The organism is Jiangella endophytica, from assembly GCF_003427025.1.
Classification (GTDB): Bacteria; Actinomycetota; Actinomycetes; order Jiangellales; family Jiangellaceae; genus Jiangella; species Jiangella endophytica.
In genome coordinates, this window is the sequence record NZ_QVAI01000013.1 from 113,507 (window position 1) to 227,493 (window position 113,987).

The 113,987-nt window shown below is 72.8% G+C and carries 108 protein-coding genes and 1 pseudogene (1 of these 109 cut by a window edge); 56 read left to right on the top strand and 53 right to left on the bottom strand.

Annotated features, from left to right (window positions below):
• Positions 1-916 carry the 3' portion of an MFS transporter gene (locus DZA62_RS23835; protein ID WP_116951442.1) on the top strand. 338 nt of this gene lie to the left of the window's left edge, so the window shows 916 of its 1,254 coding nt (coding positions 339-1,254); the start codon falls outside the window, past its left edge; it ends in the stop codon at positions 914-916.
• 43 nt (positions 917-959) lie between these two features.
• On the opposite strand, the gene DZA62_RS23840 is transcribed toward DZA62_RS23835, so the two are convergent.
• Positions 960-1,676 carry a class II aldolase/adducin family protein gene (locus DZA62_RS23840; protein ID WP_116951443.1) on the bottom strand — a complete coding sequence of 239 codons (717 nt, stop codon included), beginning with the start codon at positions 1,674-1,676 and terminating at the stop codon, positions 960-962.
• A gap of 476 nt (positions 1,677-2,152) precedes the next feature.
• Positions 2,153-3,085, bottom strand: a complete 933-nt coding sequence (locus tag DZA62_RS23845) for an NADP-dependent oxidoreductase (RefSeq protein WP_116951444.1) — start codon at positions 3,083-3,085, stop codon at positions 2,153-2,155.
• A gap of 87 nt (positions 3,086-3,172) precedes the next feature.
• On the opposite strand from DZA62_RS23845, the gene DZA62_RS23850 reads away from it, so the two are divergent.
• Complete coding sequence (locus tag DZA62_RS23850; RefSeq protein WP_116951445.1) at positions 3,173-3,685, top strand: MarR family winged helix-turn-helix transcriptional regulator; 513 nt, start codon at positions 3,173-3,175, stop codon at positions 3,683-3,685.
• Here DZA62_RS23850 and DZA62_RS35895 read toward each other — a convergent pair.
• The 5 genes from DZA62_RS35895 to DZA62_RS36985 all read right to left on the bottom strand — a co-directional run bounded on the left by DZA62_RS35895 (position 3,594) and on the right by DZA62_RS36985 (position 7,710).
• Positions 3,594-3,926, bottom strand: coding sequence for a hypothetical protein (locus tag DZA62_RS35895; protein ID WP_157987866.1), 333 nt, complete (start codon positions 3,924-3,926; stop codon positions 3,594-3,596). The genes DZA62_RS23850 and DZA62_RS35895 overlap by 92 nt on opposite strands.
• Before the next feature lie 100 nt (positions 3,927-4,026).
• Positions 4,027-5,922 (bottom strand): multicopper oxidase family protein, encoded by a 1,896-nt coding sequence (locus tag DZA62_RS23860; RefSeq protein ID WP_116951447.1) that lies wholly within the window; start codon positions 5,920-5,922, stop codon positions 4,027-4,029.
• Positions 5,919-6,344, bottom strand: a complete 426-nt coding sequence (locus DZA62_RS23865; protein ID WP_157987867.1) for a DUF6220 domain-containing protein — start codon at positions 6,342-6,344, stop codon at positions 5,919-5,921. Before DZA62_RS23865 ends, DZA62_RS23860 begins: the two co-directional genes overlap by 4 nt.
• Positions 6,345-6,493: 149 nt before the next feature.
• A complete protein-coding gene (locus tag DZA62_RS23870) occupies positions 6,494-7,336 on the bottom strand; it encodes a PPK2 family polyphosphate kinase (protein WP_116951449.1) in 843 nt (280 codons plus the stop codon).
• Complete coding sequence (locus DZA62_RS36985; RefSeq protein ID WP_232827584.1) at positions 7,333-7,710, bottom strand: hypothetical protein; 378 nt, start codon at positions 7,708-7,710, stop codon at positions 7,333-7,335. Before DZA62_RS36985 ends, DZA62_RS23870 begins: the two co-directional genes overlap by 4 nt.
• A gap of 18 nt (positions 7,711-7,728) precedes the next feature.
• On the opposite strand from DZA62_RS36985, the gene DZA62_RS23875 reads away from it, so the two are divergent.
• On the top strand, positions 7,729-9,690 hold the full coding sequence (locus DZA62_RS23875) for a HelD family protein (RefSeq protein WP_232827585.1): 1,962 nt from the start codon (positions 7,729-7,731) through the stop codon (positions 9,688-9,690).
• Between the two features lie 73 nt (positions 9,691-9,763).
• Here the strand turns inward: DZA62_RS23875 and DZA62_RS23880 are convergent, their stop codons facing one another.
• Together DZA62_RS23880 and zapE are read right to left on the bottom strand one after the other, a co-directional pair.
• Positions 9,764-10,324: a DJ-1/PfpI family protein gene (locus tag DZA62_RS23880; RefSeq protein ID WP_116951451.1), complete on the bottom strand. Its 561-nt coding sequence runs from the start codon at positions 10,322-10,324 to the stop codon at positions 9,764-9,766.
• A 79-nt stretch (positions 10,325-10,403) separates the two neighbouring features.
• A complete protein-coding gene (gene zapE / locus DZA62_RS23885; protein WP_116951452.1) occupies positions 10,404-11,438 on the bottom strand; it encodes a cell division protein ZapE in 1,035 nt (344 codons plus the stop codon).
• Positions 11,439-11,461: 23 nt separating this feature from the next.
• Between zapE and DZA62_RS23890 the strand changes: the two genes are divergently transcribed.
• The 6 genes from DZA62_RS23890 to DZA62_RS35900 all read left to right on the top strand — a co-directional run bounded on the left by DZA62_RS23890 (position 11,462) and on the right by DZA62_RS35900 (position 16,360).
• Positions 11,462-12,148 carry a pyrimidine reductase family protein gene (locus DZA62_RS23890; protein ID WP_198664114.1) on the top strand — a complete coding sequence of 229 codons (687 nt, stop codon included), beginning with the start codon at positions 11,462-11,464 and terminating at the stop codon, positions 12,146-12,148.
• 32 nt (positions 12,149-12,180) lie between these two features.
• A complete protein-coding gene (locus DZA62_RS23895) occupies positions 12,181-13,245 on the top strand; it encodes an ATP-dependent DNA ligase (protein WP_116951453.1) in 1,065 nt (354 codons plus the stop codon).
• Positions 13,246-13,343: 98 nt separating this feature from the next.
• Positions 13,344-13,940: a hypothetical protein gene (locus DZA62_RS23900; protein ID WP_116951454.1), complete on the top strand. Its 597-nt coding sequence runs from the start codon at positions 13,344-13,346 to the stop codon at positions 13,938-13,940.
• The gene (gene ligD, locus DZA62_RS23905; RefSeq protein ID WP_116951455.1) at positions 13,937-15,001 is read left to right on the top strand and encodes a non-homologous end-joining DNA ligase; all 1,065 of its coding nucleotides are present in this window, start codon (positions 13,937-13,939) and stop codon (positions 14,999-15,001) included. The genes DZA62_RS23900 and ligD overlap by 4 nt, the downstream gene beginning before the upstream one ends.
• 49 nt (positions 15,002-15,050) lie before the next feature.
• Positions 15,051-15,950, top strand: coding sequence for a tyrosine-type recombinase/integrase (locus tag DZA62_RS23910; protein WP_116951456.1), 900 nt, complete (start codon positions 15,051-15,053; stop codon positions 15,948-15,950).
• Between the two features lie 191 nt (positions 15,951-16,141).
• Positions 16,142-16,360 carry a hypothetical protein gene (locus tag DZA62_RS35900; RefSeq protein ID WP_157987868.1) on the top strand — a complete coding sequence of 73 codons (219 nt, stop codon included), beginning with the start codon at positions 16,142-16,144 and terminating at the stop codon, positions 16,358-16,360.
• Positions 16,361-16,859: 499 nt separating this feature from the next.
• Here DZA62_RS35900 and DZA62_RS23920 read toward each other — a convergent pair whose 3' ends face one another.
• Genes DZA62_RS23920 through DZA62_RS35905 form a run of 3 tightly spaced genes read right to left on the bottom strand, consistent with a single transcriptional unit; the run spans position 16,860 to position 18,311 of the window.
• A complete protein-coding gene (locus DZA62_RS23920) occupies positions 16,860-17,117 on the bottom strand; it encodes a hypothetical protein (RefSeq protein WP_116951458.1) in 258 nt (85 codons plus the stop codon).
• A 43-nt stretch (positions 17,118-17,160) separates the two neighbouring features.
• The gene (locus tag DZA62_RS23925; protein WP_116951459.1) at positions 17,161-18,153 is read right to left on the bottom strand and encodes a recombinase family protein; all 993 of its coding nucleotides are present in this window, start codon (positions 18,151-18,153) and stop codon (positions 17,161-17,163) included.
• Positions 18,150-18,311 (bottom strand): hypothetical protein, encoded by a 162-nt coding sequence (locus DZA62_RS35905; RefSeq protein WP_157987869.1) that lies wholly within the window; start codon positions 18,309-18,311, stop codon positions 18,150-18,152. The genes DZA62_RS23925 and DZA62_RS35905 overlap by 4 nt, the downstream gene beginning before the upstream one ends.
• Before the next feature lie 312 nt (positions 18,312-18,623).
• On the opposite strand from DZA62_RS35905, the gene msrB reads away from it, so the two are divergent.
• Both msrB and DZA62_RS23935 read left to right on the top strand, forming a co-directional pair.
• Entirely contained in the window at positions 18,624-19,040 is a 417-nt protein-coding gene (gene msrB / locus DZA62_RS23930) for a peptide-methionine (R)-S-oxide reductase MsrB (RefSeq protein ID WP_116951460.1), read from the top strand.
• A 4-nt stretch (positions 19,041-19,044) separates the two neighbouring features.
• Positions 19,045-19,494 (top strand): GNAT family N-acetyltransferase, encoded by a 450-nt coding sequence (locus tag DZA62_RS23935; RefSeq protein ID WP_116951461.1) that lies wholly within the window; start codon positions 19,045-19,047, stop codon positions 19,492-19,494.
• A 48-nt stretch (positions 19,495-19,542) separates the two neighbouring features.
• Here the strand turns inward: DZA62_RS23935 and DZA62_RS23940 are convergent, their stop codons facing one another.
• Entirely contained in the window at positions 19,543-20,169 is a 627-nt protein-coding gene (locus tag DZA62_RS23940; RefSeq protein ID WP_116951462.1) for a TetR/AcrR family transcriptional regulator, read from the bottom strand.
• Positions 20,170-20,235: 66 nt separating this feature from the next.
• On the opposite strand from DZA62_RS23940, the gene DZA62_RS23945 reads away from it, so the two are divergent.
• The 5 genes from DZA62_RS23945 (at position 20,236) to DZA62_RS23965 (ending at position 24,016) form a co-directional block, all read left to right on the top strand.
• Positions 20,236-21,828 (top strand): MFS transporter, encoded by a 1,593-nt coding sequence (locus DZA62_RS23945; RefSeq protein ID WP_157987870.1) that lies wholly within the window; start codon positions 20,236-20,238, stop codon positions 21,826-21,828.
• Positions 21,829-21,857: 29 nt separating this feature from the next.
• Positions 21,858-22,202 carry a cupin domain-containing protein gene (locus DZA62_RS23950; RefSeq protein ID WP_116951464.1) on the top strand — a complete coding sequence of 115 codons (345 nt, stop codon included), beginning with the start codon at positions 21,858-21,860 and terminating at the stop codon, positions 22,200-22,202.
• A gap of 62 nt (positions 22,203-22,264) precedes the next feature.
• Positions 22,265-22,750, top strand: coding sequence for a hypothetical protein (locus DZA62_RS23955; protein ID WP_116951465.1), 486 nt, complete (start codon positions 22,265-22,267; stop codon positions 22,748-22,750).
• Positions 22,751-22,814: 64 nt separating this feature from the next.
• Positions 22,815-23,318, top strand: a complete 504-nt coding sequence (locus DZA62_RS23960; RefSeq protein WP_116951466.1) for a sigma-70 family RNA polymerase sigma factor — start codon at positions 22,815-22,817, stop codon at positions 23,316-23,318.
• Positions 23,315-24,016 (top strand): hypothetical protein, encoded by a 702-nt coding sequence (locus DZA62_RS23965; protein WP_116951467.1) that lies wholly within the window; start codon positions 23,315-23,317, stop codon positions 24,014-24,016. The genes DZA62_RS23960 and DZA62_RS23965 overlap by 4 nt, the downstream gene beginning before the upstream one ends.
• A gap of 4 nt (positions 24,017-24,020) precedes the next feature.
• On the opposite strand, the gene hemQ is transcribed toward DZA62_RS23965, so the two are convergent.
• Positions 24,021-24,725 (bottom strand): hydrogen peroxide-dependent heme synthase, encoded by a 705-nt coding sequence (hemQ, locus tag DZA62_RS23970; protein WP_116951468.1) that lies wholly within the window; start codon positions 24,723-24,725, stop codon positions 24,021-24,023.
• Entirely contained in the window at positions 24,722-26,188 is a 1,467-nt protein-coding gene (gene hemG, locus DZA62_RS23975; RefSeq protein ID WP_198664115.1) for a protoporphyrinogen oxidase, read from the bottom strand. Before hemG ends, hemQ begins: the two co-directional genes overlap by 4 nt.
• Before the next feature lie 128 nt (positions 26,189-26,316).
• Between hemG and DZA62_RS23980 the strand changes: the two genes are divergently transcribed.
• Positions 26,317-27,261, top strand: a complete 945-nt coding sequence (locus tag DZA62_RS23980; protein ID WP_116951470.1) for a DUF4349 domain-containing protein — start codon at positions 26,317-26,319, stop codon at positions 27,259-27,261.
• Here DZA62_RS23980 and hemE read toward each other — a convergent pair.
• A complete protein-coding gene (gene hemE / locus DZA62_RS23985; RefSeq protein WP_408619520.1) occupies positions 27,216-28,307 on the bottom strand; it encodes a uroporphyrinogen decarboxylase in 1,092 nt (363 codons plus the stop codon). The genes DZA62_RS23980 and hemE overlap by 46 nt on opposite strands.
• A 59-nt stretch (positions 28,308-28,366) precedes the next feature.
• Between hemE and DZA62_RS23990 the strand changes: the two genes are divergently transcribed.
• Both DZA62_RS23990 and DZA62_RS23995 read left to right on the top strand, forming a co-directional pair.
• On the top strand, positions 28,367-28,969 hold the full coding sequence (locus tag DZA62_RS23990) for a DUF3000 domain-containing protein (RefSeq protein ID WP_116951472.1): 603 nt from the start codon (positions 28,367-28,369) through the stop codon (positions 28,967-28,969).
• A complete protein-coding gene (locus DZA62_RS23995) occupies positions 28,966-30,222 on the top strand; it encodes an HRDC domain-containing protein (RefSeq protein WP_198664117.1) in 1,257 nt (418 codons plus the stop codon). Before DZA62_RS23990 ends, DZA62_RS23995 begins: the two co-directional genes overlap by 4 nt.
• A gap of 78 nt (positions 30,223-30,300) precedes the next feature.
• Here the strand turns inward: DZA62_RS23995 and DZA62_RS24000 are convergent, their stop codons facing one another.
• From DZA62_RS24000 to DZA62_RS24010, 3 genes are read right to left on the bottom strand one after another with little or no spacing between them, the layout of a single operon-like run.
• Positions 30,301-30,891: an N-acetyltransferase gene (locus DZA62_RS24000; protein WP_116951474.1), complete on the bottom strand. Its 591-nt coding sequence runs from the start codon at positions 30,889-30,891 to the stop codon at positions 30,301-30,303.
• A 3-nt stretch (positions 30,892-30,894) separates the two neighbouring features.
• The gene (locus tag DZA62_RS24005) at positions 30,895-31,545 is read right to left on the bottom strand and encodes a GNAT family N-acetyltransferase (RefSeq protein ID WP_116951475.1); all 651 of its coding nucleotides are present in this window, start codon (positions 31,543-31,545) and stop codon (positions 30,895-30,897) included.
• 53 nt (positions 31,546-31,598) lie between these two features.
• Positions 31,599-33,008 carry a protoporphyrinogen/coproporphyrinogen oxidase gene (locus tag DZA62_RS24010; RefSeq protein ID WP_116951476.1) on the bottom strand — a complete coding sequence of 470 codons (1,410 nt, stop codon included), beginning with the start codon at positions 33,006-33,008 and terminating at the stop codon, positions 31,599-31,601.
• 150 nt (positions 33,009-33,158) lie between these two features.
• On the opposite strand from DZA62_RS24010, the gene DZA62_RS24015 reads away from it, so the two are divergent.
• From DZA62_RS24015 to DZA62_RS24025, 3 genes are read left to right on the top strand one after another with little or no spacing between them, the layout of a single operon-like run.
• Entirely contained in the window at positions 33,159-33,881 is a 723-nt protein-coding gene (locus DZA62_RS24015) for a DNA alkylation repair protein (RefSeq protein WP_116951477.1), read from the top strand.
• 22 nt (positions 33,882-33,903) lie between these two features.
• Positions 33,904-35,130: a thiolase family protein gene (locus DZA62_RS24020; RefSeq protein WP_116951478.1), complete on the top strand. Its 1,227-nt coding sequence runs from the start codon at positions 33,904-33,906 to the stop codon at positions 35,128-35,130.
• Entirely contained in the window at positions 35,130-37,238 is a 2,109-nt protein-coding gene (locus DZA62_RS24025) for a 3-hydroxyacyl-CoA dehydrogenase NAD-binding domain-containing protein (protein ID WP_116951479.1), read from the top strand. Before DZA62_RS24020 ends, DZA62_RS24025 begins: the two co-directional genes overlap by 1 nt.
• Positions 37,239-37,887: 649 nt before the next feature.
• Here the strand turns inward: DZA62_RS24025 and DZA62_RS24030 are convergent.
• Positions 37,888-39,069 (bottom strand): AI-2E family transporter, encoded by a 1,182-nt coding sequence (locus tag DZA62_RS24030; RefSeq protein WP_157987871.1) that lies wholly within the window; start codon positions 39,067-39,069, stop codon positions 37,888-37,890.
• Between the two features lie 3 nt (positions 39,070-39,072).
• Positions 39,073-40,989: a 1-deoxy-D-xylulose-5-phosphate synthase gene (gene dxs, locus DZA62_RS24035; RefSeq protein ID WP_116951481.1), complete on the bottom strand. Its 1,917-nt coding sequence runs from the start codon at positions 40,987-40,989 to the stop codon at positions 39,073-39,075.
• A 117-nt stretch (positions 40,990-41,106) separates the two neighbouring features.
• On the opposite strand from dxs, the gene DZA62_RS24040 reads away from it, so the two are divergent.
• Positions 41,107-41,610, top strand: coding sequence for a hypothetical protein (locus DZA62_RS24040; protein WP_116951482.1), 504 nt, complete (start codon positions 41,107-41,109; stop codon positions 41,608-41,610).
• Between the two features lie 306 nt (positions 41,611-41,916).
• A complete protein-coding gene (locus DZA62_RS24045) occupies positions 41,917-42,387 on the top strand; it encodes a hypothetical protein (RefSeq protein WP_116951483.1) in 471 nt (156 codons plus the stop codon).
• A gap of 370 nt (positions 42,388-42,757) precedes the next feature.
• Here the strand turns inward: DZA62_RS24045 and DZA62_RS24050 are convergent, their stop codons facing one another.
• Positions 42,758-45,595 (bottom strand): aconitate hydratase, encoded by a 2,838-nt coding sequence (locus DZA62_RS24050; RefSeq protein ID WP_116951484.1) that lies wholly within the window; start codon positions 45,593-45,595, stop codon positions 42,758-42,760.
• A gap of 145 nt (positions 45,596-45,740) precedes the next feature.
• Here DZA62_RS24050 and DZA62_RS24055 point away from each other — a divergent pair, with 145 nt between their 5' ends.
• On the top strand, positions 45,741-46,892 hold the full coding sequence (locus DZA62_RS24055; protein WP_116951485.1) for a hypothetical protein: 1,152 nt from the start codon (positions 45,741-45,743) through the stop codon (positions 46,890-46,892).
• Between the two features lie 196 nt (positions 46,893-47,088).
• On the opposite strand, the gene DZA62_RS24060 is transcribed toward DZA62_RS24055, so the two are convergent.
• Together DZA62_RS24060 and DZA62_RS24065 are read right to left on the bottom strand one after the other, a co-directional pair.
• Complete coding sequence (locus DZA62_RS24060) at positions 47,089-48,231, bottom strand: acyltransferase family protein (protein WP_116951486.1); 1,143 nt, start codon at positions 48,229-48,231, stop codon at positions 47,089-47,091.
• A gap of 155 nt (positions 48,232-48,386) precedes the next feature.
• Entirely contained in the window at positions 48,387-49,031 is a 645-nt protein-coding gene (locus DZA62_RS24065; protein ID WP_116951487.1) for a hypothetical protein, read from the bottom strand.
• Positions 49,032-49,168: 137 nt separating this feature from the next.
• On the opposite strand from DZA62_RS24065, the gene DZA62_RS36485 reads away from it, so the two are divergent.
• From DZA62_RS36485 to glmS, 4 genes are all read left to right on the top strand, one after another.
• Positions 49,169-51,250: a sensor histidine kinase gene (locus DZA62_RS36485; RefSeq protein ID WP_198664119.1), complete on the top strand. Its 2,082-nt coding sequence runs from the start codon at positions 49,169-49,171 to the stop codon at positions 51,248-51,250.
• The gene (locus DZA62_RS24075; RefSeq protein WP_116951488.1) at positions 51,247-51,912 is read left to right on the top strand and encodes a response regulator; all 666 of its coding nucleotides are present in this window, start codon (positions 51,247-51,249) and stop codon (positions 51,910-51,912) included. The genes DZA62_RS36485 and DZA62_RS24075 overlap by 4 nt, the downstream gene beginning before the upstream one ends.
• A 60-nt stretch (positions 51,913-51,972) precedes the next feature.
• A complete protein-coding gene (locus DZA62_RS24080; protein WP_116951489.1) occupies positions 51,973-52,251 on the top strand; it encodes a hypothetical protein in 279 nt (92 codons plus the stop codon).
• A 65-nt stretch (positions 52,252-52,316) separates the two neighbouring features.
• A complete protein-coding gene (gene glmS / locus DZA62_RS24085; RefSeq protein WP_116951490.1) occupies positions 52,317-54,140 on the top strand; it encodes a glutamine--fructose-6-phosphate transaminase (isomerizing) in 1,824 nt (607 codons plus the stop codon).
• A gap of 105 nt (positions 54,141-54,245) precedes the next feature.
• Here glmS and DZA62_RS24090 read toward each other — a convergent pair whose 3' ends face one another.
• The 4 genes from DZA62_RS24090 to DZA62_RS36495 form a co-directional block, all read right to left on the bottom strand.
• Complete coding sequence (locus DZA62_RS24090; protein WP_116951491.1) at positions 54,246-55,172, bottom strand: LLM class F420-dependent oxidoreductase; 927 nt, start codon at positions 55,170-55,172, stop codon at positions 54,246-54,248.
• Between the two features lie 32 nt (positions 55,173-55,204).
• The gene (locus DZA62_RS24095) at positions 55,205-56,341 is read right to left on the bottom strand and encodes a magnesium and cobalt transport protein CorA (RefSeq protein WP_116951492.1); all 1,137 of its coding nucleotides are present in this window, start codon (positions 56,339-56,341) and stop codon (positions 55,205-55,207) included.
• Between the two features lie 202 nt (positions 56,342-56,543).
• A complete protein-coding gene (locus DZA62_RS36490) occupies positions 56,544-57,773 on the bottom strand; it encodes a class I SAM-dependent RNA methyltransferase (RefSeq protein ID WP_198664135.1) in 1,230 nt (409 codons plus the stop codon).
• Entirely contained in the window at positions 57,770-59,704 is a 1,935-nt protein-coding gene (locus tag DZA62_RS36495; protein ID WP_408619522.1) for an APC family permease, read from the bottom strand. Before DZA62_RS36495 ends, DZA62_RS36490 begins: the two co-directional genes overlap by 4 nt.
• A 158-nt stretch (positions 59,705-59,862) precedes the next feature.
• Here DZA62_RS36495 and DZA62_RS24105 point away from each other — a divergent pair, with 158 nt between their 5' ends.
• The gene (locus DZA62_RS24105; RefSeq protein ID WP_116951493.1) at positions 59,863-60,528 is read left to right on the top strand and encodes a potassium channel family protein; all 666 of its coding nucleotides are present in this window, start codon (positions 59,863-59,865) and stop codon (positions 60,526-60,528) included.
• Complete coding sequence (locus DZA62_RS24110) at positions 60,528-61,193, top strand: potassium channel family protein (RefSeq protein ID WP_116951494.1); 666 nt, start codon at positions 60,528-60,530, stop codon at positions 61,191-61,193. The genes DZA62_RS24105 and DZA62_RS24110 overlap by 1 nt, the downstream gene beginning before the upstream one ends.
• 84 nt (positions 61,194-61,277) lie before the next feature.
• On the opposite strand, the gene DZA62_RS24115 is transcribed toward DZA62_RS24110, so the two are convergent.
• The 5 genes from DZA62_RS24115 to DZA62_RS24135 form a co-directional block, all read right to left on the bottom strand.
• Positions 61,278-62,000 (bottom strand): DUF3159 domain-containing protein, encoded by a 723-nt coding sequence (locus tag DZA62_RS24115; protein WP_116951495.1) that lies wholly within the window; start codon positions 61,998-62,000, stop codon positions 61,278-61,280.
• A gap of 1 nt (position 62,001) precedes the next feature.
• Positions 62,002-62,394, bottom strand: a complete 393-nt coding sequence (locus tag DZA62_RS24120) for an OB-fold nucleic acid binding domain-containing protein (protein ID WP_198664121.1) — start codon at positions 62,392-62,394, stop codon at positions 62,002-62,004.
• 76 nt (positions 62,395-62,470) lie between these two features.
• Complete coding sequence (locus DZA62_RS24125) at positions 62,471-63,190, bottom strand: DUF3710 domain-containing protein (protein ID WP_116951496.1); 720 nt, start codon at positions 63,188-63,190, stop codon at positions 62,471-62,473.
• Between the two features lie 19 nt (positions 63,191-63,209).
• A complete protein-coding gene (dut, locus tag DZA62_RS24130) occupies positions 63,210-63,725 on the bottom strand; it encodes a dUTP diphosphatase (RefSeq protein WP_116951497.1) in 516 nt (171 codons plus the stop codon).
• A complete protein-coding gene (locus DZA62_RS24135; RefSeq protein WP_232827588.1) occupies positions 63,722-64,285 on the bottom strand; it encodes a PaaI family thioesterase in 564 nt (187 codons plus the stop codon). Before DZA62_RS24135 ends, dut begins: the two co-directional genes overlap by 4 nt.
• A 95-nt stretch (positions 64,286-64,380) precedes the next feature.
• Between DZA62_RS24135 and DZA62_RS24140 the strand changes: the two genes are divergently transcribed.
• Positions 64,381-64,839: a DUF3093 domain-containing protein gene (locus DZA62_RS24140; protein ID WP_116951498.1), complete on the top strand. Its 459-nt coding sequence runs from the start codon at positions 64,381-64,383 to the stop codon at positions 64,837-64,839.
• Between the two features lie 60 nt (positions 64,840-64,899).
• Here DZA62_RS24140 and DZA62_RS24145 read toward each other — a convergent pair whose 3' ends face one another.
• The gene (locus tag DZA62_RS24145; protein WP_116951499.1) at positions 64,900-65,199 is read right to left on the bottom strand and encodes a DUF4193 domain-containing protein; all 300 of its coding nucleotides are present in this window, start codon (positions 65,197-65,199) and stop codon (positions 64,900-64,902) included.
• A 271-nt stretch (positions 65,200-65,470) separates the two neighbouring features.
• Here DZA62_RS24145 and DZA62_RS24150 point away from each other — a divergent pair, with 271 nt between their 5' ends.
• On the top strand, positions 65,471-66,409 hold the full coding sequence (locus tag DZA62_RS24150; RefSeq protein ID WP_116951500.1) for an ABC transporter ATP-binding protein: 939 nt from the start codon (positions 65,471-65,473) through the stop codon (positions 66,407-66,409).
• Complete coding sequence (locus DZA62_RS24155; protein WP_116951501.1) at positions 66,409-67,605, top strand: ABC transporter permease; 1,197 nt, start codon at positions 66,409-66,411, stop codon at positions 67,603-67,605. Before DZA62_RS24150 ends, DZA62_RS24155 begins: the two co-directional genes overlap by 1 nt.
• A 1,153-nt stretch (positions 67,606-68,758) precedes the next feature.
• On the opposite strand, the gene DZA62_RS24160 is transcribed toward DZA62_RS24155, so the two are convergent.
• Both DZA62_RS24160 and DZA62_RS24165 read right to left on the bottom strand, forming a co-directional pair.
• Positions 68,759-69,562, bottom strand: coding sequence for an inositol monophosphatase family protein (locus DZA62_RS24160; RefSeq protein WP_198664122.1), 804 nt, complete (start codon positions 69,560-69,562; stop codon positions 68,759-68,761).
• A gap of 23 nt (positions 69,563-69,585) precedes the next feature.
• Positions 69,586-70,686, bottom strand: a complete 1,101-nt coding sequence (locus DZA62_RS24165; RefSeq protein ID WP_198664123.1) for a ferrochelatase — start codon at positions 70,684-70,686, stop codon at positions 69,586-69,588.
• Positions 70,687-70,765: 79 nt separating this feature from the next.
• On the opposite strand from DZA62_RS24165, the gene DZA62_RS24170 reads away from it, so the two are divergent.
• From DZA62_RS24170 to DZA62_RS24195, 6 genes are all read left to right on the top strand, one after another.
• Positions 70,766-72,055: a D-arabinono-1,4-lactone oxidase gene (locus DZA62_RS24170; protein ID WP_116951551.1), complete on the top strand. Its 1,290-nt coding sequence runs from the start codon at positions 70,766-70,768 to the stop codon at positions 72,053-72,055.
• Between the two features lie 110 nt (positions 72,056-72,165).
• The gene (gene sepH, locus DZA62_RS24175) at positions 72,166-73,311 is read left to right on the top strand and encodes a septation protein SepH (protein ID WP_157987872.1); all 1,146 of its coding nucleotides are present in this window, start codon (positions 72,166-72,168) and stop codon (positions 73,309-73,311) included.
• 275 nt (positions 73,312-73,586) lie between these two features.
• Positions 73,587-77,420 (top strand): phosphodiester glycosidase family protein, encoded by a 3,834-nt coding sequence (locus tag DZA62_RS24180; RefSeq protein WP_116951505.1) that lies wholly within the window; start codon positions 73,587-73,589, stop codon positions 77,418-77,420.
• A gap of 546 nt (positions 77,421-77,966) precedes the next feature.
• Positions 77,967-78,596: an RNA polymerase sigma factor gene (locus DZA62_RS24185; RefSeq protein ID WP_198664125.1), complete on the top strand. Its 630-nt coding sequence runs from the start codon at positions 77,967-77,969 to the stop codon at positions 78,594-78,596.
• 11 nt (positions 78,597-78,607) lie between these two features.
• Positions 78,608-79,063 (top strand): hypothetical protein, encoded by a 456-nt coding sequence (locus DZA62_RS24190; protein WP_116951506.1) that lies wholly within the window; start codon positions 78,608-78,610, stop codon positions 79,061-79,063.
• A gap of 1 nt (position 79,064) precedes the next feature.
• Positions 79,065-79,760: an APH(3') family aminoglycoside O-phosphotransferase gene (locus tag DZA62_RS24195; RefSeq protein ID WP_116951507.1), complete on the top strand. Its 696-nt coding sequence runs from the start codon at positions 79,065-79,067 to the stop codon at positions 79,758-79,760.
• 498 nt (positions 79,761-80,258) lie between these two features.
• Here DZA62_RS24195 and DZA62_RS24200 read toward each other — a convergent pair whose 3' ends face one another.
• Genes DZA62_RS24200 through DZA62_RS24215 form a run of 4 tightly spaced genes read right to left on the bottom strand, consistent with a single transcriptional unit; the run spans position 80,259 to position 85,287 of the window.
• The gene (locus tag DZA62_RS24200; RefSeq protein ID WP_116951508.1) at positions 80,259-80,906 is read right to left on the bottom strand and encodes a thymidine kinase; all 648 of its coding nucleotides are present in this window, start codon (positions 80,904-80,906) and stop codon (positions 80,259-80,261) included.
• Positions 80,907-80,913: 7 nt separating this feature from the next.
• Positions 80,914-82,020 (bottom strand): alkaline phosphatase family protein, encoded by a 1,107-nt coding sequence (locus DZA62_RS24205; protein WP_116951509.1) that lies wholly within the window; start codon positions 82,018-82,020, stop codon positions 80,914-80,916.
• Between the two features lie 3 nt (positions 82,021-82,023).
• Positions 82,024-82,605 carry a DUF5998 family protein gene (locus DZA62_RS24210; RefSeq protein ID WP_116951510.1) on the bottom strand — a complete coding sequence of 194 codons (582 nt, stop codon included), beginning with the start codon at positions 82,603-82,605 and terminating at the stop codon, positions 82,024-82,026.
• Between the two features lie 33 nt (positions 82,606-82,638).
• Positions 82,639-85,287 carry a bifunctional acetate--CoA ligase family protein/GNAT family N-acetyltransferase gene (locus DZA62_RS24215; protein WP_116951511.1) on the bottom strand — a complete coding sequence of 883 codons (2,649 nt, stop codon included), beginning with the start codon at positions 85,285-85,287 and terminating at the stop codon, positions 82,639-82,641.
• A gap of 63 nt (positions 85,288-85,350) precedes the next feature.
• Between DZA62_RS24215 and DZA62_RS24220 the strand changes: the two genes are divergently transcribed.
• The 6 genes from DZA62_RS24220 to DZA62_RS24245 all read left to right on the top strand — a co-directional run bounded on the left by DZA62_RS24220 (position 85,351) and on the right by DZA62_RS24245 (position 92,930).
• Complete coding sequence (locus tag DZA62_RS24220; protein ID WP_116951512.1) at positions 85,351-86,268, top strand: Gfo/Idh/MocA family protein; 918 nt, start codon at positions 85,351-85,353, stop codon at positions 86,266-86,268.
• Between the two features lie 317 nt (positions 86,269-86,585).
• Positions 86,586-87,536 carry a hypothetical protein gene (locus DZA62_RS24225; RefSeq protein ID WP_157987873.1) on the top strand — a complete coding sequence of 317 codons (951 nt, stop codon included), beginning with the start codon at positions 86,586-86,588 and terminating at the stop codon, positions 87,534-87,536.
• A 120-nt stretch (positions 87,537-87,656) separates the two neighbouring features.
• Complete coding sequence (locus DZA62_RS24230; protein ID WP_116951514.1) at positions 87,657-88,346, top strand: response regulator transcription factor; 690 nt, start codon at positions 87,657-87,659, stop codon at positions 88,344-88,346.
• The gene (locus DZA62_RS24235) at positions 88,343-89,839 is read left to right on the top strand and encodes a HAMP domain-containing sensor histidine kinase (protein ID WP_198664127.1); all 1,497 of its coding nucleotides are present in this window, start codon (positions 88,343-88,345) and stop codon (positions 89,837-89,839) included. Before DZA62_RS24230 ends, DZA62_RS24235 begins: the two co-directional genes overlap by 4 nt.
• 40 nt (positions 89,840-89,879) lie before the next feature.
• Positions 89,880-91,265 (top strand): S1C family serine protease, encoded by a 1,386-nt coding sequence (locus DZA62_RS24240; RefSeq protein WP_198664128.1) that lies wholly within the window; start codon positions 89,880-89,882, stop codon positions 91,263-91,265.
• Between the two features lie 114 nt (positions 91,266-91,379).
• Entirely contained in the window at positions 91,380-92,930 is a 1,551-nt protein-coding gene (locus tag DZA62_RS24245) for an ATP-dependent DNA ligase (protein ID WP_116951515.1), read from the top strand.
• Between the two features lie 434 nt (positions 92,931-93,364).
• Here DZA62_RS24245 and DZA62_RS24250 read toward each other — a convergent pair whose 3' ends face one another.
• Entirely contained in the window at positions 93,365-94,126 is a 762-nt protein-coding gene (locus tag DZA62_RS24250; RefSeq protein WP_116951516.1) for a hypothetical protein, read from the bottom strand.
• A gap of 186 nt (positions 94,127-94,312) precedes the next feature.
• On the opposite strand from DZA62_RS24250, the gene DZA62_RS24255 reads away from it, so the two are divergent.
• Complete coding sequence (locus DZA62_RS24255) at positions 94,313-95,131, top strand: SURF1 family protein (protein WP_157987874.1); 819 nt, start codon at positions 94,313-94,315, stop codon at positions 95,129-95,131.
• Here the strand turns inward: DZA62_RS24255 and DZA62_RS24260 are convergent.
• From DZA62_RS24260 to DZA62_RS24270, 3 genes are read right to left on the bottom strand one after another with little or no spacing between them, the layout of a single operon-like run.
• Positions 95,097-95,408 carry a DUF3817 domain-containing protein gene (locus tag DZA62_RS24260; protein WP_198664129.1) on the bottom strand — a complete coding sequence of 104 codons (312 nt, stop codon included), beginning with the start codon at positions 95,406-95,408 and terminating at the stop codon, positions 95,097-95,099. The two genes, DZA62_RS24255 and DZA62_RS24260, sit on opposite strands and share 35 nt — an antisense overlap.
• A 22-nt stretch (positions 95,409-95,430) precedes the next feature.
• Positions 95,431-96,813, bottom strand: a complete 1,383-nt coding sequence (locus DZA62_RS24265) for an adenylate/guanylate cyclase domain-containing protein (protein ID WP_116951519.1) — start codon at positions 96,811-96,813, stop codon at positions 95,431-95,433.
• Positions 96,810-98,519 (bottom strand): FAD-dependent oxidoreductase, encoded by a 1,710-nt coding sequence (locus tag DZA62_RS24270; RefSeq protein ID WP_116951555.1) that lies wholly within the window; start codon positions 98,517-98,519, stop codon positions 96,810-96,812. The genes DZA62_RS24265 and DZA62_RS24270 overlap by 4 nt, the downstream gene beginning before the upstream one ends.
• Before the next feature lie 164 nt (positions 98,520-98,683).
• Between DZA62_RS24270 and arfB the strand changes: the two genes are divergently transcribed.
• Entirely contained in the window at positions 98,684-99,109 is a 426-nt protein-coding gene (gene arfB, locus DZA62_RS24275; protein WP_116951520.1) for an alternative ribosome rescue aminoacyl-tRNA hydrolase ArfB, read from the top strand.
• Positions 99,110-99,201: 92 nt separating this feature from the next.
• Here arfB and nusB read toward each other — a convergent pair whose 3' ends face one another.
• From nusB to DZA62_RS24290, 3 genes are read right to left on the bottom strand one after another with little or no spacing between them, the layout of a single operon-like run.
• The gene (nusB, locus tag DZA62_RS24280; RefSeq protein WP_116951521.1) at positions 99,202-99,612 is read right to left on the bottom strand and encodes a transcription antitermination factor NusB; all 411 of its coding nucleotides are present in this window, start codon (positions 99,610-99,612) and stop codon (positions 99,202-99,204) included.
• A gap of 13 nt (positions 99,613-99,625) precedes the next feature.
• Positions 99,626-100,186, bottom strand: coding sequence for an elongation factor P (gene efp / locus DZA62_RS24285; protein ID WP_116951522.1), 561 nt, complete (start codon positions 100,184-100,186; stop codon positions 99,626-99,628).
• 45 nt (positions 100,187-100,231) lie between these two features.
• Positions 100,232-101,359 carry a M24 family metallopeptidase gene (locus DZA62_RS24290; protein WP_332871896.1) on the bottom strand — a complete coding sequence of 376 codons (1,128 nt, stop codon included), beginning with the start codon at positions 101,357-101,359 and terminating at the stop codon, positions 100,232-100,234.
• A gap of 81 nt (positions 101,360-101,440) precedes the next feature.
• On the opposite strand from DZA62_RS24290, the gene DZA62_RS24295 reads away from it, so the two are divergent.
• From DZA62_RS24295 to DZA62_RS36500, 4 genes are all read left to right on the top strand, one after another.
• Positions 101,441-101,920, top strand: a complete 480-nt coding sequence (locus DZA62_RS24295) for a hypothetical protein (protein WP_116951523.1) — start codon at positions 101,441-101,443, stop codon at positions 101,918-101,920.
• Positions 101,921-102,017: 97 nt separating this feature from the next.
• Entirely contained in the window at positions 102,018-102,323 is a 306-nt protein-coding gene (locus tag DZA62_RS24300; protein WP_116951524.1) for a toxin-antitoxin system HicB family antitoxin, read from the top strand.
• Between the two features lie 2 nt (positions 102,324-102,325).
• A complete protein-coding gene (locus DZA62_RS24305; RefSeq protein ID WP_232827593.1) occupies positions 102,326-102,766 on the top strand; it encodes a type II toxin-antitoxin system VapC family toxin in 441 nt (146 codons plus the stop codon).
• Positions 102,767-102,782: 16 nt separating this feature from the next.
• Positions 102,783-103,439, top strand: coding sequence for a ribosomal protein L7/L12 (locus tag DZA62_RS36500; protein WP_116951526.1), 657 nt, complete (start codon positions 102,783-102,785; stop codon positions 103,437-103,439).
• 8 nt (positions 103,440-103,447) lie between these two features.
• On the opposite strand, the gene aroQ is transcribed toward DZA62_RS36500, so the two are convergent.
• Positions 103,448-103,882: a type II 3-dehydroquinate dehydratase gene (gene aroQ, locus DZA62_RS24315; RefSeq protein WP_116951527.1), complete on the bottom strand. Its 435-nt coding sequence runs from the start codon at positions 103,880-103,882 to the stop codon at positions 103,448-103,450.
• A 20-nt stretch (positions 103,883-103,902) separates the two neighbouring features.
• Positions 103,903-104,820, bottom strand: a complete 918-nt coding sequence (locus tag DZA62_RS24320; protein ID WP_116951528.1) for an aldo/keto reductase — start codon at positions 104,818-104,820, stop codon at positions 103,903-103,905.
• A gap of 176 nt (positions 104,821-104,996) precedes the next feature.
• Between DZA62_RS24320 and DZA62_RS37680 the strand changes: the two are divergent.
• Together DZA62_RS37680 and DZA62_RS36990 are read left to right on the top strand one after the other, a co-directional pair.
• Positions 104,997-105,152 (top strand): annotated as a pseudogene (locus DZA62_RS37680) (type IV toxin-antitoxin system AbiEi family antitoxin domain-containing protein); the annotation flags it as partial.
• Positions 105,153-105,409: 257 nt separating this feature from the next.
• Positions 105,410-105,982 carry a DUF559 domain-containing protein gene (locus DZA62_RS36990; protein ID WP_232827589.1) on the top strand — a complete coding sequence of 191 codons (573 nt, stop codon included), beginning with the start codon at positions 105,410-105,412 and terminating at the stop codon, positions 105,980-105,982.
• A 94-nt stretch (positions 105,983-106,076) separates the two neighbouring features.
• Here the strand turns inward: DZA62_RS36990 and aroB are convergent, their stop codons facing one another.
• Genes aroB through aroC form a run of 3 tightly spaced genes read right to left on the bottom strand, consistent with a single transcriptional unit; the run spans position 106,077 to position 108,848 of the window.
• A complete protein-coding gene (gene aroB / locus DZA62_RS24335) occupies positions 106,077-107,162 on the bottom strand; it encodes a 3-dehydroquinate synthase (protein ID WP_116951531.1) in 1,086 nt (361 codons plus the stop codon).
• Positions 107,152-107,652, bottom strand: coding sequence for a shikimate kinase (locus DZA62_RS24340; RefSeq protein ID WP_116951532.1), 501 nt, complete (start codon positions 107,650-107,652; stop codon positions 107,152-107,154). The genes aroB and DZA62_RS24340 overlap by 11 nt, the downstream gene beginning before the upstream one ends.
• Positions 107,652-108,848, bottom strand: coding sequence for a chorismate synthase (aroC, locus tag DZA62_RS24345; protein ID WP_116951533.1), 1,197 nt, complete (start codon positions 108,846-108,848; stop codon positions 107,652-107,654). The genes DZA62_RS24340 and aroC overlap by 1 nt, the downstream gene beginning before the upstream one ends.
• Before the next feature lie 164 nt (positions 108,849-109,012).
• Between aroC and DZA62_RS24350 the strand changes: the two genes are divergently transcribed.
• Both DZA62_RS24350 and DZA62_RS24355 read left to right on the top strand, forming a co-directional pair.
• Positions 109,013-110,539 (top strand): TldD/PmbA family protein, encoded by a 1,527-nt coding sequence (locus DZA62_RS24350; RefSeq protein WP_116951534.1) that lies wholly within the window; start codon positions 109,013-109,015, stop codon positions 110,537-110,539.
• Between the two features lie 8 nt (positions 110,540-110,547).
• Positions 110,548-111,927 carry a metallopeptidase TldD-related protein gene (locus DZA62_RS24355; RefSeq protein WP_116951557.1) on the top strand — a complete coding sequence of 460 codons (1,380 nt, stop codon included), beginning with the start codon at positions 110,548-110,550 and terminating at the stop codon, positions 111,925-111,927.
• Positions 111,928-112,221: 294 nt separating this feature from the next.
• Here the strand turns inward: DZA62_RS24355 and DZA62_RS24360 are convergent, their stop codons facing one another.
• Positions 112,222-113,925, bottom strand: a complete 1,704-nt coding sequence (locus DZA62_RS24360) for a calcineurin-like phosphoesterase C-terminal domain-containing protein (protein ID WP_116951535.1) — start codon at positions 113,923-113,925, stop codon at positions 112,222-112,224.
• Positions 113,926-113,987: the final 62 nt, after the last annotated feature.

Genomic DNA, 113,987 nt, shown 5'->3' on the forward strand with positions numbered 1-113,987 from the left:
GGGTGCGGCCTTCGGCGCCGTGCTGTCGCTGACGGTGGGGATCATCGGGGACGTCGCGCCGACGGGTGCCGCGGCGGCGCGCGGGCAGAGCCGGCGGATCATCGCGATGGCCATCGCCGAGGCGGTGCTGCCGATCGCCGCCGGCCTGCTGATCGCCTGGGGGCTGGGCTGGTCGTCACCGTTCGCGCTGCAGTTGCTGGCCGTCCCGCTGGCGGTGCTCGCCTGGCGGGTGCTGCCGCCGCTGCGGCGTCCGGCGCCGGAATCGGGCACCGCGGGCTCTGCGGGGTCCGCGGGGGCCGCGCCGCCGTCGTCCGGCGGGATGCGGGCGGTGTTGAGGGCGCCGGCCGTGGTCGGGGTGCAGGTGCTGGCCGCGATGCGGTTCGTGTTCAAGTTCCCGGTCATCACCTACTACCCGCTGCTCGCGACCGGTCAGCTCGGGCTGTCGCCCGCCACCGTCGGCGTCGTGATGGGCGTGTCGGCGGCGATCGCCGCGCTCACGGCGGCGCTGACGGAGAAGCTGGCCGGGCGGTGGACGTCGGCGCAGCTGATCGGCGGCAGCCTGGTCGTCGCGGCGCTGTCCGTCAGCGGTATGGCGGCCGGCGAGTGGGTGGCGCTGGCGATCATCGCGATGCTGGTGTTCGGCGCTCAGGACGGCGTGTACGGGGTCGCGCACAACGTGCTGGTGACGGAGTTGGCGCCGCCCGGCCTGCGGTCGACGTACGTCGGGCTGACCGGAATGGTCCGCAACGTCGGCAAGTTCGCCGCGCCGGCGCTGTTCGGCGCGGCGACCCTGGTTCTGACGCTGACGCAGACGTTCCTGGTGCTGGGCGCGGCCGGGCTGGCGTCCGTGGCGGTGGCGCGGCGGGTGGCGGCGGTCCAGTCGCGCCTCGGCCCGCCGCCCCATGATCATCAATGATCCAACCACCGATGGGTGGTTGGATCATTGATGATCATGGCGGTCAGAGCACGCCGGCGGCGGTGCCGCGGTGCACGTAGTGCTCCCATACCTTGTTCGGACGGTGACGGCTGCGGCTGTAGCTGCGGCCGATCTCCGCGCACTCCTCCGGGCTGAGCGGCCGCAGCTGCCCGCCACCCGCCGTCAGCTGCGTGGCCGCCAGCAGCGTGCGGGCGTTCTCCTCCAGGTCCAGGCAGTCCATCAGCAGCTCCTGGATCGTCGGGGCGACGAGGACGGTGCCGTGGGCGCGCAGCAGACAGGCGTGCGCGTCGCCGAGCGTCTTCGCGACGGCGTCGCCCTGCTCCCGGGTGGTGATGTGCGTGGCGTCGGGGTGGACGGCGAGCCCGGCGGCCTCGCGGTAGGCGAAGTGGCGCATCGGCAGGAACGGCCGGTCGGTCATGCTGAACGTCGTCGACAGCGTCGGGTGGCCGTGACAGACCAGCGCGGCGTCGGGCCGGTTGCGGTAGACGCCGGTGTGGATCGCCGTCTCGGCCGGCGGCGGGACGTCGCCCTCGACGAGCGTGCCGTCCAGCTCCACCACCAGCAGGTCGTCCGCGGTCAGCGCGGCCCGGCTGGCGTCGCGCGGCTGGATGAGCACCCGGTCGGTGCCGGGGATCCGGGCGCTCAGATGCCCGCTGTAGTCCAGGACGTCGGCCATCACCAGCAGCCGGGTGCAGGTGGCGAGGTCGCGCTTGAGCTGCTCGAGTTCGGGATCGGTCATGACGCCTCCAGATCGCAGTTGGATTCAAGATAATGGATGCGGAGGCGTCGGCGACGGGTCGCTGGGGATCGCAGGGCCGCCGGCGCGCGTGCACCACCGGCCGGGCGGCGGCACGGTCAGCGCCAGGCGCCGTGCCCGGTCGGCGCCGTTCACCGTTCGTCGCTCGCCGGCGTTGTCGGTGCCCGCCCCTAGGGTGGGCACCCCACCCGAACGGGCGGGTTCTACGTGGCGAGAACTGCGCGAAGCGCCCCGACGCAGCCGTTCGGCGCGGCCGGCGCGAGCCCAGACCCGGCCGTCGCCGTGAGGTGACACGAGGCCCGGCGAGGTTCGCCTCACCGACCCTGCCCCACCCGCCCTCACCCCCGACGGCGAGCACCTCACCCGCGTCAGGACCGGACCGGGACCGGATCAGCGCACCGAGGTGGTCCCGCGGCGAGTGAGGTGCGCCCACGCCGAGTGAGGAACCCTCGAGCCCCTCACGGAATGAGGACGGTCTTGCCGGCCAGCGCACCGGCGGCGGCCCGGTCGTGCACGGCCGCGAGGTCGGCCAGCGGCAGCCGCTCGGCCACGTCGATCGCCAACTCCCCCGCATCGACCAGATCCACCAGCTCGGCGAGGCGCGCCGCGTCGCTGCGGACGTAGACCTGCGCCGTCCGCACCCCCCGGCCGGCGTCGTCGGGGCCCGGCGTGGTGGTGCTGACGAACGTGCCGCCGTCGGCGACGAGCCCCACCAGCGCGGCGGTCTCCTCCGGACCGGTCGCGACCAGGTTCAGCACGACGTCGAACGCCTCGTCGGCCAGCGCCGAAGCGACCGGCGTGACGGTGTGGTCGACGATCCCGTCCGCGCCGTACGCGCGGAGCCGGTCGCGGCTGCGCGGACTCGCCGTCGCCGTCACCGAGGCGCCGGCCCGCACGGCCAACTGGACCGCATACCCGCCCACCGCACCCCCGGCGCCGTTGACCAGCACCCGCTGCCCCGCCACCAGCCTGGCGCCCTCGAACAGCGCCTGCCGGGCGGTCAGCCCCGCCGACGGCAGCGCCGCGGCGTCGGCGAGGTCGACGGTCCGCGGAGCGGCGACCAGCACGTCCACCGGCGCCGCGACGTACTCGGCGGCGCCGCCGGGCGCGTTCATCGGCAGGAAGCCGATCACCGCGTCGCCGGCGTTCCAGCCGGTCACATCCTCGCCCACCTCGGTCACGACGCCGGCGACGTCGTAGCTCGGGGTGTGCGGGAACGTCACCGGGAACACCTCGGGCAGCACGCCCGCCCGGATCACGACGTCGACGGGGTTGAACGCGGCGCCGGCCACCTGGATCACCACCTGACCGGCACCGGCCACCGGCCGGTCGGCCTCTTCGTGCACGAGCACGCCACTGTCGCCGAAGCCGTGGAACCGCACTGCCTTCATGGATCTCTCCTCTGGATAGGCTGCTTCGAACTCGAAGCATAAGTGCTTTGAGTTCGAAGCACAACCACGGCGCGGTACGGTGACGGCGTGACCGGCGACCCCGAGGCGCTCGAGCCGCACGAGCTGGCGACCCTGTTCGCGCTCACCGAGGCCGCGAACCTGCTGCAGCACCAGGTCGAGCAGCACCTGCGAGCCGAGGGCGACCTCAGCTACGTGCAGTTCCAGCTGCTCGCGCGGCTCGCGTCGACGGACGGCCCGCTCACCATGACGCAGCTGGCCGACGGCGTCGTCTACAGCCGCAGCGGCCTCACCTACCAGGCCGGTCTGCTGGAGCAGCGCGGCCTCATCACGCGCGGGCCGAGCCCCGACGACGAACGCGCCACGCTGGTCGCCGCCACCGACGAGGGGCGGGCGCTGGTCGAGGCGATCCTGCCCGGTCACGTCCAGGTGGCCCGTCGCATGCTGTTCGACCCGCTGTCGGCCGACGACGTACGCCGGCTCGGTGACGTCATGGGCCGGGTGCGCGACCACATGCGCGCTCAGCCGCCCCGCTCCGCCGCGCCCCGGCGGCGGGCCGCTCGCCCGGCGCCGGAGCGCTGACCACGTCGAAGAGCCGCTCGACCTCGGCGGCGCGGTGCGGGACGGCCCGGAGCCGGGCCAGCACCAGCCGCTCCACCAGCTCGTTCAGCGCATCCTCGACGACGGCCAGGTCGTGCGGGCCCAGGCGGCGGGCGCGGCCGGCCAGCCGGGTGATCTCCCGGCCGATGATCGCGTCGCTCCGGCGGCGCAACAGCTCGACCGCCGGACCGGAGTCCGGCAGGCCCGCATCCGGCGGGCCCACATCCGGCGGGCCCACATCCGGCGGGCCCACATCCGGCGGGCCCACATCCGGCGGGCCCACATCCGGCGGGCCCACATCCGGTGGGCCGACGTCCGGCGGGTCAGTGCTGAGCATCGCCGTGCCCGCCCGCCAGGCCGGTGACGCCGTCGTAGCGCAGCCGCAGCATCATCCCCTGCTCGGCATGCGGCAGGTTGTGGCAGTGGTTCATCCAGACACCCGGGTTGGCGGCCTCGAACGCGACATCCCACGCCTCGCCCGGGCGGACGTCGAACGTGTCGACCCACAGCGGGCTGCCGGTCGCCGCCCGGCCGTCGCGCGCCAGCACGAGGACGCCGTGCCCGTGCAGGTGCCACGGGTGCGTCTCGAGGCTGCGGTTGACGACGGTGAAGCGGACAAGGTCGCCCTCGGCCACCAGTTGCTCCGGGATGGACGGGTGGCCGCGGCCGTTCACCGTCTGCGCGAACGCCGGCCCGCCGTCGACCATCGCCGCGCCGCGGTCCAGCACCATGGTGAAGTGCCGGTCGTACCGGGTGTTCAACGTGAACGGCACCTCCGCCGGTGCGCCGTAGTGCAGCGGGTCCAGCTCGGCCCAGGCGCCCGTCGCCGGGTCGCCGTCGCCGCCCAGCCGCATCCGGACCGAGCCGTCCACCGTCAGCGCGACCGGCCCGTCCGGCATCGTGAACGTGACGTCGTACCGGCCGCCCGCGGGCAGCCGCAACGCCCGCTCGGACACCTCGCCGGGCTCGTGCACGTCTCGCCCGTCGACGGCGACCAGCCGGAACGCCGTCCCGGCCAGCCCGAACCGGTGCGGCTCGGAGTCGGTGTTCAGCAGCCGCAGCCGGACCGACGCACCCGGCTCGGCCGCTTCCTCGCGCACGCCGTCGTCGTCGCCGATCGCCAGCACGCCGTCATACGTGTGCACCGGCAGGACGAGGTCGACGTCGTCGGGGTCGGCGTCGCGCGGGTCGACGACGAGGGTGCCGTACAGCCCGCGCCGCACGCCGACGTGGGAGACCTGGTGCGTGTGGTACCAGAACGTGCCGGCCTGGTCGGCGCGGAAGCGGTAGCCGAACTCGGCGCCGGGCCCGACCACGTCCTGCGTGGTGCCGGGCGCACCGTCCTCGCCGCACGCGACGTCGTAGCCGTGCCAGTGGATCGTGACGCCGTCGGAGATGTCCTCGTTGCGCAGCGTCACCTCGACGAGGTCGCCCTGGACGGCGGTCAGCGGCGGCCCGGGCAGCCGGCCGTCGAAGGTCCACGCGTCGACCTCGTGCCCGGATGCCAGCACGACCGTCGCCGTGCGGGCCGTGACGGTGTACGGCCGGACGGTGCCGCCCGCGCCCGGCGTCGTCGGCCCGCGCAGGTCGGTCACCGCGGTGCCGTGCATGGCCGGATGGACGGCGGCCGCTCCCCCGCCCGCGTCGGCCGACGGCGCGCGGACGAACGCCAGCCCGACCCCGGCCGCGCCCGCCCCCGCGGCCGCGATGCCGAGGAACCGGCGCCGTGACAGCGGCGCCGCCGCCACACCGTCCGCGCCGGTCGCCGGGGCCACCGCCTGCGTCGTCACGAGCACCGCGGCGCCCACGCCGGCCAGCGCGAGCAGCGCGACGCTCCACGTCAGCGGATAACCGCCGACGTACGTCACGACGAACGCGGCCAGCGCCGCGTACCCGACCGCGAACAGCGCCGTCACCGCGACCGGCGGCAGGGCGCCACCACGCAGCAGTGGCCGCCCGGCCAGCACCGCCGCGGCCACCACCGTCACGACCAGCAGCGGCACCCCGACCAGCAGTTTCTCCTGCACGAACCACCAGCCGCGCTCGGCCAGGACGGCGACCAGCCCCAGTCGGCCGGCCACCGCCAGCACGCCGCCGGCGGCCAGGCCCAGCGCCACCCGCGTCCGGCCGGCCGCGGCCACCGCGCCCGCGGCCAGCCAGAGTGCCGCCGTCAGGACCGCGACGACGTGGTCGAGGACGATCAGCTGGCCGGTGCTCACGCCGCGACGGAGGGCTGCTGCGGGGACGCCACCAGCCGGCGGGCGTCGGCGAGCACCCGGGCGGTGAGGCCCATGATCGCCAGGCCGTTCAGCGCGTGCAGCCCGAACACCAGCGTGCCGGCGGTCGTCGACGTGTCGCTGGAATCGTTCAGCGCGTCGGCGAGCACCCGGATCAGGCTCTGCAGCAGCACGAGCCCGGCGATCCCGGCGGTCATCCCGATCAGCCGCCCGCCGGCCTTGGCCACCGCCGCCACGATCGTCGCCAGCACGGCCAGCAGGAGCAGCACCGTCCCGCCGATCGCGTGGGCGTCGAACGCCTCGTCGTTGGGCGCGGTGTCGAACGCGCCGGCCGCCGCCAGATAGAACTGCACCACGACCGCCGCGAGCATGAGCACCGCGAAGCCGAGGAAGATCTTCCGCATGATCGCTCCCTCCGGGCCGGCTCCACTGCCGGTCCCGGGAGTGATCATTCGCCCGGACGGGGGTGCGGGTCGTCCGCTACGGAACGGCACCGGGTACGCAGATCCGCGTAGCCGGATGCCCGCCGGCTACGCCCGCTGACGTACGCGGGTCACGACGCCGCCAGCCGCGCCTTCTCGGCGTCGACGTCGAAGTCGGCCGGCGGCCAGTCCAGCTTCAGCGCCGCGAGGTGCTCGACCAGCAGCTGCGTCACCGCGAGATTGCGGTACCACTTGCGGTCGGCCGGCACGACGTACCAGGGCGCGGCGTCGGTGTTGCAGCGCTCCAGCGCGATCTCGTAGGCGCGCTGGAAATGCGGCCAGAGCTTGCGGTCGTCGATGTCGCCGGGGTTGTACTTCCAGTACTTCGCCGGGTTCTCCAGCCGCTCGGCCAGCCGGTCGCGCTGCTCGTCGGCGGAGATGTGGAGCATGACCTTGACGACGACGCAGCCGGCGTCGGTCAGCTCGCGCTCGAACTCGTTGATGGCGTCGTAGCGGGCCTCGAGGACCGCCGGCCGGGCCAGCTCGCGCACCCGGGCCACCAGCACGTCCTCGTAGTGACTGCGGTCGAAGACACCGACGTGCCCCGCGTCGGGCAGCGCCTGGCGGATGCGCCAGAGGAAGCCGCGGCGCCGCTCGGCCGCCGTTGGCGCCTTGAACGCCCGGATGCTGACGCCCTGCGGGTCCATCAGGCCGACCGCGTGCCGCATGGTGCCGCCCTTGCCGGAGGTGTCCATGCCCTGGACGACCAGCAGCAGCCGCTGGTCGCCGCCGCTGCGACCGGCCGCGAACAGCCGCTCCTGCAGTTCGGAGATGACCGGGCCGAGCTCCTGCAGCGCGGCCTGCCCGTCCTCCTTCTTACCGTCGAAGCCGGGGGTGCCGCGGGTGTCGAGCGACGCGAGGTCGACGGGTCCGGACGGGAGGCGAAGCTGCGACGACCACGTCGGCTGAGTCATCGATTCAGCGTAACGGAGGAGGCCGGACCGGGGGCCGGTACAATTGACGATTCGGTCTGGCTGGGACCGAACGGCTTCGGAAAGGGAACGTCATCGACGCCGAGAAGCACGACGCGGCCACCCGGCCGGCGGGCGGTCACGACGACGCCTCCGACGAGGAACAGCCGTACATCACCCACCTGTACGACCGGCTCGACGAGCTCAAGGCGCGGCTCACGGCTCGGCTGGCCACGCTGTACCGCGAGCACGGCGGCACGCACGCGTCCGTCTGGGACCGCGAGGCGTTCGTCGCCCGCGACGTCGAACGGCTGGAGCGGCTCGGCTCGGTCGACCGCGGGTTGTGCTTCGGCCGGCTCGACTTCCGCGACGGCCACACCAGCTACATCGGCCGCATGGGCCTCACCGACGACGACTACGAGCAGTTGCTGGTCGACTGGCGGGCGCCCGCGGCCGAGCCGTTCTATCGCGCCACCGCCGCCGACCCGGGCGACCTGGTCCGCCGACGGCACATCCTGACGCGGCTGCGCAAGGTCCTCTCCGTCGACGACGAGGTGTTCGACCTCGCCGCGATGCCGGCCGGCGGGCAGGGCAACCTGCGCGGCGAGGCGGCGCTGCTGGCGGCGCTGACAGAGCACCGCACCGGCCGCATGTCCGACATCGTCGCGACCATCCAGTCCGAGCAGGACCGCATCATCCGGTCGCCGCTGTCCGGCGTGCTCGTCGTGCAGGGCGGGCCTGGCACCGGCAAGACGGTCGCGGCGCTGCACCGCGCGGCCTACCTGCTGTACACCCACCGCGACCGCCTGGGCTCCACCGGCGTGCTCGTGGTCGGGCCGAACCGCACGTTCCTGCACTACATCGACCAGGTGCTGCCGTCGCTGGGCGAGACCGGCGTGGTCCTGGCGACGGTCGGCGAGTTGGTGCCCGGCGTCGAGGCGGCCGGCGACGACCCCGCCGACGTCGCCGTCGTCAAGGGCGACCCCCGCATGGCCGACGTCATCGCCGTCGCCCTCCGCGACCGCCAGCGGCTGCCCGGCGGGCCGCTGGAGCTCAAGGTCGACCGCGTCGAGCTGACGCTGGCACCGTCGGCGGTCCGGGCCGCCCGCACCCGGGCGCGGCGCGCCCGCAAACCGCACAACGTCGCCCGCCGCGTGTTCGTCCGCGAGCTGCTCAACCACCTCGCCGACGAGCAGGCCCGGGTGCTGGGCGAGTCGCTGGACGACGACGACCTCGCCGAGATCCGCGCCGACCTCGCCGCCGAGCCGGCCGTCGCCGCCGTCGTCGACGAGCTGTGGCCGGCGCTGACGCCGCAGCGGCTGCTGAGCGAGCTGTTCGCCTCACCGTCGCTGCTCGCTTCCGCAGGCGGTGACCTCACGGCGGCCGAGCGGGCGCTGCTGTCGCGGTCGCCGGACGCGCCGTGGACGACGGCCGACGTGCCACTGCTCGACGAGGCCGCGGAGCTGCTCGGCGAGATCGACGACCCCGGCGAGGCGGCCCGGCTGGCCCGGCAGCGCGAGGAGGCGGAGATCCAGTACGCCCGCGACCTGCTGGACGAGCTGGAGCTGGAGATCCCGGTCGATCCCACGCTGGTGGCAGAGCGGTACCGCGGCGGCGAGGCGCGGCGCAGCGTCGCCGAACGGGCCGGGCTCGACCGCTCGTGGGCGTTCGGGCACGTCATCGTCGACGAGGCTCAGGAGCTGTCGCCGATGGCGTGGCGCATGGTCATGCGCCGGGCGCCGGGCCGCTCGATGACCGTCGTCGGCGACATCGCCCAGACGGGCTCCGCGGCGGGCGCGCGGTCGTGGGCCGACGTGCTCGAGCCGCACGTGCCGGGCCGGTGGCGGCAGGAGACACTGTCGGTCAACTACCGGACGCCGAGCGAGGTGATGGATCTCGCGGCGCGGGTGCTGCACGCGATCGACCCCGCGCTGGAGCCGCCGACGTCGGTGCGCTCGACCGGCGAGCAGCCGCGCACGGTGCCGGTGTGGTCGTCGCTGGACCTCGTGGAGCAGCTGGCGACGGAGGTGTCGGCCGAGCTGAAGGCCGTCGGCTCCGGGCGGCTGGCGGTGCTCGTGCCGGCCGCACGGCTGGACGAGGTGCACGGCGCGCTGGCCGAGGCGCTGCCGGTCGCGGTGTCGCGCGCCTCGACGGCCGACGCGCTGGACGCGCCGGTGGCCGTCCTGACCGCCGGCCAGGCCAAGGGCCTCGAGTTCGACACCGTCCTGGTGGTCGAGCCGGCCGAACTGCTCGCCGAGTCCGTCCGCGGCGCCACCGACCTGTACGTCGCCGTCACCCGGCCCACCCAGCGGCTGGTGCTGCTGCACGCCGAGCCGTTGCCGCCGATGCTCGCCTGAGCCGAATCGATGGTTGGCGGTCTGGTGGTGCCGTGGCGCCACCAGACCGCCAACCATTCGTCCGTAGCGAGCGTCAGACGGGGGCTGCCTTGCGCAGCTGCTCCATGAAGGCGCCGAACCACTGTGGGTGGTCGGGCCAGGCACGGCCGGTCACCAGGTTGCCGTCGACCACGCCGGCGCCGTCGACGTAGGTGCCGCCTGCGGTCTCGACGTCGACCGCGAGCGCCGGGTAGGCCGACGACCGGCGTCCGGAGAGAGTCTGCGCGGCGGCCAGCAGCAGCGGGCCGTGGCACAGGGCGGCCGTCGGTGCGCCGCTGTCCATGAAGTGCTTGACGATGCGCTGGGCGTCGGCGTCGTTGCGGATGTACTCGGGCGCACGGCCGCCGGGTACCACGACCGCCACGTAGTCGTCGACGTTCACGTCGGAGAACGCGATGTCGGCTGGCCAGCTGTGGCCGGCCTTCTCGGTGTACGTGTCGAACCCGTCGACGAAGTCGTGCACGACGAACTGCAGCTTCTTCACCGACGGCGCCGCGACGTCGACCTCGTAGCCCTCTTCGAGCAGCCGCTGGTACGGGTAGAAGAACTCCAGATCCTCGGCCGCGTCGCCGGTCAGGATGAGCACCTTGGGCATGGGTCGGACCTCCTCGTCGCGCTACGGACTCTGCACACTCGCCAGTCTCCGCCCGCGCCGGCCGCCGCTGCCAGTGCGGTTATCGCGATCCGAGAGAGGCCGCGCCGTCCCTGCTCAGCGCCGTCAGACGGGACACCGCGCGGAAGTACTTCTTGCGGTACCCGCCCGCCAGCAGTTCCGGCGTGAACAACCGGTCCAGCGGCACTCCGCCGGCGACGACGGCGAGGTCACGGTCGTAGAGCCGGTCGGCCAGCACGACCAGCCGCAGCGCCGTCGACTGGTCGTCGACGGTGCGCACCCCGCGCAGGTGGACGCGGCGGACGCCGTCGAGCAGCGGTCCGTACCGCGACGGGTGGACGGTGGCCAGGTGCGCCACCAGCGCGTCGAAGTCGTCCAGCGTGACGCCCTCCCCCGTCGCCGAGGACGTGACGAGCGCGTCGTCGACCGGCGGCGGCGCCGACGGCAGCCCGCGGTGCCGGTAGTCCTCACCGTCGATCCGGACGACGGTGAACCGCGCGGCCAGTCGCTGGATCTCGCGGAGGAAGTCCGCCGCCGCGAACCGGCCCTCGCCGAGCTGGTCCGGCAAGGTGTTGCTGGTCGCGGCCAGCCGGACGCCGCGCTCGGACAACCGGCCGAGCAGCGTCGACACCAGCACGGTGTCGCCGGGGTCATCCAGCTCGAACTCATCGACGCAGACCAGCCGCTGGGCGGAGAGCGCCTCGACGGCGGTCGCGAAGCCGAGTGCGCCGGCGAGGTTGGTGAGCTCGACGAACGTGCAGAACAGCTTCCGCTCCGGCGGCACCGGCGCGGCGTGCCACAGCGACGCCAGCAGGTGCGTCTTGCCGACGCCGAACCCGCCGTCGAGGTAGATCCCCGCACCCGGGGCCGCGCCCGACGGCCGCCGGAACCACCCGCGGCGCCGCTCGCCGTCACCGTCGCCGGCGGCGGCAGCGAAGGCCCGCGCGGCGTCGACCGCCGCGGCCTGGCTGGGGACGGCGGGATCGGTGCGGTAGCCGTCGAAGCTGACGTCGCGGAACCGCGGTGGCGGCACCAGATCGGTGACGAGGCGCGCCGCCGGCACGTCCGGACGACGGCCGGCGAGGCGGTCCGGCATGCCGACAATCGTAAGGTTCTTACGTGCAGCAGCTCTATCCGCCCGGCGCTACCGCCGACCTCGAGGCCGCCTACGCCTGTCCTCCGCTCGACGCCGGCGCGACCTGGCTGCGGGCCAACATGGTGACCAGCCTCGACGGTGCGGCGCAGGGCCCCGACGGCCGGTCGGCGACGGTGTCCAGCCCGCCCGACCGCGTGGTGCTCTCGCTGCTTCGCCGGCTGGCCGACGTCGTCCTGGCCGGCGCCGGAACCGTCCGCGCGGAGCGCTACGGCCCCGTCGACCGGCCCATCGCCGTCGCCAGCCGCTCCCTCGACCTCGATCCCGCGGCGCCGCTGTTCACCGAGGCGACGCACCGGACCATCGTGCTGACCTGCGCGTCCGCACCCGCCGACCGGCGGAGGGTGTTCGAGGAGGTCGCCGACGTGGTCGTCGCCGGCGAGACCTCGCTGGACGTCCCCGCCGCCGTCCGGGCGCTGGCCGAGCGCGGCCTGACCCGCATCCTGTGCGAGGGCGGCCCGCACCTGCTGTCGGCGATCGTCGCGGCCGGCGCCCTGGACGAGCTCTGCTACACGCTGACGCCGTCGATGGTCGGCGGCCGGTCGCACCGCATGCTCGAGACGCCCGCATCGCTGCGCAGCGACTGGTCGCTCGGCCACATCCTCGAGGACGAGGGCACGCTGCTGATGCGCTGGGTGGCGCGCCGGTCCTGACCGTTGTCGGCGGCGTGGTACAGACTGGGCCCATGCGACTCCCGGTCCTGCCGCCCGTGCCGCCGATGCTGGCCAAACCCGTCAAGGGCATCCCCGACGGCGACCTCAGCTTCGAGCCCAAGTGGGACGGCTTCCGGTCCATCATCTTCCGCGACGGCGACGACGTCGAGATCGGCAGCCGCAACGAGAAGCCGATGACGAGGTACTTCCCCGAGCTGGTCGAGGCCGTGAAGGCGAACTTCCCCGAGCGCGCGGTGGTCGACGGCGAGATCGTGCTGGTCGGCGAGTCCGGCGACCGCCTCGACTTCGAGATGCTGCAGCAGCGCATCCACCCCGCCGCCAGCCGGGTGAAGATGCTGTCCGAGACCGTGCCGGCCAGGTTCGTCGCGTTCGACCTGCTCGCCCTGGGCGACGACGACTACACGCAGCGACCGTTCCGCGAGCGCCGCGCCGCCCTCGTCGAGGCGTTCGCCGCGGCGCGGGCGCCCATCCACGTCACCACCGCCACCACCGACAAGTCGCTGGCCGAGCAGTGGTTCCACCAGTTCGAGGGCGCCGGGCTCGACGGCGTCATCGCCAAGCCGCAGGACGGCGTCTACGCGCCCGACAAACGGGTGATGTTCAAGATCAAGCACGAGCGCACCGCCGACTGCGTCGTCGCGGGCTACCGCGTCCACAAGAGCGGCCCCGACCGCGTCGGCTCCCTGCTGCTCGGCCTCTATGGCGACGACGGCGTGCTGGCCAGTGTCGGCGTCATCGGGGCGTTCCCCATGAAGCGCCGCGAAGAGCTGTTCGAGGAACTGCAGCCGCTGGTCACGTCGTTCGACGACCACCCGTGGTCGTGGGCGAAGCAGGAAGAGGGCACCCGCACACCGCGCAACGCCGAGTACAGCCGGTGGAGCGCCGGGAAGGATCTCTCGTTCGTCCCGCTACGTCCCGAACGGGTCGTCGAGGTCCGCTACGACCACATGGAGGGCGTCCGGTTCCGGCACACCGCGCAGTTCGTCCGCTGGCGGCCCGACCGCGAGCCGTCGTCGTGTACGTACGCGCAGTTGGAGGAACCGATCAAGTTCGACCTCGCCGACGTCCTCGGCTGATCGGCGCTGCAGGTGGAATGCGGCGCGCGACGTCCCTAAGCTTCGGCATCTGAGTCAGAATGGAATCCAGCCGGGTGCCGACCCTTGGGAGGTGGGCCATGTCGTACAACATCGTGGTCCTCGTGGAAGAGCCCGTTGCCGACTGGGACGCGCGCCAGATCGTGGCGTTGCACGCCGACACCCCAGAACCGGTCCGCTATCACGTCCTGATCCCGGTCGAGGACGCCGCCAGCCGCGTCGAGTCGACCATCGGATCCCTCGCGGCCAGTGAGGTCATGGGCACCGCCGCCATGTACGTCGACGAGGCCGACCTCGAGCGCGTGCACGAAGAGATCCGGGCCGCCAGCAAGCAGTCGCTGGCGCAGTCGCTCGAGGCGTTCGCCAAGGCCGGCGCTCAGGCCGGCGGCGAGGTCACCGCCACCGACCCGCTCGACCGCCTCTGCGCGCTGTCGCAGGAGTGTGGCGCGGCCGAGATCATCATCCTCACCCGCTCACACGTCGTCGCCGAACTGTTCCACGTCGACTGGACGGCGCGCGCCCGGCGCCGCCTGAAGGTGCCGGTGCTGCACCTGCTGGCCAAGGGCGAGCCCGACTGGGAGTCCGAGGTCGAGGCCGAGCACGCGGCCGAGGCAGCCGAGCGGGCCCGGCGCGAGACCAACGGCGGCGCCGCCGGCACGACGTCGGGGACGGCATGAGGGAGGCCATCGAGGTCGAGGCCGGTGGGCGCCAGGTCCGGGTCTCCAGCCCCAGCAAGGTCTACTTCCCCGAGCGCGGTCTCACCAAGCTCGACGTCGTCGAGTACTTCCTGGCCGTCGGCGACGGCATCCTCGGGGCCCTGCGCGAGCGGCCGACGACGCTGGAGCGCTGGCCCGGCGGCGTCTTCGAGGGCGCCAAGCTGTCCACGCGGCAGGACAACCGCGGCGACGCGTTCTACCAGAAGCGCATCCCCAAGGGCGCCCCCGACTACGTCGAGACCGCCACCGTCGCGTTCCCCAGCGGCCGTACCGCCGACGAGGTCTGCCCCACCGAGCTGGCCGTGGTCGTGTGGGCGGCGAACCTCGGCACGCTGACGTTCCACCCGTGGCCGGTCCGCCGTCCCGACGCCGAGCACCCCGACCAGCTGCGCATCGACCTCGACCCGCAGCCCGGCACCGACTACGCCGACGCCGTCAAGGTGGCGCACGAGGCGCGGGCGCTGCTGAAGGAGCTCGGCATGGACGGCTTCCCGAAGACGTCCGGCGGGCGCGGCATGCACCTGTACGTCCCGGTGCGCCCCGAATGGGACTTCGTCCAGGCCCGCCGTGCCGTCATCGCGTTCGGGCGCGAGCTGAACCGGCGCATGCCCCAGCAGGTCACCGTCGACTGGTGGAAGGAGGAGCGGGGCGAGCGCATCTTCATCGACTTCAACCAGATGGCCCGCGACCGCACCATCGCCTCCGCCTACTCCGTCCGGCCCCGGCCGCGGGCCACGGTGTCGGCGCCGCTGTCGTGGGACGAGGTCGACGACGCCCGGCCCGAGGACTTCGACGTCACCACCATGCCGGCCCGCTTCGCCGAGGTCGGCGACCTCCACGCCGCCGTGGCCGACGTCGCGTACTCACTCGAGCCGCTGCTCGAACTGGCCGCCCGCGACGAGAAGGACCACGACCTCGGCGACCTGCCGTATCCGCCGGAGTACCCGAAGATGCCCGGCGAGCCGCTGCGGGTCCAGCCCAGTCGAGCCAAGCGTCCCACCAGCGCGGATGAGCCTTCCTGACGCGACTTGATGACCAGCATGCCACACGTTCTCCGGATAACCTGTACTTGTGGCCGAACTCCTTGAGGATCTGTTCAAGTCCTTCCGGCGCGACCTGCGCGCCGCCGACAAGGCCGAACGTACGATCACCATCTACCACCAGTCGGTTCGGTTCTTCTCCGAGTGGCTCACGGCGCAGGGTCGGCCGGCGACGAAGGACGAGCTGACCCGGTCGGCCATCGCGGCCTGGCTGGCCGACCTCGCCGACTCCGGGATGGCCACCAATACGCTCTCCACCCGGTTCCGGGGGCTGCGGCGGTTCTGTCGCTGGCTCGTGGTCGAGGATGAGTTGGAGCGCTCCCCGATGGAGGGCCTGGAGCAGCCGAAGGCTGCGGCCAAGCCCGTCCCGGTGCTCCCCGACGCTGAGGTCACCGCCCTGTTCAAGGCGTGCGGCGGGACCTCGTTCACCGACCGTAGAGACACCGCCATCCTGCGGGTGCTGTTCGACTGCGGCGTGCGGATCTCCGAGTGCGCCCGCCTCGGTGTCGATGACCTCGACCTGGACGACTACGAGGTGATCCGGGTCGTCGGCAAGGGGCGCAAGGAACGCGTCGTGCCGTTCGGCCCGAAGACGGGCCGCGCCCTGGACAGGTACCTGCGGATGCGCCGGCAGCATCCTCACGCCCACTCCCCTGGGCTGTTCCTCGGCAAGCGCGGGGCACTGACGGCCGATGGCATCGACGACCGGTTGCGCCGCCTCGCCGAGCGTGCCGGGCTCGACCACTTGCACGCGCACCAGTTCCGGCACAGCCTCGCGCACAACTGGCTGGCCACGGGCGGCCAGGAGCAGGACCTCAAGCGCATCATGGGCTGGACCTCGGATGCCATGTTGGCGGTGTACGGACAGTCGGCGGCGGACGAGCGAGCCCGGCAGGCGTTCCGGGCTAAGCGGCTGGGCGACCGGCTGTAGCACGTCGAGCGCGGCTCGACCTGTACGCCAGGGCGGTCATGTGCCGACGCCTGGCGCTCTCAATGATCAGCCCGATAGTCCGGGTACGCGCGGTCGAGTGCCGGAGATGTGGCGAGCTGGTCCAGGGCCAGCCAGCCAGGCTGGAGTTCACCTTGGAGCCAGGGTCAACAGCTCCGGTGCACGCGTCGTGCGTGACGCTCCGGGAGTGGAACGAGGCGCTGACTCTGGGGCTGAGGTTCCCGCCGAGAAGCGCCGACCTGTCAGTCGGACCGGTCCCGTTCTCCTGGCACTACGCAGACTTCGAGATGTCTGCCGGCGAGGACGCCGGCCGTGACGCACCCGAGGACGATGACCCGTTCGAAGTCATCGAGTGGGATGACGAAGAGGACGATGACCTGATCGCGGCGTGAAGCGAGCCCCTGACCCACGAAGGGGATCGGCTCTCGCCGATCCCCGTTCGCTCCCTGGCGGCCCGGTGGTTAGCCGACCCGATCCAAGGTCACATCCGAATCAAGAACGCCACCACGAACAGCGGCCAGAGATCCCGAAGGATCTGACCCATGATCTTGGTGTGACGACGGAGCCTCTCCAAGCGCTCCAACGTCGTATGTCCTCGCCTGCTGTAGTGGCTCACTGGGGTGTTCCTCCCAAGTGCTGAGGGCAACCGAGTGAACCGCGTCAACAGCCCGCCCGGTAGCCCATCTCTGGACTACTTCGGGCGGATTCCCGATGTAGTTAGCTGATCAGGATGACATCGAGCCAAGCTTCCCGTCAACAGATAGGATCGGTTGTGGCTGGGTTAGGTGCGTCAACACCGGTGATCCCAGCTAAGCCCCGACGCGTGCTGTAGTGGCTCCGCGTCGGGGCTTCTTCCGCGCTCGTGACCCACGCCCCAGGCTGAGTCGGGATCTAGCGCCGACGCTGCATCACTCGCCACACGTCCTCAGCTCGTAGCCAGGCCAGCGACGCCGCGTTCGGGCGACCGGGGTAGCCCTCACCCACGTAGCTGACCATCACGTGGATGGTGGTCCATCGCATGGCGGTGGCTGGCAGGTAGCGCTCCGCGCCCGCGTCGTCCACGAACCTGACGAACACCTGGATCCGGCCCATGTTGTTGGGCGGGATGCCCTGGGGCGGGTGCTCCTCGTTGGCGTAGCGCGTGACCACAAGCACCAGAGTAGAACTGGTGTTCGACTGAGTGTCGATTGGATCAGCAGCCTGGCATCACTCCCGCGAGGAGCAAGGCGCTGCAGGCCTGGCTCACGCGCTGCTGAGCGTTCCTGAGGTCCCGCTCGACGTCGGCCAGGCGATCCTCCAGCCCATCGCCTGGGAAGGCCGGCGAGAACAGGTCGTCCCCGACCTGAGTCTCTAGGCCTTCGAGCCTGGTAAGCGTTGCCTGGAGCGCTTCCGCCGTCTCTTGGCGAAGCGTGTCGACATCGGCGCTTCGGGCGTTGCCCCGGCTCGCCTGGTCCAGAGATTGCACGGTGCCGGTGAGTTCATCGATCTGCTTCTGCTGCTCGTAGATGACATAGCCGCCAGCGCCGAAGCCTGCCAGCACACTGCCTGGCCCGCCTGGGCTTTCGGCCCTCCAGGTCCAACGTGGCCGCGATAGTGCGGCAGGAGGCGCCGGACTGGCGAAGCTCCACGATCCGAGCCGCGGTTCCCTGCTCGACCGGGTCAGGCACAGGTCCCGGTCACGGCCCCTGCCGTGACCCTTGTAGCCGAACGCGTAGGAGCCGGTGGCCTTCTTGCCCGTGGCAGCCTTGGCCTCTCGACCATCCCGGAGCCGCTTGACGATCAGCATGCGGTCCACCTGAGCGAAGACGCCCATCATGAGACGCATGGCCGTGCGCATCGGGTCGTCAGGATCGTCCTTCACCACCTCGCCCTGATCGGCAGCGAACACCTGGTAGCCCTGCCGCCAGACTGCGGCCAGGATGGCCTCCTGTGTGGTGACCTGGCGGGCCAGGCGGTCGAGCCTGGCCACGATCAGGCCCTCTGCGCGTACGAGGTCCAGCAGGGCAGCGGACAGCCCTGGGCGGTCGGCTGCGTCTACCGTGCCCGAGACGACGTCATGGTGCCACGAGATGAGCCGGTGCCCATGGGCCTTGGCCCACAAGGTGATGTCTCGGCGCTGGGCGTCGAGGCCATAGCCGTCGAGCTGGCCCGTGCTCGACACCCGCAGGCACGCAACGAGCTTCATGGCTGGTCCGTGGTGGCGTCGCGGAGAGCCGTGAGGCTCTGCCGCGCCTGCGTGGCGACATCATCAGTGTTGGCGAGGATGACCCGCGCCTGAGCCAGGCCGGCCTCAATGCGGGCCAGGTCCTCGATGGCCACCTGGGCAAGCTGGTCGGGGCTCATGGCTGACGCTCGATACTCAGGCGCCTGCTCGGTACGGTGGTGTTCACCGTCGCCTCCCTGGTGAGGTGGTCGAGGGAGCCAGCGGAGGTGGATCTCCGCTGGTCTCCCGCCTGGAGGCTGGAACCGCTGTGGTTCGCCGGATAACCTGGCGACTTCTGCTCCGCCCTGACCCGCGCTCTTCCTGGTCAAGCATGTCGCATAGCAGTAAGACACCCCGAAGATGCCCGGCGAGCCGCTGCGGGTCCAGCCGTCGCGCCGCGCGACCTTCGACTGACCAGGGAATCCGGCCACTGTTCGGGGAGTTCTCCGGGTATGAGCTATGAGATCGAGAAGACCGAGGGCGAGTGGCGGGCCGAGCTGACGCCGGAGGAGTACCACGTGCTGCGCGAGGCGGGCACCGAGCGCGCCTTCACCAGCCCGCTGGAGCACGCCGACGACCAGCCGTTCGTCTACTCCTGCCGGGCCTGTGGCGCCGAGCTGTTCGAGTCCGCCACCAAGTTCGACGCGCACTGCGGGTGGCCGTCGTTCTACGCTCCGCTCGCCGAGGACCGCGTCGAGTACATCGAGGACCGCTCCTTCGGCACGGTCCGCACCGAGGTCCGCTGCGCCCGCTGCGGCTCACACCTGGGCCACGTCTTCCAGGGTGAGGGCTTCGCCACCCCGACCGACCTGCGGTACTGCATCAACGGCATCTCGCTGCAGCGGCGCGAGACCGATCCGGCACACTGAGCCGGTGACCGCCGACCTCACCCTGCACACCGCCACCATCGACCAGCTCGACGCGCCGACCTTGTACCGGCTGCTACGCCTGCGCACCGACGTCTTCGTCGTCGAGCAGGGTGACCCCTACCCCGAGCTGGACGGCCGCGACCTCGAGCCGACGGCCGTCCACGTCTGGCTGGCCCGCGGCGACGAGCCGGTCGGCTACCTGCGCATCCTCGACGACCCGGACGGCACGGCCCGGATCGGCCGCGTGGTGGTCGCCGCCGACGCCCGTGGCGGCGGCCTGTCGGGCCGGCTCATGGACGCGGCGCTGGATCGCATCGGCGACCGTCGATCCGTGCTCGCGGCGCAGTCCCACCTGACGAACTTCTACGCCCGGTACGGCTACGAGGTCACCGGCCCGGAGTTCCTCGACGGCAGCATCCCGCACCTGCCGATGACCCGTCCCGCCCCTCGGTGACGCCGGCCCGGTGTCCGGGCCGGCGGCGCGCGCTGCCGCCGCGACGCCTCAGTGCGGGTGGTGCTCCTCGTGCTCGGTGGCCTCGCGCAACAGGGTGTCGGCATCGGTGGCGATACCGCGCAACTGGGCGATGACGACCGCCTCGATCTCGTGCGGATCCATCGGGTCGGCGCCGAGGAGCAGGCGGTAGAAGACCAGTGAGCTGAGGGCGTCGACCGTGAGCGGCAGGTCGACGTCGCTCCTGAGGTCGCCGCGCCGGCGCGCCTCGAACAGGGTCCGGTGCACCGCCCGTCGCGGCGGGTCGAGGACGGCCTGGGTCAGGTGCTGTTGCACGGCGGGATCGTCGTCGCCCTCGGCGATGAGCTGGGCGAGCGTCCCCGCCCCGAGGCGACGGAAGGCGTGAGTGATCAGCGTCAGACATTCGTGCAGGTCGCACAGTGTGCAGCCGGTGCTCGGCGCCTCGATCCTGCCCACCCGCTCCGCCAGGACGGCCAGGGTCAGCCGGTGCCGGTTCGGCCACCGCCGGTAGACCGCGGTCTTGCTGACGCCCGCCCGGCGGGCCACGTCCTCGATGACCACGCCGCGATACCCGTGGTGATCGAGCGCCTCTGCGGTGGCCTGCAGCACCGCCGCGTCGATCTGGGTGTCCCGGGGCCGGCCCCTGCCGGTAGCCATGCCCTCCACCGTACCTTAAAATGAATACGAAACGGAGCGTAGCGTAAAGGAGCCGTGGTGTCGTCCATGCCGGATCGCCCAGCAGCCAGAGCCGACACCCGGGCGTGGACCGGGCTGGGGCTGCTCATGGTGCCCGTCTTCATGGCCGCCCTCGACATGACCGTGCTGTTCCTCGCCATCCCGACCATCGCGGCCGATCTGCTGCCGTCGGGCACGCAGCAGCTGTGGGTCCTGCACATCGGCGACATCGCCGGGGCCGGCCTCGTCCTCACGGCCGGCCGGCTCGTGGATCGGTTCGGACCCCGCCGGCTGCTCGTCCTCGGCATGCTCGGCTACGGTCTGGCCTCCGGACTGGCGGCCTTCGCGCCGACGGTGGAGCTGCTGATCCTGGCCCGGATGCTGCTCGGCGCCTCGGCGGTCACCATGGCGCCGGCGGGGATGGCCCTGATCCGTCGCATGTTCCCGGTCCCGCGGCAGTTCTCGACGGCGGTGGCCCTGTTCATGGCGGCCTTCTCCGGAGGCATGGCGCTGGGACCGCCGCTCGGTGGCGTCATGCTCGAGCACTTCTGGTGGGGCTCGATCTTCCTGGTCAACGTCCCGATCGCGTTCGCCGTGGCCCTGCTCGCTCCTCGCCTGCTGCCGTCGGTCCGCGGCACCGGAACCGGCCGCATCGATGTCATCAGCGTCGCACTGTCCGTGGCCGGCATCGTCGGAATCGTCTACGGCGTCCAGGAACTCGCCGCCGGCGGCTGGAACGTCCCCCACGGGCTGGCGGCGGTCACCGGCGTGGTGCTGCTCGCCGCCTTCGTGCGCCGCCAGCGGACCCTGGTCGACCCGCTGCTGGACCTGACGCTGCTCCGGTCCGTCCCGTTCTCGCTGGGGCTCGTCGCGATCTGGCTGGTCATCACGGCGACCGCGGGCGCCGACCTCCAGTTCGCGCAGTATCTCCAGGTCGTGGTCGGCCACTCCACGCTCGCCGCGGGCGCGCTGCTGGTGATTCCGGCCCTCGCCTCCGTGGCGGCGACGGCGGCGTCCCCCGTGCTGCTTCGCTGGCTTCGCCCCGGCTACGCCATAGGGCTGGGGGTGCTCGTGGCCCTGGCCGGTGCCGTCGCCCTGCTCGTGGTGGTGGCCGCCGGGCCGCGGGCGTCCACGCCTCTCCTCGTCGGTGCCGCCGCGCTGATGGCCGTGGGCGTGGCGCCGGTGTTCGCCCTGGGCACCAACGTCGTGCTGACCCACGCGCCCGTGCGGCAGACCGGCTCCGCGCAGTCGCTGCAGGAGGTCGGCGGAAGCCTGGGCAACACGTCCGGGCTGGCGCTGGGCGGGACGATCGCCTACCTCGGCTACTCCCGCACCCTCCAGGACACCGTCCCGAGCGGGCTGGACGACGAGGCGGCGGAGCAGAGCGTCCAGAGCATCGGCGGGGCCATCACCGCGGCCGAGGACCTCCCGGCGGATCTGGCGGCGCGGCTGACCGCGGCGGCCCAGGACGCGTTCACCGTCGCCACCCGTGACGCCTATCTGCTCGCCGTCGCCGGACTCGCCGTGCTCGCCGTGCTGGTCTTCTGGGGCCTGCGGACCGCCCGGATCGACGAGGAACCGCACGGCGAGGCCGATCACGTGGCGGGACGCGAGCAGCCCGCGGACCACCGCCGCGACTGACCACCTACGACGGAGATGGAGCACCTGGCATGAGCGAGACCACGCCCTCGGTACGAGCGTTCGGCACGGCGACGAACGACCGGACGATCCGGTTCGGCGATCGCCGGATCTTCGTCACCCCAGCGGTCGAGAAGACCGACGGCGGACCGTTGAGCGCCTACTCGGCGTCCTTCGGTCGTGGCGAGCACGCGGACCTGCCGGCGCCGTACGAGGAGGTGTGGGTCGTCCTGCGCGGCGCGCTGCGGATCAGCGGCGACGGCGTGGACGTCGTGGTCCGCGCGGGTGACTTCGTCCAGGTGCCGGAGCAGTCGCCGGGCAGGGTGGAGGCGTTGGACGACACCCTGCTCGTCTGCGTCTCCGTCCCGGCACACTGAGCTCGTCGGCGGCGGTGTCCGCCCCACCCCTTGTGACCGGGGTCGATGCTACGGTGCCGCCCGTGCGACATGCCTTCCGCGCGGGCCGCTGCGGCAGTCCGGTCACCATGCTCGGCCCGGCCCCCGACGCCGCGCTGGAGCTGACGGTGCGGCTCGCCGACCACTATGCCCGCGACCACCGCGGGCCGCTCGGCACGTTCACCGTCACCAACACCGGCGACCGGCGGATCACCGGGATGAGCGGGCCCGCCGCCACGGTCTGGATCGCCCGCGACGGCGTCGTCGTCACCGAGCCCGGCGCCATGCCGGCCGTCAACGTGACGGTCGACCTGGCGCCCGGCGAGTCGCTGACCTCGGAGCTGCACTCGGCGCTGCGGCAGTGCGACCCCGCGCCCAGCGACCCGGCGCACGTGCCGGGCATGCCGTACCCGGACGACGAGCCCCTGGCGCCGGGACGTCACCAGGTCTACGTCCGCTGGGACCTGCGGCCTCACGACGGTCCCGAGATCGCGCTGTACGCCGGACCGGTCGGGATCGACCTGCGCTGATCCGCGCCCACCCAACCGGACCGGCCCGCCGTTCGTCCTAGGTGGTGAGAGGCGGAGGTGGCGGATGGCGAGCTGGGAGCGGGTCTTCACCGACCTGGCGACGACCCGCGGCCAGGCCCTGCTCCGTCAGGCCTACCTGCTGACCGGCGACGCCGCGGAGGCGGCCGACCTGGTGCAGGAGGCGCTGCTGCGGGCCTTCGGCCGGACGACTCGCGGGCTGACGCTCGAGTCAGCGGAGGCCTATGTCCGGCGGGCCATCCTCACCATCCACATCGACGGACGGCGACGGTCGGGCCGGTGGGCGCGGGTACGGCACCTGGTGGCCGTCCGCGACTCGTCCGACGGGCCGGAGGGAGCCGTCGTCGACGGGACCGATCTGCGTTCCGCACTGGCGACGCTGTCGCCGCGGCAGCGGGCCTGCGTGGTGCTGCACTACTACGAGGACCTCACGGTGGCGCAGGTCGCCGACCTGCTCGGACTGACCGCCGGCGCCGTGAAGCGCTACCTCAGCGACGCCCGCGTCCGCCTCGAACCGCTGCTCAGCGACACACGAGAGGGCCTGCGATGACGCTCCGAACCCGCCTCGACGACCTGGCCTCGCAGAGCCCCGGCCACGGCGCGATCGACGTGGAGCGGCTCCGTGGCCGTATCGCCCGGCGCCGGCGGGGCCGCCTGGCCGCCGCGGGTGGTGCGATGGCGCTGACGGTCGCAGCGGCCGGCGCCGCCGTGGCCACGCTGGTGCCGGGCTTCGGCGGCGGGCCCGAAGCGGAGGACGTGCCGGTCGCGACGTCGGCACCCGGCCAGCGGGAGTTCCGGTTCGGCGAGTGCGGCGACCCGATCACCACCGGAGGTCCCGCGCCCGACGGCCCCCTGCGGTTGACCGTCGAGCTGCGGGCGCCCACCCCGGTGGGCGGTGACGGCGTCTCGTTGGGCACCGTGACGGTGACCAATACCGGCGACGAGGTCGTCGCCGGTTCGACGGGCGACGGCCCTGGCATCGTCCTGGCCGAGCCCGGCGGCGGCCGCGTCAGCGCGCAGGAGCCCGTCCACCCCATGGTCAGGACGGTGGAACTGGAGCCGGGCGAGAGCCTGACGGACGATCTGGTGCTCTACCGGTACCGCTGTGTCCCGGGCGAGCCGGTGGACCAGCCACGCGGCCCGGTGCCGATGGGCCGTGGCTACGAGGCGTACGTCGCCTGGGGCATGACCACCGACGACGGCGTCGACCTGACGTTGTACGGAGGACCCTTCGCCGTGGAGCTCTGACCGGCTACGGCAGTGCCGCCACCAGGTCGGGTAGCGCGAGCCGCCGGCCGGTGTAGAACGGGATCTCCTCGCGCACGTGCCGCCGCGCCGTCGACGCGCGCAGGTGCCGCATGAGGTCGACGATGCGGTGGAGTTCGTCGGCCTCGAAGGCGAGGATCCACTCGTAGTCGCCGAGCGAGAACGACGCGACGGTGTTGGCCCGGACGTCGGGGTACTCGCGGGCCATCTGGCCGTGCTCGGCGAGCATCTGCCGGCGCTCGGCGTCGGGCAGCAGGTACCACTCGTAGGAGCGCACGAACGGGTACACCGACACGTAGGCGCGCGGCTCCTCGTCGGCGAGGAAGGCCGGGATGTGGCTCTTGTTGAACTCGGCCGGACGGTGCAGCGCGGCCTGCGACCAGACGGGGTCGAGCTGACGGCCGAACGCGGTGCCACGGAACCGGTGGTACGCCGTCTGGAGGTCCTCGATGGCCGGCGCGTGCCACCAGATCAGCAGGTCGGCGTCGGCCCGCAGCCCCGCGACGTCGTAGGTGCCCCGCACCACGACGTCCTTGGCGGCGAGCTCGGCGAACAGCGCCGTCACCTCGTCGGCGAGGTCGGCCCGCGACGTGGCGCCCAGCGGCGAGCGCAGCCGGAACACCGACCACATGGTGTAACGGATGACCTGGTTCAGCTCGCGGGCCTTCGGCGCGGACGCGGTGTCGCTCATGTGTCGATCCTGGCACGCCGCTCCGACAGGGACGCGGCCACCCTCCCCGCGGCGGCGCGAGCCGCCCCGACGCAGGCCGCCACGCCCACGCCGTCGTACACCGCGCCGCACACGGCCAGCCCCGGCACCGCGTCGACGGCCGCCCGCACGCGCGCGACCCGGTCCAGGTGCCCGACGGCGTACTGGGGCAGCGCCCCGCCCCACCGCGTCACCCGCGAGTCGACGACGCCGCCCGCGTAGCCCGTGGCCGCCCGGACGTCGGCCAGCGCGGCCGCGACCAGCTCGCCGTCGTCGCGCTGCAGGTCACGGGTCTCGCCGTAGCGCCCCAGCGACGCGCGCAGCAGCACCATCCCATCGGCCCGCTCGCCCAGCCACGGCCACTTCACCGACGAGAACGTCACCGCCTTCACGGTGCGCCGCTCGACCGGCGGCACCAGGAACCCCGACGACGACGGCGCCGCCGGGAAGCCGTCCGCTGGGAGTGCCAGCGTGACGATGGCCATGCTGGCGGCCTTGACGGCGCCCAGTTCCGCCGCGGCCGCCGGGGCCGCCTCCGCCAGCAGCCGGGCCGCCGCCACCGCCGGCGTCGCCATCACGACCGCGTCGACCTCGAGGACGGACGGCGCCGGGACCGGCCCGGTCACCAGCCGCCAGCCGTTCGGCGTCCGTTCGATCGAGCGGACGGTCACGCCGGTCCGCACCTCCGCGCCGGAGGCCGCCGCCACCGCGCCCGGCAACCGCCCGACACCACCGGCCAGTCCGGCGAACACCGGCCCAGGAGTGCCGACGGAACCGGAGGACGCCGGCGTACCGGACCCGGCGCCCGCCGGCGACCCGCCCGGCCGGGTCGCCGCCATCGCGACCGCCTCGCCGAGCGTCCGTGCCGTCCGCACCGCGGCCCCCAGCGCCGGCACCGTCGCGTCCAGGGACAGCTCGTCCGCCCGCCCCGCGTAGACGCCGCCGAGCAGCGGCTCGACCAGCCGGTCCGCCACGGCGTCGCCGTACCGCGACCGGACCAGCCGCCCGATCGCCACGTCCTCGTCGACGGCAAGCCCCGGAGGCGAGGCGTCGCGCGCGATCGCCGCCGCCACCTCCCCCGCTGTCAGGACCCCGGCCAGCCGCGCGGGGTCGGCCGGCACGCCCATCACCGTCCCGGCGGGCATCGGCACGATCGAACCGCGGCTCCACAGCCCGGCGCCGACGGCGGCCGGGTGCACGATGTCGTCGCCCAGCCCCACCGCGCGCGCCAGCTCGACCGCCTCGGGCCGTCGCGCCAGCAGCGACTCGGCACCCTCGTCGACCGGCAGCCCCGCGACGTCGGACACCCGCAGGTGACCGCCCACGACCGGTTGCTTCTCCAGCACGACGATCTGCGCCTCGGGCCCGAGCGACTGCCGCAGGAACCACGCCGCCGCCAGTCCGCTGATCCCGCCACCGACGACCGCCACCCGCGCACCGCTCACACGCCCCAGCATCGCACGCGCCGACCCCACGCCCGTGACCAGGTCGTTCCCCGATCGTGACCGGCCCATCAGCAACCCCGCCGGGCGAGGCGGCGTCGAAACAGGCAACACCGACCTCGGGAGGCGTCATGACACGACGGACGACGTTCGGCACGACGATCACGGTGCTCGCGGTGCTCGCACTGGCCGGCTGCGGCGGCGACGACGGCGGCGCCGACTCCGCGGGCGGTTCGGCCGACGTACCGGCCGCCGAGGCACCGGCCGAGAGCAACGGCGACGCGGCCGCGCCCGACGGCGCACCCGAGGGCGGCGACGACGCGGCCGACGCCGCGCAGAGCGACGGCGGCGCACTCGCCAACATCGCCTCGGTCGTCGACGGCCGCTCCATCATCTACACCATCGACCTCGCCATCGGCACCGACGACGTCGTCGCCGCGGCGAACCGGGCGGCCGCCATCGCGACGACCGCGGGCGGCTTCGTCGCCGACGAGCAGGTCAGCGGCGACGAGAACGCCGTCCTCACGCTGAAGATCCCGTCCGACGGCCACCAGCAGTCGGTCACCGAACTGGAGACGCTCGGCGACGTCACCAACCGCAGCCGCGGCACGGAAGACGTCACCCAGGAGGTCGTCGACGTCGCGTCGCGCATCGAGTCGCAGCGCGCCAGCATCACCCGCATCCGCGCCCTGCTGGCCGACGCCAGCCAGCTCACGGACGTCGTCAGCATCGAGTCCGAGCTGGCGACGCGCGAGGCGGACCTCGACGCGCTGCTCAGCCGCCAGGAGCAGCTGGCCGGGCTGACCGCGATGGCCACCGTCACCCTGCACCTGTACGAGACGGGTGAGGAGCCGCCGCAGGAGGACGACGACGATGACGGCGGCTTCCTGGCGGGGCTGGCCGGCGGCTGGGACGCGTTCGTGACGGTCGGCAGCGGGTTCCTGACCGCCCTCGGCGCGGTGCTGCCGTTCGCCGCGCTGGCCGCGCTGATCGGCGTCCCCGCCTACCGGGTCGTCCGGCGGCGACGGGATCAGGCGCCGGCGGCCACCCCGGTCCCCGGCCCGCCCGCTGCCTGAACGGTCTCGACCACGCGGGCCAGCACGTCCGGGTCGGTGGTCGGGAGCACGCCGTGGCCGAGGTTGAAGATGTGCGCCGGCGCCCGCCGGCCCTCGGCCACGATGCGGTGCACCTCGCGCTCGATGACCGACCAGTTCGCGCCCAGCAGCGCGGGGTCGAGGTTGCCCTGCAGCGGTTTGCCCGGGACCCGCAGCGCGGCCTCGTCCAGCGGCAGCCGCCAGTCGACTCCGACGACGTCGGCGCCCGCCGACGCCATGAGCGGCAGGAACTCCGACGTCCCGACGCCGAAGTGGATGCGCGGCACGTCGATGACGCTGTCGAGGACCTCGGCACTGTGCGGGTGTACGAACTTGGCGTAGTCGGCGGCCGACAGCGCGCCGGCCCACGAGTCGAACAGCTGGACGGCGCTGGCGCCGGCCCGCACCTGCACGTCGAGGAACATCGCGGAGATGCCGGCGACCCGGCTGAGCAGCTCGTGCCAGAGCTCCGGGTCGCTGTGCATGAGCGCCTTGGTGACCTCGTGGTTCTTCGACGGACCGCCCTCGACGAGGTACGAGGCCAGCGTGAACGGCGCGCCGGCGAAGCCGATCAGCGGCGTGCCGCCCAGCTCGCCGACCAGCGCGCGGACGGCCTCGTCGACGAACGAGACGTCGCCGGGCTCGAGCGGTCGCAGCTGGTCGAGATCGGCGCGCGTGCGGATGGGACTGCCCAGCACCGGGCCGATCCCCGGCTTGACGTCGACGTCGACACCCACCGCGCGCAGCGGCACCACGATGTCGGAGTAGAAGATGGCGGCGTCGACCCCGTACCGGCGGACCGGTTGTAACGTGATCTCGGTCACCATGTCGGGCCGGGTGCACGATTCCAGCATCGGCACGCCCTCGCGCAGCCGCCGGTACTCAGGCAGCGAGCGCCCCGCCTGCCGCATGAACCACACAGGTGGACGGCTCGTGCGCTCGCCGCGGCAGGCGCGGACGAAGAGGCTGTCGGACGGGTCCGCGGGCGCGGCGGCGTTCTCGTCGAAGGTCACGGTCACATCACTGATCGTCGCATGGCGGGCGTGCCTGCCTGACGTGACCGTCAAACGGGCCTAGTCTGCCAATTGTGGCAAGGGACACCGAGGGTCTCCAGCCGGGGGTACCGGCTGTCTTCGAGCGTGCCGTGCGTTCCTTGACGTCCGCCCAGTTCCGGCGGGAGGTGCGCCTCGAGACGACCCCTGCGCCGAAGCGGCTGGCACCGCACACACACGCGCTCAGCGCCGACGTCTTCGTCGACGAGGGCGACGAGGACGCCACCGCCACCGGGCGGCTCGTGCTGCTCTACGACCCCGCCGGCCAGGAGGCCTGGCACGGCGAGTTCCGCCTCGTCACGTACCTGCGGGCCAGCCTCGAGCCCGAGATGGGCGCCGACCCGCTGCTGCTCGCCGTCGGCTGGACGTGGATCACCGACTCGCTGGCCGGCCGGTCCGCGCCGTACACGGCGGCCAGCGGCACCGTCACCCGCGTCGCCTCCGAGGCGTTCGGCGGCATGGCCGGTGAGCTGGCCAGCGCCGAGGTCGAGATCCGCGCGTCCTGGACGCCGCTCGAGCCCGATCTCACCGCACACGCCCTGGCCTGGGGCGACGCATTGTCGACGGCGGCCGGCCTGATGCCGTTGCCGGTCGGCGTCGTCGCCATGCCACCCACACGTCGTAGGCGGAGCCGTTGACGGACGACGCCTCGACTCCCTTGCTGGAGCCGCGCGACGGCCTTCCGGATGTCATCACCGACGGTGACACGCTGAAGGCCACGATCGCGGCGTTCGCGGCCGCCGACGGACCGGTGGCCGTCGACGCCGAGCGCGCGTCCGGCTACCGCTACGGACACCGCGCCTACCTCATCCAGCTGCGCCGCACCGGCGCCGGCAGCGCGCTGATCGACCCCATCGCCGTCCCCGATCTGTCCGCGCTCGGCACCGCGCTCGCCGACGCCGAGTGGGTGCTGCACGCCGCGTCACAGGATCTCGCCTGTCTCGCCGAGGTCGGCATGAAGCCGGTCCGGCTGTTCGACACCGAGCTGGCCGGCCGGCTGCTCGGACTCCCCCGCGTGGGTCTCGGCCCGCTGGTCGACAGCGTGCTCGGCTACGCGCTGGAGAAGGGCCATTCGGCCGCCGACTGGTCCACCCGGCCGCTGCCCGAGGACTGGCTGCGCTACGCCGCCCTCGACGTCGAGCTGCTGATCGAGCTGCGCGACGCACTGGAGGGCAGGCTGCGCGACGCCGACAAGCTCGGCTGGGCGCACGAGGAGTTCGCCGCCATCGCCGCGGCGCCGCAGCAGGAGCCGCGCGCCGACCCGTGGCGACGCACCTCCGGCATGCACCGTGTCCGCGACCGCCGCCGCCTCGCCGTCGTCCGTCAGCTCTGGTACGCGCGCGACGATCTGGCGCGGCAGCGCGACCTCTCCCCCGGCCGGGTGCTGCCCGATGCCGCGATCGTCGACGCCGCGCTCGCCATGCCACCCAGCGCCGAGGCGATGTCGGCGATGCCGGTCTATCGCGGCCGGTCGCAGCGGCGCGAGCTGTCGCGCTGGTTCGGCGCCGTCACCGACGCCCGCGCGCTGCCCGACAAGGAGCTGCCGCCGCAGACCGCGCCGTACGACGGCCCGCCGCCGCCGCGCGCGTGGGCCGCCCGCCAGCCCGACGCCGCCGCCCGGCTGGCGGCCGCGCGCGCCCGCGTCACCGAGATCGCCGAGGCCAACCAGCTGCCGGTCGAGAACCTGCTGACCCCTGACACCCTGCGCCGGGCCGCGTGGCAGCCGCCGTCGCCGCCGACCACCGAGGCCGTCGCCGAGGTGTTCCGCGCCCGCGGCGCCCGCGAGTGGCAGATCGCGCTGACCGCCGATGCCGTCGCCGAGGCGTTCGCGAACCCCACCCCGCCCCCGGCCGGCGACGACGACGCGCCCCCGCCGCCCGCCGCGGGGTGATCACGTGCGGCGGGTGCCTGTGGCACCGGCCGATGCTCGCCGGATCCACGTCCCACGCCCCCCACGTGAGGGGCGGTCCTACTCGTAGGCGAGATACCGGCCCGGTTTGTCGGGTACCTCGACCTCGAACCGCAGCTCGAGGTCGGTCTGCCCGATCAGGCCGACCTGCTGGGTGAACTGCTCGTTGGTGACGACGAGATGGCCGCCGAGACTCCAGTCGCGCACCAGCCAGCTCCGGAGCGCGTCGAGCAGCACCCGGTCCAGCTGCGCCTCCAGCCGTGACTTCCGGACCCAGAAGTAGACCGCGGCGGCGTAGTCGTCCCACCGGTGCTCACCGACCGGCGTGATGCGCGCCCCGGCGAACGACCGTGCGTCGGTCGGCATGAGGTAGACGCAGCCGAGGCACTCGGTGCCGGCCGGGTTCATCACCGTGTAGGTGAACGCCTTGCGGTCCGTGTGCCGCTGCTCGAGCCCCTCGAGGTCCGCGCGGTTGGCGGCCACGGTGAAGTCGTCCGTGGGCCAGCTGCTCTGTTCCCAGGTGCGCAGGTAGTCCCGGCTCTCCATGACGGCCGCGTAGTCCAGCTCGGCGTCGGTGGCCAGGATCGGCCGGAGGACGAACTCGTCCGTCACCAGGCCGCTGGGCGGTTCGACGTTCTCGAGACGCGTCATCGGCTACCCCTTCTCCGCGCCCAGCAGCGACAGGCACGGCTCGACACCCTCGATCGTCACATCGACGCTGCGGTGCTGCTCCCAGGCCGGACGGGTCAGCCGGAACCGCTGCTCGAAGGCCAGCCGCCCCTGCGAGACCCCCCGGCCGACGCCGTTCTCGGCGTAGCCGAGCTTGCGAGACACCCGCAGCGACGCGTGGTTGTCGGTGTAGCCGGCCGACACCGCCTCGCCGGCGCCCAGGCCGGCGAAGGCCAGGTGCAGCACGGCCGCGCGCATCTCCGTTCCGATGCCCCGTCCGTGGTGGCGCAGGCCCAGCCAGGACTCGGAATGGACCTCACGCTGGATGGCGAAGTCGTCGGCCTCGAGCTCCTGGACGCCCACCGGGTGGCCGTCCAGGAAGACGACCAGGTTCAGCGCCCAGGACTCGGGGGTGATCTCCGACAGCGTCTTCCAGTGCCGCTGGATGACCCGGCGGGCCAGCTGGTCGGGCGGCAGCGCGCTCCACGGTGTCCCGAACGGCATGAGGCCCGGCGCGTGGACGCCGCCGGCGGCCAGCTCGGCCAGCTCGGCCAGCTCCTCGTGCGTCGGCAGCCGCAGCTCCAGCCTGGGAGTGCGCAACCGGAGCCCGAAGACGGGGAGATGATCGATCAGCATCGCCGCCAGTCTGCCCGGGCGAGCTGGTGCGTCGCCAGCGAATTTCCGCCGGTTCAGCCGCCGACGTAGCCGGACCGGGCGAACCGCTCGCGGGCGACCGTCCACGCGTACCGGTCGAACCGGCCGTCGTCGCGGATGGCGTCGACCGCTCCGTAGGCCATGAGCAGCGCCTGGTCGATGTTCTCCAGCACGAACAGGCCCTGCCGGCCGAGCGTGACGACGCGACGGATCATGCGGGCCCAGGTGTCGACGTCGATGAGGTCGCGCTCGTAGCCGACCCGGTAGATGGGGTGCACCTGGCCGATGCGGCGGCTCTCGACGTGGATGCGGTTCACCTTCGGCAGCCCGGTGAGCCCCAGCGTCTCGTCGACGAGGTCGGCCAGCGACTCGTCGTCGAGCCCCCACACGTCGTCGGTCATGGAGCACGGGATCTCGGCGCACAGGACCGACCGGTCGACGGGGTCGTCGGGGTTGTCGCGGTAGTTGGGCGGCTCCGAGATGCGGATGACCGGCGTGCGAGGGTCGGGGATGTCGTGGGAGTCGTGCGGGCTCCAGCGGCCGCCCTGGTGGACGACGTAGACCAGCAGGCTCGCGCGGTAACGCAGCCGCGCCGACGACTCGATGGACGTCAGCGACGGCGCCGGGCGGGCGATGCGCGCCAGCACGGGCAGCGGCAGCGTCGAGAACACCAGCCCGCCGGTGATGACGTCGCCGTCCTGCGTGCTGACCTCGACCTCGTCCTCGGTGACGCGAACGCGGTCGACCTCGGCCTCGCAGCGGATCTCGACTCCCGCCGTCACCGCGGCGTCGGCGAGCGACTCGACCAGCTGCCCGAACCCGGTGCGCGGGTAGTAGTAGCCCCCGCCCGTCGCCGACGTGCCCCGCTTGCGGCTGCGGCGCAGCGCCCGGGCGGCGACCCGCCAGGTGCCGAGCCGGTCGGTCTGCCGGCGGGCCTGGTCGGCGCTGATGCGATCGCCCGGCATGCCCCAGAGCTTCTCGGCCAGCGGGCCGTAGATGGACTCGTACAGCGCCGGCCCGACGCGGTTGCGCACCAGTCCGCCGTAGGTGTCGCCCTCCTCGCGCCGCAGCTTCGACACCGCGGAGTCGCGCGCGACACGAGCCAGGAACGACGCCGGCAGACGCCGCGCGACCTCGTCGGCCCGCAGCGGCAGCGCCAGCCACTGGTCGCCGACCCGGATGCGGCTGCTGCGCCGCCGTTGCTGGAGGTCGTCGCCGAGGAGTGCGCGCAGGTCGCGCAGGATCGTGGGCGGCGTGCCGGGGTCGAGCCGGTGCGAGCCCTGGTCGACCCGCACCCCGCCCACCTCGAACGACGCGGCCAGGCCACCCACGTGGTCGGCTCGCTCGAGCAGGGTCACCTTCAGGCCCCGCTGGGCAGCACGCCACGCGGCGGCGAGCCCGGCGGGCCCGGCGCCGATCACGATGAGATCGTACGAGCCGGTCATGTGAGGCTCAGCCTAACGACACCGGCCCCCGCGACACGCCGCCGACCGCGCCCGCGACGTCACGGATCCAGGCTGTGACGTCGCCGCCCCTCGTGTGACGGAGGGCGCGTCAGCACGGTCGTGTCGGTACGGCCGCCTACCGTTGCGATCATGATCACCGCCGACTCCGCCTTCGTCGAGGCCGTGCGCGCGGCGCTGCGCGAGGTCGCCGATCCCGCGGCCGCCGAGCCCATGCGCGCCTACATGAAGTCGGCCATGCCGATGCTCGGCGCGCCGAAGCCGGTCCGCACGGCGGCGCTCAAGCCGGTCTTCGCGGCGCACCGGCTCGGCGACGCCGGCAGCTGGCGGGCCACGGTGCTGCAGCTCTGGGACGGCGCCGACTTCCGCGAAGAGCGCTACGCCGCCGTCACGCTGGCGCAGCTGAAGCCGTACGCCGCGTTCGCGACGCAGCCGGACACCCTCGGCCTCTACGACCACCTCGTCGTCACCGGCGCCTGGTGGGACCTCGTCGACGAGATCGCCATCCGCTCCGTCGGCCCCGTGCTGCGCGCCCACCCCGCCGTGGCCGCTCCGGTCGTCCGCGGCTGGGCCCGCGACGCCGACCGCTGGCGTCGTCGCACCGCCGTCATCTGCCAGGTCGGCGCCAAGGCCGCCACCGACGTCGACCTGCTGGCCGAGGCCGTCGAGGCCAACACGCACGATCACGACTTCTTCCTGCGCAAGGGCATCGGCTGGGCGCTGCGCGAGTACGCCAAGACCGACCCCGGCTGGGTGCGCGCGTTCGTCGCCGCACACGAGGCCGACCTGTCGCCGTTGTCACGCCGCGAGGCACTGCGTAACATCGACCCACCGAGTATTGTTACTCGTGAGTAGCTTCCGATTCGAGGAGGGTCACGTGCCACGCTCCACCAGGCCTGTTCGCGACGTGCTGTTCGTCGACGGCGTGCGTACGCCGTTCGGCAAGGCCGGCCCCAAGGGCATGTACCACGAGACCCGCGCCGACGACCTCGTCATCAACTGCATCCGCGAGCTGCTGCGCCGCAACCCGAGCGTCCCGCCCGAGCGGATCGACGACGTCGCCATCGCCGCGACCACCCAGCTCGGCGACCAGGGGCTGACCATCGGCCGCACGGCGGCGCTGCTGGCCGGGCTGCCCAAGTCGGTGCCGGGCTACGCCATCGACCGCATGTGCGCCGGCGCCATGACGGCCGTCACCACCACGGCCGGCGGCATCGCGTTCGGCGCCTACGACGTCGTCATCGCCGGCGGCGTCGAGCACATGGGCCGCCACCCCATGGGCGAGGGCGTCGACCCCAACCCGCGCATCATCGCCGAGAAGCTGGTCGACCCGTCCGCGCTGGTCATGGGCAGCACGGCCGAGAACCTGCACGATCGCTTCCCGCAGCTGTCCAAGGAGCGGGCCGACGCGTTCGCCGCGGCCAGCCAGGCCAAGTACGCGGCGGCCCTGGCTGCCGGAAAGGTCCAGCCCGACCTCGTCCCCGTCGCCACCCGCAGCGTCGAGCAGGGCTGGGGCCTGGCCACGGCCGACGAGCCGCCGCGGCCGGGCACCTCCGTCGACGACCTCGCCGGTCTCAAGACGCCGTTTCGCCCGCACGGACGGGTCACCGCCGGCAACGCCGCGGGCCTGAACGACGGCGCCACGGCGGCGCTGCTGGTCAGCGACGACGCCGCCGCCGAGCTCGGGCTGACGGGCAAGATGCGGCTGGTCTCCTACTCCTTCGCCGGCGTCGAGCCCGAGGTCATGGGCGTCGGCCCCGTGCCGGCCACGGAGAAGGCGCTGGCCAAGGCCGGTCTCGGCATCGACGACATCGGGCTGTTCGAGATCAACGAGGCGTTCGCCGTGCAGGTGCTGGCCTTCCTCGACCACTTCGGCATCGCCGACGACGACCCTCGCGTCAACCCCTACGGCGGCGCCATCGCCGTCGGTCACCCGCTCGCCTCGTCCGGCGTCCGGCTGATGAACCAGCTGGCCAGGGAGTTCGAGGAGCACCCCGAGGTCCGCTACGGCGTCACCACCATGTGCATCGGCATCGGCATGGGCGGCACCGTCGTCTGGGAGAACCCGCACCACGCCGACTACGCCGAGGAGGCCGCGGCCTGATGACCACCGACCTCGCCACCGTCTTCCCCGACGAAGTCGTCACCACGTCGCACATGCGCGTCATCGAGCTGCCGCTGGGCGCCGGCAAGGCCGCGCTCATCACGCTCGACAACGGCCACGACCACACCAAGCCCAACACCCTCGGCCCGGCCACGCTGCTGGGCCTCGAGCGGGCCATCGACGCCGCCTACGCCGAGCCGGGCATCGTCGCCGTCGCCCTCACCGGCAAGCCGTTCATCCTGGCCGCCGGCGCCGACCTCAAGGGCATGGCGCTGGTCACCGAGCGGCCCCAGGCCCTCGCCCTCGCGCAGCTCGGGCACCGGGTGTTCGGCAAACTCGCCAACGGGCCGGTGCCCACGTTCGCGCTGATCAACGGCGTGACGCTGGGCGGCGGGCTCGAGATCGCGCTGCACTGCACCTACCGCACGGTGTCCAATGCGGCCCAGGGCATCGCGCTGCCCGAGGTGTTCCTCGGCCTCGTCCCGGGCTGGGGCGGCGCCTGGCTGCTGCCGAACCTCATCGGCGCCGACCGCGCGGTCACCGTCATCATCGAGAACGCCCTCAACCAGAACCGCATGCTGCGCGGCCCGCAGGTCGCCGAGCTGGGCATCGCCGACGCCGCGTTCGACGGCGCCGACTTCCTCGAGCGGTCGCTGCACTGGGCGGCCCAGGTGCTGCGTGGCGACGTCGAGGTGTCGCGGCCTCCGGTGGACCGCTCCGAGGCGGCGTGGGACGCCGCGGTCGCGCGTGGCCGGGCGGCCGCCGACGGCCGGCTGCACGGGGCCACGCCGGCGCCGTACCGCGCGCTGGAGCTCATCGCGGCCGCGCGCACGGTCTCGCGTGACGACGGCTTCGCGGCCGAGGACGAAGCGCTCGGCGACCTCATCATGGGCGACGACCTACGCGCTGGTGTCTATGCCTTCGACCTCACTCAGCGGCGGGCGAAGCGGCCGGCGGGCGCGCCCGACACGTCGCTGGCCCGGCCGGTCACGAAGGTCGGCATCGTCGGCGCCGGCCTCATGGCCAGCCAGCTGGCGCTGCTGTTCGTCCGCCGGCTCGAGGTGCCCGTCGTCCTCACCGACCTCGACGAGTCGCGCGTCGCCAAGGGTGTCGGCTGGGTGCACGCCGAGATCGACAAGCTGGCCGGCCGCGGGCGGCTCTCGCCCGACGCCCGGAACCGGCTGACCGCGCTGGTCACCGGTTCCACCGACACCTCGGTCTTCGCAAACGCCGACTTCGTCATCGAGGCCGTGTTCGAGGAGATGAAGGTCAAGCAGCAGGTCTTCGCCGACCTCGAGGCCGTCGTCTCCCCCGAATGCGTGCTCGCCACCAACACGTCCTCGCTGTCGGTCGCCGAGATGGCATCCGGGCTGCAGCACCCCGAGCGCGTCGTCGGGTTCCACTTCTTCAACCCGGTGGCCGTGCTGCCGCTGGTCGAGGTGGTCCGCGCCACCGCCACCGACGACGCGACGCTGGCCACGGCGTTGTCGGTCGGCAAGACGCTGAAGAAGTCGTGCGTGCTGGTCAAGGACGCCCCGGCGTTCGTCGTCAACCGCGTGCTGACCCGGTTCATCGGCGAGATCACCCGCTCCGCCGACGACGGCACTCCCCTCGACGTCGCCGACAACGCGCTCGCGCCGCTCGGCCTGCCGATGACGCCGTTCGTGCTCTTGCAGCTGGTCGGCCCCGCCGTCGCCCTCCACGTCGCCGAGACCCTGCACGACGCCTACCCCGACCGCTTCCCGGTGTCCGAGAATCTGCGCCGCCTGGTCGCGGCCGGCAAGCCGGGCATCTGGTCGTGGAACGAGCAGGGCAAGCCGTTCCTCGACGACGACACCGCGGCGCTGTTCGAGCAGGGTGCCGCCGCCCTCACCGCCGACGAGGTGCGCGAGCGGGCCCTCGCGGCGGTCGCCGAAGAGATCCGCCTCATGCTCGACGAAGGCGTGGTCGCGGAGGCGCAGGACATCGACCTCTGCATGCTCCTCGGCGCCGGCTGGCCGTTCCACCTGGGCGGCATCACCCCGTACCTCGATCGCAGCGGCGTGTCCGAACGAGCCACCGGCCGGCGCTTCCTCCCACCCGGCGTCGCCAGCGTCGTGCGTACCTGACGCGCGCTGCTCCTCCTCACCCTGACGGCGTCCGGCCCGGGTCCCTACCCGCTCCGGACGCCGTCGCCCGTTCCGTCTCCCCCACGGCCGGCACATCGATACCGCGACCGTTCCATGATCATCGACCTTCTGTGTCGTGATGGCGACGCAGAAGGTTGATGATCATGGACGTGCCTTCGTTCCGGGCGCTGGGAACCTGCGCCTCTCGACGCTCGACGTGACCGGCGCGGCGTGCGCTGAGCGAACGCGTGGGCCCGCCGCCGCGTTGAACGCGTCGTCCCATGCCCGGCGCCCGCGACCCGCGCCGCGACCCGCCGCGACCCGCGGCGCGGTCCCGGATCGGACACCGACGGCGATCACCCCCGGGGCCGCCAGCGTGATCGGCGACGGCCGACGGCCTCGCCTGTTTCGGGCGGCCGACGACCGCCACACAGGGATCGTTGCGCAGGCCTCATGACAACCGCCCGCCGCGAACGCCGGCCCCGGACGCCGAGCCCAGGACACGCCCGCGGCGCAGCCGTCGCTTCGACCGGCCGTCGCTTCGACCAACCATCCCGCCGGACCAACCGCCCCGCCGGACCAACCATCCCGCCGACCAACCGTGACCCCGACCGGCCGTCGCCCGGCGTACGACACCGTCTCGGCGGGCTTACAGGGAGGGCGACTCCAGCGGCGTGGACGGGTCGGCCGACGGCGGTGCGGAGGGGCCGGATCTCGGTGGACCGGTGTCGCCGGGATCTGGCGGTGAACCGTTCTCGGCGAGCTCGCGCGCCCGGGTGACCCGCCTCCACGCCAGGACCGCCGCGACGATGGCACCCGTCACCGGGACGGCCAGGAACAGACCGACCAGGCCGAAGGCCGCAGCCGCCGCCGTCGTGAGGATCAGGGTGACGACGGGGTGGAAATTGAGCGCCCGCGACATCAGCAGCGGCGACAGCACGTTGCCCTCGATCTGCTGCACCACGACCACGATGACCAGCGCCCACAGCGCCGTCGAGAAGCCGCCGGAGAACAGCGCGACCAGCACCGCCACCGCTCCGGCCAGCGTCGCGCCGACCAGCGGGATGTAGGCCATGATGAACGTCAGCGCACCGATCGGCACGGCCAGCGGCACGTCGAGGATCAGCAGCCCGATGCCGATCAGCACGCCGTCGACCAGACCCGTGAGGGTCGAGGCGTAGAACCAGTTGCCGGCGGTGCGCATCGACGCCCGGAAGGCGGCGTCAGCAGGATCGCGGTGAGCCGGCGCCAGCACGCCGACGAACTGCTTCCACAGCTTGTCGCCGCTGGTCAGCGCGAAGATGGCGAAGAACGTGGCGATGAGGATGACGGTGACGAAGTTGCCGACCAGTGACAACCCGCCGACCGCCGCGCTGGTGACGCCGCCGAGCACGTCGTCGAGGCGGGACTGCAGCTCGCCCAGGAGGTCCTGGACGTTCTGGGTGTCCATGCCGAACGGCCCGCCCTCGAGCCAGTTGTTGACCTCGTTGACCGAGCCGGTGATCGCGTTGACCATGCGCGGCCAGGAGTCGACCACCTCGGTGACGACGAACACCAGCAGCCCAGCGAAGAACGCCAGGAACAGCAGCACGCACATCAGCGCCGCGAACACGGCCGGCACTCGCTTGCTGCGCAGCCAGCGGGCCAGCGGCCACAACAGGGCGACCTCGGCGAAGCCCAGGACGACCGCGGTGGCGATGAACTGCACCTGCAGGACCAGCCACATCGCGGCGGCGACGGCCACTCCGATGATCAGCAGCCGCCCGGCGATGATGGATTCAGGCCGCAGCCATTCAGGGTCCGGGCGGCGCCCGGAAGAGGTGGTAGTCACCGATCACACCGTCGTCGTCCGGTCGTGCGGCGTGCTGTCGAGCGCCGCGACCAGCCCGGACACCTCACGCGCCAGATCCTGCGCCGTGAGCCCGGCGTCGGCCAGGATCTCGTCGCGCTTGGCGTGCTCGAGGAAGCGCTGGGGCAGCCCGTGATCGTGCAGCGGGACCGTGACCCCGGCGTCGCGCAGCAGCTGCGCCAGCACCGAACCGACGCCCCCGACCCGGCCGTTGTCCTCGACGGTCACGACCAGCCGGTGCTGCCGGGCGAGGTCGACGAGCGCGTCGTCGAGCGGCTTGACCCAGCGCGGGTCGACGACGGTGACGCCGACGCCCTGCGCCTCGAGCCGCTTCGCGGTGTCGACGCCGACCTTGCCCATCGCGCCGACGGCGACCAGCAGCACGTCGCGCGTCTCGCCGCGGGCGAGCACATCGACGGTGCCGATGCGTTCCAGCGCCGGGACGTCCGGCCCGACGGCACCCTTGGAGAACCGCACGACCGTGGGCGCGTCGTCGACGTCGAGGGCCTCGGTGAACTGCTCGACCAGCTGCTCGCCATCGCGCGGAGCGGCCAGCCGTAGCCCCGGCACGACCTGCAGGATCGACATGTCCCACATGCCGTTGTGCGACGGCCCGTCGTTGCCCGTGACGCCGGCGCGGTCGAGCACGAAGGTGACGCCCGCCTTGTGCAGCGCGCAGTCCATCAGCACCTGGTCGAACGCGCGGTTGAGGAACGTGGCGTAGACCGCGACGACCGGGTGCAGACCCATGGCGGCCATGCCGGCGGCAGACGTGGCGGCGTGCTGCTCGGCGATGCCGACGTCGAAGCAGCGGTCAGGGAAGGCCCGCGCGAACGGCTCGAGCCCGGTCGGGCCCAGCATCGCGGCCGTGACGGCGACGACGTCGGACCGCTTCCGGCCAGCCTTGACGAGCGCCTCGCTGAACACGTCGGTCCACTCGCGCACCGGCGTGCCGGCAGGGGCGCCGGTGGCGGGATCGAACGGTCGCGGGCTGTGCATCTGGTCGGCCTCGTCGCGGACCGCAGGGTCGTAGCCGAAGCCCTTCTGCGTGAGGCAGTGCACCAGCACCGGGCCGCGGAACCGCTTGGCCTGCGTGAGCGCCTGCTCGACCTGCGCGCGGTCGTGCCCGTCGATGGGCCCGATGTACTTGAGCCCGAGATCCTCGAACATGCCCTGCGGGGCCAGCAGGTCCTTCAGGCCCTTCTTCACCCCGTGCAGCGCGTCGTAGAGCGGCTGCCCGACCAGCGCGGTGCGGCCGAGCGTCCGCTTGACGACGTCGAGTGCCTGCTCGTAGCGCGGGTCGGTGCGCAGCCCGGTCAGGTGGCGGGCCAGCCCGCCGACCGTCGGCGAGTAGGAGCGGCCGTTGTCGTTGACGACGATGACGAGCGGGCGGCGGTCCGGACCGGTCTGCGGGCCGTCGGCGATGTTGTTCAGCGCCTCCCAGGCCATGCCGCCGGTCAGCGCGCCGTCACCGATGAAGGCGACGACGGTACGGTCGCGCTCGCCGCGGACGGCGAACGCCTTGGCCATGCCGTCGGCGTAGGACAACGCCGTCGACGCGTGCGAGTTCTCGACCCAGTCGTGCTCGCTCTCGGCCCGGCTCGGGTACCCGGACAGCCCGCCGGCCTGCTTGAGCCGGCTGAAGTCGTGCCGGCCGGTGAGCATCTTGTGCACGTAGGCCTGATGACCGGTGTCGAAGACGATGGGGTCGCGCGGGGAGTCGAACACCCGGTGCGCCGCGATGGTCAGCTCGACCACGCCGAGGTTGGGTCCGAGGTGCCCGCCGTTGGACGCGCAGGTCGCCACCAGCCGGTCGCGGATCTCCGCGGCCAGCGACTCGAGCTCGTCATCGGACAATGCCCGCAGGTCGCGAGGGTCCTTGATGCGGTCGAGAAGTCCCACGCGTGCTGCCTCCAAGTCGCGCCGGTGCTGACTGCCGAGTCTAGAGGGCGAACGGCTCTCGATCACGTTCAGGTGTCTGTGTTGAGCGCGCACCGCACGGCCTACTACCCTTCCGCTGTGTCTCACGAGGAACGGGCGTGGAGGCCGGTCGGCCGACTGGGACGCCGGTCCACCGGAGCCCTCATCGCTGGAGTCGGCAGCCTGCTGTGCGCGCTGAGTGCCTACCTGGCCTGGTACGGCGACCGCGCGCCGCACGATCTGCCCATCAGGCATCTCGCCGAGACCGGCGCCCCCGGGCTGGCGAGCGGCTACTGGACGTCGGTGGCGGCGCCGCTGGCCGTGGTCGGCGCGCTGGGTGCGCTCGGCGCGCTGTTGCGGTTCCGGTTCCTGCTCGGACTGGCCTGGATGGTCGGAGTCGCGACTCTCGCCCTCTGGGGCCTGATGCGGGCCATCGGCAACGCGACCGACAACGCGCCGTCCGGGGTCGGGGTGGGTTCGGGCGTCTGGATGTGCGCGATCGGGCTGCTGGCCATCGTGGTCGGCATCGTCGTGATGGGGCCACGCCGGGAAGAGGTCGACGCCCCGCTCTCGATGTTCGGCGACGGCGACGACGACAGCTGACGTCGACCCGCGCTGTAGGGGCGCCGCCGAGGCCGACGCGCCCGACGGTGCGAGCACGCTGCTGACGAGCCCCGGCCGCGGCGCTACCCGGCGCGCCGCGCCCCGCCCCGCGCCCTGCTGACTCGCCGTACCCGGACCCGGCGGCATGGCGTCAGGCCGCACGTCACCATGACGGACGTGGCCTGGCGTTTCGTCAGTCCGCCGTGCACGGGTTTCGGGTGCGTGGCACAGTGGAATGGCGGTCGGCGCCGCCCGGCGCGGGGCCGCGAACGAGTCGCCTGGACCCTCGACGAGGAGGCGATCCACATGACCACACGTCAGCGTGCCACCGGAGCCGTCATCGCCGTGGTGGGCGCCCTGGGCGTCACTGCCAGCGGGTATCTCGACTGGCTCGGCGGCCGCGACGCCACCGAGATACCGCTCGAACGGCTCTTCCAGACCTCCCCCGTCGGGACGCCGTCGTCGTACTGGAACTCGATGGCCCTGGCGCTCGCGGTGGTGGGCCTGCTCGGGGTGCTCGGTGCGGTGCTGCTGTCGCGGTTCGTCCTGACACTCGGGTGGCTGATCGGCGTCGCCACGCTGGCGCTCTGGATCGTCATGACCGTGAACGACGACTCTCTGTCGGTGTCGTCGGGAGACATGCAGGCCGGCGTCTGGATCTGCGGCGTCGCGCTGCTGGTCTTCCTGGCCGGGATCATCGGCATGGGCCGCGGCCAGCGCGCCCGTGAGGAGCCGACCGAGCGCGTGGACCCGGTTCCGCCGCCGCCACCCGCCTGACGTCGCCCGGGCGCGCGCGGCGCCCCGGGTGATCGGGCCGGAAGACCCCATACTGACGCGACGACGAGGCGCGTGGTCACGCCACGACGGCATCGGCGCCGGACGTCGGCAACCGCCCGGCCCGGCCGGCTCCGGGCGCGACCTGCCGACGCCTCGCGATTCGGCCTCGGTGCGGCTGAGGAGGCCGTGCCCTGCGCGGCGCAGGTGGCTGACGTCGTCGAATGTGGTTCGCATGTCGTCAAGATCAACAGATCTGGCCGGCCGGTCGCCACCACCGATGCCGGAATTGTGGACAACGCGGCACCGCCGGCCGGCCTGTGGACGACAGACCGGCCGGCGGCGCCGACTCGACGAACCGTGAGGACGAACCTCAGAGCAGGCTGCGCAGCACGAACTGCATGATGCCGCCGTGCCGGTAGTAATCCGCCTCGCCCGGCGTATCGATGCGCACCACCGCGTCGAACTCGACGTCACCAGCGCGGACGTGCACCGTCGCCGGCGTCTCGCCGTCGTTCAGCGCCGTCACACCGGTGATCTCGAACGTCTCCTCGCCGGTCAGCCCGAGCGAAGCGGCCGACGTCCCCTCCGGGAACTGCAGCGGCAGGACGCCCATGCCGATGAGGTTGGACCGGTGGATGCGCTCGTACGACTCCGCGATGACCGCCCGGACGCCCAGCAGCGCCGTCCCCTTCGCCGCCCAGTCGCGCGACGAGCCCGAGCCGTACTCCTTGCCGGCCAGGATGACCAGCGGCACCCCGGCCTCCGCGTACGCCACCGACGCGTCGTAGATGGTCGTCACGGGAGCGTCGGGCGCGGTGAAGTCCCTGGTGAAGCCGCCCTCGGTGCCCGGCGCGATCTGGTTGCGCAGCCGGATGTTGGCGAACGTCCCGCGGATCATCACCTCGTGGTTGCCGCGACGGGAGCCATAGGAGTTGAAATCACGGCGAGCGACTCCATGTGACGACAGGTACTGCCCCGCCGGCGAGTCGGCCTTGATGGCGCCCGCCGGGCTGATGTGGTCGGTCGTCACCGAGTCGCCCAGCTTGGCCAGCACCCGCGCACCCGCGATGTCACCGACCGGCGACGGCCCGACGCCCATGCCGTCGAAGTACGGAGGCTTGCGCACGTAGGTCGACGACGCGTCCCAGGCGAACGTGTTGCCCGACGGCGTCGGCAGCGACTGCCACTGCTGGTCGCCGGCGAACACGTCGGCGTAGTCGCGCGTGAACATCTCGCTGGCGATGGCCGACTCGACGACCTCCTCGATCTCGGCCGGCGACGGCCACAGGTCGCGCAGGTAGACGGGCTCGCCGTCGCTGCCGGTGCCCAGCGGCTCGGTGGTGATATCGATGTCCATGCTGCCGGCCAGCGCGTATGCGACCACGAGCGGCGGCGACGCCAGGTAGTTCATCTTGACATCGGGGTTGATGCGGCCCTCGAAGTTGCGGTTGCCCGACAGGACGGAGACGACGGCGAGGTCGTTCTCCTCGACGGCGGCCGACACCGCCTCAGGCAGCGGGCCGGAGTTGCCGATGCACGTCGTGCAGCCGTATCCGACCAGGTGGAAGCCCAGCTTCTCAAGGTACGGCGTCAGGCCGGCGCGCTCGTAGTAGTCCATGACGACCTTCGATCCCGGCGCGAGGGTCGTCTTGACCCACGGCTTGCGGTTCAGGCCGCGATCGACGGCGTTCTTGGCCAGCAGCGCCGCGCCGATCATGACCGACGGGTTCGACGTGTTCGTGCAGGACGTGATGGCCGCGATGACGACGGCGCCGTGGTCGATCTCGCACTCGGTGCCGTCGTCGAGCGTCACCTTGATCGGCGCGGACGCACGACCATCGGCGCCGACGGCGGCAGAGGCCAGCTCGCGGGCGGGCTCGTCGTCGCCGTTGGCCTCGAGCGCGATGGGGTCGCTGGCCGGGAACGACTCCTCGACGGCCTCGTCGAGCTTGGTGTGCGGGCCTTCGTCGTGCGCGACGTACTCGCGCAGCGACGTGCGGAACGCCGTCTTGCCGTCGGTCAGCGAGACGCGGTCCTGCGGGCGCTTGGGGCCGGCGATGGACGGGACGACGGTGCCGAGGTCGAGCTCGAGGTACTCGGAGAACGTCGGCTCGTGCGCGGGGTCGTGCCAGAGGCCCTGTTCCTTCGCGTAGGCCTCGACCAGCGCGACCTGCTCGTCCGTCCGGCCGGTGAGGCGCAGGTAGCGGACGGTCTCGTCGTCGATCGGGAAGACCGCGATGGTGGAGCCGTACTCGGGGCTCATGTTGCCGATGGTGGCGCGGTTGGCCAGCGGCACCTCGGCGACGCCCGGGCCGTAGAACTCGACGAACTTGCCGACGACGCCGTGCTTGCGCAGCTGCTCGGTGATGGTGAGCACGAGGTCGGTGGCGGTGGCGCCGTCGGGCAGGCTGCCGTTGAGCTTGAAGCCGACGACCCGCGGGATCAGCATGCTGACCGGCTGGCCCAGCATGGCCGCCTCGGCCTCGATGCCGCCGACGCCCCAGCCGACCACGCCCAGGCCGTTGACCATGGTGGTGTGGCTGTCGGTGCCCACACAGGTGTCGGGATAAGCGACGGTCGTCCCGCCCTGTGTCTTCGTGTAGACGGTGCGGGCGAGGTGCTCGATGTTGACCTGGTGCACGATGCCGGTGCCCGGCGGGACGACCTTGAAGTCGTCGAACGCGCCCTGGCCCCAGCGCAGGAACTGGTAGCGCTCCTTGTTGCGGCCGTACTCGAGCTCGACGTTGCGGACGAACGCGTCGGGCGCGCCGAACACGTCGGCGATGACGGAGTGGTCGATGACCAGCTCGGCCGGCGCCAGCGGGTTGATCTTCCCGGGGTCGCCGCCGAGGTCGCTCATGGCCTCGCGCATGGTGGCGAGGTCGACGACGCACGGCACACCGGTGAAGTCCTGCATGACGACGCGCGCGGGCGTGAACTGGATCTCCGTGTTCGGCTGCGCCGTGGCGTCCCAGCCGACCAGCGCGCGGACGTGGTCGGCGGTGATGTTGGCGCCGTCCTCGGTGCGCAGCAGGTTCTCCAGCAGGATCTTCAGGCTGTACGGCAGCCGGCCAACGTCACCCGCGGCGGCCAGCCGGTACACCTCGTACGAGGCATCACCGACCTGCAGGGTTCCCTTCGCGCCGAAGCTGTCCTTGCTGGTCACGTTCGATCCCCAACCTCTCGCGTCATGGTTCGCTGCGGTCATCGTCGCGCACGGCGGTGATCGCCCGCGCGCTGAGGCTCGCCTAACTGGAAGTCTCTTGACTTCAAGATATCACGCGGAAATCTTCTTCGCCCCCACTGTCACATTCGCCCTCCCCGATCGACCCATAGAAGACGTGAAGACATGGATGCTGCTGTTGACGGTCGTCGCTCTGGTCACGGCCGGGTGCGCGGGAGACGCGCGCCCGGACGCCGGCGCCGCGGCACCACCGGCGGGTGCCGTGGCGCCGGTGGTGAAGACCGGTGCGACGACGGGTTCAGGGTCACCCCCGTGGCCGCTTCCGGTCGAGGTCACGCCGGGCGCTGCGGTGCTGGTGCGGGCCGGCGGCGTCGGCGGGCTGGAGCCGTTGTCGCCGTCGCTGCGCCTGGTGACGCCGGCCGCCACGGTCACGGTGGAGGCAGCGGGCGGGAGGCAGCTCGGCGCCCGCACCGATCTCGTCGCGCGGGTGTGGCAAGTCCGGGTCACCGCTCCCCCGCCACTCGCTCCGCCGGCCGATCCGACCCGCGTCGGCGGCGGTCCGGACCGGACGCCTCGCGACGCCGCGACGACCCTCTGGCTCGACACCGGATCCGAACGGCTGCCGATCACCAGAGACGGCGTCGACGACCCGCTGGTGCTCCGCTGCGACGACCTGCCCTGTGGCGACCGTGCGCCCGAAGATCTCCTCCTGGTCTCCGCGACCGCCGACGACGCCGAGACCGCGCTCATCGCCACCGTCGACGGCGCCGATCAGCGGCTCGATCTCCGCACCGGCCAGGTGACGTCGGCGGTGTCCCGGGTGGTCTACGACCGGCCGAGCGACGTGCCGGCGTCGCTCCCGGCCTGGCCGCCGCGGACCATCGCCGTCCGCACGAAGGCCCAGCTCGAGGTCGAGTTCGGTACCGGCGCCGGCCACCTCGCCAGTGGCGGCCTCGACGTCGGCTACGGCGGCCGGGTCACCGCGGTGTTCCTCGCGCCGTTCGACCGGTTCGAGGGCTGGGCACCGCCGGGGCACGCGTGGCTGATCGTCCGGGTCGACGATCACCTTCAGGCGCTCGCCAACCCCTCTTGGCGGGCCGAGCTCGATGCCGCCGCCAGCTGGACCGTCATGCACGATGCCGGCCTCGCGATGCCCGCCTACCCGCCGACGCCGTCCGACGTTCTCGCCTTCCTCGTCCCCGACGACGTGGGCTCCGTGAGCCTCGCCTACCGCCCCACCGGCGCCGTCTCGCTCCCACCCGATGTGCGGTACGAGTTCCAGGCGCCTCAACCACTCACCGTCGAGATCCCACTGCCATGACTGCCCCTGATGTCCCGCCATTGCCGTCGCCAGCCGGTTCCGCCGCGCGGGCATGCCGCGGGATCGATCGGTCAGGTGCCGGCGCACAGCCGCCGGCTACACCCGTTGCTCGTCCGATCGTCCGCCGGCCCGATCCACCTGTGACACCGGAGCACACAACCGACACGCCCGCCGTCTCAACGACCACCCACCACCGTCACCGGTTCGCACGTCGGTTCGCACGTCGGCTCGCACCGCGGAGCCGCGCCATGAGCACCGCTACTGCAGCCAGCACCATCGTCAGGGCCATCAACCACGGCGGTCGGGTGAGCCACCAGGTCATGGAGCCCGGCTGCGGCGGGACCTGCCCGGTGGCGAGCAGTGCCCCGAAGGCGACCACCAGCACCAGGAGGTGCCACAGGTACACCGTCATGGCCACCGAGCCGAACCGCACCACCGCCGCCCAGGGCCCAGGTCGCCGCAGCCAGCGCTCCAGGCGTCGCCGAGCCAGCAGCATGGCGGCGCCCTGGCCGATGCTCAGGACGAGCACGCAGACGGTCGGCGGCGACATGTTCGACAGCTGCCCGGGCAGGCCCACCATGCTGACCGGGTACGGGCCGGGGCCGGTCAGCAGCACCAGCGCGACCACGGCCGCCGTCAGCACCACCCACAGCCGACGCCGCGCCACCGCCGCGAACCGGCCGTCGCCGTACCAGACGCCCAGGTGATGGGCGAAGAGCCACACCAGCGCCAGGTTGGCTGCCGTCACCCCGGAGGGCCCGCCGGTGAGCCGCACCGCGTCCACGACCATCGCGCCCACCACCAGCCCGGCGAGGACCGTCCGGGGCGCCGCCGAGTGCCATCGCAGAAGCACCGGCGCGATCGCGATGATCCCGGTGTAGACCGCCAGGAACCACAGCGGCTGCAGCAGCAGCACCGCCAGCCGCACGGCGCCGCCGGTGGGCAGGCCGGCCGCGAATGCCGCCAGACCGATCAGCGGGACAGCCGGAAGGAACCACGGCACCGGACGCCACAGCCGGGTCAGCCTCGACCGCACGAACGCCACATGGCCGCCGCCGGCCGCGACGGTGCGCCGCCAGACCGTCAGGTTCGCGAAGCCGCCGGCCATGAAGAACAACGGCATCACCTGCAGCACCCACGTCGCCGGGCGCAGGGCGGTCAGCTCGGCGAGCGCGTTCTCCGGGATCACCCGGCCGTCCGCCGACACGGACACCGACGCCATCAGCCAATGACCGAGCACCACCACCGCCAGGCTCGCCGCCCGGACCGCGTCGACGAGCCGATCCCGCGCCGACCCGGAACCCGAGCCCGGCGCGTCCGGCTGCGCTCCGGCGGTCACTGCCGCAGCGGGCGTCGATGCGCCAGACGTGGCGACGACGGACGCCGCGCCGGCCGCCGCGCCGGCCGCCGCACCGGCCGCCAGGGCCGGGGCCAGGGCGGAGGCCGGGGCTGGGTCCCGGACGGAGGCTGGGGCCGGGACCGCGTCGCGGGGCGTCACCGCGATGCCCGCGGCCGAAAGCGGTGGATCACCGAGGGACCGGCGGCGGCGCCGAGGATGAGGACGCCCGAGACGAGATACGGCCAGACGGGTTCGGCGCCCGGATTGCCGAACCCCTGCCGCCACGAGTTGAACCCGACGGCACCGGTCGTCACGCGGGCGAGCGCCGCGCAACCGGCCCCACCGTCGGTCTCGGCGCAGCGCTCCCGCAGGTCTGCGGCGAATCGTCCGTCGATCGCCCGGCGCGCCCACGGCCCCAGCTCGCCGCCCTTCGCCGTCGCGTAGCGGAGAAGGTCGTAGCCGAGGTCGTGCGACCGGCACGCCCGGCCGAAGGCGTACGTGGTGTCGCCCAGCCACGAACAGCCGCCGTCCGGATCGATCAGGTGCGCCGAGCCGTCCGGGTCGGTCACCGGCACCGGCCGATAGCCCATGACCTCGGCGAAATCCGCGGGGAGCCCCGCCGCGAGGTCACCGCCAGCGCCACCAGCGCCGCCCGAGCCGCCTGGCCGGGCGGTGAGAACGGCGACCGCGTGGGCGGCGGGCTCGTTCTCCGGAGCGGCCGGCGACACCACCTGTCCGGCTCCGGTCAACGCGAACGACGCGAGTATTGCGGCCGCGATCAGTCCGATGCGATTCCTCATGCCGCCGGACGCTAGGAACGCGGCCTCGGCGGATCGTCCCGCTAGGGAGCCAGGTTCGAGCTACCCCGCTGGTATCCCCTGAGGGACACCCCCGTAGTACGACGCGCCGCCGCGGCCGCCGCCCTAATGTGAGTCGCGTGAACGGCGATCGGCGCACCGCCCGGTCGTGGCTGCCGTGGCTCGGCGCCGCGGCCGCGTTCGTCGTGACCCTGCAGACCGCCGGCGACGTACTGGACGTGCCGGTGAACGCCACGCCGCTGGTGGCGTTGGCCGCGGCGGCGCCACTCGGGCTGATCACGACGCTGCCGGCGCTCGGCTGGCTGCTGTCGGCCGGGTCCGCGCTGCTGGTGTCGCGCAGCTACGACGTCATCGACGGCGACCCGTGGCCGTGGCCGACCGTGCACGGAGTGGTTTTGCTGGCGCTGCTGGTCGCGACGGGGCTGCAGCCACAGCCGTGGTCGCGCTCCCCCTGCGCCCCGGAGGACGAGGACGACGCGGACGACGCAAGCTCGCCGACCGGTGAAGGCGGCGCGGCCGCGACCACCGACGCCGACGGCCGACGCCGGCCGAAGCAGGGCCGGCGGCCACGGCGGCAGCAGCGGGCGGCGCGTGTGCTGGGCGATCTCGCCGTCCCCGTAGTGGCGACCGTCGCGACGGCGATCCTGTTCGCCGTCTCGGTGCCGGACGACCTGCGGACCGGCTGGGCGGTCGGCGCGGCGGTGTTCGGGGTGGCGGGGATGGTGGCCAGGCGCATCCCGCTGTTCCGGATCCGGCCGGCCGAGGCGCCGGTAGCGGCCGCCGACCTGCCTGCGCTGCTGCGCGCCGGGCTCACCGAGGTGGTGGCCGACTGGGGACCGCCGCCCGCCGCCGAGGCGAACGGGGTCGCGCCATGGGTGCGCCGGTACGTGCCGTGGGTGGCCGCGTTCGTCGTGTTCTGGACGGCGACCTCGACCGTGGAGGCGTCGGTCGACATCCATCCGCTGCTGGTGCCCGTGGTCGCGATGGCGATGGCGGTGCCGCTCGGGCTGGTCGACCGGTATCCACTGGTCGGCTGGCGCATCGCCACCGTCCTCGGCGTCGTGCTGGTGACGCTCGGCACGCCCAGCGACGGCGAGTACGACGGCGCCTGGCCGGTGATCTTCCAGTGGACCTGGCTCGTCACCGTGTTCTTCGTCGCCGTGCGGTACGACCGGTGGACGACGGTCTGCGCGTGGGCGATCACCGTCGCAGCCATGCTGACGGGCACGGGCGACGACGCCGGGACGGCGGTCACGATGATCGTCGCGGTGACGGCGATCGCCGTCATCGGCGACCTCGTCCGTGCGCGTCGCAGCACCAGCCGCGACCTCGAGCGGCAGACCGAGCTCAGCGAGCTGGAGAAGGCTCGCCGCACCGTCCTGGAGGAACGCAGCCGCATCGCCCGCGACCTCCACGACGTCGTCGCCCACCACATGTCGCTGGTGGTCGTGCAGGCGGAGACCGCCCCGTACCGCATCGACGGACTGTCCGACGACGCGCTCGCCGAGTTCGCGTCGATCAGCGGCTCCGCCCGGCAGGCGTTGGACGAGATCCGCGGCCTGCTCGGCGTGCTTCGCGGGACGGACGAGACGGTCGCGCTGGCGCCGCAGCCGGGTCTGGAGCAGCTCGCCGACCTGGTCGACGGCGCGCGGCGGCCGGGCGTGCCGGTGGAGCTGACGACGGCCGGGGCGCCGGCGACGGAGGTGTCGGCCGCGGTCGGGTTGTCGGCGTACCGCATCGTGCAGGAGTCGCTGGCCAACGCGGTCCGCCACGCGCCCGGCACCGAGGTGACGGTCGATGTGTTCTATACGCCGCGGTCGGTGGAGCTTCGCATCCGGAACACGGCGCCCGCGGCACCAACCGCACCGACGAAGACGAACGGGACGACCGCGTCGGGCGGGACGACCGGGGCGAACGGTCACGGGCTGCCTGGCATGCGGGAACGCGCGGCCGTCGTGGGCGGGACGGTGACGGCCGGGCCGACGGCGACTGGTGGGTTCGCCGTGACGGCGGTCCTGCCGTATCAGGCCGGCACGGTCGCGCCCAGCGACCCGGCCACGGCCACAGCCACGGCCGACCGCACCACCGCCGGCACCGATGCGGGCGAGGCGGCGACCGGCGGCCAGGCCGGCGCCGAGCGTGACCCGAACACCGACGAGCGCGCCGGCAGCGGCGCGGAGAACGAGGAAGCCGGCGGATGACGATACGTGTGCTGATCGTGGACGACCAGGCGATGGTGCGGGAGGGGTTCGGGGCACTGCTGGCCGCGCAGGACGACATCGACGTGGCCGGGAGCGCCGCCAACGGGGCCGAAGCGGTCGACGCGGTGTGGCGCAAGCAGCCCGACGTCGTCCTGATGGACGTGCGGATGCCGGTGCTCGACGGGCTGGAGGCGACCCGGCGCATCCTCAAGGCGCCCGGTGACCGGCACCCGCGCGTCGTCATGCTCACCACGTTCGACCTCGACGACTACGTGTACGAGGCGCTGCGGGCCGGCGCCAGCGGCTTCCTGCTCAAGGACGCGCCGGCGGCTGATCTCGTGCACGCCGTCCGTGTGGTGGCGGCCGGCGACGCGTTGCTGGCGCCGTCGATCACGCGGACGCTGATCGCCGACTTCGCCCGTCGCCCGCAGCAGGACCGGCCCCGGCCGGAGCGGCTGCGAGTGCTGACGCCGCGGGAGACCGAGGTGCTCAAGCTCATCGCCGCCGGTCGGTCGAACGGCGAGATCGCCGAGCTGCTGGTGCTGGCCGAGCAGACCGTCAAGACGCACGTCGGGCGCATCCTGACGAAACTGGACCTCCGCGACCGCGCCCAGGCCGTCGTGATCGCGTACGAGACCGGGCTGGTGCAGCCCGGCGGCTGACGAATCATCGGACCCTGCCCGATTCCGGGCAGATTCTTGGCAATCCGGCGCCCCGAAGGCATGGTGGGACGCGTGACGCACAACGCCGCGGATCTCGTCGAGCAGATCATCCGGACGACGGGGCTGCCGGCCGGCGAGGCGCGGCGGGTCGTCGCCGACGTCGCCGCGTACTTCTCCGAACACGTCGAGGACTACGTGCGCAGGCGTCACCATGAGCTGCAACTGCGCGGTGGGAAGAACGAGGAGATCTTCGAGCGCATCCGCGCCGAACTGGCGCACCGTCCATTCCGCGCCCCCGAGCTGTCCGCACGGCAGCTGCGCCGCATCGTCTACGGCTGACGCCGCCCCCTGGCCGCCCTGCGGCCCGCTGACCTGAACACGAGGCAACGAGAGGACACGCCACCATGTGCGGAATCGTCGGATACGTCGGCGCGAAGCCGGCTGCCCCCATCCTGGTCGACGGCCTGGCGCGGCTGGAGTACCGCGGCTACGACTCCGCCGGAGTCGCGGTCCTGGGCCCGAACGAGATCCGGCTGCATCGCGACGCCGTCCGGGTCCGCGAGCTGGAGGCGAGCCTGCCGAAGCGGTTCGGCGGCAAGGTCGGCATCGGCCACACCCGCTGGGCCACGCACGGCGTCCCGTCGCAGCGCAACGCCCACCCGCAGCTCAGCGCGGACGGCCGGGTCGCCGTCGTGCACAACGGCATCATCGACAACGCGGCCCAGCTGCGCACCGAGCTGACGGCGGACGGCGTCGAGCTGACGTCCGACACCGACACCGAGGTGCTGGCGCACCTGATCGCCCGGGCACAGAGCGGCAGCAGCACCCTCGAGGACGCCGTCCTCGCCACCCTCGACCGCATCGACGGCACCTACGGCATCGCCGTCGTCGACCAGGCGCACCCGGACCGCATCGTCGTCGCCCGCAACGGCAGCCCGATCATCCTCGGCATCGGCGACCGCGAGATGCACGTCGCCAGCGACACCGCCGCCCTCGTCCGCTACACCAAGCAGGTCGTCCACCTCGACGACGGCGAGCTCGCCACGCTCAGGGCCGACGGCTACCAGACGTTCACCCGCGACGCCCGCACCACGAAGACCGCGGTCACCGTCGACTGGGACACGTCGGACTACGGCACCGACGGTCACGAGCACTTCATGCACAAGGAGATCGCCGAGCAGCCCGACGCCGTCCGCCGCGTCCTCAAGGGCCGCCTGGACGAGCGCTTCCACACCGTCCGCCTCGGTGGTCTGGAGATGGACGCCCGGGAGCTCCGCGAGTTCCGCCGGGTCAAGATCCTCGGTTGCGGCTCGGCCTACTACGCGGGGCAGGCCGGCGCGCAGTTCATCGAGGAGGTCGCCCGCATCCCCGCCGACGCCGAGCCGGCGTCGGAGTTCCGCTACCGCAACCCGGTCATCGAGAAGGACACCCTGTACGTCGCGGTCAGTCAGTCCGGCGAGACGTACGACACGCTGGTCGCCGTCCAGGAGCTGAGGCGGAAGGGCGGCCGGGTGATCGGCCTGGTCAACGCGGTCGGGTCGAGCATCGCGCGGGAGTGCGACGGCGGCGTCTACCTGCACGCGGGCCCGGAGGTCGCGGTCGCGTCGACGAAGGCGCTGACGAACATGATGGTCGGGTTCGCGCTGCTCGGCCTGCATCTGGGCCGTATCCGCGACGTCTCGCCGGCCGACGGGCGCCGCCTCATCCAGGCGCTGCAGGAGCTGCCGGAGCAGATCGAGACGATCCTCGACGACGAGGCCCACCTGGCCGACGTCGCGAAACAGCTCGCGCAGGCCCCCAGCCTGTTCTTCGTCGGGCGCACCCGCGGTTTCCCGGTCGCCCGCGAGGGCGCGCAGAAGCTCAAGGAGATCTCCTACCGGCACGCCGAGGCCTACCAGACGTCCGAGCTGAAGCACGGCCCGCTCGCGCTGGTCGGCCCGGAACTGCCGACCGTCGCGATCGTCCCCGACGACGAGCTGCTCGACCGCAACCTCGGCGCGCTGCAGGAGATCACCGCGCGCTCCGGGCCGCTCGTGGTGGTGACGCACGACGGCGTCGCCCTCGGCGTCGCGGCCGCCCAGGTGATCACGGTGCCGAAGAGCGAGCCGGAGCTGGATCCGCTGCTGCTGACGATCCCGCTCCAGCTGCTCGCGTACCACGCCGCCCTGACGCTCGGCCACGACGTCGACAAGCCGCGCAACCTGGCGAAATCGGTCACCGTCGAGTAGGCGTCCTGGAAATGATCACGTCAAGTAGGCGTTCGCCCGCTTCACCAGGAATGCATGCCTGGTGAAGCGGGGACACCCCCACTCAACGTGATCATTTCCCCGGGGTCAGCCGGCGACGTGCGGGGCGACCTCGGCCGCGATCAGCTCCAGGTGGTCGAGGTCGGCGAGGTCGAGGATCTGCAGGTAGACGCGGCCGGCGCCGAGCTCGCGGACCGCGTTGATGCCGTCGACCACTTCCTGCGGCGTGCCGGCCAGCCCGTTCTCGCGGACCTCGGCCGGCTCGCGCCCGATGGCGGCGGCGCGCCGAGCGAACTCGGCTTCGTCGGCCCCGACACAGGCGACCAGCGCCACCGAGTAGACCAGCGAGTCGGGGTCGCGGCCGGCGTCCTCGCAGGCCTTGCGAACGGCGCCGAACCGGTCGGCGATGTCGGACTTCGCCGGGAACGAGGAGTTGTACTCGGCGGCGAACTTCGCGGCCAGCGCGGGCGTGCGGCGCGGGCCGTTGCCACCGACGATCAGCGGGACCGGCTGCTGCACCGGCTTGGGCAGCCCCGGAGAGTCGGACACGGTGTAGTGGGACCCGGCGTAGTCGAACGTCGACCCGGCCGGGGTGTTCCAGAGCCCGGTGATGACGTCGAACTGCTCTTCCAGCAGGCCGAACCGCTTCTCCGGGAACGGGATGCCGTAGGCCGCGTGTTCCTGCGCGAACCAGCCCGCGCCCAGCCCCAGCTCGACCCGTCCCCCGGACATCTGGTCGACCTGCGCGACCTGGATGGCCAGCACGCCGGGGTGCCGGAACGTCGCCGACGACACCAGGGTGCCGAGTCGGATGCGCGACGTCTCGCGGGCCAGGCCGGCCAGCGTGGTCCACGCGTCGGTCGGGCCGGGCAAGCCGCTGACGGAACCCATCTTCAGGTAGTGGTCGGAGCGGAAGAAGGCGTCGAACCCGAGCCGCTCGGTGGCCTGCGCGACGGCGAGCAGGTCGTCATAGCTGGCCCCCTGCTGGGGCTCGGTGAAGATCCTGAGCTGCATGGGCCCAGCCTTTCACGGCCCACCCGGCAGCGTCAGAGCCAGTCCTTCTTCCGGAACACGACGAACAGCGTGGCGCAGACGATGGCCATGAGCATCAGCGCGAACGGGTAGCCGAATGCCCAGTGGGTCTCTGGCATGTTGTCGAAGTTCATGCCGTAGATCGTTCCGACCAGGGTCGGAGCGAACAGGATGGCCGCCCAGGAGGAGATCTTCTTGAGCTCCTCGTTCTGCGCGAAGCTGGCCTCGGTGAGGGACTTCATCTCCTCGTTCTGCTGCTGGGTGACCAGCGTGGCGTTGACGGCGAGGATGTCGGAGAGCACCTGCCGGAAGCCGTCGACGCGCTCGGTGACCTCTGTGACGTGGTCGGCGACGTCGCGCAGGTAGCGCTGCAGCTCTTCGTCGGTGCCGTACTTCTCGAAGCCGCCCTCGAGCCCGGACAGCATGCCCGACAGCGGCCGCGTGGCCCGCTGGAACTCCAGCACCTCGCGCGACAGCTCGTAGATGCGCCGCGACACCTTGGGGTCGCGGCCGAACACCTGCACCTCGATCTCGTCGACGTCGTTGCTGACGCCGTTGACGACCGGCACGTAGCCGTCGACCACGGAGTCGAGGACGGCGTACAGCACGGCCTCGGGACCGAGCCCGAGCAGGTCAGGGTCGTCCTCCATGCGGCGCCGGACGCTGGAGAGGTCGGGAGCCGAGCCGTGCCGCACGGTGATGACGAAGCCGGGACCGACGAACAGGTGCAGCTCGGCGAAGTCGACCTCCTCGATGGCGTCGATGTAGCGCGCCGCACGCAGCACGACGAACAGCGTCTCGCCGTAACGCTCGAGCTTGGGCCGCTGGTGCGCCTCCATGGCGTCCTCGACGGCCAGCGGGTGCAGGTCGAACTCGTCGGCCAGCGACAGCAGCTCGGCGTCGCTCGGCTTGTACAGGCCGATCCACGCCATCGCCTCGGCGTCGGCGCGCAGCTGGCGGTACGTCTCGGCCAGCGAGCTGGGCGTGCTGATGCGCTTGCCGTCGCGGTACAGCGCGGCGTCGACGATGCTCGACCGGGGCTCGGTGGCCTCGGGCTCGTCGGCGGGACGATCGGTCACGGAGTTGTCCCGGCCCTGACGGCGCAGGGCGGGACGGATGACGCGCAGGGCGCGCTGACGACGAGGTGGCATGACGTCGCTCCCGGGACGGTGAGGCGGACGGAATCGGGTGTCGCGCGACGCAGGAACACCCGGCCGCCAGACATCAGCTGCCCGTGACCTCGGTGCCCTGCGGCGCATGACTAGGGGGTTCACTGCGCATGGCAGCCTCACCTCCCGATTCGTCGCCGCTGTGCCGTGGTCAAGAATAGTCCACGACGGACTCCGGCGGCGATCAGCTCGCCGGATGCAAGATCGCCACGCATTCGACGTGATGCGTCATCGGGAACAGGTCGAACGCGCGCAGACCGGTGAGCTGGTAGCCGTGGCCGGCGAACGTGGCGAGGTCGCGGGCCAGGGCGGCGGGATCGCAGGCCACGTACGCGACGACGCGCGGCGCGCGCTCGGCGATGCGGCGCACGACCGCGGCTTTGGCGCCCTCGCGGGGCGGGTCGAGCACGACGACGTCGGCGGCGGCCGGGACGCCGGCCGGACCGGAGCCTGACAGCACCCGGTCGACCCGCCCGGTCAGGAGCCGTACCCACGGGACATCGTGCAGGTTGCGCCGCGCGTCGGCGACGGCCTGCCGCGACCCCTCGACGCCGACGACCGTGCCCGTGCTGCCGACCAGCGGCGCCAGCGCACCGGCGAACAGCCCGACGCCGCAGTAGAGGTCCAGCGCGGTCTCGCCGGGCCGGGCCTGGACACCGTCCAGCACCGCGTTGACCAGCGTGTCCGCCGCTCCCGGGTGCACCTGCCAGAACCCGCCGCCGCTGACCCGCCAGCGGCGGCCGGCGGCCTCCTCGACGACGTACCCGCGGCCCTCGACGACCTCGCCGTCGACGAGCAGCTGGCGATCTCCCGAGTTCGCGGCGACGACCTCGACCGACGCCGCGCCCGGCCACTCGCCGTCCTCGACGCGGGCCGCGCGGACCTCGGGGTGCGCGATGCGGCAGGCGTCGATCGGCACGACCTCATGCGACCGGTGCGCCCGCAGCCCGGCCCGTCCGCTCCCGTCGACGGCGTACGTCACCCGCGTGCGCCAGTCGAGCCCGCCGGCGTCGCACGCGACCGGCTCGACGGTCACCTCGCGCCGCAGCCCGGCCAGCCGTTCCAGCTGCTCGGCCACGACGGCCGCCTTCAGCGATCGCTGCGCGGGCAGCAGCACGTGTTGCCAGTCGCAGCCGCCGCATCGTCCCGGACCGGACCACGGACACGGCGGCTCGACCCGCGCCGGCGACGGCGTGAGCACGGCGACCGCGTCGGCGCGCCAGAACCGGTCCTCGGTGCCGCCCTCGGTGATGCGGATCCGCACCCGCTCGCCGGGCAGCGTGTGCCGGACGAACACCGCGCGGCCCTCGTGCCGGGCCACACAGACTCCGCCGTGCGCGACCGGTCCGACGTCGACCACGACCTCCGTGCCGACGACGGAGTCGCCACGGACCGTGCGCGTCCGCCCGCTCAGCGGGGACCGCCTCGCCGCACGTCGCCCGGCGCGCGGGGCGCGGACTTCGCCTTCGCCTTGGCCTTCGCGGCCGCCGCCGAACGCAGCTGCCACGGCACGCTCGTCACCATGACGCCCGGCGTGAACAGCAGCCGGCCCTTGAGCCAGAAGACGCTCTGGTTGTGCAGGATGCGCTCCCACCAGTGCCCGACCACGTACTCGGGCACGTAGACCGTGACGACGTCGCGCGGGCTGGCCCGGCGGATCGCCCGCACGTACTCGACCACCGGCCGGGCGATCTCCCGGAACGGGGAGTCGAGCACTCGCAGCGGCACCGGGATGTCGTGGCGGTCCCACTCGTCCAGCAGCGCGGCGGTGGCCGTCGCGTCGACGTCGACGGTGATCGCCTCGAGGATGTCCGGCCGTGCCGCTCGCGCGTAGGCGATGGCGCGCACCGTCGGCTTGTGCAGCCGCGACACCAGCACCACGGCGTGCACGCGCGACGGCAGCAGCGACTCGGCCGGCCAGTCCTCGACCGCGAGCTCCTCGGAGGTGCTGTCGTAGTGCCGCCGGATGCCGCGCATCAGCAGGAACAGCAGCGGCATCATGGCGACGACCAGCCAGGCGCCGTGGGTGAACTTGGTGATCAGCACGACGACCAGGACGATGCCGGTGAGGATCGCGCCGGTGCCGTTGATCGCCCGCGAGCGCAGGATCTGCCGGCGTTCGGCGCCGGTGGGCCCGGCCGCGAGCAGCCGGTTCCAGTGCCTGACCATGCCGGTCTGGCCGAACGTGAACGCCGTGAACACGCCGACGATGTAGAGCTGGATCAGCCGGGTCACCGACGCGTCGAACGCGACGATCAGCAGGCCGGCCAGCACCGCCAGCACGAGGATGCCGTTGCTGAACACCAGCCGGTCGCCGCGGGTGTGCAGCTGGCGCGGCGCGTAGCGGTACTGGGCGAGGATCGAGCCGAGCAGCGGGAAGCCGTTGAACGCGGTGTTGGCGGCCAGGATCAGGATCAGCGCCGCCGCGCCCTGGATGTAGTAGAAGGGGATGGTGTCGCCGCCGAACACCGCCTCGGCCAGCTGCGAGATGACCGTCGGCTGCGGTTGCGAGCAGTCGAACCCGACCAGGTCGCAGGAGTTCTCGACGTAGCGGACGTCGGCGATCACGGCCAGCGCGGTGATGCCGCTGAACATCGTGATCGACAACGTGCCCATGATGGCCAGCGTCGCGGCGGCGTTCTTCGCCTTGGGCTTGCGGAAGGCCGGGACGCCGTTGGCGATCGCCTCGACGCCGGTCAGCGCCGTACAGCCGGACGCGAACGCCCGGAGGACCAGCAACATCAGCGCGATGCCACCGAGGTCGGTCATCTCGGCGGCGACGTCGTACTGCGCGGACTCCGCGACCGGGTCGTCGCCGAACACCGTCCGGCCCAGACCCCACACGATCAGCGCGCCCATGCCGACGATGAACAGATAGGTCGGGATCGCGAACGCGATGCCGCTCTCGCGGATGCCGCGCAGGTTCATCGCCGAGAGCAGGACGACGATGCCGATGGCGATGGGCACCCGATAGTCGTTGAGCTCCGGCACGGCCGAGATCAGGTTGTCCACGCCGGCGGAGACCGACACCGCCACCGTCAGGATGTAGTCGATCAGCAGGGCGCTGGCGACGATGAGCCCGGCGGTCGGGCCGAGATTGGTGTTGGCGACCTCGAAGTCGCCGCCGCCGGTCGGGTACGCGCGCACCAGTTGCCGGTACGACGCGACGACGACGATGAGCAGCAGCACGACGACCGCGGCGACCCACGGGGTGTACGTCAGATAGGCCAGCCCGCCCAGCGTCAGGATGACCAGGATCTCCTGCGTGGCGTACGTGACCGACGACAGCGGGTCGCTGGCGAACACCGGCAGGGCCAGCCGCTTGGGTAGCAGTGTGTGCCCCATGCGGTCGCTGGGGAGCTTGCGACCGATGAGCAGCCGCTTGGACAGATCGCCGAGGCTCGGCACGATCGGCAATGGTATTCCTTTCGGGGCGGCCGTGTAACGTCGGCAGCGACACGGCGAGCCCCCCGGCGCCGCCCGGTGAGTGTTGGAAGGACCACATGCACGTCGTCATCATGGGCTGCGGCAGGGTCGGCTCGACCGTCGCGCACATCCTCGAGTCGCACGACCACACGGTCGCGATCGTCGACCAGAACCCCGAGGCGTTCCGGCGGCTGCAGCCGGGCTTCGAGGGCTCGACGGTGGCCGGGGTCGGGTTCGACCGCGACGTGCTCATCGAGGCCGGCATCGAGCGCGCCGACGCGTTCGTCGCCGTGAGCAGCGGCGACAACTCCAACATCCTCGCCGCCCGGGTGGCCCGCGAGACGTTCGGCGTCGACAACGTGGTGGCCCGCATCTACGACCCCGGCCGCGCGGAGGTCTACCAGCGGCTGGGCATCCCGACGGTGGCGACCGTGCGGTGGACGGCCGACCAGATCCTGCGCCGGCTGTTCCCCGAGGGCGCGCAGACCGAATGGGTCGACCCCACCGGGACCGTCCAGCTGGCCGAACTGCACGTCAGCAACGGCTGGATCGGCCACACCGTCGACAAGCTGGAGGAGGCGTCCGGCGTGCGGGTCGCGTTCCTCACCCGCTACGGCGAGGGTGTCCTGCCGACCGCGTCGACCGTCGTCCAGGACGGCGACCTCGTGCACGTCCTCGTCAACACCGAACGCATCCCGTACGCCGCGCAGGTGCTCTCCAAGGACCCGGAGGTGGAGATCTGATGCGCGTCGCCATCGCCGGAGCCGGCAACGTGGGCCGCTCGATCGCGTCGGAGCTGCTCGCCAACGGGCACGACGTCCTGCTCATCGACCGCGACACCAAGGCGATCAAGGCCGCCAGCGTGCCGGAGGCCGAGTGGCTGCTGGCCGACGCCTGCGAGCTGTCCATGCTCGAGGAGGCGGCGCTGGACCGCTGCAACGTCGTCATCGCCGCCACCGGCGACGACAAGGTCAACCTCGTCGTGTCGCTGCTGGCCAAGACCGAGTTCGGCGTCCCGCGCGTCGTGGCCCGGGTGAACCACCCGCGCAACGAGTGGATGTTCAACGAGTCCTGGGGCGTCGACGTGTCGGTGTCGACGCCGCGCATCATGAGCGCACTGGTCGAGGAGGCCGTCAGCGTCGGCGACCTCGTCCGGCTGTTCAGCTTCCGTCAGGGCGAGGCCAACCTCGTCGAGCTGACGCTCCCGGCCGACTCCCCCATCGTCGGGACGGCCGTCGCGGACGTCGCCTGGCCGGTCGACACCTCGCTGGTCTCGATCATCCGCGGCAAGCACGTGCACAGCCCGCTGCCGGACCTGCCGCTGGAGGCCGGCGACGAGCTGCTGTTCGTCGCCGCGCCCGAGCGGGAGAAGCAGCTCGAGGACCTGCTCTCGCCGCACACCGGCTGACGGCTCCGCCGGACGATGGCGGCAGACGCCGCGTCCGGTGGTCCGCGCCCTGGCCGGACCGCTGCCGGCCCGCCCGGGACGGCGTCAGCCGTCGAGGGAGTCGGGCCTGGAGGGCGGCTGCGCGGGCGCCTGGCGCTCCTGGTGGGCGCGGTAGGCCGGTCGGATGATCAGCCAGGACAGATACGCCACCAGCAGGAACAGCGGCCAGCTCATGACCAGCCGGGCGCCGGCCAGCCAGCCGATCTGGTCCTCGCCGGCGAGGTAGAGCGGCACCTGCACCGCCAGCCGCACCGCGAACATACCCACCCACAGGAAGCTGGCCTGCGTGTAGGCGCGCACCAGCGCGGGGTCCTGTCGCCAGGCCATGCCCTGGCCGGTGACCAGCCCGACGAACACGCCGAGCAGCGGCCAGCGGACCGCGATGGACACCAGGTAGGCCAGCCCGTAGCCGACGTTGATCAGCAGGCCGGGCAGGAACACGTCCTCGGCGCGGCCGGTGCGGCTGGCCATGAACGCGGCGAGGCCGACGCCGAGGAAGCCGGCGATGACGTTCTGCAGCGGCTCCTTGCGCAGCAGCCGGACGACGCCGAGCAGGACGCCGGACGCCACCGCGACCCACAGCGACAGCGTGAGGTCGCGGCCGGCGGCGGTGTAGACGAGGGTGAAGAGGGCGAGCGGCAGCCCGGCGTCGAGCAGAGCCGCGGGACCGAGGACGTCCTTGGGGCGGAACCGCTCGTCGGACGCGATGGCCTGGATCCAGCTCGGCCGGCCGGTGGGGTCGGGGGCGCCGGGATCGCTCTGACTCATCTCACTCCATGCCTGCGGGCAGCAGCTCGTATCGTGGGTTGTACATGACCCTGCGGCCGTCGAGGGTGGCCACCCGTCCGGTCGCGACCAGCCGGCGTCCGCAGCTGATGCCGGCGATGCGTCGCCGGCCGAGCCAGACCAGTGTCACCGCACCGGAGCCGTCGTACAAATCGGCTTCGAGGGCGGGGGTGCCCAGGCGAGGCTGCAGCGTGACCGACTGCAGCACGCCACGAACACGGACGGTGGTGCGATCCTCGACGCCGGCCAGCGGCTGACAGCCGGCCTCGCGCGCGTCGTCGCGCAGCTCCTCGGCTTCGACCTCCTCGTCGGAGGCGACCCACCGGGTGATGGCGCCCCAGAGTCCGCGGCGCGCGGTGGTTCCTTCGGTCTTCACGAGCCCTCCCCGGGCGGGGTCCTGCTCAACGTGCTCTCCCACATCTACAGGATATTCCGCCCGGCAAACGGCCAGGTCAGGCCTGGAGCGGCGCGGACGGGTCGGCTGGCGGGCGGGTGCCGGCCGGCGGCTTCAGCACGATGACGTCGCCGGGCGCCATCGGCGACTGGCCGCGGACGACGACCGTCTCCTTCACCAGCTCGACGAACCGCTGGAACACGGCGGCGTCGTTGGTGGCCTTGCCGAGGAACGTGGCCCGCAGCATCCAGCGCGGCCCGTCGATGGCCGACACCCGCGACGGCTGCAGCACCTGCTTGCCGTCGGGCGCCTGTACCGGGACGACCAGCCGGACCTCGGTGCCGAACGGGCCGGTCGCCTCCTCGGCGCGGCCGCCCCGGCGCTGGGCGTCCTGGGTGATCTGCAGCCGGGTCTGGTCCCACAGCCCGGAGCTGCGCGGCGCGGCGACGGCGATCAGCTGCACCGCGGCGTCCTCGATGGCGAGGACGGCGCTGGTGGCGTTGCCGGTGCGCTGGTCGACCTGCAGCTGCAGCTTCATGCCGGGCGCGGCCTTGACCAGCAGGCCGCCGAGGTCGACGCGGCCCTGGCGCGCTTCGTCGAGGTCGACCTCGGACTCGTCGAGCGGGCCGCCGGAGCGGTCGCTCTTGGGCGACTCGCCGTCGTCCGCATCGGACCCGGACTCGCCGGGCTCCGAGCCGGACGCCGTCGAGGCGGCCTGCGTGGTCTCCTCGACCTCGAGCTCGTCCTCATCGCCGCCGCGGCGCCGCCGTCCCCACACCCTGACCGTCCCCTTACGTCTATCGAACGCCGGCGTTGCCGCCGGCCTGGCTTGCCGTGCCCGTCGACCCGTACCCGCCGTCGCCCCTCGCCGAGCCCGGCAGCCGCTCCACCTCGTGGAACCGGGCCTGCTCGACGCGCTGGACGATGAGCTGGGCGATGCGGTCGCCGCGTGCGAACACCGCCGGCTCCCGCAGGTCGTGATTGACCAGCACCACCTTGATCTCGCCCCGATAACCCGCGTCGACCGTGCCCGGAGTGTTGACGATGCTGACCCCGAGCCGATGCGCGAGACCCGACCGCGGGTGGACGAATGCAGCGTATCCCGCGGGCAGGGCGATCGCGATGCCCGTCCCCACCATGGCCCGCTCACCCGGCGGGATGCTGACGTCGCTGGTCGTGACGAGGTCGGCGCCGGCGTCGCCGGGATGCGCGTAGCCGGGCAGCGGCACCTCCGGGTCCAGCCGGGTGATGAGGACGTCGACCAGCCGACGTCCGCCGTCAGCGGAGAAGAGTGCGTCGGTCGGGTCAGTCACGGGTTCACCTCCGCGACCTTCGCGGCCGCCTCGGACAGCTCCGACGTGGCCACCGGGCGGCCGTGGTCGGTGAAATGGGTGGGCGGGACGACGACGAAGACGGCCGACGCGGTGAGGCTGACCGGGCCGTCGGGGGCGTTCTCGCGGCCGACGGCGGACATGAAGATCTTCCGGCCCTCGGCGCGGTCGACCGCGGCGCCGATGTGCAGCGTCGTGCCGACCGGGACGGGACGCCGGTAGCTGGTCTCCAGGTGGCCGGTGACCGCGGGCTTGCCGATCAGCCAGATCAGCGAGCCGAGCACCTCGTCGAAGGCCAGCGACAGGATGCCGCCGTGGGCGAGGCCGGGCGCGCCCTGGTGGTCGTCGGTGACGGTGAACGTGCCGGCCACGGTGAGGCCCTCACCGGCGACGACGGTGACGTGCAGCCCCGTCGGGTGGTCCGGGCCGCAACCGACGCACATGCGGTAGTGCGAGGCGATGGTGCTGCCCGGTGCCGGCGCGTCGGGATGCCGCTCGATCGCGTCGTGCGGACGCGACTCCCCGTGCTGCCGTTCAGTCACGATCGACGACCCTACCCGTTCGGCTCCGCGATCCGTGACACCCTGAACACTGGGCCCGCGGGGTCCACCTCCACGGTGCGTGGCAGTCTGCTGCAATGACCCATTACCGCGAACGCCTGGTGGCACCGGTCCGATGGTGGCTGCTGCTGGCGGGCCTGGCCGCGTCGGCCTGGCTGGTCTACGACCAGGTCTACGGACCGAGGGTGTCGCTGCCGGTGGCCGGCGCCGTGTTCGCGCTGGGCGCCGTGGCGCTGCTGCTCTACGGCCGGCTGGCGATCACCGTCGGTGACGACGGCGTCAGCGTGGGGCGGGCCCGGCTGCCGCTGACGGCGACCGGCGCGGCCGAGGCGCTCACCGGGGAGGAGGCCCGGGCGGCCCGTGGCCCCGGCCTCGACCGCCGCGCCTACGTGGCGATCCGCGGATACGTGCCGGGGGTGGTGCGTATCAGAGTCGACGACGACGCCGACCCCACTCCCTACTGGCTGGTGTCGACGCGCCGCCCCGAGCGGCTCGTGGCCGAACTCGAGGCGGCGCGTCACACGACCGGCCGGTGAGGGGAAGACGTCGGTCGCCGACCGCGGGGTCTGGCGCCGGTCTTCGATGAAGGGGCGGGCTCAGGCCGCGCAGTCGCGGCAGATGAGCATCCCGTCCTTCTCCTTCGCCAGCTGGCTGCGGTGGTGCACCAGGAAGCACTGCGAGCAGGTGAACTCGTCAGCCTGCCGCGGCAGCACTCGGACTGCCAGCTCCTCGTTCGAGAGGTCCGCTCCGGGAAGCTCCATGGACTCGTTCAGGTCGGACTCGTCGACGTCGACGATGCCCGACGACTTGTCCATGCGCCGGTTCTTCAGTTCCTCCAGCGAGTCCTCGGACAGATCCTCGTCGGTCTTGCGTGGCGCGTCGTAGTCGGTTGCCATTGATCTATTCCCCCTCACTGGGCGCGTCGTGATGCAGGTGGCCGGGCCGGTTTGGACACCGTGCCCCTCCGTAACGCACGACGGCCCGCGGTTGTGCCCGCTCCGAGCGGGAGATTCTGCCTGATGCGGTACCCCGTTGGCACGGCACCCCACCCTGTGGGAATTCGTGTCGTCCTCTGGACCGACGGATCACACCGTTCTCGGGGACGAGGGATGTCACCATTCCAGGCGAGAGGCTGTCAACGGATCGTCCTGTTCTGAGAGGAAGCGCATGCTCGAACTCGACCGGCTGTCGCGCCGCTACGGGGACGTCGTGGCCCTCGACGATCTCTCGTTCACGGTCCGACCAGGGCAGATGTACGGTTTCGTCGGCACCAACGGCGCCGGTAAGACCACCGCCATGCGCATCGTCCTGGGGGTTCTCGAGCCCGACAGCGGCGAGGTCCGCTGGAACGGCACCCCGCTCGACCAGGACATCCGGCGTGAGTTCGGTTACATGCCGGAGGAGCGCGGCCTGTACCCGAAGATGCAGGTGCACGAGCATCTGGTCTATCTCGCGCGGCTGCACGGTGTGGCAGGCATCACAGCCGGCAAGGCCGCATCGGACCTGTTGGAGGCGCTCGCTCTGAGCGAACGTGCGTCAGATCGCATCGAATCGCTCTCACTCGGAAACCAGCAGCGGGTGCAGCTGGCCGCCGCGCTCGTGCACGATCCCACCGTCATGGTCCTCGACGAGCCCTTCAGCGGCCTCGACCCCATGGGCGTCGACTCCATGGCTGCCGTGCTGCGCGCCCGAGTCGACGCCGGCGCCGCCGTGGTGTTCTCCAGCCACCAGCTGGAGCTGGTCGAGCGGCTGTGCGACGCGGTCGGCATCATCCGGGCCGGTCACCTGGTCGCCGACGGCACCGTCGACGAGCTGCGCGGCACCGCCGCCAACCGCTACCGGCTGGAGATCGGCGCGCCGCCCGGCTGGACGGCGTCGCTGGCGGCCGCGCTGCCCGGCCTCACGGTCGTCGAGAACGGCCAGCGCAGCGCCGTGGTGGAGCTGCCGCCGTCGACCGGCGACCAGACCCTGCTCGACGCCGCCCGCGCGTTGGGCCCCGTCCACCAGTTCACCCCGGTGCGCCCGACGCTGGCCGACCTGTTCCGTTCCGTCGTCGCCGAGCCGGCCGCCGCGCCGGCCGGGCCCGAGAAGGTCGAGGTCGCCTGATGTCGCGCCCACTGTCGTTCCGCGAGGCCGCCACGCTCGTCGCGAGGCGCGAGTTCGGCCAGCGGATCCGGGAACGGTCGTTCTTCATCTCGCTGCTCATCACGCTGGGCATCATCGCGGTGGTCGTCCTGCTCCCCCGGTTCACCGACTTCGGCACCGGCAGCTACGACGTCGCGCTGGTCGGCGAGCCGTCCGGCCTGCAGGAGGCCGTCTCGCGGCAGGCCACGGTCGCCGACGTGGAGGTGAGCTTCCGGCCGGTGTCCGACGCCGACGAGGCCGAGCAGGCCGTCCGCGACGGCGACATCGACGCCTACCTCGACGGCGACACCGTCGTCGTCGACCAGTCGCTCGACAGCTCCCTGCGCGCCGTCCTCGAGAACGCGTACAGCCAGGTCGAGGGTGCTCGGGCGCTGGAATCGGCCGGCATCGACCCTGACGAGGTGTCTGCCGCGCTGACGTCGGCGACCCTCCAGACCGTCACGCTCGATCCCGACGCCGACGAGCGCGAGACCCGCGGCGGCATCGCGTTCTTCGGCACCATCGTGCTGTTCGGCCAGCTCATCACCTACTCGATGTGGGTCGCCATGGGCGTCGTCGAAGAGAAGTCGAGCCGGGTGGTCGAGGTGATCCTCGCCACGATCCCGGCGCGGGCCCTGCTGGCCGGGAAGGTCGTCGGCATCGGGCTGCTGGGGCTGGTGCAGCTGGCGCTGATCGGCGGGCTGGGGCTGGTGCTCGCGTCGGCGTTGGGCGCACTGGAGCTCAGCGGGCCGATGATCACACCGGTCCTGACGGCGCTCGGCTGGTTCGTCCTCGGCTTCGCCGCCTATGCGTCGCTGTCGGCGGCGGCCGCGGCCCGCATCTCGCGGCAGGAGGATCTGCAGAACGTCACCACGCCGGTGAACACGCTGATGATGGTGTCGTACTTCGGGGCGTTCTACGTGTTCCTCAACCAGGACGCCGCCTTCGCCGGCGTCCTGAGCGTCGTGCCGCCGTTCAGCGCACTGATCATGCCGCTGCGGATGGCCAGCGGCGACGCCGCGGCCTGGGAGGTCGGGCTGGCGCTGGCCCTGATGGTCGGGTTGATCGCGGTGCTGGTGGTGCTGGCGGCGCGCATCTACGAAGGAGCGGTGCTCCGGATGGGCGCCAAGGTGTCGCTGAAGGACGCGTGGGCCGCTCGGCGGCGCGTGAGTTCCTAGGCTTCGCCGCCGCCGGGGGCTGGCCGTGTGGCGCGTGGCGTGCTCGCGTGGGCCCGACGTATCCGCGCAGGCCGAGCCCGCGATTCGGCGGCTTCCGGCGTACGCGCGTGGGCCTGACGTCGCTCCTGTGTCGCCGCGTCGGTCCGGTGTACCCGTGGGCAGACGGACCTGGTTGGGCCCGCGTACCGTGCGCCGGGCACCGTACCGTCGCCGTCCCCCTGCTGCCCATTCTCTGAGCCGCGCAACCGCGCCTCGAGCGGACTGAATGGCACTTCGCGCGACGATGACCGCTTGACCCACGACTCGGCGGTCCAAGAACTGGCAGCTCTCTGGGGGACGGGGCGAGTCTGGGCACGCCTGCACCCCCGCAATCGTCGTCCCGGTCCGGCGCGAGGGCCGTCCCGACGCACGGTCGCCCGTCGTCTCGATCCGGACCGCCGCGAGGGCCGTCCCGACGCACGGTCGCCCGCAGTCCCGATCCGGCGTGAACGGTCGCCCCGGTCAGCCGCCGGCCGCTGCCCCGGTCCGGCGTGAACGGTCGCCCCGGTCAGCCGCCGGCCGCTGCCCCGGTCCGGCGTGGCCTGTGGACAGCGAAGATCATCCACGATCACGTGCATCACGAGGCGTTCTCCCGCTTCACCAGGAATGCACGCCTGGTAGAGCGGGAGAACGCCTGGTGATGGCCACCGAATCACCGCGAAATCTCACCACGTGGACACCCACGCCACCCCACCGACGCACACCGACCCACGTCGACGGCCAGGACCGTCCCCGATAGCCAGGACCGTCCCCGACCGCCAGGACCGTCCCCGACCGCCAGGACCGTCCCCGACACCCCGGACCGTCCCCGACACCCCGGACCGTCCCCGACACCCCGGACCACGGCCACCGACATCGAGGACAACTCCGGTCATCGACGAACGGTGCACCGTGCACAGCGGGCTGTGCCCGCGTTTCCCCCGCCCCTGATAGCAGCCAGTTCTGAGACCGCGGGACCGCGGGGCCGCGGGTCAAGCGGTCATCGCCGGCGCGAAGCGCCCAACAGTCCGATTGAGGCGCGCGTTCGCGGCTTGAAGAATGGGCAGCAGGGGGACGGCCCACTCGCGATCCCCGGCCAACTGCCGACAGCGGCACACGGCAGGGCGACGGCGGCCTAGTCGCGATCAGCTCCAAGACGTTCGAGCAGCGCCGTCAGCTCGGCCGCCACTCCGGGCGTCGCCGCCATCGCCAGGTCGTTCCCGGCCGGTGCGCCGCGCAGGCCACCCACGACCGCGCCGGCTTCGGCGGCGATCAGGCCGCCCGCGGCGAGGTCCCACGGGTTCAGCCCGCGCTCGTAGTACGCGTCCAGCCGGCCGGTGGCCACCGCGCAGAGGTCCAGCGCCGCCGCGCCTGCCCGCCGGATGTCGCGTACGGCCGGCACGACCTCGAGCAGCACCGCCGCCTGCCGCGCCCGCCGCACCGCGTCGTAGCCGAAACCGGTCCCGACCAGCGCCAACGACAGCGACGCACAGGCTGACACGCGCACCTGGCGCCCGTCCAGCCAGGCACCACCGCCGGCCACGGCGGTCCAGGTCTCGCCGCTGGCCGGGTTGTGCACCACACCCGCCCGCACGACGCCGTCGATCTGGGCGGCGATGGAGACCGCGTACTGCGGGATCCCGTAGAGGTAGTTGACGGTGCCGTCGATCGGGTCGACCACCCAGTCGACTCCGGAGGAGCCGATGACGGAGCCGTCCTCCTCGCCCAGGAAGCCGTCGTCGGGGCGGGTGGCGAACAGCCGCGACCGGATCAGCGCCTCGGCGGCGGTGTCGGACTCCGTCACGACGTCGGTGGGCGTCGACTTGGTGCCGGCGACGGCCATGCGCTCCACCGCCTCGCGCTTGTCGCGGACGAGGTCACCGGCCTCGCGGGCGGTCTTCTCGGCCAGGACGAGCAGGTCGGCGGGGTCGGCCGTCACAGGGGATCCTCCAGCGGGGGACGTCACGGATAAGGGGGCGAGTCGACGCCGCACAGGGCGGGGCGGTCTTCCCGCAGGTTGGGACAGCAGCCGCCCGGGCACACGTCGGAGGCCGGGCCGGGGGCGCCGATGCTGGCCCGGACGACGGACTCGCCGCGCTCGCCGGCGGCCCGCTCGAGCAGCAGGTCGATGACGGTGTCGACGAAGTCGGGGTGGGTGCCGGCGGTGGCCGCCCGGGCCGCCGCGATGCCCAGTTCCTTCGCCGTCGCCAGCGCCTCGGTGTCGAGGTCGTACGCGACCTCCATGTGATCGGACAGGAACCCGATGGGCGCCAGCACCACCGATTCGACGCCCTGCTCCGCCAAGGCCGCCAGGTGGTCGTTGACGTCCGGCTCCAGCCACGGCATGGACGGCGGCCCGCTGCGCGAGCAGTACACGAGGTCGTGCTCGCGCTCGACCCCGGTCCGCGCGGCCACCTGGGCGCTGACGGCGGACGCGACGGCGAGGTGCTGCGCGACGTACGCGCCCCCCGCCGGGCCGGAGGTCTCGGCCATGGTGTCCGGAATGGAGTGCGTCACGTAGACGATGCGCGCGGAGTCCGCGACCGAGCGGGGCAGGTCGCCCAGCGCGCCCACGACGCCGTCGGCGTTGGCCGTGACGAAGCCGGGGTGGTCGAAGGAGTGCCGCAGCCGGTCGATGCGCGGCGCGCCCGGCCCGACCTTCTGGACCGCGCGCCACAGGTCCTCGCGGTACTGCCGGCAGCCGGAGTAGGAGTCGTACGCGCTGGTGATGAACGCGGCGACCCGCTGGACGCCGTCGTCGCGCATGCGAGCCAGCTCGTCGGCGAGGTAGGGGTCCCAGTTGCGGTTGCCCCAGTAGACCGGCAGCGAGATCTTCCGCTCGGCCAGCTCGTGCTCGAGGTTCGCGATCAGCGCGCGGTTCTGGTCGTTGATGGGGCTGCGCCCGCCGAACAGGCGGTAGTGCTCGCCGACCTCTTCCAGCCGCTCACGCGGGATGCCCTTGCCGCGGGTGACGTTCTCGAGGAACGGGATGACGTCGTCCTGCCCCTCCGGACCGCCGAAGGAGACGACCAGAAGGGCGTCGTACGGATCGGTGATGCTCACCATGAAAGCCTAAGGCCTCGCGGCCGACCGCCAGGTCCCGGCCGCGTCGAGGCCCACAAGGGAAGGGGTGATCGAGCCCATGGTCTGGCAGAACTGGGCGCGTACCGTCCAGGCGCGCCCGGTCCGCGTCGAGCGGCCGTCCAGCGCCGACGAGGCCGCCGCCGTGCTCACCGCCGCCGCCCGCGACGGCCTGCGGGTCAAACCGATCGGCGCGGGGCACAGCTTCACCCCGGTCGCGGCGACGGACGGCGTCCAGGTGCGGCTGGACGCTCTGAGCGGCCTGCTCGCGCTCGACACGGCCCGGCACACCGCCACGGTCGGCGCCGGCACCCGGTTGCACGAGCTCAACGCCCTGCTGGCGGAACGCGGCTACGGACTGACGAACCTGGGCGACATCGCCGTCCAGACGGTGTCCGGGGCCATCGCGACCGGCACCCACGGGAGCGGCCGGGCCAGCGCGTCACTCTCGGAGCAGGTGGTGGCGCTGGAGCTCGTGCTGCCCGACGGCACCGTCAAGCAGGTGTCGGCCGACGACGACGGCGAGCTGTTCCAGGCCGCGCGGCTGAGCCTCGGCGCGCTGGGCATCGTGACCAGTGTCACGTTCCGGGTCGAACCGGCGTTCACGCTGCGCTCGACGGTGGAGCGGACGACGCTGGACGCCGTCGTCGAGCGGTTCGCCGAGCTGGAGGCCGCCGACCACTGCGACCTGTACTGGCTGCCGTTCACCGACGCCGTGCAGCTCACCGTCAACCGGCGCACGGGCGAGCCGGCCGCGCCGCCGAACCCCGTCGCCGCCTGGTGGTCCGGCGACGTCGTCGAGAACGCGGGACTGGCGCTGGTCCAGCGCCTGACGCGGGCCGCGCCGAAGGCGACGCCGGCCGTCAACGCCGTCGCCGCCCGGCTGATCAGCGGCCGCACGTTCGTCGACGCCGCGCCGCAGGTGTTCACCAGCACCCGGCGGGTCCGGTTCCACGAGATGGAGTACGCACTCCCCCGTTCCGCGGCCACCGCCGCGCTCCGGGCGTTGCGCGACCTGACGGCGCGCGGGCCGTGGCGGGTGGCCTTCCCGGTCGAGATCCGGCTCGCCCCGGCCGACGACGTGTGGCTCTCGCCCGCCTTCGAGCGCGACACCGTGTACGTCGCGACCCACGCCTACCCGCGCACGGACTACACCGGCTGGTTCACGGCCGTCGAGAAGCTGTGGACGGAGTACGGTGGGCGGCCGCACTGGGGAAAGCTCCATACCCGCGATTCAGGGTATCTTCGCGATCACTACCGGCACATGGGTACGTTCCGGGCGGTCCGCGACCGGGTCGACCCTGACCGGATCATGGGCAACGAGTACCTCGAGCAGGTCCTGGACGAGTGAGCCTGGACACGAGAATTGGCTTGTCAGACCGGCCGTTGGCGGCGTGGCGGCTTGGTCTGACGCGGTCCCGCGGGTGACGATGGACGGCAGTCGTGATCGGAGGTGAGGAGATGCGTGAGCTTCGGCTGATCGCAGTCAGCGAGGACGGCGCCCACCTCATCCTCTCCGGCCACGACGGTGAACAGCTGGCGTTGCGGGTGGACGACCGCCTGCTCGCCGCGATCCGAGGCGACCGAGCGAGGTTGGGACAGTTGGATATCCGGCTCGAAAGCCAGCTACGTCCACGCGACATCCAGGCACGCATCCGGGCCGGTGAGTCTGTCGACTCCGTGGCCGCGGTCGCGGGCATGCCCCGCGAGAAGGTCGAGCGCTTCGCCGGCCCCGTCCTCGCGGAGCGCGAGCACATCGCCGGCCGCGCCCGGCAGGCCACCGTGCGCCGGCTGGGCGGCGACGGCCCGCCGCAGACTCTTGAGGCCGCCGCGGGGGCGACCGCCAAGACCCACGGCGCCGACCCCGACCTCGTCGAGTGGGACGCGTGGCGGCGCGAGGACGGCCGCTGGCTGGTCCGCTTCGCCTGGGCCGGCGAGGAGGAGGACTCCGCCCTCTTCTCGTTCGACCCCTCGGGCCGCACCGTCGTGCCCGAGGACGACAACGCCCGCTCCATCGCCGGCGTGCTGCCGGCCGAGGCGCCCGCCGACCCCGAGCCCGCGGCCCCGGCCGGTCCGGCCCGACTGTCGGTGGTGGGCGGCGGCGCGGCCACGAAGGCTCCCGCCGAGGACGACGAGGGCCCCGACCTCCCGGCGTTCCTCAAGCCGGCCGGCGTCGGCCCGGTGCGTAGCCTGGTCCGCGACCTCGACCACGACGACACCGCCGAGCAGGACGACGACGAGTTCGAGAACACGACGCCCATCCCGGCCGCCGCGGCCCGCCGCACCAACCGGCGCACCACCCGCACCGGCCGCGAGCGCCGCCGCCGCGAGCCCGACCTCTTCCACGACCACGCGCCGGAGCCGGCCGAGCCCGCCGCCGCACCGGACGACACCGCGGACGCCGACGACACCGCCACCAGCGAACGGCTGCGGCTCAGCGACATCGCCCAGCACGTCGAGACCGAGGAGGAGTCGGCCGCCGACCTCGCCCCGACGGCCGACGAGGAGCCGGCCCCGCCGGCCCGCAAGACCAGCTCGTCGCGGTCGCGCCGGCCCAGCGTCCCCAGCTGGGACGAGATCATGTTCGGACGCCGCAAGAACGACTGACGCCACACGGCGCCCCCACGGCCCGCCTCGTCCACGCGACGAGGCGGGCCGTTCCGCGTCCGCCCCTTCCCCACGCGCCCCTTACGTTGTAAGGCCGACGGCGTTTCGTGGAATCACCGGCACCTACCGAGCCACAATGGCGCGCTTTCCCAGACTGAACTCGCGGGCGGCGGGGTTCATCTGATGTTCGGCCGTTTGCCGATGGGACGATTCGGGCAATGTGCATGGAACCACTTCAATGACGCTGGCCGTGTCCCTCTGTCCCTAGGATCTCCATGCCAACGTCGAGCACCACCACGCGGCGCCGATGGCTGACATCGTCGCTGTCCACGCTGATGGCGTCCGCCGTCGCGTTCGGTCTTCTCAGCACCGCGCCCGCGGCCACCGCCGTGGCGAGCGACGGCCCGCCGCTGACCGACGACGCGATCGAGCTGGTCGACCGCACCGAGCAGATCGGCCCCGGCATCACGCTGCGCGAGCTGACCTCCGTCACGCCGACCGGGTGGTACGACCAGCACATCCTCACCGCCGACCTCGCCAACCCGGCCGTCACCAGCGACCTGCTCGCCGGCGAGCACGTGACCGAGCGGGCGCCGACGTCGCGGATGGTGAACGAGGCCGGGGCGGTCGCCGGGGTCAACGGCGACTTCTTCGACATCAACAACTCCGGCGCCCCGCTCGGCGCGGAGGTGCGCGACGGCGAGCTGCTGAAGTCGTCGGACTTCGGCACCTGGTCGCACATCGGCGTCGGTCTGGACGGCGTCGGCCGCGCGGTCGACATGACGCTGGACGCGACCGCGACGTTCGGCGGCGCCGCGCATCCGGTCGTGTCGCTGAACGCCTCGAACACGATGTCCGGCTCGCCCGCGAACGCCATCGTCGCCTACACGTCGGCGTGGGGCAGCTACCGCCGCTCGATCGGCGTCACCGGCGCCACCGACGTCGCGTCCGTGCTGGTCCAGGACGACGTCGTCGTCTCCGTCGACGCCGCCACCGCGGGCGAAGGCGCGATCCCCGCGGGCGCGTTCGTCCTGGTCGGCCGCGAGGCCGGCGCGGCGGCGATCCGCACCCTCCGGCCGGGCGACGCGGTCACGCTGAGCTACGCCCTCAGCGACGAGATCGCCCGGCAGATGCGCTTCGTCATCGGCTCCAACCGCGAACTGGTCCGCGACGGCGTCGCCCGCCCGGACTCCGAGCTCGACAACGCCGTCCACCCGCGCACCGTCATCGGTTTCAAGGACGACGGCCGGACGATGCTGCTGGTCACCAACGACGGCCGGCAGTCGCCGGTCAACGGCATGACGATGCGCGAGCTGGCCCGGTTCATGGTCCGGCTGGGCGCCGAGACCGCGTGGAACCTCGACGGCGGCGGCTCCACGTCGATGGTGGCCCGCCCGCTCGGCGCGGACGAGGCGACGGTCCGCAACAGCCCGTCCGACGGCGCGGAGCGGCCCGACCCGAACGGCGTCGGCCTGTTCGTCGCGCCGGGCAACGGCAAGGCCAGGCAGCTGGTCATCACGCCGAGCGAAGAGGACGCCCGCGCGTTCCCCGGCCTGCACCGCACGCTCACCGCGAAGGCCGTCGACGACCACCTCACCCCGGTCGCGCTCGACCCCGCCGCGGTCCGCTGGCGCAGCAGCGGCGGCACGTTCGACGGATCCGTTCTCGCGGTGCCGGAGAGCCGGCGCGGCCACGTCGTCGTCCACGCCACCGCCGGGGCCGCCCAGGGCGTGCGCAGCATCGAACTGCTCGGCGAACTGGACGCGCTGGAGCTGTCCGCGAACCGCATCTCGATCGGCGACGCGCGCCCGGAGAACGCCGTCCGCGTCGACGTCACCGGCCGCGACGCGCAGGGCTTCGCCGCGCCCGTCGAGCTGATCGACCTCGACCTGAGCTACGACGCGTCGGTCGTCGACATCACCGCGTCCGGCACCGGCCTGCTGGTCACCCCGCTGGCCGCCGGCGGCACCGTCGTGGAACTGAGCGTCGCCGGGCACACGGTGAAACTGCCGGTGACCGTCGGCGTCCAGACCGTCCAGGTCTACGACTTCCAGGACGACGACGCCGCCAACGGCCGGTGGACCCGCAACGGCACCGCCGGCGTCCGGATGGACATCCTGGACGATCCCGAGGGCATCCGGCTCGAGTTCGGCGCCGCCCGCAACAAGGGCATCACCGCCGCGGGCAACCCGAGCCGCTGGGTGGAGATCCCCGGCCAGCCGCTGCGCGTGCGGCTCAAGCTCAAGTCCGACGTGGTCGTTCCGAGCGGCCTGACCTACGCGGGCTTCTGGGACGCCGCGGGCACCTCCATCGGCGTCTACGGCACCGGGCTGCAGCCGTCGGACGAGTGGCAGTACGCGACGTTCACCATCCCCTCGACGACGGTGTTCCCGATCCGGTTCAACTCGTTCCAGGGCATCAACACCGCCGTGGACCAGCAGGTGCCGGGCCGGTTCGTCATCGGCGGGCTGGAGGCGGACGTGCCGTCGCAGATCGAGCTGCCCGCGCGGGAGCCGCTGCGCGCCGACCCGCTGGTCTCGGCCGACGGGCAGCCGCAGGCGGGCGCCGACTGGACCTTCGCCACGCTGTCCGACGTGCAGTTCACCGCGTCGGCGCCGGACCTCACCCAGGTCGCCGTCGCCGCCCTGAACCGCATCCGGGCCGAGGAGCCGGACCTCGTCGTGCTCAACGGCGACATCGTCGACCGCGGCCTGCCGGAGGACGTCGCGCTGGCCCGCGAGACGCTCGAACAGGGCGGCTGCGACCTGATCGCCGTCGGCGAGGAGCCGCCGGCCGAGAGCACGCCGGACCACGACGCCGGCACCGTCCCCTGCTACTACGTGCCGGGCAACCACGAGTCGTACGGCGTGGGCAACACCCAGTCGACGCTGGACGCGTGGGAGGCGGAGTTCGGCCGGCCGTACCGGACCTTCGACCACAAGGGCACCCGGTTCATCCTGCTGAACAGCGCCCTGGGGAGCCTGCGCGGCTCGGACTGGGACCAGCTGCCGATGCTCGAGGAGGCACTGGCGAGCGCGGCCGGCGACGACGCCGTCAGCAACGTCATGGTCTTCGCCCACCACCCGGTCGACGACCCGGCGGAGACGAAGTCCAGCCAGCTCGGCGACCGCTTGGAGGTGCAGCTGATCGAGCGGCTGCTGGCCGGCTTCCGCTCCGAGAGCAACAAGGGCGCGGCCATGGTCGGCTCGCACGCGCAGATCGTCGACGTCCAGCGCCAGGAGGGCGTGCAGTACGTCGTCCACCCGTCGTCGGGCAAGTCGCCCTACGGCACCCCGGACCGCGGCGGCTTCACCGGCTGGGTCGAGTGGAGCGTCGACCGCGACACGTCGGGCGCCAACCGCTGGCTCAGCGCCGACGTGCGCGCGTTCGCCCAGGAGGTCGTCGTCGAGGCGCCGGAGACGGTCGAGGTGGGCCGCGCGGTGAGCGTCGGCGGGCACGTCGTCCAGCCGTCCGGCGTGCTGCCGGGCAGCCGGGTGGTGCCGCTGGCCTACCCGATGTCGGTGCACTGGTCCGGCGACGAGCGCCTGGCCGTCGGCTCCGGCGACGCGGCCATCCGGCGCGCCCGCTCCGAGGGCAGGGTGGCGATCCTGGACCCGGTGACGCGGCAGCTGACCGGCCTGCGTACCGGTGAGGTGACGCTCGAGGTCACCAACGACTCCATGCGGGCCTACACCGGCGACGAGTCGCTGGCCCCGGTGACCGGGCGGACGACGGTGCGGGTCGTGGCCGCCGCCGCTCCGGGCGCGCGGGTCGACGCGGACGCGCCGGTGTTCAGCACCGTGGCGTCCGGCACCGCCGTGCGGCAGGTGACCCTCACGAACAGCGGTGACCGGCCGCTCGTGGTCTCCGAGCTGTCCGTGACGGCGGGCGCGTTCACGCTGGCCGGCCCCTCGGCGTGCACGCGGGCGCCGGTCGCGCCAGGCGGGTCCTGCGAGGTGCCGGTCCGGTTCACGCCGTCCGCTCCCGGCACGACGGCGGCCGCGGACCTGGTGGCCGAGGCCAACGTCCCCGGCGGCACCGTCGAGGTCGCGCTGACCGGCGCGGCCGCCGCGGCCACGTCGGACGGCGACGCTCCCGGCCAGGACTGACCCGGATCCCGCGCGCTCCCCCAGGGGTCCTCCCGCTTCGCCAGGCATGCATGCCTCGCAGAGCGGGAGGACCCCTCCTCAACGTGATCAACTCCGGGGTGTGAGCTGGGGAGACGGAGAAATCTGAGAAATCTCCCATTCGGACGTATCTGAGGCGCTCCTCCGTGCTCTGTATCTGTGAACGCCGAGCTTGGCCACCAGGCGGCGTTCCGCGGACCAGGGACCTCCGGCCGTGTCGCGCACACCGAGGGGAGCAGCCATGACAGCGGCACGACGTCCGGCCGCACCCCACCAGCCCGTGCGCGGCGGCCTCGCTCCCCTGGAACCGTGGCGGGCTCTTTCGAGAAACCGCGTCGTCGAGATCCTCGCAGCCAGGCGACGCAGGCGTCCACGACGTCTGCTCGTACAACGTCTGTGAAGCCGGGGGGCTGCTGCGATGGTCGGCACAACGGGGGGTGACGGGTACGTGAGCAGGGCGTGGTTCGCCACGCCTGGGGGCGCGTGCCCGTCACTGACGGCGATCTACCTGCATCTATACTCTGGGCGGTGGCCGATCTGTCCCTCAGCGAGCTGGTCGAGGCGGCGTCCAGGGGCGACCAACTCGCCTGGGACCGCCTGGTCGACGACCATGCCTCGCTGGTGTGGGCGGTCGTCCGGAGTCACCGTCTGCACGGCGGCGACGCCGAGGACGCGTTCCAGAGCACTTGGCTGCGGCTGGTCGAGCACCTGGGCCGGTTGGCGCAGCCCGAGCGGCTGGCCGCCTGGCTCGTCACCACGGCGCGCCGCGAGTGTCTGCGGCTGCTGCGCCGCGTCGGCACCGAGCTGCCCGACGTCCATGTGGCGGACCGCGCCGAAGACGCCGCTACCCCAGATCCCGGTCCGGTCGAGGCGTTGCTCGCCCGCGAGGAGCAGGTCGCGGTCCTCCGCGCATTCCAGCGGCTGCGGCCTCGCTGCCAGGACCTGCTGCGTCTCACGGCGGCCGTGGCCGACCCGAGGTACGCCGACGTCGCCGCGGAGCTCGACATGCCGGTCGGCAGCGTCGGCCCGACCCGGCAGCGCTGCCTCGAGCACCTGCGCCGGCTCATCCACGAGGGCGACACCAGCGGAGCGGACACCGCCCGCGACACGAACGACACCGGCCCGGCCAGCGCCCACCCGCGCACGGGCCGGCGCTGAAGGGGGCATCCATGGCTGACGACGACCGCCTGGTCGACCAGCTGCGCGAGATCATCGAGGCGACCGACCCGCCGCCGCGGCGGCTGGTCGACATCGCCAAGGCGAGCCTGGTCTGGCGGACGGCCGACGCCGAGCTGGCCGAGCTGATCTCCGACTCCAGCACCGAGCCGGCCGCCGCCGTCCGCTCCGCCACCGAGGCGCCGCGGCTGCTGACGTTCACCTCCGGCGACACCGTCGTGGTCCTGGAGGTCACCCGCGAGGCCGGCGCGCACCGGGTCATGGGCCAGATCGTCGCCCCGGCACCGGCGACGGTCGAGGTGCGCCACGCCGACGGTGTCGTCACGGTCCCCACCGACGTCGACGGCCGGTTCCGCGCCGCACCGGTCGCGCCCGGCCCGATCTCGGTCAGCTGCCGGTTCGAGGACGACGCCCGCCCGGCCGTCGTCACCAGCTGGGTCAGCATCTGACATGAGCGACGGCGAGCCGGTGACGACCGGCCGGTCCGGCGCCACCGTCGTCCGCACCGCCGGCGCGTACCGCAAGGAGTCGGCCACCGACGACCTGCTCGGCGAGGCCGCCCGGCTCACGTGGCTGCGCGCGCAGGGCATCCCGGCCGCCGAGGTACTGGAGTGCGGGCGGGGCCTGCTGGTCACCGCCGAGGTGCCGGGCCGCCCGGCCGACGCCGGCTGGCCGCCGGACGCCCGTGACCGCGTCGTCGACGCACTGGCCGAGCTGACCCGCACCCTGCACGCCCTGCCCGTCGCCGGCTGCCCGTTCCGCCGCCGGCTGGCCGCGACGATACCCGCGGCGCTGGCCGCCGACGTCCACCTCGACGACCTCGACGACGACCGCCGCGGCTGGAGCCGCGACCGGCTGGTGTCCGAGCTGCTGGCCACCCGGCCGGTCGGCGAGGACCTCGTCGTCTGCCACGGCGATCTCACGACGCAGAACGTGCTGATCGACCCCGAGACGCTGACGGTGACGGGCCTCGTCGACGCCGGTCGGCTGGGCGTCGCCGACCGCTGGCTCGACCTCGCCATCGCCACCCGCGAGCTCACCGACGACCTGGGCGCCGACGCCGCCGCCCGCTACCTGCGCGGCTGCGGGGTCGAGCCCGACCCCGCCAAGCAGGCCTTCTACCGCCTGCTGGACGAGTTCTTCTGAGGCCTTCTGCTGTTTCGTTGCTCGCCTCTGACGGTTCGCCGGCGTACGTGCGCCGGTGCCACGTTCGTTGCGTCTGCGGCGTTCGCCGTCCCCCTGCTGCCCATTTCTCAGCCGCGCAACCGCGCCTCAAGCGAACCTGCATGGGCGCTTCGCGCCGACGAATGACCGCTTGGGCCCACGGCCGCGCGGTCTCAGAACTGGCAGCTATCAGGGGGACGGGGCGAGTCTGGGCACACCTCGGGCTCCACTGGCGTGGTCGCTGGGTCCGCCCGGCGACCGTGGCCCAGTTCGGCCGTTCTCGGCCGCTTCACTCCAGCGGTCGGCGACGTGAGCCTGTGGACGGCGATGATCATCCACGATCGCGTACGTCGCTAGGCGTTCTCCCACTCCACCAGGAATGCATGCCTGGTCCAGCGAACACAGTCCTGGGCAAGGCTCGGAACCACCGTCGAGTCCCGCCACGTGGACGCCCCCGGACCTGGACGAGGGCTTTTCGGCTCAGCCGGTCGCGAACGGCAGCGGCTCGGCGCCGGCCTCGGCGACCCGGGCGCTGGCGGCCGTCATGCGGCGGCGGTGGTGGTGCCGGCACAGCACCTCGTAGCCGACCACGCCGGCGCCGTCGGTGTCGCCGACGACCACCTGCTCGCCCTCGGTCACCATGATGCCGCCGACCGTGCGGGCGTTGTGCGTCGCGCGCCGGCCACACCAGCACAGCGCCTCGACCTGCAGTGTCTCGACCCGGTCGGCCAGCTCGACCAGCCGCGCGGAGCCCGGGAACAGCCGGGTGCGGAAGTCGGTGAGGATGCCGAACGCGTACACCGGGACGTCCAGCTCGTCGGCCATGCGACCGAGGTCGTCGACCTGCTCGGACGTGTAGAACTGCGCTTCGTCGGCGATGACGTAGTCGATGCGGGCGCCGGCCGCCAGCCGCTCGGCCACCAGCGCCCACAGCTGCGTCGCCGGCGCCACCTCGACGGCGTCGGCGGACAGGCCGAGACGGCTCGACACCGTCGCCTCACCGGCGCGGTCGTGCGAGGTCATCATCAGCCCGGCCAGCCCGCGGCGGCGGTGGTTGTAGTCGGTCTGCAGCGCCAGCGTCGACTTGCCGCAGTCCATGGTGCCGGTGAAGAAGGTCAGCTCCGCCACGCCGTTCTCAGGCCTCCCCGACCAGCAGCGGCACCATCAGTTCGTCGTCGCTCAGCGCCCCGTGCAGGCCGCGCAGCCGGGTCTCGACGGGGAACACGCTGCGCCGCTCGACCGCGCAGTCGCCGTGCACGCTGACGACGACGTCGCCGATGCGCTCGGCCACCCGCGACTCCACCGCCCCGAACCAGCCGGCCGCGACGGCCTCGGGCCGCGTCAGCACCGCGGCCCGCTCGCCCAGCACCGAGCGCCACGCGTCGGCGACATCGGGGACCGCGGCCTGCGACGCCGTGTACACGTGCCGGAACCGGGCCTCGCCGGCCACCAGCGCCACGCCCTCGCGCAGCGCCGGCACGTCGTCGACGTCGACCCGGCGCTCGGGGTCGACGTCGACCATGCCGTGGTCGGCGGTGACGACGAGGACGGTGCCGGCCGGCAGTTCGTCGTACAGCTGCTCGGCGAAGCGGTCGACCATGGCCAGCTGGTAGCGCCACGCGGCGGACCGCCAGCCGTGCTGGTGACCGGTGTAGTCGAGGTCGCCGTCGTAGACGTACACCAGCGACGGGGTGGCCCCGGAGGACCCCTCGACGGCCGCCGCGACCCGCTGCCCGTAGGTGTTGGCGGACCGGAACGGGCCGCCCATGGCCGCACGGGTCAGGCCGGTGTCGCGGAAGCTGCTCTGGCCGATGACGGTGGTGGCGACGCCCGCGCGGTCGGCGCGGTCGAACAGCGACGGGTACGGCTGGTACGTCAGCGGGTCCAGGGGTGGGTCCCACTTGAGCGCGTTGAAGATGCCGTCGCCGCCCGGTACCCGCGAGGTGTAGCCGACGATGCCGTGCTTGCCCGGCGGCAGGCCGGTGCCGAGGCTGGCCAGGCTGGTGGCCGTGGTGGTGGGCGTGCCGGCGGTGATGGCGCGCCCCGTCATCGACGTCAGGAACGGCGCCTGTGCCGGGTGGGCGCGCAGCAGGTTCCAGCCGAGCGCGTCGACCAGGAGGACGCAGAAGCGGCGGGCCGGCGGCAGGCCGAGGACGTCGATCTCGTCGGGGACCCCGAGGGCGGCCAGCACGGACGGCAGCAGGTCAGCGAGGGCGCCCTCGCCGTAACGCGGCAGCGGCACTGGTCACCGCACGCTGATGGTGGCGGCGGACAACGCGCGGGCGAACGTCAGCAGGTCGCGGACCCGGCCGACGCCGTCGCCGGCCTCGCTGACCCGCAGCGTGAAGTCGTCGGACGTCAGCGCGCCGGTGTAGCCGTGGTCGGCCTCGCAGTCGGGGTCGCCGCACGTGGCCGGCTCGAGGTCGATGCGGCTCATCGCGCCCCAGCCGACCGTCAGCACGACGTCGAGCGCCGGTGTGCCGGTGCGGTAGGCGGCCGGCGTGGTGACGGTGCGACTGACCACCACCGACGTGACGCGGTCCAGCGGCACCGCCTCGGTGGACGTGGTGGCGTACGGCACGTCGTGGGTGTCGTCGGAGGGGTACTCGTCGGTGTGCCCGACGATCAGCCTCGTCGGGGTGAGCACCAGCACGCTGACGTGCCGGCGCAGTTCGTCGCGGTCGAAGTGCGGCTCGTGGTGCACGACGTATGAGTCGACCGCCTCGCCGGCCAGCGAGGTCTCGAGCATGTCCGCGACGAGGTCGGGGTAGTAGCCGGCCTCTTGGATGGCCAGGCGAAGACCCTCACGCGTCCCTGTATCCGCCATCCCACCATCTTCCCACGCTCGTGGCCGTTGTCGTCACGGCAGCCGCCGGGTGTACCAGTCCTGACGCCCGGCCGGGGCCGCCACCCGGGCGGAGCCGTTGACGACCGTCAGGCCGGACTCGCCGGCGAGCACCGGGTCCAGCTCGACGGAGCCGACCTCCGGCACCTCGTCGACCAGCCGCGACATGCGGTGCACGAGGTCCTCGACCGCACCCAGGTCGGCCATGATGCCGCCGTGGTAGCCCATGAGCAAGGCGGCCGCCTTCACCTCCCGCACCATCTCCGCGGCGTCGCGGTCGGTGAGCGGCGGGATGCGGTAGGAGCGGTCCCCCAGCAGCTCCGACGCCACGCCGGACACCCCGAACGAGACCACCGGGCCGAACATCGGGTCCTCCCAGGCCCGGATCGACACCGGCACGCCGCCCGGCGCCATCGGCTGCACGACGAACCCGGCCTCGGCGGGGTCGAGCAGCGTCTGCGCCATGGTCGCCCAGGCGTCGCGCATCTCGTCGGCGGTGTCGATGTGGCGCCAGACGGCGGCGAGGTCGGGCCGGTGCCGCAGCCGCGGCGACGTCGCCTTCAGCACGACCTCGCCACCCAGCTCCCCCAGCGCCGCCAGCGCGGCGTCCAGCGTCAACGCCGGGATCATCGGCAGGAGGTCGACGCCGTAGGCGGCGAGCAGCTCGCGCAGTCGTGCGGGACCGAGCTCGACGCCGGCCTGCGGGTCGGTGCCCGGCGTGCTCAGCGCGCCGCGGGCCAGTTTGCGCGCGGCCGCGGCGTCGCAGCCGTCCAGGCGCGGGACCTTGCCGTGGCTGCGCCGGCGCCATTCGGCGTATGCGGTGGCGTGCCCGAGCGCCCGGGCCGCCTCCTCCGGCGACGCGTACGACGGCACCCCGGCCGCCCCGCGGACGCCGCGCTTGCCCTGGAAGGTCGTGACGACCGGCTTGCCGGCCGACGCCGCCACCTCGGCCAGTGCGGTGGCGACGTCGTCGCCGCCGGGACCGTCGACGGCCGGTGCGTAGACGACGAGGACGGAGCTGACGGCGGGCTCGTCGACGAACGTGCGCAGCGCCTTGCGGTAGTCGTCGGCGGTCGCGCCGGCCCCGAAGCCGAGCGGGTCGCCGTAGACGTCCAGCCCGGCGCTGACGGCGGCGTCGGCGGCCAGCAGGCACAGCGCGCCGGAGTTGCCCATGACGGCGACGGTGCGGCCGGTGGGCAGCGGCTGGAAGGCCAGCACCTGCGCGACGTCGAACATCTCCGGGATGGTGTCGACCAGGACGACGCCGGACTGCCGGAACATCGCGTCCAGCGCGTCGGCCGGCGCTTCGATCGGCCGGACGGTGTGCCCGAGCGGCACGCCCTGGGTGGACCGGCCGCTCTTCACCGCGACCACGGGCTTGACCTCGGCGACCGCGCGCGAGAGCCGGGAGAACTTGCGCGGGTTGCCCAGCGACTCCAGGTACAGCAGGACGACCTCGGTGGCGGGGTCGTCGCGCCAGTACTGCAGCAGGTCGTTGCCGGACACGTCGGCGCGGTTGCCGGCGGACACGAACGTCGACACGCCCAGGCCGCGGGCGGCGCCGTCGCCGAGGATGGCCGAGCCGAGCGCGCCGGACTGGGCGAAGAAGCCGACCCGGCCGGCCGGCGGCAGCGTGGTCGCCAGCGACGCGTTCAGCGAGTACGCGGGGTCGGTGTTGACGATGCCCAGGCAGTTCGGCCCGACGATGCGCATGCCGTGCGCCCGCGCCAGCCGCACCAGCTCGGCCTGCCGGGACCGGCCGACCGGCTCGCCCGTCTCGGCGAACCCGGACGACACGACGACCAGCCCGCGCACGCCCTTCGCCGCGCAGTCGAGGACCACCTCGGCGACGGCGTCGGCGGGGACGGCGACCAGCGCGAGGTCGATCTCGCCGGGGACGTCGCGGACGCTCTTGTAGGCCGGCAGCCCGGTGATGGCCGTCGCCTCGCGGTTGACCGCGTAGACCGGGCCGGTGAACCCGCCGAGCACCAGGTTGCGGACCAGCGTCTGCCCGATCTTCTCGCGCCATCGGCTGGCGCCGATGACCGCGACCGATCGCGGAGTCAGCAGCCGCTCGATCGAGCGCGCCTCGGCCCGGTGCTCGCGCGCGGCCATGACCTCCAGCGAGCTCCCGGTCGGCGCGATCTCGAACTCGACGTGCACGACGCCGTCCTCGTAGCTGTTGTCGACGGTGTAGCCGGCGTCGGCGAAGACGGTGATCATCTTGTGGTTCGCGGGCAGGATGTCGGCGACGAACCGGCGCACGCCGCGCTCGCGGGCCGCCTGTGCCAGGTGCTCCAGCAGCACGCTGCCCACACCGCGGCCCTGGTGCTCGTCCTCGACCAGGAACGACACCTCGGCGTCGGTGGCGCTGAGCCGCTCGTACCGGCCGACGGCGATCATGGCGTCGCCGATCAGCAGGATCAGCGCGACCCGGTCGCGGTGGTCGACGTTCGTGAACCGCTCGACGTCGCGGCTGGTCAGCTTCGGATAGGGGGCGAAGAAGCGGTAGTACTTGGACCGGTCGCTGACGCGTGCGTAGAACTCGACGAGCCGCTCGGCGTCGGCCGGCGTGATGGGCCGCAGATGCGCCGTCGCGCCGTCGGACAGCACGACGTCGGCCTCCCAGTGCGCGGGATAGACCGCCGCTTCCTCCACGGTCACCCAGGCTAGCGGCCGAGACGGCCGGAACCCGGCATATTCCGGGCGCCGGTAGGGTCCGGTGCCATGCGCTTCGGACTGGTCGGCACTGGACACTGGGCCCGGGTGGCCCACGCACCCGCGCTCGCGGCGACGGAGGACGTCACGTTCGCCGGCGTCTGGGGCCGCGACCCGGCCCGGACGGCCGCGCTCGCCGACGAGTTCGGCGTGCGGCCGTACAACTCGTTCGACGACCTGCTGGCCGACACCGACGCCGTCGAGTTCTCCGTGCCGCCGGACGTCCAGGCCGGGTACGCGACGGCGGCGGCCACGGCCGGGAAGCACCTGCTGCTGGAGAAGCCGATCGCGCTCGACGCCGCCGGCGGCCGCGCGCTGACCGACGCCGCCGCGGCAGCCGGGGTGGCCAGCGCCGTGTTCTTCACCCAGCTGTTCCGGCCCGAGGTGCGCGACTGGCTGGCCTCGTGCCGGGCCACCGCGGCCGAGCACCCGTGGGAGGGCGCGACGGCGCTGACGCTGGGCTCCGTGCAGCGCGAGCACGGCGCGTTCTCGACGCCGTGGCGGCTGGAGCGCGACGGCGGTCTCTGGGATCTCGGGCCGCACGCGCTGTCGATCCTGCTGAACGTCCTGGAGCCGGTCGAGACGGTCGCCGCCCACGAGGACCCGCTGGGCACCGTCCACCTCGTCCTGGGCCACCGCGGCGGCGCCTCCAGCACCGTCACCGTCTCGCAGAACGTCCCGGCGGCGGCCGGACTCTTCCACGCGCGCGCATGGGGCGGCGCCGGGCACGCCGTCCTCCCCGAGCCGCACACCCCGGTCGTCGAGGCGCTGAGCACGGCGATCACGGAGCTGACCGCCGCCGCGCGGCCCGGTGCGCCGGCACACCCGCACGGTCTGGAGTTCGGGGTGCGGGTCCTGGACGTCCTGGTCCGCGCACAGGACGACCTCGACCGCGTGCGACACAACGGACAAATGTCGCCGCGATGAACGCCGCAGACGCCGTCCACTCGTATCGTGTCGGCCAAGCGAACTCATGTCGACAAGAGGCCCCGAAATACGGGCTAAACCTTGACATGATCGTCATTTCCCGGAAAGAGTGCACGTCGTACGAAGTCTCCGAAAGGAGCAGGGGGGTATCTGACGCTTCGACTCGGTGTTGACAACTGAATCTCGCGCACAGAGCCTCTCCTCCTCGCGCGATCCGTCCCGGTCAAGGTCTGCGACCCGGCCGGCGCCGCGGCGAATCGCACGGGGGGAACGCGTCATTGACGCACCATCCGCAGGATCCGCAGAGAGGAGCGCACATGCGCTACCGCAAGATCGCCCTGACGGCTGCAGCCGCCGGTCTTATGGCCGTCGGTTTCGCCGCGCCGTCCCAGGCCGCGCTGACCACGTTCTGTGACGGCGTCGCAGCCGACGTCACGGTTCCCGGTGACCTCGTCGTGGCCGCCGGCAAGTCGTGCGAGCTGACCAACGTCGTCATCAACGGCAACGTGACCGTTCGTGCCGACGCGAACCTGCTGCTCGACGGCGCGACCGTCAACGGCAACGTCCGCGTCCTGGCGAACGGCTTCGCCGACGTCGTCGGTACCTCGGTCACCGGCACCACCGTCCTGACCGCGGCGTACGGCGCGTACACCGAGGACAGCACGCTCGGCAACAACGTCACCGCCACCGACTCCGGGTTCTTCTACTCGGTCGGCTCGGACCACGCCCGCAACGTCACCTCCACGAACGGTGAGACCTTCATCGAGAGTGGCTGGGTCACCCGGAACCTCGCGACCACCGGCGACACCCTGACCGACGTCTACGACACCGTCATCGAGGGCACCTACTCGGTGACCGGTGCCGAGCAGGGCGGCGTCCTGTGCCTGTCGGAGGTCGACGGCGACGCCACGTTCAGCGGCAACGGCGAGATCCTCCAGATCGGTGCGTCGGCCCCGCTGACCGGCTGTGGCTACAACGCGTTCGGCGGCAACCTGAGCATCACCGACAACAGCGCCGACGTGTACGTGTCCGACAACGTGGTCCGTGGCGACTTCAACGTCTCGGGCAACACGGGCACCGTCGTCGCCGAGAACAACCGCGTCCGCGGCGAGGACAACTCCGCGGCGGCTGCTTCGGCTCCGCTGGCTCGGTCGGCCACGCCGTCCGACGTGGCGGTGGACCGCAAGGCGCAGGCCAAGGCCGACGCCGAGGCTCGCTCCGACGTCGCGTCCGACGCGGCCGAGGCTGCTGGCCCCGCGTTCAGCTGAACCCGGCCCAGCCGTAGGTGACACACCGGCGGCGGGCGGCCTCCTTCGGGAGGTCGCCCGCCGTCGTCGTTCTTGCGCCGCTCTCAGGCGATTCTCACGTCGGACGGGCAGACTGAGAGCATGCGTGTACTAGTCGTCGACGACGATCCCGGCGTGCGCGAGTCGCTGCGCCGGTCGCTGGCGTTCAACGGCTACCAGGTCGAGCTGGCCGCCGACGGCGAGGACGCGCTGCGCGTCATCAGCGCCGAGCCGCCCGACGCCGTCGTCCTCGACATCATGATGCCGCGCCTCGACGGCCTCGCCACCTGCCGCGCGCTCCGCGCCGCCGGCAACGATCTGCCCATCCTCATGCTCACGGCGCGCGACGAGGTCTCCGACCGCGTGTCCGGGCTCGACGCCGGCGCCGACGACTACCTGCCCAAGCCGTTCGCCCTCGAGGAGCTGCTGGCCCGGCTGCGCGCGCTGCTGCGCCGTGCGGCGCCGGCCGCCGACCCCGCCGAGGGACGGCAGCTGCGCATGGGCGACCTCGTCCTCGATCCGGTCACTCGCGACGTCACCCGCGGCGGCCGCGCGATCCGGCTCACCCGCACGGAGTTCTCGCTGCTGGAACTGCTGCTCCGGCATCCGCGCCAGGTGCTCACCCGCGACCGCATCCTCGAGGAGGTGTGGGGCTACGACTTCCCGACGACGGCGAACTCGCTGGAGGTGTACGTCGGATACCTGCGCCGCAAGACCGAGGAGCAGGGCGAGCCGCGGCTCATCCACACCGTCCGCGGGGTCGGCTACGTCGCTCGCGAGGATCCGCCGTGACCAGCGACGCCGCCCGCCGCGTCCGGTCGCCGTCGAGGGTCCCGCCTCCGCCGCCCGGCGACACCGGGCGCGCTCCCGACCCGCCCCCTGACGACGCGTCCGACGGCTCCGGCGGCCGGTCCGCGCCCGGGTTCGCGTCGCGGCTGTCGCTGCGCACCAGGGTCGGCGCGCTGGCCGCACTGGGCGTCGGCCTCGCCGTCACGCTGACCGCCCTGGCGGCGTACCTCACGGTCTCGTCGCAGCTCCAGTCCTCGATCGACGAGGGCCTGCAGAACCGCGCGGAGCAGGCCGTCACGACGACGCTCGGCGACCCCGAGCAGCTGGCACGCGTTCCTTCCGCGGCGATCCTGGCCACGGACATCCGCATCGCCCTGCTGCGCGCCGACGGCACGGCGTTCGCCGCCGTGGGCGCCGACAGCGCGCCCCCGATGGGCGACCCCGAGCTCGAGGTCGCCCGCGGCGACAGCCCCGAAAGCGTCCGGACCACCGACCTCCGCGGCGACAGCTACCGCGTCGTCGCCGTGCCGGCCCAGCCGGGGTTCGCGCTGGTGCTCGGCCAGTCGACCGCGCAGACCGAGGAGCTCCTCGACCGCCTGCGGCTGGTGTCGTTCATCGCCGGCGGCGTGGGCATCGTGCTCGCCACGTGGGCGGGCCTGTCCATCGCACGGGCCGGGCTGCGCCCCGTCCGTCAGCTCACCCAGGCCGCCGAGCACGTCGCCGCCACCGGGCAGCTGGAGCCGATCGAGGTCACCGGCAGCGACGAGATCGCCCGCCTCGCGCACGCGTTCAACGCGATGCTGGCCGCGCTGAGCGAGGCCCGGCTGCGCCAGTCTCGGCTGGTCGCCGATGCGGGGCACGAGCTGCGCACGCCGCTGACGAGCATGCGCACCAACCTCGACCTGCTGGCGCAGAGCGAGGCCAGCGGCGGACTCGCCGCGGCCGACCGCACCCAGCTGATCGCCGACACCCGCGCCCAGGCCGTCGAGCTGTCCACGCTGGTCGGCGATCTCGTCGAGCTGTCCCGCGAGGACCCGCCGGCCGGGTCGCGCGAACAGGTCGACGTCGCCGACGTCGTCCGCGACGCACTCAGCCGGGTGCGCCGCCGGGCCCCGGGCGTCGCGTTCGCCGCCGACCTGCACAGCTGGTTCGTCCAGGGCGACGCCACCCAGCTCGGCCGCGCCGCGACGAACCTGCTCGACAACGCCGCCAAGTTCAGCCCGCCGCACGGCACCGTCACCGTCACGCTCCGCGAGGGCGTCCTGGACGTCTGCGACGAGGGCCCGGGCATCGCCGAGGTCGACCTCCCCCGCGTCTTCGACCGCTTCTACCGGTCGTCCGAGGCGCGCGGGCTGCCCGGCTCCGGGCTGGGGCTGGCCATCGTCAAGGCGGCGGCGGAACGGCACGGCGGCAGCGTCGAGGCCGGACGGGCCGGGTCGGGCGGCGCGCGCCTGACGATGCGGCTGCCGGGGGCTTCTTCGGCTGCTCTTGACTGACTCTCAGCCTGCTCTCAGAGACGACGGGCACCGTGGAGACATGGACGACGTGACCCGCAACTCCGGCGAGCCCGAGGGCTCGGCCAGCACCACGACGCTTCCGACCGCACCCGTTCCCCCGCCGCCCGGCGGAACCCCGGCCGGTACCGCGCCTGCCCAGGCACCCACCACCGAGTCGCCGCGCAGCGGCTGGTCCACGCCGCCGCTGTCCGGTCCCGGCGCCGCCGCCGGCGACCAGCCGACCGAGCCCACCGAGGCCGGCGCGGCCGGCTCCCCGCCGCCGCACGAGCCGCTGTCCGGTGAGGAGCGCAACCCCGAGCCCAAGCGCCGTCGTGCCCCGCTCGTGCTGGCCGGCGTCGCGCTCGGCGCGATCATCGGCGGCGCGGCCGGCGCCGGTGTCGCCGCGATCGTCAACGACGACAACGGCGGCAACGACTCCGGCGGCTCGGTGACCCGCAGCGACCTCAGCAACACCAGCGGCGACAGCAACAACCGGCAGACGTCCAACGCCGGCGGCGTCCAGGCCGTCGCTGCCGACGTCCTGCCCAGCGTGGTGTCCATCACCGTCGCGTCGCAGTTCGGGGAGGCGGGCGGCACCGGCGTCATCATCTCCTCCGACGGCGAGATCGTCACGAACAACCACGTCGTCGAGGGCGCGGGCCAGGGCGGCACCGTCCAGGTGACGTTCTCCGACGGCTCCACCGCGAACGCCACGGTGCTCGGCACCGACCCGCTCACCGACCTCGCCGTCATCAAGGCGGACGGAGTGTCCGGCCTGCAGGCGGCCGATCTCGGCAGCTCCGGCGACCTCGCGGTCGGCCAGCAGGTCGTCGCGATCGGCTCGCCGCTCGGCCTGGAGGGAACCGTCACCAGCGGCATCGTCTCCGCGCTGGACCGTCCGGTGGCGGCCGGCTCGGAGCAGCAGGGCAGCGTCAACTCCGTCATCGACGCCATCCAGACCGACGCCCCGATCAACCCCGGCAACTCGGGTGGGCCGCTGGTCAACATGGACGGCCAGGTCGTCGGCATCAACAGCGCGATCGCCACGTCCGGCCAGAGCAACGGCTCGATCGGCCTCGGCTTCTCGATCCCGATCGACCAGGCCAAGCCGATCATCCAGGAGCTGCGCGACGGCCAGACTCCCACGCACGCCCAGATCGGCGTCGGGGTCCAGGACGTGCAGGGCGGCGACGTCCACGGCGCCGAGATCGCCCAGGTCAACCCCGGCAGCGCCGGCGCCGACGCCGGGCTGCAGGACGGCGACGTCGTCACCCACGTCGGCGACCGCGTCATCACCGACGCCACCTCGCTGATCGCGGCCGTCCGGTCGCACCGTCCCGGCGACGAGATCAAGCTCACCTACGTCCGCGACGGCCAGGAGCACACCGCCACGGTGACCCTGGGCAGCGACGCCTCGAGCAGCTGAGCCACGCCGTCGTCCGGGCAGGACGCCCCTTCAGAACCTGGTGCGTGTTCTGGAGGGGCGTTCCTGTGTCCGCGGCGCGATGAGTGTGTCGGTGGGTGCGGGCAGACTGGGATCGTGCTGCTGAAGGATGTCGCCGACACCTCCGCCGCCGTCGCCGGGGTCTCCGGGCGGCTGGCGAAGATCGACCTGCTCGCCGGCTGCCTGCGCCGGGCCGCGCCCGGCGAGGCCGAGATCGTGGCCAGCTACCTCGCCGGCGAGCTGCGTCAGCGGCGCACCGGGCTGGGCTACGCCTCGCTGCGCGACCTGCCGGCTCCGGCCGAGTCGCCGTCGCTGCGGGTGGCCGAGGTCGACGCCGCGTTCGGCGCGCTCTCCGAACTGTCCGGCAAGGGGTCCACGGCCGCGCGGCGCGAGCGGTTCCGCGAGCTCCTGGCCCGCGCCACCACGCCCGAGCAGCGGCTGCTGGCCGGGCTCGTCTCGGGCGAGCTGCGCCAGGGCGCCCTCGACGGCGTCCTCACCGAGGCCGTGGCCCGGGCGTCCGAGGTGCCGGCCGCCGACGTGCGCCGCGCGGTCACCGTCGCGGGCGCGCTGGTGCCCGTCGCCGCCGCGGTGCTGGCGGCGGGCGGCGCCGGGCTGGCGCGGTTCCGGCTCACCGTCGGCTCGCCGCTGCGGCCCATGCTGGCCTCCCCCGCGCCCGACATCGCCGAGGCGCTCGAGCGCACCGGCGAGGCCGCCGTCGAGTGGAAGGTCGACGGCGTCCGGGTGCAGATCCACCGCCACGGCACCGACGTCGCCGTGTTCACCCGCACGCTCGACGACATCACCGGCAACGTGCCCGAACTCGTCGAGGCGGCGCTGGCGCTCCCCGTCCACTCCGTGGTGCTCGACGGCGAGACCATCGCGCTCGACCCCACCGGCCGCCCTCTCCCCTTCCAGCGCACCGCCTCGCGGGTCAGCAGCCGGGTCGACGTCGCGGCGGCCCGTGCCAAGGCGCCGCTCTCGCTCTTCGTCTTCGACGCCCTGCACATCGACGGCACCGACCTCATCGGCGCGCCCGGCACCGAACGCTGGGCCGCGCTCGCCGCCGTCGTGCCGGCGTCCGCCCGGGTCCCCCGCATCGTCACGTCCTCCCCCGCCGACGCCCAGGCCTTCTTCGACGACGCCATCGCCCAGGGCCACGAGGGCATCATCGTCAAGGGCCTCGATGTGCCGTACGAGGCGGGCCGCCGCGGCGCCGGGTGGCTGAAGGTGAAGCCGCGGCACACACTGGACCTCGCCGTCCTCGCGGCCGAGTGGGGTCACGGGCGGCGCCAGGGTTGGCTGTCCAACCTGCACCTGGGGGCGCTCGATCCCGCCGGCGCCTACGGTCCGGCCGGCGGCTGGGTGATGCTCGGCAAGACGTTCAAGGGGCTCACCGACAAGATGCTCACCTGGCAGACGGCCGAGCTGCTGTCGTTGGCTGATGGCCCCACCGATGGCTGGGTCGTCCCGGTGCGGCCGGAGTTGCTGGTCGAGGTGGCGTTCGACGGCGTGCAGACGTCGCCGCGATATCCGGCCGGGGTCGCGCTCCGATTCGCCCGGGTGCTGCGGCACCGTCCCGACAAACCCGCCGCCGAGGCCGACACCATCGACGCCGTGCTGGCCATCCGCGGCCCGGTCCCCACCTAGCCGCCACTGGCCCGTAAATGATCACGTTCAGCATGCCTCCTCCCGCTTCAAGAGGCATGCAGGCCTGGTGCAGCGGTAAGTCGCCGTGTGGGGCCCAAGGTGGCCGACGGATGGCGACTGCCCACGTCACCTCCGTGATCAACCGCGATCATGGCTCCGCCAGGCGTTCTCCCGCTGCACCAGGCATGCACACCCGGTGAAGCGGCAGAACGCCTGGTGACGTAGGGGGATCGTTGACGATCATCGGTGTCTACGGCACCGAACGGCGGGCCGCAGCCGGACCCGCTCCATGAGGGCGCGGCGGCGCGGGTCGAGCGGTCGTCGCCGGCGCGAAGCGCCCCTGCAGTCCGCTCGAGGCGCACCTCGGCGCCCTCGACTCTCGAACAGCGGGGCGCCGAACTCTCCGGCCTACGGCCGAAGACCGGCGAGCCGGCTCAGCGACCGCCGCTGATGCCCCGGTGCGCCTGAGCGAGCCGCTCCATGCCGTCGGCCAGCACCTCGACGCCGGTGTGGTCCGACGACCGCAGCAGCAGGCCGGCAGCCTCCCACAGCGCCGTCTGCACCGCGTTGGCCGTCTGGTCGTCGGCGGCAGCGGTCGCGGCGGTCTCGAGGCCGGTCGTCGCGTCGACGAGGCGGGACCAGGAGGTGGGGGCGTAGCGGCCGGTGACGACGCGAACCCGCTCGCCCTCCTTGAGGACGGCGTCGCGTTCGCGGTCGAAGAGGTACTGGCCGAGCGCCGCGCCGCCCACACCGCCGCCGGCCAGGCCGACGAGGAAACCGAGGATGGCGCCGATGGGGCCGAGCCCGAGCACCAACGCCAGCACCACCAGCAGCACCGCACCGACCGCCGCGCCGACGATGGCCGGCACGAGCTGGTGGCGGCGCAGCCCGACGCCGACCGCCTGGAACATCGGCGCCGGCTGCGACAGGACGTCGGCGACGCGGTCACGCAGGGGCTGGTCGTTGAGCCCGGGCCGCAGCACCGCGAACGTCTCGGGGACCGCCTGACCGGACGTGGCCGCATGCGAGGGCCGGCCCGACGTCCATCGGACCGCGCCCCAGGGGCGCTTCTCGACGATGTTGGGCAGCCATGACCCACGTTTGGCGTGCAGCCGATCGACGATCTCCTGCTGCTGCTCCCAGGCCTGCGACCACTCCCACTCCTTCATGGCGCTCAGCGGGTGCGGTCGGCTCATCGCGATCTCTCTCCATCATGATCGTTCACCAGGGTGGATGCTGCCCGTCCCCCGAACGAGACTGTTCGAAGCCTACCCAACCGGCGACCAAGATCATGGGGTCCATCCGGACATAAATGTCTGATCTTGCCCACTCCGGCTCCCCCACACGCATGGGGCCGTCCACCGGGCCGTTACGGTGTGAGTGTGTACCGGTTCCTGCTGACGCCCCGCTGGCTGCTGTTGCACGTCGTCGCGGTCGCGGCGGTGGCGGGCTGCCTGGTGCTGGGCTGGTGGCAGGCCGACGTCTACCAGGACAGCAGCGGACGGCACGAGCTGCGCGACCGCGAGCCGGTCGCCATCACCGAGCTGGCCTCGCCCGGCGCCGAACTGGGCGACGGCGCCGACCGGCAGGTCGTCGCCACCGGGAGCTATCTGGCCGGCCAGCAGCAGCTCCTTCCCGGCCGGGTGCACGACGGCACGCTCGGGTCGTTCGTCGTCACGCCACTGCGCACCGACGACGGCATGGTCGTGCCGGTGCTGCGCGGCTGGGTCGACGACCCCGAGGAGGCCGGCACCGCCGTCCCGTCCGGCGAGGTCACCATCACCGGCTATCTGCTGGCGCCCGAGACGCCCGACCACGCGACCGTCCGCACCGGGCAGCAGCTCGAGGACGGCCGCATGGCCTACATCGCGCCGGACCAGCTGGCCCAGCGCGCCGGCGTGAGCGAGGCGACGGCGCTGCACGGCTATCTGCTGCTGCGCGAGGAGTCGCCGGAACCGGCCGCCGCGCCGGCGGTGCTCGACGTCGACACCGTCGACCCGATCCGCGACGTCAGCCCGTGGCAGAACCTCTCCTACTGGGCGCAGTGGTGGGTGTTCGCGCTGGCCGCGGTGGTGTTCTGGGTGAGCATCGTCCGCAACGGCGTCCGCACCCGCCGTCAGGCCGACACCCCGGCCGAGGAGCAGGCCGAGCAGTCCGACGACGACGTCAGCGCACCCGCTCCGTCTCACGCGCCTTCCTGACCACGAACCGCTCGGCGACGAACGACGCGAACGGCACCGTGCCGGCCAGCGCGACCAGGATCGCCCAGCTGGCCTTCCAGCCGCGCTGGTGCACCAGGAACCCGGTGGCGATCAGGTAGATGACGTACAGCCAGCCGTGGATCGGTGAGACCGTGCGGCTCATGGTGGCGTCGCCCGGCGGGCCGTAGCGAACGAACATCGCCACGCACAGCAGGAGCAGCACGACACCGGTGAGGTAGGCCATGACGCGGTAGAAGGGCAGAGCATCTCGACGCACGCTGCGAGCCTAGCCTCGCCGCTCAGAGCCCCAGCAGCCGGTACGCCTCGATGACCCCGCTCTTGCCCTTGACCTCCAGGCCTTCGACCCGCTCGGTCCGTGCGTCGCTCAGCCGCCGCGCGGTCTCCGCGCCGATCAGGACGCCGCCGACGGGTGCGGCGCTCTCCAGCCGGGCGGCCAGGTTGACGGCGTCGCCGATGACGGTGAACGTGCGGCCGCCCGCGGTGCCGAGGATCCCGACGGCGACCTCGCCGGTGTTGACGCCGACGCGGAAACGGGGCCAGCCCGGGTGCGCGTCCGCCACCGTCGCCGTCGCCTCCTGGATCGCCAGCCCTGCCGCGGCCGCCCGCCGCGCGTGGTCGGGCTGCCCGCCGTCGCGGTTGAACGTCACCATGAGCGCGTCGCCGACCAGCCGGTCGACGGTGCCGCCGAACCGCTCGACGACCGGCGGGATCGCGATGGTGAAGTACTCGTTGAGCATCTCGGTGACGTCCTCCGGACGGGTGCGCTCGGAGAACGACGTGAACCCCTGCAGGTCGGCGAAGAGCACGCTGACGTCACGGGTCGCTCGCGCGGTGTCGCCGAGGTAGAGGCCGGCGAACCGCTCCTCGTACCACTGCCGCTGCGCGCTGACGGCGACCAGCGCGAACGCCCCGAGCATCAGCAGATGCCACTCCCACCAGCTGGCGTGCCAGTTCCGCCCGAGCGCCACGGCCACCGACGCCTCCGCCAGCAGCACGAACGCCGCGGCCATCGCCAGCAGCAGCGTCACCGACCCGGGGTGACTGGGCAGCCGGAGGTAGCGGACGACGGCGAACAGGTACAGCAGCAGCGCGGCCACCGCGAGCCAGACCAGCGGGCCGGACGCCCGTTCCGGCGGCGCGGGGTCGTCCAAGGGCGCCAGCCCGCCCACCGAGGCCGCGCCCCACAGCACCATGACGGTCAGCAGGGCGCCGCGGATCACCGCCGACCGGCGCATCACCGCGTGCGCCCGGTCGCCGGCCAGCTCCGTCGCCGACGCCGCCGCGAACACCGCCGCCACCAGCAGCCCGACCGGCGTGGCCAGCGCGAACCCGGCGTTGGACCCGTCCAGCAGCACGCCGGGCGTCGCCAGCGCGTGCAGCCCGAGGAACCCGGCGGCGGCCAGGAACGCCAGCGAGACCAGGAACACCCGGGCGTCGTTGCGGCGCCGCGCCGCCGTCCCCGTCGCGTAGGCCAGCGCCGTGCTCAGCGCGGCCGCGCCCAGCACCAGCCAGAAATGCGCCGGGTGGTGCTGCCACATGACGTCCCACTCCGGCCGCGCCAGCAACACGATCAACCCGGCGACCGGCAGTAGGAGCAGCGCCACCGCCACCCACGGCCGCGGGACGGCGTGCGTCGGCGGCTCCGCGGGCGCGCCGGTCACGGCCGATCCGCGGCAGCGATCACCTGGTGCACCTGCTGGATCACCACCGACCCCTCGCCGACGGCGGACGCGACGCGCTTGACCGAGCGGCGGCGGACGTCGCCGACGGCGAAGACGCCAGGCACGCAGGTCTCGAGCATCAGCGGCTGCCGGTCCAGCGGCCACCGCTGGGCGGCGTGGCTCTCCATGACGTCCGGCCCGGTGAGCAGATAGCCCCACTGGTCGCGCTCGATGCGCTCCGGCAGCCAGTCGGTGTGCGGCTCGGCGCCGATCAGCACGAACAGCCCGGTCGCGGGCTCGGTGCGGGTCCGTCCGGTCTCGCGGTCGCGCAGCTCGATCCACGCCAGCCGGCCGGCGCCGCCGCCGTCGACCACCTCGGTGCGCAGCCGCACCCGGATGCCGGCCGCGTCGATCGCGTCGATCAGGTACTGCGACATGCTCTCGGCCAGCGACGCCCCGCGCACCAGCAGCGTCACCGAGCCGGCGTAGCGGGACAGGTACATGGCCGCCTGCCCGGCCGAGTTGCCGCCGCCGACGACGTACACCGGCTCCCCCGCCATGGCCCGCGCCTCCGACACCGACGCGCCGTAGAAGACGCCGGCGCCCGCGAACGCCTCCAGGGACGGCACGCCGATGCGGCGGTAGCTGACGCCGGTGGCCAGCACGACGGCGCGGGCTCGGGCCTGCTGCCCGTCCGCCGCGGTCAGCACGTGCCAGCCGTCCTCGTCGGTCAGGTCGACCAGCTCGTTCATCAGCAGAAACGTCGTCCCGAAGACCCATGCCTGCTGGTAGGCGCGCTGGGCCAGCTCGGCGCCGCTGATGCCGCGGGCGAAGCCGAGGTAGTTGCGGATCAGCGAGCTGGACCCGGCCTGCCCGCCGATCGACTCGCGCTCGACGACGAGCGTGCGCAGCCCCTCCGACGACGCGTAGACGGCGGCCGCGAGCCCGGCCGGTCCGGCGCCGACGACGATGAGGTCGAAGTCGGTCTCGTCGCCCAGCGTCGTACTCACGCCGTAGGCGTCGGCCAGCTGACTGTTCGTCGGGTCGACCAGCACGCGGCCGTCGTGCAAGAGGATCACCGGCGCCGTCGTGTCCTCGAGGCCGGCCGAGGCGAGCGCACTGCGGCCCTCGTCGGTGTCGGAGGGGTGGAACTGGTGCTGGACGCCGTTGCGGACCAGCAGGCTGCGCAGCTCGTGGGCACGCGGCGACCAACGCTGCGCGACCACCGTCACCTCGCGCGGTGCCGCGGAGACCGCCCGTTCCCATTCGAGCAGGAACTCGGTGACGGTGCGGTGGAAGTACTCGTCCGGCGTGCGCCAGGGCCGCAGCGCGTAGTAGTCGATCTTGCCGAGCGCGATCAGCCGGTGGATGGCGTCGGCGGTCTCGCGGTCGGCCCACGCGCCCCAGTCGACGACGAGCGCCCGCTTGGCCTCCGGGTAGAGCTGTTTGACCTGCCCGAAGACGGCGTCGGTGGCGGCGGAGCCACTGGGCGGCTGGTCGCACAGGACCAGCGCGACCTGCAGGCCGCGCTCGCGCATCGACTCCAGCGTCGTCAGCCCGGCCGCTCCGCTGCGCTCGTCGACGACGTCGTAGTCGCCGCCGTAGCGCCGCCGCAGCTGGTCGGCGATGCGGTCCTGGCCCGTGGTGTCGTGCTCGTGCTCGATGACCACCAGCGCGGGCCGCCGCTGGTCCGGCTGGACGGACATGGCCACGCCGGCACCTCCCCCCGAAGGTGGCGGCCAGGCCTGCGCGTCGCCGGCCGCATGGTGGCGAGTCTACGGCGCGCAGGCACGGTTGCGGCCGGTCGCGACGGAAGAAGCGCGGGCAGCCGGCCGCATGGGCCAGGGCGCCGGCGGGAGAGAATGGGCGGGTGGCACCGGTCCGAGTCCGCGAGACGCTCGTCATCCCCGACGACGAGCTGTCCTGGCGCTTCTCCCGGTCCAGCGGGCCGGGCGGCCAGGGCGTCAACACGACCGACTCGCGGGTCGAGCTGTCCTACTCCGTGGCCGGATCTCGGGTGCTGAGCCCGGTCATGCGGGCGCGGCTGGCCGAGCGGCTGCGGCACCGGCTGGTCGACGGCGTGCTGACGGTGGTGGCGTCGGAGCACCGGTCGCAGCTGCGCAACCGCGAGGCGGCCCAGGCCCGGCTGGCGGTGTTGCTCGACGACGCACTGCGCCCGCCCCCGCCGCCGCGCCGCCCGACGAAACCGTCACGCGCGGCCCGCGCCCGCCGGGTGGAGAAGAAGCGCCGCACCGGCGAGACCAAGCGCCTGCGCCGCCGCCCCGACGACGGCTGAGCGACGCACGACGGGGCCGAGGCGTGGCGTCACCGCTGATCTCGGCCGGGACCCGGCGCGTTCAGCGGTGACTCCGCGCCGGGCTCTCGCGTCTACGCGCTCAGGCTGGGCTTGATCGCCACCAGCCGGCCGAGCAGGCCGTTGACGAACGTCGGCGACTGGTCGGTCGACAGGTCGCGAGCCAGCGAGACCGCCTCGTCGAGCGCCACCGGGTCGGGGACGTCGTCGCGGTAGAGGACCTCGTAGACGCCGATGCGCAGCACGTTGCGGTCGACCGCCGGCATGCGCTCCAGCGTCCAGCCCTCGGAGTAGGTCGAGATGAGCTCGTCGATGCGGTCGCGGTGCGCGATGACACCCTCGACGAGCTGCACGGTGTACTCGTTCAGCGGCTGCTCGGCGGTGGCCATGCGGTGGGCCAGCGTGGCGCCGAGCGTGAGCCCGCGCAGCTCGGACTCGTACAGGATGTCGAGCGCGCGCTTGCGGGCACGGCTCCGGGCTGGCATGTGACGGCGCCCGTCAGCCGGCGCGGCCGAGGTACGAACCGTCGCGGGTGTCGACCTTGATCTTCTCACCGCTGGTGATGAACAGCGGCACCTGGACCTCGAAGCCGGTCTCGAGCCGGGCCGGCTTGTTGCCGCCGGTGGAGCGGTCGCCCTGCAGGCCCGGCTCGGTGTACTCGATGGTGAGCACGACCGAGGCCGGGAGCTCGATGAACAGTGGCGTGCCGTCGTGCAGGCCGATGGTCGCGTCCTGGTTCTCCAGCATGAAGTTCGCCGCGTCGCCGACGACGCCCGCGGAGACGTGCGTCTGCTCGTAGCTCTGGGTGTCCATGAACACGAAGTCGTCGGCGTCGCGGTAGAGGTAGGTCATCTCGCGGCGGTCGACGTTGGCGGTCTCGACCTTGACGCCGGCGTTGAACGTCTTGTCGACCACCTTGCCCGAGAGCACGTTCTTCAGCTTCGTCCGCACGAACGCGCCACCCTTGCCGGGCTTGACGTGCTGGAACTCCACCACGCTCCAAAGCTGCCCGTCGAGGTTGAGCACGATGCCGTTCTTGAGGTCGTTGGTCGTCGCCACGTCGTTCGTTGCCTTCTGTCGTCTTGGTCTCGGGTCCCGGCCGCGTCAGGCGTCCAGGACCAGGAGGTCCTTGGTGGTGGGTGTGAACAACTCGGAACCGCCGGAGGCCCGAACCGCCAGCGTGTCCTCGATGCGGACGCCGCCGCGACCGGGCAGGTAGATCCCGGGCTCGACGGTCACAGCCATGCGATCGGACAGTGTACCCGCCGCGGAGTAACCGAGCGTCGGCGCCTCGTGGACCTCGAGGCCGACGCCGTGCCCGGTGCCGTGTCCGAAGTTCTCCTTGTAGCCGGCGTCGTCGATGATCGCGCGGCTGGCGCGGTCGACGGACATGCACTCGGCGCCGACGGCGACGGCCTCGGTGCCGGCCAGCTGGGCCGTGGCGACGAGGTCGTAGATCTCGCGCTGCCAGTCCTGCGGCTGCGCCCCGACGACGGACGTGCGGGTGCAGTCGGCGTGGTAGCCGCGGTAGGCGGCGCCGAAGTCGATCTTCAGGAGGTCACCGCGCTCGACGACGCGCTCGGTCGGGCGGTGGTGCGGGATGGCACTGTTGGGGCCGGTCGCGACGATGGTCTCGAACGCGACGGCGTCGGCGCCGTGGCCGAACATCCGCCACTCGAGGTCGCGGGCGATGTCCTTCTCGGTGCGCCCGGCGAACCCGCCCGCGGCGTACAGGTCCTCCAACGCGCGGCAGGAGATGGCGCACGCCTGCGCGAGCAGGGCGAGCTCGTCCTCGTCCTTGACGGCGCGCAGCTGCTCGACCGCGCGGCCCAGGTGCACCGTCTCGACGACGGCGGGCTCGGCGTCGATCGCCGCCTGCACGGAGTCCCAGAGCTCGAGGGTGACGGCGTGCTCCTCGACGCCGAGCCTTAGACTCCCCCCGGCCTTCGCCGCACGCGCCGCGAGGGACGTCACGACACCCCGCTCGACCACCAGCTCGACGTCTTCTGCCACGGCCTTCGCGGCCGTAGAATAACGACTATCCGTCGCGAGCACGGCCGAACCGTCCGACGTCAGGAGCAATGCCGCGTTACTGCTGTCGAGGCCGGTGAGATAACGGACGTTGACCAGGCTTGTGACTAACGCCGCGTCAATCTTGTCATCAACCAGCTTCCGAGCTAGTTCGGCGCGTCGCCTCGCGTGGGTCTCCGCCATCGTGTACGCCCTCTCCATTGGTTCTGACCTGTGCGGACATCATCGCATTTCAATAATTGAGACGGGTGCTTCGCAGTTGATCAGCGCTCGACTACGCTCATGATCATGCTCATCCTCGGCCTGGTCGTCATCGTCATTCTGGCCCTCGTCATGAGCCTTCTTGTCATTCGGCGTGGGCCCGAAGCCACCACCACCCGCACCTTCTCTTCGTCCTTGACGCCGCCTCCCGGTGCGCGACTCCCCCGCGAGTTGCAGGACGAAGTGCGCGACATCGCCTCGCGCGGCAATACCGACCAAGCCGTCAAAGTCCTGCAGAAGCGGGCACACCTCCCACTACCGCAGGCTACCGCCATCGTCTACGCGCTTCAGGCGGGACAGGTGTTCCCCGAGCCCGAGCCGATCAGCACCGCGCCGGCGAGCCCGACACGGCGGCGTGGCGCCGTCGACGCCGAACTGCTGGCCACGCTGCGCCGGCTGGTCAGCCAGGACCGGCTGCGCCGCACGGCCGCCATCCGGCTGCTCCGCGAGCGCACCGGCATGAACGGCCGCGACGCCCGGCGGTTCCTCGACGCGCTGTGACTCCTTCCCCATGCGGACTCGCTGCCGCATGAGACCTCGCGGACGGCACCCAGCGACGCCTTGATATCACCACCCATGCCGGTGATAGCATGCCGGCATGCGTCAGTTGCTGCTGCGGATCCCCGACGATCTCCACCGGCGGCTGTCAGCGCGGGCCCAGCGTGAAGGCGTCTCCATCAACGCGCTGGCCAACAAGGTGCTCTCCGCCGCCGCGCCGCCGCCTCCTCCGTCCGACGACGACATCGACGTACGCCGCCTGGAACTGCGCGAGAAGGCCCGCGACCTCGGCATCCTCGTCGAGAGTCCGGCTCCGTCCGTCCCGCCGGCCCAGTTCACCCGCGCGCTTCGGGCCACCGAGGGCGCCGGCCCGGTCGTCGACGAACTGTGGGCCGACGGCCGGTGAGCATGCTCACCTACGTCGACTCCTCGGTGCTGGTGCGCTCCTACCTCGCCGACGAGCCGCGGCACGCCGTGGCGCGTGGCCTGATCGAGGGCCGCACGCTGCTGGTCACGTCGACACTGGCGCTGCTGGAGGCGTCGTCGGCGCTGGTCCGGGCCGCCCGCACGCGGCGCGTCGGCGACGTCGACACGCTGCTGGCCAAGCTCTACGAAGAGGTGTCACCGACGGGGCCGATCGCGCTGATCCGCGCCGACACCCTCGACACCGAGAACACCGCCCGGGTGCTCGTGCGCCGGTTCGGCATCCGCGCGTTCGACGCCCTGCATCTGGCCATCGCCGACCTCGCCGCGCGACCGCTGGCGCGCTCGGGCGAGCGGGTCGGGTTCGCCTCGCACGACACCGCGCAGCGCGCCGCGGCTGCGGATCTGGGGTTCGTGACGGTCTGACCGGTACCGTCATCGCGTGGATTTCTGGCTGATCGTCGTCATCGCCTTCGGGGCCGCGCTGATCATCGGGTTCGGTATCGTCCTGCGGCGGGCCCGGGTCGACGCGGCGGGAGGGACGCCCACGACCACGCTGGCGGTGTCGCCGCCGGCCTCCGCGCCGGCCCCGGCGGCACCGTCCGGCGGCGGGTCGCTCGACGACGCCGTCCACGCACTGCTGGCCGAGGGCCGGCTGATCCCCGCCGTCAAGCTGGTCCGCGAGCGCACCGGCTTCGGGCTCAAGGACGCCAAGGACTACGTCGAGCGCGTGCAGGCCGGCGCCGCACCCGCCGCGCCGGCCGCGGTGTCGCCCGAGACCGTCACGCCCGAGGCGATGGCGCAGATCCAACAGCTGATCGCCCAGGGCAAGACGATCCAGGCGGTCAAGGAGCTGCGCGCCCACACCGGTTTCGGCCTCAAGCAGGCCAAGGACACCGTCGACCGCATGGCCGAGTCGGGCGTCGTCGCCGCGCTCGACGGCCCCGCGCCCGCCGCTCCCCCGTCGTCCGACGAGGTCATGGGCCGGGTCCGCGCGCTGGCGGCGCGGGGCAAGAAGATCCAGGCCATCAAGGAGCTGCGCGATCACTCGCCCGGCCTGGGCCTCAAAGAGGCCAAGGACATCGTCGAGCGGCTCTGACCGCCGGCTCAGACGAGGTCGGCGACGGCGCGCAGCGCGAGGTCGTAGGAACCCAGCCCGAAGCCGGCGACGGTGCCGGTCGCGACCCCGGCGACGACACTGGTGTGCCGGAACTCCTCGCGGGCGGCCGGGTTGGAGATGTGCACCTCGATCAGCGGCGCGCGCAGCTGGGCGCAGGCGTCGCGCAGCGCGTAGGAGTAGTGCGTGAACGCGGCCGGGTTGAGCACGACCGGCGTGCCGGCGTCGGCGGCCTCGTGCAGCCAGTGCACCAGCTCGGCCTCGTCGTCGGTCTGCCGGACGTCGGCGTCGAGGCCGAGACCGGCGGCGGTCTGACGGCACCGCTCGGCCAGGCCGGCGAAGGTCGTGCTGCCGTAGACGTCCGGCTCGCGGGACCCCAGGCGGCCGAGGTTGGGACCGTTCAGCACCAGTACGCGCGTCGTCACGCGCCGACCCTATCGGTGCCTCACGGGAGCCGGTTGCCGGCCGCCCGGTAGAGCGCGTACCAGGTCTCGCGGCTCAGCTCGATGTCGGCGGCGCGGGCCAGCTCGGCGACGCGGGCCGGCTTCGTCGTGCCGACGACCGGCTGCATGCGGGCCGGATGGCGCAGGATCCACGCGACGGCCACGGCCGCCGGCGTGGCGCCGTACTCGGCGCCGAGCGCCGCGAGCTCCTCGTTGAGCTCCCGGAAGTCGGGATTGCCGAGGAACGTCCCGGCGATGTGGCCGTGCTGCAGCACCGACCACGGCTGGATGGTGATGCCCTGCAGCCGGCAGTACTCCAGCGCGCCGCCGTCGCGGACCACCCCGCCCTCGAACCCGGTGTTGACGTTGAGCCCGGAGTCGACCAGCGCGGTGTGCGCGAGGCCGAACTGCAGCTGGTTGGCGATCAGCGGCTGGCGCACCCGGGCGCGCAGCAGCTCCAGCTGCGCGGGGTTCTGGTTGCTGACCCCGACGTGGCGCACCTTGCCCGCCGTCACCAGCTCGTCGAAGGCCGCCGCGACCTCGTCGGGCTCCATCAGGGTGTCCGGCCGGTGCAGGAGCAGCAGGTCGACGTAGTCGGTGCGCAGCCGGCGCAGCGACCCCTCGACCGACGCGCGGAGGTGATCGGCGGAGAAGTCGAAGAACCCCGGCCGGATGCCGCACTTCGTCTGCACGACGATGTCCTCGCGCCGCGTCGTCGTCCGGGCCAGCGCGGCGCCGAACACCTCTTCGCACCGGCCGCCGCCGTAGATGTCGGCGTGGTCGAACATGGTGATGCCGGCGTCGGTGGCGGCGCCGATCAGCCCGGCGACCTCGCCCTCGGACAGCTGGTCGATGCGCATGCAGCCGAGCGTGACGGCCGAGCCGCGCAGCCCCGAGCCACCGATGTCGATGTACTTCACCGGGCGAGCCTATCCGGGCGGCCGTGGCGGGCTCGTCCACCTTGGCAAGGCTGACCGTCGCTCCGAACAGGGCATTTCGGACACCTCAGCGACAACCAGCCCAGCCAAGCGGGCGGTCAGCCTTGCCAAGGCGCGACCTGTGGACGACGGATTCGCCGGAACCGCCACCGTGGGCGATGATCGAGCCGCCCGGCAGGCGATCGAGGGGATGCGTCGTGGCCGACCTGCCGCCCGTGGTCACGTATTCCGGCGCGCTGGCCGCCGGCCTCACGGCGAGCGCCGTCCGTCATCGCGTGCGCCACGGCCGTCTCGTCCAGGTGCGCCACGGTGTGTACTGCTCGCCGCGCGTGTGGGAGCGCATGGGCGGTGACGCGCGGCTGCGGCACGAGCTGGAGATCCGAGCCGTGCTGATGTCGCTGGGTGGCGCGTGGGTGAGCCACTACTCCGGTGCGGCGCTGCAGCAGCTGCCGCTGCCGTCGGGCTGGGACGAGACCATCATCCTGACTCGTCCGTCCCGGGCGGCCGGGCGCATGTCGTATCCGGTGTCCGCTTCAGGACCGCGGCCGTCCCCGCCACCCATCGGACGAGGGTGTTCGGACTACCCGTCCTCACCGTGGCGCGCAATGTGCTCGACATCGCGCGCACCGACGGAGTCGCTGCCGGTCTCACCGTCGCGGATGCCGCGCTGCGCCGTGATCTCACGACGACGGCGGAGCTGGCCACGACCGCCGCCGATCTCGCCGGCTGGCCCGGGGTATCGAACGCCCGGCTGGTGGCAGAGCACGCTTCCGGACTGCGCGAGTCGCCGCTCGAGTCTGTGTCGTTTGCACTGTTCGTCCGGCGCGGGCTGGTCCTGCCCGAATGCAATGCGTGGCTCACCGACGAGCGCCGCGGCGGCGTGCGGGCGGACTTCGCCTGGCGACGTCACCGGCTGCTGGGTGAGGCGGACGGCCGAGTGACGTACGACGACCCGTGGACCACCGACGAACCCGTGCTCTGGAAGGAGAAGCTGCGCCAGGAGCGACTCGAGGACCTCGGCTTCGTCGTCACGCGCTGGACCGGCGCGGAGATCCACCGCGACCCGGACGCCGTCGTCGCGCGCCTGGCCGAGCGGTCGCGCCGGGCGCACGACCTGTACGGCGCCCCGCTGCTCGTCCCCTGACGCTGTCGGTGCGGGGTGCCAAGATGGTGATCATGAACGGAGCCGCCGGCGTGGCCCGACCACCGGCCCAGAGCCCTGCCTCCGGCCGTGCCGGCTAGCGTGCGACCTCGGTGAACGCGGCCGTCAGCAACTGCGGGTCGGGCGCCTCGAGGATGCCCGGCTTGCCGAGCGCGTCGAGCACGACGAACCGCAGGCGGTCGCCGCGGCTCTTCTTGTCGATGCGCATGGTGTCGAGCAGCCGCGGCCAGGCCTGGCCGTCGTACGTGGTCGGCAGGCCGAGGGTCTCGAGGATGCGGCGATGCCGGTCGGCGGTGTCGTCGTCGAGGCGTCCCGCCAGGCGGCCCAGCTCGGCGGCGAACACCATGCCGACGGAGACCGCGGCGCCGTGCCGCCACTTGTACCGTTCGAGCTTCTCGATGGCGTGGCCCAGCGTGTGCCCGTAGTTGAGGATCTCGCGCAGCCCCGACTCCCGCAGGTCGGCGCCCACGACGTCGGCCTTCACCTGCACCGACCGCACCACGAGGTCGCGGACGTACGGGCCGTCGGGCAGTGCCGCGCCGGCCGGGTCGGTCTCGACGATGTCGAGGATGGTGGGGTCGGCGATGAACCCGGCCTTGATCACCTCGGCGAGACCGGCGACGTACTCGTTGCGCGGCAGCGACGCCAGAGCGGCGAGGTCGCAGAGCACGCCCGCCGGCGGGTGGAACGCGCCGACCAGGTTCTTGCCCTCGGCGGTGTTGATGCCGGTCTTCCCGCCCACCGCGGCGTCGACCATGCCGAGCACCGTCGTCGGGATCGGGACCCACGCGACACCGCGCAGCCACGACGCCGCGACGAACCCGGCGAGGTCGGTGGTCGCGCCCCCGCCGATGCCGACGATGGCGTCGGAGCGGGTCATGCCGATGCGGCCGAGCACCGACCAGCAGTACGCCGCGACCTCGGCGGTCTTCGCCTCCTCGGCGTCGGGCACCTCGACGGCGTGCGCCTCGAAGCCCTGCGCCAGCAGGTCGTCGCGTACGGCGTCGGCGGTGGCCCGCAGCGCGCCGGGGTGGATGACGGCGATGCGCTGGACGCCGTCGCCGAGCAGGCCGGGCAGCTCGCCCAGCAGGCCGGTGCCGATGACGACGTCGTAGGGGTGCTCGCCGCCGACCTGGACGCGGGTCGGAGCCTCAGTGGACATGCTTGACGACCTCGTCGGCGATGTCCTCGGGGTCGCGGCCGCCGGTGTCGACGGTGACCGTGGCGACCTCGAGGTAGACCGGGCGGCGCTCGTCGAGCAGCCGCTTGAGCTGGGCGCGCGGGCTCTCGATGAGCAACGGGCGGTCGCGGTTGAGGCCGACCCGCGAGACGGCGTCGGCCAGGCCGACGTCGAGGAAGACGACGACGTGCCCGGCCAGCAGCGCGCGGTTCTCGGCCGCGACGACCGCCCCGCCGCCAAGCGCCAGGACGCCGTCGTGCTCGGCCAGCGCGGTCGCGACGGCGGCCCGTTCCAGCGCGCGGAACGCCGGCTCGCCGTCCTCGACGAAGATGTCGGTGATCGGCTTGCCGGCCGCGCGCTCGACGTCGGCGTCGGTATCGCGGAACGTGGTGTCCAGCCGCCGCGCGACCAGTGTGCCGACGGTGGTCTTGCCGGCGCCGGGCGGGCCGATGACCACGACGCGCGGCGCCATCAGCGCACCGCCAGCCGGGCCGGGATGGCGTCGAGGTAGGTCGTGAGGTTGCGGGCGGTCTCGGCGACGGAGTCGCCGCCGAACTTCTCCAGCGCCAGCTCGGCCACGACCAGCGCGACCATGGCCTCGGCGACGACGCCCGCGGCCGGCACCGCGCACACGTCGGACCGCTGGTGGTGCGCCTTGGCGACCTCGCCCGTCTCGGTGTCGACGGTGCGCAGCGCCCGCGGGATGGTCGAGATGGGCTTCATGGCGGCCCGGACGCGCAGCGTCTCGCCGGTGGACATGCCGCCCTCGATGCCGCCGGAGTGCCCCGATGTCCGCCGCACGCCGCCGCCGTCGGCCGGCACGATCTCGTCCTGCGCCTTCGAGCCGCGGGTGCGGGCCAGCTCGAAGCCGTCGCCGACCTCGACGCCCTTGATGGCCTGGATGCCCATGAGCGCGCCGGCCAGCCGGGCGTCGAGCTTGCGGTCGCCGTGCACGTAGCTGCCGACACCCGGCGGCAGTCCGGTGACGACCACCTCGACGACGCCGCCGAGGGTGTCGCCCTCGTCGTGCGCGGCGTCGACCTCGGCCACCATGAGCTTGCTGGTGTCGGCGTCGAAGCAGCGCAGCGGGTCGGCGTCGAGGTACTCGACGTCGTCGGGCGTGGGCAGCGGCGAGCCGGCCGGCACCGCGACCGTGCCCAGCTCGACCGTGTGGCTGACCAGCCGGACGCCGTAGGCCTGCCGGAGGAACGCCGACGCGACCGCGCCGAGCGCGACCCGGGCCGCGGTCTCGCGGGCGCTGGCCCGCTCGAGCACCGGACGGGCCTCCTCGAAGCCGTACTTCTGCATGCCGGCGAGGTCGGCGTGGCCGGGACGCGGACGGGTCAGCGGCGCATTGCGAGCACTGTGCGCGATGTCGGCCTCGTCGACCGGGTCTGCCGACATCACCTGCTCCCACTTGGGCCACTCGGTGTTGCCCACCTGGATGGCGACGGGGCTGCCGAGCGAGCGGCCGTGCCGCACCCCTCCGGTGATCGTCACCGCGTCGGCCTCGAACTTCATCCGGGCGCCGCGGCCGTATCCGAGCCGCCGCCGCGCCAGCGCCGCGTCGATGTCGGCGGTCGTGACCTCGACCCCGGCCGGGAGACCTTCGAGGATCGCGACCAGGGCCGGCCCGTGCGACTCCCCCGCTGTCAGCCATCTGAGCATGACTCGAATTCTCCCACGCTCCGCCCGCCGGCCCCGACCGGCGTCCACGGGCCGACATCGAACCGTCGTCGCCGCGCGGAGTTCTGTCCGTTCGCCGGCTGATCCCGGCACTACTGCGGTCATGCCCGTGCCCGCCCTCCGGACGCTGGTCTAGGCTCGGCAGGGTGCCGCACGAGATCGATCCAGCCTTCATCGCCCTGCCGATGCGCTCGCTGGCCGACGCCGCGTTGCAGCGGGCCCGCGACCTCGGCGTCGAGCACGCCGACTTCCGGCTCGAGCGCATCCGCTCCCAGGACCTCTCCTTCCGCGACGGCAAGCTCGAGGGCAGCCGCGACGGCGAGGACGTGGGGTTCGCGGTCCGCGTCCTCCACGAGGGCACGTGGGGTTTCGCCGCCACCGTCGACCTCACCACCGACGACGCCGCGAAGACCGCCGAGCGAGCGGTCGACCTCGCGAAGGTGTCGCGCCGGCTCAGCCCGGCCCGCGTCGAGCTGGCCGACGAGCCCGTCCACCCCGACGTCACCTGGGTGTCCGCCTACGCGGTCAACCCGTTCGACGTCCCCGACACCGAGAAGATCGACCGCATGGTCGGCCACTCCGTCCGGGTCCTCGCGCAGCCCGACGTCGACCACGTGACGGCGCAGCTGCAGCAGGTGCAGGAGAACAAGTTCTACGCCGATACCCGCGGCACCGTCACCACTCAGCAGCGGGTCCGGCTGCACCCGGTCTTCGAGGCGCTCAAGGTCGACGCCACGAGCGGCCGGTTCGAGACCATGCGGACACTGGCCGCGCCGGCCGGGCGCGGCTGGGAGTACGCCACGGGCGCCGACGGCGTCGTCGACTGGGGCGCGGCGCTCGACGAGCTGGGGCCGCTGCTGGCGGAGAAGTTCGGCGCGCCGAGCGTCCGCGCCGGCCGCCACGACCTCGTCATCGACCCCACGAACCTCTGGCTGACCATCCACGAGTCCATCGGGCACGCCACGGAGCTCGACCGCGCGCTCGGCTACGAGGCCAACTACGCGGGCACCTCGTTCGCCACCCTCGACCAGCTGTGGACGCTGCGCTACGGCTCGCCGGTCATGCACGTCACCGGCGACCGCACCACCCCGCACGGCCTGTCGACCATCGGCTACGACGACGAGGGCGTCGAGGCGCAGCGGTGGGACATCGTCAGCGGCGGCACCCTGGTCGGCTACCAGCTCGACCGCGCCATGGCCGCCGCCAACGCCAGCGCGCTCGGCACCAGCCGCTCCAACGGCTGCGCGTTCGCCGACTCCCCCGGCCACGTGCCGGTGCAACGCATGGCCAACGTCTCGCTGCAGCCGGCCGACGGCGGACCGTCCACCGCGGAGCTCATCTCCCAGGTCGACGACGGCATCTACATCGTCGGCGACAAGTCGTGGTCCATCGACATGCAGCGCTACAACTTCCAGTTCACCGGCCAGCGGTTCTACCGCATTCGCGGCGGCGAGCTGGACGGCCAGCTGCGCGACGTCGCCTACCAGGCCACCACGACCGACTTCTGGGGCTCGATGGCCGCGGTCGGCGGCCCGCAGACGTACGTCCTGGGCGGCGCGTTCAACTGCGGCAAGGCCCAGCCGGGGCAGGTCGCGCCGGTGTCGCACGGCAGCCCGTCGGCGCTGTTCCGCGACATCCGCGTCCTCAACACCGCCGAGGAGGGTGGCCAGTGAGTGGCACCATGACGCCGCAGGAGATCGTCGAGCGCTGCCTCGAGCTGTCCAAGGCCGGCGGCGCGCTGGTCCTGGTCGACGAGACGTCGACGGCGAACCTGCGCTGGGCCACCAACGCGCTCACGACCAACGGCGTCACCCGCGACCGGTCGGTCACGGTCATCGCGACGGTCGACGGCGGCACCGGCACCGCGTCCGGCGTGGTCGCCCGCAGCGCCGTCACGCCCGAGGGCCTGGAGCCGCTGGTCCGCGCCGCCGAGCAGGCCGCCCGCGACAACGGCCCGGCCGAGGACGCCCAGCCGCTCGTGCCCGGCGACGCCGGCCCGGGGTGGGCCGAGGCGCCCGGCGAGACGTCCCCCGACGTGTTCGCGCACATCGCGCCCGCCCTCGGCGACGCGTTCAGCCGCGCCGACGACGAACGGCGGCTGCTCTACGGCTACCTCGAGCACGGTGTCCGCACCACCTACCTCGGCTCGTCGACGGGCCTGCGCGCCCGTCACGAGCAGCCGACCGGCCACATCGGCATCACCGGCAAGTCCGCCGACAAGACCCGTTCGGCCTGGGTCGGCCAGTCCTCGCGCGACCTCACCGACGTCGACGTCGCCGCTCTCGACGCGGAGCTCACCAAGCGGCTGGGCTGGGCGCAGCGCACGGTCGAGCTGCCGGCCGGCCGCTACGACACCGTCCTGCCGCCCACCGCCGTCGCCGATCTGATGATCTACGCCTACTGGACGATGAGCGCGCGCGACGCCGCCGACGGGCGGTCGGTCTACTCGGCGCCGGGCGGCGCGACGAGGGTCGGCGAGCGGCTGTCGAAGCACCCCGTGTCGCTGTGGTCCGACCCAGCCGCCGCGGGCCTCGAGTGCGCGCCGGCGGTGTTCGCGCACGCGTCGTCGGCGGAGTCCAGCGTGTTCGACAACGGCCTGCCGGTCTCGCGCACATCCTGGATCGACGACGGCACCCTGCGCGCGCTGCTGCAGACCCGTCACTCGGCCGGGCTGACCGGGCTCCCCGTCACCCCCGCCGTCGACAACCTCGGCCTCACCGTCGACGGCGCCACCGGCGGCGTCGAGGAGCTCACGGCCGGCGTCGAGCGCGGCCTGCTGCTCACCTGCCTCTGGTACATCCGCGCCGTCGACCCGCAGACGCTGCTGCTCACCGGCCTCACCCGCGACGGCGTCTACCTGGTCGAGAACGGCGAGGTGACCGGCGCGGTGAACAACTACCGGTTCAACGAGAGCCCGGTCGCGCTGCTCGACCGCTTCGCCGCCGCGGGCGCCACGGTGCCGACGTTCAGCCGCGAGTGGGGCGACTACTTCCCCCGCACGGCGATGCCGGCCCTGCGCGTCCCCGACTTCAACATGTCCTCGGTCTCACAGGCCTCCTGAGGCCATCCTGGCTCAGCATCGGATCTTTCCGTACCCGATGCTGAGCCGACCTCGTGGCATCGGATGCCTGCCGAGCTCGGGGCCGGCTTCGTCGACTCAGGTGTCCGTTCGCGCCGGCCGCTCTCTGTGGATCGCCAAGATCATCGGCGATTGCTAGCGCTATAGCACCACAGATCCTTGATGATCATGTGGCGCGGCACCTGGCTGCCCAACGCCAGCCGGTGATCAGGTGATGGTTGGCGGTTTACTGGTGCTATAGCGCCAGCAAACCGCCAACCATGAGTGCGTCACGCGTTACGGGCGGCCGCCGGTGACGGTGATGGTCTCGTCGGTGGTCGAGACCTTGCCGTAGGGGTCGGTGCTGCGGACGACGACGGTGTGCTCGCCGTAGCGCAGGCCGCGGGGCAGTTCGTACGACCACAGGTGCGACGACGGCTCGGGAGCCGCCGGGCGCAGGCTGCCGGTCAGGGTCGAGCGCAGGACCGAGATGTACGGGTCGTTCTGCGGCGACAGGTGCTGCATCGGAACGAAGCGGCCGCCGTCCACGCTGACCTCGACGGTGTGCCGCTCGCCGCCGTCGAAGACGTTCGCCGTCACCGTCGGCCGCGGCACGGCGGCGCCGGTCCAGTCGCGCGAGTGGAACCGCACCGCGCCGGGCGCGAAGCCGTCCACCCCGCTGACGCCGGTCGGGATGCGCACCTCGTCGCCCCAGCCGCCGTCGAAGGTGAGCCGGATCTGGTAGTCCTCCGGCAGGCTGGCCGGCGTGAACCGGGCCCGGTACTCGTTGCCGTCGAAGAACAGCTCGTAGTGCCCGTTCGGGTTGCCGTCGGACATGTCCGCCGCCTGGATGCCCCGCGAGTCGCGCGGGCCGGTGTTCCAGCCGCTGCCGCGCACCTCGGCGAGCACCTGGTGGTGGAAGTCCTTCGGGCCATACCAGCCGTGCTCCTCGCCCATGTACATCTGCCAGCTGTTGCTGGTGTCGTGGCCGGAGATCGTGTAGACGTGCTCGCGGTCCTCGAGGACCGCGAACAGCTCGGTCAGGTTGGTCGTGTTGACGCCGTCGGACGCGGTGGCGTCGGTGGCCAGCGGGATGTGCGTCCCGATGACGATCAACCGGTCCGCCGGCACGTGGCGCAGGTCGTTCTCCAGCCACTGCAGCTGCTCGTCGTTGAGGTAGCCGATGTAGCCGTGGTCCGGGCCGTCGTGCCTGACGTTGTCCATCAGGACGAAGTGCACCCGGCCGTAGTCGAACGAGTAGTCCGTCGGCCCGAACGTCTCCTTGTAGGTGTCGGTGGCGTTCGCGTCGGTGGGCGCGTCGTAGTCCATGTCGTGGTTGCCGGGCGTGTTCCACCACGGGATGCCGATCGCCGACACCGCCTGGTTGTGCGGCGCGAACAGGTCCAGCGGGTCGTTGACGATGTCGCCGACCGTGAGGCCGAACCGGGCGTCGGTGGTGCCGATGATGCCGGCGATCACGTCGATCGCCATCGTGTCGATCTGCCCGACGTTGGAGGTCTGCGGATCGGCGAAGGCCAGCGCGGAGAACGTCTCGTCGAGGGAGTCGTCGCGGTGCAGCGGGAAGTCGACCGACGCCGGCAGCGGCCCGGTCGGTTCGACGCCGCCGTAGCGCAGCTCGTACGGGCTGCCGTCCGGGTAGTGCTTGTAGTAGAACTGCGGCAGCTGGACGTCGTTGACCGGCACCATCCAGCCGGCCGGCTTGCTGACGAAGATCACGGTCTCGTCGTCGACCGTCAGGCTGTACCGGCCCTGCGCGTCGGTGCGCACGACGTCGCGCCCGTTCGACACCGACACGTCCGGCACGCCGGCCTCGCCGCTGTCGCGCTCGCCGTTGCGGTTGGCGTCGTCGTAGACGACACCGGTGGCGGTCTCCGTCTCGGGCGCGGTCTCGGCGCCGGCCAGGCCGAAGCCGGTCGCGCCGAGCCCGGTCACCGTCGCCGTGATGCCGGCGCCCAGGAGCCAGCCCTTGCGTCTCGCCATGGAAATCCTCCGGTCGGGTGGGGGCACGGAGTTGCGAGACTTCACCCTGTCGGCGCCACCCC

Bases quoted from the DNA above. Each gene is read 5' to 3' on its own strand.
- DZA62_RS23840 (WP_116951443.1), bottom strand. From the start codon at position 1,676: ATGACCGATCCCGAACTCGAGCAGCTCAAGCGCGACCTCGCCACCTGC.
- DZA62_RS23845 (WP_116951444.1), bottom strand. From the start codon at position 3,085: ATGAAGGCAGTGCGGTTCCACGGCTTCGGCGACAGTGGCGTGCTCGTG.
- DZA62_RS23865 (WP_157987867.1), bottom strand. From the start codon at position 6,344: ATGCGGAAGATCTTCCTCGGCTTCGCGGTGCTCATGCTCGCGGCGGTC.
- DZA62_RS23870 (WP_116951449.1), bottom strand. From the start codon at position 7,336: ATGACTCAGCCGACGTGGTCGTCGCAGCTTCGCCTCCCGTCCGGACCC.
- DZA62_RS23875 (WP_232827585.1), top strand. From the start codon at position 7,729: ATGGGCCTCACCGACGACGACTACGAGCAGTTGCTGGTCGACTGGCGG.
- DZA62_RS23880 (WP_116951451.1), bottom strand. From the start codon at position 10,324: ATGCCCAAGGTGCTCATCCTGACCGGCGACGCGGCCGAGGATCTGGAG.
- zapE (WP_116951452.1), bottom strand. From the start codon at position 11,438: ATGCCGGACCGCCTCGCCGGCCGTCGTCCGGACGTGCCGGCGGCGCGC.
- DZA62_RS23895 (WP_116951453.1), top strand. From the start codon at position 12,181: ATGCGACTCCCGGTCCTGCCGCCCGTGCCGCCGATGCTGGCCAAACCC.
- DZA62_RS23900 (WP_116951454.1), top strand. From the start codon at position 13,344: ATGTCGTACAACATCGTGGTCCTCGTGGAAGAGCCCGTTGCCGACTGG.
- ligD (WP_116951455.1), top strand. From the start codon at position 13,937: ATGAGGGAGGCCATCGAGGTCGAGGCCGGTGGGCGCCAGGTCCGGGTC.
- DZA62_RS23925 (WP_116951459.1), bottom strand. From the start codon at position 18,153: ATGAAGCTCGTTGCGTGCCTGCGGGTGTCGAGCACGGGCCAGCTCGAC.
- DZA62_RS35905 (WP_157987869.1), bottom strand. From the start codon at position 18,311: ATGAGCCCCGACCAGCTTGCCCAGGTGGCCATCGAGGACCTGGCCCGC.
- msrB (WP_116951460.1), top strand. From the start codon at position 18,624: ATGAGCTATGAGATCGAGAAGACCGAGGGCGAGTGGCGGGCCGAGCTG.
- DZA62_RS23940 (WP_116951462.1), bottom strand. From the start codon at position 20,169: ATGGCTACCGGCAGGGGCCGGCCCCGGGACACCCAGATCGACGCGGCG.
- DZA62_RS23945 (WP_157987870.1), top strand. From the start codon at position 20,236: ATGCCGGATCGCCCAGCAGCCAGAGCCGACACCCGGGCGTGGACCGGG.
- DZA62_RS23950 (WP_116951464.1), top strand. From the start codon at position 21,858: ATGAGCGAGACCACGCCCTCGGTACGAGCGTTCGGCACGGCGACGAAC.
- DZA62_RS23960 (WP_116951466.1), top strand. From the start codon at position 22,815: ATGGCGAGCTGGGAGCGGGTCTTCACCGACCTGGCGACGACCCGCGGC.
- DZA62_RS23965 (WP_116951467.1), top strand. From the start codon at position 23,315: ATGACGCTCCGAACCCGCCTCGACGACCTGGCCTCGCAGAGCCCCGGC.
- hemQ (WP_116951468.1), bottom strand. From the start codon at position 24,725: ATGAGCGACACCGCGTCCGCGCCGAAGGCCCGCGAGCTGAACCAGGTC.
- DZA62_RS23980 (WP_116951470.1), top strand. From the start codon at position 26,317: ATGACACGACGGACGACGTTCGGCACGACGATCACGGTGCTCGCGGTG.
- DZA62_RS24000 (WP_116951474.1), bottom strand. From the start codon at position 30,891: ATGACGCGTCTCGAGAACGTCGAACCGCCCAGCGGCCTGGTGACGGAC.
- DZA62_RS24005 (WP_116951475.1), bottom strand. From the start codon at position 31,545: ATGCTGATCGATCATCTCCCCGTCTTCGGGCTCCGGTTGCGCACTCCC.
- DZA62_RS24010 (WP_116951476.1), bottom strand. From the start codon at position 33,008: ATGACCGGCTCGTACGATCTCATCGTGATCGGCGCCGGGCCCGCCGGG.
- DZA62_RS24015 (WP_116951477.1), top strand. From the start codon at position 33,159: ATGATCACCGCCGACTCCGCCTTCGTCGAGGCCGTGCGCGCGGCGCTG.
- DZA62_RS24025 (WP_116951479.1), top strand. From the start codon at position 35,130: ATGACCACCGACCTCGCCACCGTCTTCCCCGACGAAGTCGTCACCACG.
- DZA62_RS24045 (WP_116951483.1), top strand. From the start codon at position 41,917: ATGACCACACGTCAGCGTGCCACCGGAGCCGTCATCGCCGTGGTGGGC.
- DZA62_RS24050 (WP_116951484.1), bottom strand. From the start codon at position 45,595: ATGACCGCAGCGAACCATGACGCGAGAGGTTGGGGATCGAACGTGACC.
- DZA62_RS24055 (WP_116951485.1), top strand. From the start codon at position 45,741: ATGCTGCTGTTGACGGTCGTCGCTCTGGTCACGGCCGGGTGCGCGGGA.
- DZA62_RS24065 (WP_116951487.1), bottom strand. From the start codon at position 49,031: ATGAGGAATCGCATCGGACTGATCGCGGCCGCAATACTCGCGTCGTTC.
- DZA62_RS24075 (WP_116951488.1), top strand. From the start codon at position 51,247: ATGACGATACGTGTGCTGATCGTGGACGACCAGGCGATGGTGCGGGAG.
- DZA62_RS24080 (WP_116951489.1), top strand. From the start codon at position 51,973: ATGGTGGGACGCGTGACGCACAACGCCGCGGATCTCGTCGAGCAGATC.
- glmS (WP_116951490.1), top strand. From the start codon at position 52,317: ATGTGCGGAATCGTCGGATACGTCGGCGCGAAGCCGGCTGCCCCCATC.
- DZA62_RS24090 (WP_116951491.1), bottom strand. From the start codon at position 55,172: ATGCAGCTCAGGATCTTCACCGAGCCCCAGCAGGGGGCCAGCTATGAC.
- DZA62_RS24095 (WP_116951492.1), bottom strand. From the start codon at position 56,341: ATGCCACCTCGTCGTCAGCGCGCCCTGCGCGTCATCCGTCCCGCCCTG.
- DZA62_RS36495 (WP_408619522.1), bottom strand. From the start codon at position 59,704: ATGGGGCACACACTGCTACCCAAGCGGCTGGCCCTGCCGGTGTTCGCC.
- DZA62_RS24105 (WP_116951493.1), top strand. From the start codon at position 59,863: ATGCACGTCGTCATCATGGGCTGCGGCAGGGTCGGCTCGACCGTCGCG.
- DZA62_RS24110 (WP_116951494.1), top strand. From the start codon at position 60,528: ATGCGCGTCGCCATCGCCGGAGCCGGCAACGTGGGCCGCTCGATCGCG.
- DZA62_RS24115 (WP_116951495.1), bottom strand. From the start codon at position 62,000: ATGAGTCAGAGCGATCCCGGCGCCCCCGACCCCACCGGCCGGCCGAGC.
- DZA62_RS24140 (WP_116951498.1), top strand. From the start codon at position 64,381: ATGACCCATTACCGCGAACGCCTGGTGGCACCGGTCCGATGGTGGCTG.
- DZA62_RS24145 (WP_116951499.1), bottom strand. From the start codon at position 65,199: ATGGCAACCGACTACGACGCGCCACGCAAGACCGACGAGGATCTGTCC.
- DZA62_RS24150 (WP_116951500.1), top strand. From the start codon at position 65,471: ATGCTCGAACTCGACCGGCTGTCGCGCCGCTACGGGGACGTCGTGGCC.
- DZA62_RS24155 (WP_116951501.1), top strand. From the start codon at position 66,409: ATGTCGCGCCCACTGTCGTTCCGCGAGGCCGCCACGCTCGTCGCGAGG.
- DZA62_RS24170 (WP_116951551.1), top strand. From the start codon at position 70,766: ATGGTCTGGCAGAACTGGGCGCGTACCGTCCAGGCGCGCCCGGTCCGC.
- sepH (WP_157987872.1), top strand. From the start codon at position 72,166: ATGCGTGAGCTTCGGCTGATCGCAGTCAGCGAGGACGGCGCCCACCTC.
- DZA62_RS24180 (WP_116951505.1), top strand. From the start codon at position 73,587: ATGCCAACGTCGAGCACCACCACGCGGCGCCGATGGCTGACATCGTCG.
- DZA62_RS24190 (WP_116951506.1), top strand. From the start codon at position 78,608: ATGGCTGACGACGACCGCCTGGTCGACCAGCTGCGCGAGATCATCGAG.
- DZA62_RS24195 (WP_116951507.1), top strand. From the start codon at position 79,065: ATGAGCGACGGCGAGCCGGTGACGACCGGCCGGTCCGGCGCCACCGTC.
- DZA62_RS24210 (WP_116951510.1), bottom strand. From the start codon at position 82,605: ATGGCGGATACAGGGACGCGTGAGGGTCTTCGCCTGGCCATCCAAGAG.
- DZA62_RS24220 (WP_116951512.1), top strand. From the start codon at position 85,351: ATGCGCTTCGGACTGGTCGGCACTGGACACTGGGCCCGGGTGGCCCAC.
- DZA62_RS24225 (WP_157987873.1), top strand. From the start codon at position 86,586: ATGCGCTACCGCAAGATCGCCCTGACGGCTGCAGCCGCCGGTCTTATG.
- DZA62_RS24230 (WP_116951514.1), top strand. From the start codon at position 87,657: ATGCGTGTACTAGTCGTCGACGACGATCCCGGCGTGCGCGAGTCGCTG.
- DZA62_RS24240 (WP_198664128.1), top strand. From the start codon at position 89,880: ATGGACGACGTGACCCGCAACTCCGGCGAGCCCGAGGGCTCGGCCAGC.
- DZA62_RS24250 (WP_116951516.1), bottom strand. From the start codon at position 94,126: ATGAGCCGACCGCACCCGCTGAGCGCCATGAAGGAGTGGGAGTGGTCG.
- DZA62_RS24270 (WP_116951555.1), bottom strand. From the start codon at position 98,519: ATGTCCGTCCAGCCGGACCAGCGGCGGCCCGCGCTGGTGGTCATCGAG.
- nusB (WP_116951521.1), bottom strand. From the start codon at position 99,612: ATGCCAGCCCGGAGCCGTGCCCGCAAGCGCGCGCTCGACATCCTGTAC.
- DZA62_RS24290 (WP_332871896.1), bottom strand. From the start codon at position 101,359: ATGGAGAGGGCGTACACGATGGCGGAGACCCACGCGAGGCGACGCGCC.
- DZA62_RS24295 (WP_116951523.1), top strand. From the start codon at position 101,441: ATGATCATGCTCATCCTCGGCCTGGTCGTCATCGTCATTCTGGCCCTC.
- DZA62_RS24300 (WP_116951524.1), top strand. From the start codon at position 102,018: ATGCGTCAGTTGCTGCTGCGGATCCCCGACGATCTCCACCGGCGGCTG.
- DZA62_RS24305 (WP_232827593.1), top strand. From the start codon at position 102,326: ATGCTCACCTACGTCGACTCCTCGGTGCTGGTGCGCTCCTACCTCGCC.
- aroB (WP_116951531.1), bottom strand. From the start codon at position 107,162: ATGTCCACTGAGGCTCCGACCCGCGTCCAGGTCGGCGGCGAGCACCCC.
- DZA62_RS24340 (WP_116951532.1), bottom strand. From the start codon at position 107,652: ATGGCGCCGCGCGTCGTGGTCATCGGCCCGCCCGGCGCCGGCAAGACC.
- aroC (WP_116951533.1), bottom strand. From the start codon at position 108,848: ATGCTCAGATGGCTGACAGCGGGGGAGTCGCACGGGCCGGCCCTGGTC.
- DZA62_RS24355 (WP_116951557.1), top strand. From the start codon at position 110,548: ATGACGCCGCAGGAGATCGTCGAGCGCTGCCTCGAGCTGTCCAAGGCC.
- DZA62_RS24360 (WP_116951535.1), bottom strand. From the start codon at position 113,925: ATGGCGAGACGCAAGGGCTGGCTCCTGGGCGCCGGCATCACGGCGACG.